The sequence below is a fragment of the Mycobacterium stomatepiae genome (assembly GCF_010731715.1).
Taxonomy (GTDB): Bacteria; Actinomycetota; Actinomycetes; order Mycobacteriales; family Mycobacteriaceae; genus Mycobacterium; species Mycobacterium stomatepiae.
Genome location: NZ_AP022587.1, coordinates 5,391,423 through 5,506,765 on the forward strand (window position 1 = coordinate 5,391,423; position 115,343 = coordinate 5,506,765).

General features: G+C 65.3%; 97 protein-coding genes, 1 tRNA gene, 3 rRNA genes and 13 pseudogenes (2 of these 114 cut by a window edge). 71 read left to right on the plus strand and 43 right to left on the minus strand.

Annotation, left to right across the window (positions count from 1 at the left end; all coding sequences use genetic code 11):
- Positions 1 to 365, plus strand: partial view of an amidase gene (locus G6N54_RS25655; protein WP_163793183.1) — the final stretch only. It extends 1,027 nt beyond the left edge of the window; only the last 365 of its 1,392 coding nucleotides appear in the window; the start codon falls outside the window, past its left edge; it ends in the stop codon at positions 363 to 365.
- Here G6N54_RS25655 and G6N54_RS25660 read toward each other — a convergent pair.
- The gene (locus G6N54_RS25660) at positions 360 to 854 is read right to left on the minus strand and encodes a DNA-deoxyinosine glycosylase (RefSeq protein WP_163793186.1); all 495 of its coding nucleotides are present in this window, start codon (positions 852 to 854) and stop codon (positions 360 to 362) included. The genes G6N54_RS25655 and G6N54_RS25660 overlap by 6 nt on opposite strands.
- On the opposite strand from G6N54_RS25660, the pseudogene G6N54_RS25665 reads away from it, so the two are divergent.
- Positions 853 to 2,020, plus strand: a pseudogene (locus G6N54_RS25665) (adenylate cyclase regulatory domain-containing protein). The gene G6N54_RS25660 and the pseudogene G6N54_RS25665 sit on opposite strands and share 2 nt — an antisense overlap.
- Positions 2,021 to 2,270: 250 nt before the next feature.
- On the plus strand, positions 2,271 to 2,828 hold the full coding sequence (locus G6N54_RS25670) for a hypothetical protein (RefSeq protein ID WP_163793188.1): 558 nt from the start codon (positions 2,271 to 2,273) through the stop codon (positions 2,826 to 2,828).
- A gap of 53 nt (positions 2,829 to 2,881) precedes the next feature.
- On the opposite strand, the gene G6N54_RS25675 is transcribed toward G6N54_RS25670, so the two are convergent.
- Positions 2,882 to 4,765, minus strand: a complete 1,884-nt coding sequence (locus G6N54_RS25675) for a serine/threonine-protein kinase PknH/PknJ (RefSeq protein ID WP_163793190.1) — start codon at positions 4,763 to 4,765, stop codon at positions 2,882 to 2,884.
- A gap of 216 nt (positions 4,766 to 4,981) precedes the next feature.
- Here G6N54_RS25675 and G6N54_RS25680 point away from each other — a divergent pair, with 216 nt between their 5' ends.
- Complete coding sequence (locus G6N54_RS25680; protein ID WP_163788002.1) at positions 4,982 to 5,248, plus strand: hypothetical protein; 267 nt, start codon at positions 4,982 to 4,984, stop codon at positions 5,246 to 5,248.
- Positions 5,249 to 5,254: 6 nt separating this feature from the next.
- Here G6N54_RS25680 and G6N54_RS25685 read toward each other — a convergent pair.
- From G6N54_RS25685 to G6N54_RS25725, 9 genes and pseudogenes are all read right to left on the minus strand, one after another.
- Positions 5,255 to 7,623 (minus strand): annotated as a pseudogene (locus G6N54_RS25685) (FHA domain-containing protein).
- A gap of 192 nt (positions 7,624 to 7,815) precedes the next feature.
- The gene (locus tag G6N54_RS25690; RefSeq protein ID WP_163793192.1) at positions 7,816 to 9,612 is read right to left on the minus strand and encodes a serine/threonine-protein kinase; all 1,797 of its coding nucleotides are present in this window, start codon (positions 9,610 to 9,612) and stop codon (positions 7,816 to 7,818) included.
- Positions 9,613 to 9,863: 251 nt separating this feature from the next.
- Positions 9,864 to 11,010, minus strand: a pseudogene (locus tag G6N54_RS25695) (BTAD domain-containing putative transcriptional regulator).
- A gap of 292 nt (positions 11,011 to 11,302) precedes the next feature.
- Positions 11,303 to 11,998: a cysteine peptidase family C39 domain-containing protein gene (locus G6N54_RS25700; RefSeq protein ID WP_163793195.1), complete on the minus strand. Its 696-nt coding sequence runs from the start codon at positions 11,996 to 11,998 to the stop codon at positions 11,303 to 11,305.
- Positions 11,999 to 12,174: 176 nt separating this feature from the next.
- Positions 12,175 to 12,543, minus strand: a complete 369-nt coding sequence (locus G6N54_RS25705; RefSeq protein WP_163793197.1) for a DUF4189 domain-containing protein — start codon at positions 12,541 to 12,543, stop codon at positions 12,175 to 12,177.
- A gap of 56 nt (positions 12,544 to 12,599) precedes the next feature.
- Positions 12,600 to 13,334, minus strand: coding sequence for an LppX_LprAFG lipoprotein (locus G6N54_RS25710; RefSeq protein WP_163793199.1), 735 nt, complete (start codon positions 13,332 to 13,334; stop codon positions 12,600 to 12,602).
- A gap of 478 nt (positions 13,335 to 13,812) precedes the next feature.
- Positions 13,813 to 14,148 carry a DUF732 domain-containing protein gene (locus G6N54_RS25715; protein WP_163793201.1) on the minus strand — a complete coding sequence of 112 codons (336 nt, stop codon included), beginning with the start codon at positions 14,146 to 14,148 and terminating at the stop codon, positions 13,813 to 13,815.
- Between the two features lie 130 nt (positions 14,149 to 14,278).
- A complete protein-coding gene (locus tag G6N54_RS25720) occupies positions 14,279 to 16,165 on the minus strand; it encodes an ABC transporter ATP-binding protein (RefSeq protein WP_163793203.1) in 1,887 nt (628 codons plus the stop codon).
- Positions 16,162 to 17,928, minus strand: a complete 1,767-nt coding sequence (locus G6N54_RS25725; RefSeq protein ID WP_163793205.1) for an ABC transporter ATP-binding protein — start codon at positions 17,926 to 17,928, stop codon at positions 16,162 to 16,164. Before G6N54_RS25725 ends, G6N54_RS25720 begins: the two co-directional genes overlap by 4 nt.
- Positions 17,929 to 18,152: 224 nt before the next feature.
- Between G6N54_RS25725 and G6N54_RS25730 the strand changes: the two genes are divergently transcribed.
- Both G6N54_RS25730 and G6N54_RS25735 read left to right on the plus strand, forming a co-directional pair.
- On the plus strand, positions 18,153 to 18,665 hold the full coding sequence (locus tag G6N54_RS25730) for a DUF3558 domain-containing protein (RefSeq protein ID WP_163794968.1): 513 nt from the start codon (positions 18,153 to 18,155) through the stop codon (positions 18,663 to 18,665).
- Entirely contained in the window at positions 18,665 to 19,210 is a 546-nt protein-coding gene (locus G6N54_RS25735; RefSeq protein WP_163793207.1) for a DUF3558 domain-containing protein, read from the plus strand. Before G6N54_RS25730 ends, G6N54_RS25735 begins: the two co-directional genes overlap by 1 nt.
- Before the next feature lie 6 nt (positions 19,211 to 19,216).
- Here the strand turns inward: G6N54_RS25735 and G6N54_RS25740 are convergent, their stop codons facing one another.
- Both G6N54_RS25740 and G6N54_RS25745 read right to left on the minus strand, forming a co-directional pair.
- Entirely contained in the window at positions 19,217 to 19,693 is a 477-nt protein-coding gene (locus tag G6N54_RS25740; protein ID WP_163794969.1) for a SixA phosphatase family protein, read from the minus strand.
- Between the two features lie 56 nt (positions 19,694 to 19,749).
- Complete coding sequence (locus G6N54_RS25745; RefSeq protein WP_163793209.1) at positions 19,750 to 21,108, minus strand: HNH endonuclease signature motif containing protein; 1,359 nt, start codon at positions 21,106 to 21,108, stop codon at positions 19,750 to 19,752.
- Positions 21,109 to 21,372: 264 nt separating this feature from the next.
- On the opposite strand from G6N54_RS25745, the gene G6N54_RS25750 reads away from it, so the two are divergent.
- The 4 genes from G6N54_RS25750 (at position 21,373) to G6N54_RS25765 (ending at position 28,061) form a co-directional block, all read left to right on the plus strand.
- Complete coding sequence (locus G6N54_RS25750; RefSeq protein WP_163793211.1) at positions 21,373 to 22,518, plus strand: metallophosphoesterase family protein; 1,146 nt, start codon at positions 21,373 to 21,375, stop codon at positions 22,516 to 22,518.
- A complete protein-coding gene (locus G6N54_RS25755; protein WP_163793213.1) occupies positions 22,515 to 25,130 on the plus strand; it encodes an AAA family ATPase in 2,616 nt (871 codons plus the stop codon). The genes G6N54_RS25750 and G6N54_RS25755 overlap by 4 nt, the downstream gene beginning before the upstream one ends.
- Positions 25,131 to 25,153: 23 nt before the next feature.
- Positions 25,154 to 26,740: a GMC family oxidoreductase gene (locus G6N54_RS25760; protein ID WP_163793216.1), complete on the plus strand. Its 1,587-nt coding sequence runs from the start codon at positions 25,154 to 25,156 to the stop codon at positions 26,738 to 26,740.
- Positions 26,741 to 26,810: 70 nt separating this feature from the next.
- The gene (locus G6N54_RS25765) at positions 26,811 to 28,061 is read left to right on the plus strand and encodes an alpha/beta hydrolase (RefSeq protein WP_163793218.1); all 1,251 of its coding nucleotides are present in this window, start codon (positions 26,811 to 26,813) and stop codon (positions 28,059 to 28,061) included.
- Here G6N54_RS25765 and G6N54_RS25770 read toward each other — a convergent pair.
- From G6N54_RS25770 to G6N54_RS25785, 4 genes are all read right to left on the minus strand, one after another.
- Positions 28,048 to 29,664 carry an ABC transporter family substrate-binding protein gene (locus tag G6N54_RS25770; protein WP_163794970.1) on the minus strand — a complete coding sequence of 539 codons (1,617 nt, stop codon included), beginning with the start codon at positions 29,662 to 29,664 and terminating at the stop codon, positions 28,048 to 28,050. The genes G6N54_RS25765 and G6N54_RS25770 overlap by 14 nt on opposite strands.
- A gap of 67 nt (positions 29,665 to 29,731) precedes the next feature.
- Positions 29,732 to 31,582 carry a dipeptide ABC transporter ATP-binding protein gene (locus G6N54_RS25775; protein ID WP_163793220.1) on the minus strand — a complete coding sequence of 617 codons (1,851 nt, stop codon included), beginning with the start codon at positions 31,580 to 31,582 and terminating at the stop codon, positions 29,732 to 29,734.
- Positions 31,579 to 32,520 carry an ABC transporter permease gene (locus G6N54_RS25780; protein WP_163793223.1) on the minus strand — a complete coding sequence of 314 codons (942 nt, stop codon included), beginning with the start codon at positions 32,518 to 32,520 and terminating at the stop codon, positions 31,579 to 31,581. The genes G6N54_RS25775 and G6N54_RS25780 overlap by 4 nt, the downstream gene beginning before the upstream one ends.
- Positions 32,517 to 33,494: an ABC transporter permease gene (locus tag G6N54_RS25785; RefSeq protein ID WP_163794971.1), complete on the minus strand. Its 978-nt coding sequence runs from the start codon at positions 33,492 to 33,494 to the stop codon at positions 32,517 to 32,519. Before G6N54_RS25785 ends, G6N54_RS25780 begins: the two co-directional genes overlap by 4 nt.
- Before the next feature lie 175 nt (positions 33,495 to 33,669).
- On the opposite strand from G6N54_RS25785, the gene G6N54_RS25790 reads away from it, so the two are divergent.
- The 8 genes and pseudogenes from G6N54_RS25790 (at position 33,670) to G6N54_RS25825 (ending at position 41,684) form a co-directional block, all read left to right on the plus strand.
- Complete coding sequence (locus G6N54_RS25790) at positions 33,670 to 34,014, plus strand: lsr2/espR transcriptional regulator (protein WP_163793225.1); 345 nt, start codon at positions 33,670 to 33,672, stop codon at positions 34,012 to 34,014.
- 4 nt (positions 34,015 to 34,018) lie between these two features.
- Complete coding sequence (locus G6N54_RS25795) at positions 34,019 to 34,498, plus strand: NADH-quinone oxidoreductase subunit B family protein (protein ID WP_163793227.1); 480 nt, start codon at positions 34,019 to 34,021, stop codon at positions 34,496 to 34,498.
- A gap of 41 nt (positions 34,499 to 34,539) precedes the next feature.
- Positions 34,540 to 36,475: pseudogene (locus G6N54_RS25800) on the plus strand (proton-conducting transporter transmembrane domain-containing protein).
- Positions 36,476 to 36,480: 5 nt separating this feature from the next.
- The gene (locus G6N54_RS25805) at positions 36,481 to 37,431 is read left to right on the plus strand and encodes a respiratory chain complex I subunit 1 family protein (RefSeq protein ID WP_163793229.1); all 951 of its coding nucleotides are present in this window, start codon (positions 36,481 to 36,483) and stop codon (positions 37,429 to 37,431) included.
- Positions 37,432 to 37,441: 10 nt separating this feature from the next.
- On the plus strand, positions 37,442 to 38,104 hold the full coding sequence (locus G6N54_RS25810; protein ID WP_163793231.1) for a hypothetical protein: 663 nt from the start codon (positions 37,442 to 37,444) through the stop codon (positions 38,102 to 38,104).
- Entirely contained in the window at positions 38,104 to 39,576 is a 1,473-nt protein-coding gene (locus tag G6N54_RS25815) for a proton-conducting transporter transmembrane domain-containing protein (protein ID WP_163793233.1), read from the plus strand. Before G6N54_RS25810 ends, G6N54_RS25815 begins: the two co-directional genes overlap by 1 nt.
- 47 nt (positions 39,577 to 39,623) lie before the next feature.
- Positions 39,624 to 41,045, plus strand: a pseudogene (locus G6N54_RS25820) (hydrogenase large subunit).
- Positions 41,046 to 41,192: 147 nt separating this feature from the next.
- Entirely contained in the window at positions 41,193 to 41,684 is a 492-nt protein-coding gene (locus G6N54_RS25825) for a beta-class carbonic anhydrase (RefSeq protein WP_163793235.1), read from the plus strand.
- A 4-nt stretch (positions 41,685 to 41,688) separates the two neighbouring features.
- Here G6N54_RS25825 and G6N54_RS25830 read toward each other — a convergent pair whose 3' ends face one another.
- Positions 41,689 to 42,078, minus strand: a complete 390-nt coding sequence (locus tag G6N54_RS25830; protein WP_179969262.1) for a PaaI family thioesterase — start codon at positions 42,076 to 42,078, stop codon at positions 41,689 to 41,691.
- Between the two features lie 187 nt (positions 42,079 to 42,265).
- Here G6N54_RS25830 and cysD point away from each other — a divergent pair.
- The 3 genes and pseudogenes from cysD to G6N54_RS25845 all read left to right on the plus strand — a co-directional run bounded on the left by cysD (position 42,266) and on the right by G6N54_RS25845 (position 45,636).
- Positions 42,266 to 43,244 (plus strand): annotated as a pseudogene (gene cysD / locus G6N54_RS25835) (sulfate adenylyltransferase subunit CysD).
- Entirely contained in the window at positions 43,244 to 45,097 is a 1,854-nt protein-coding gene (gene cysC, locus G6N54_RS25840) for an adenylyl-sulfate kinase (RefSeq protein WP_163793241.1), read from the plus strand. The pseudogene cysD and the gene cysC overlap by 1 nt, the downstream one beginning before the upstream one ends.
- Before the next feature lie 56 nt (positions 45,098 to 45,153).
- The gene (locus G6N54_RS25845; protein ID WP_163793243.1) at positions 45,154 to 45,636 is read left to right on the plus strand and encodes an Rrf2 family transcriptional regulator; all 483 of its coding nucleotides are present in this window, start codon (positions 45,154 to 45,156) and stop codon (positions 45,634 to 45,636) included.
- Here the strand turns inward: G6N54_RS25845 and G6N54_RS25850 are convergent.
- Together G6N54_RS25850 and G6N54_RS25855 are read right to left on the minus strand one after the other, a co-directional pair.
- Positions 45,633 to 46,022, minus strand: a complete 390-nt coding sequence (locus G6N54_RS25850; protein ID WP_163793245.1) for a VOC family protein — start codon at positions 46,020 to 46,022, stop codon at positions 45,633 to 45,635. The two genes, G6N54_RS25845 and G6N54_RS25850, sit on opposite strands and share 4 nt — an antisense overlap.
- A 50-nt stretch (positions 46,023 to 46,072) precedes the next feature.
- Positions 46,073 to 46,486: a VOC family protein gene (locus G6N54_RS25855; protein ID WP_163793247.1), complete on the minus strand. Its 414-nt coding sequence runs from the start codon at positions 46,484 to 46,486 to the stop codon at positions 46,073 to 46,075.
- A gap of 69 nt (positions 46,487 to 46,555) precedes the next feature.
- On the opposite strand from G6N54_RS25855, the gene G6N54_RS25860 reads away from it, so the two are divergent.
- The gene (locus G6N54_RS25860; RefSeq protein WP_163794972.1) at positions 46,556 to 47,434 is read left to right on the plus strand and encodes an LLM class flavin-dependent oxidoreductase; all 879 of its coding nucleotides are present in this window, start codon (positions 46,556 to 46,558) and stop codon (positions 47,432 to 47,434) included.
- Here the strand turns inward: G6N54_RS25860 and G6N54_RS25865 are convergent.
- Positions 47,431 to 49,160 (minus strand): annotated as a pseudogene (locus G6N54_RS25865) (NAD-binding protein). The gene G6N54_RS25860 and the pseudogene G6N54_RS25865 sit on opposite strands and share 4 nt — an antisense overlap.
- Before the next feature lie 162 nt (positions 49,161 to 49,322).
- Positions 49,323 to 49,666: pseudogene (locus G6N54_RS25870) on the minus strand (nuclear transport factor 2 family protein).
- A 65-nt stretch (positions 49,667 to 49,731) separates the two neighbouring features.
- Here G6N54_RS25870 and G6N54_RS25875 point away from each other — a divergent pair.
- The 3 genes and pseudogenes from G6N54_RS25875 to G6N54_RS25885 all read left to right on the plus strand — a co-directional run bounded on the left by G6N54_RS25875 (position 49,732) and on the right by G6N54_RS25885 (position 51,255).
- Positions 49,732 to 50,212, plus strand: a pseudogene (locus G6N54_RS25875) (NUDIX domain-containing protein).
- 10 nt (positions 50,213 to 50,222) lie between these two features.
- Positions 50,223 to 50,693: a pyridoxamine 5'-phosphate oxidase family protein gene (locus tag G6N54_RS25880; protein WP_232073013.1), complete on the plus strand. Its 471-nt coding sequence runs from the start codon at positions 50,223 to 50,225 to the stop codon at positions 50,691 to 50,693.
- 100 nt (positions 50,694 to 50,793) lie between these two features.
- Entirely contained in the window at positions 50,794 to 51,255 is a 462-nt protein-coding gene (locus tag G6N54_RS25885; protein WP_163794975.1) for an Rv2253 family sensor-like surface protein, read from the plus strand.
- Here G6N54_RS25885 and G6N54_RS25890 read toward each other — a convergent pair.
- Entirely contained in the window at positions 51,252 to 51,527 is a 276-nt protein-coding gene (locus tag G6N54_RS25890) for a DUF732 domain-containing protein (protein ID WP_232073015.1), read from the minus strand. The two genes, G6N54_RS25885 and G6N54_RS25890, sit on opposite strands and share 4 nt — an antisense overlap.
- Before the next feature lie 431 nt (positions 51,528 to 51,958).
- On the opposite strand from G6N54_RS25890, the gene G6N54_RS25895 reads away from it, so the two are divergent.
- Positions 51,959 to 52,564 (plus strand): DUF1345 domain-containing protein, encoded by a 606-nt coding sequence (locus tag G6N54_RS25895; protein ID WP_163794978.1) that lies wholly within the window; start codon positions 51,959 to 51,961, stop codon positions 52,562 to 52,564.
- 21 nt (positions 52,565 to 52,585) lie between these two features.
- Here the strand turns inward: G6N54_RS25895 and G6N54_RS25900 are convergent, their stop codons facing one another.
- The 4 genes from G6N54_RS25900 to G6N54_RS25915 all read right to left on the minus strand — a co-directional run bounded on the left by G6N54_RS25900 (position 52,586) and on the right by G6N54_RS25915 (position 55,253).
- Entirely contained in the window at positions 52,586 to 53,020 is a 435-nt protein-coding gene (locus G6N54_RS25900; protein WP_163793249.1) for a hypothetical protein, read from the minus strand.
- 178 nt (positions 53,021 to 53,198) lie between these two features.
- The gene (locus G6N54_RS25905; protein ID WP_372513299.1) at positions 53,199 to 53,543 is read right to left on the minus strand and encodes a DUF732 domain-containing protein; all 345 of its coding nucleotides are present in this window, start codon (positions 53,541 to 53,543) and stop codon (positions 53,199 to 53,201) included.
- Between the two features lie 139 nt (positions 53,544 to 53,682).
- Entirely contained in the window at positions 53,683 to 54,252 is a 570-nt protein-coding gene (locus G6N54_RS25910; RefSeq protein ID WP_163793251.1) for a TetR/AcrR family transcriptional regulator, read from the minus strand.
- Positions 54,253 to 54,263: 11 nt separating this feature from the next.
- A complete protein-coding gene (locus tag G6N54_RS25915) occupies positions 54,264 to 55,253 on the minus strand; it encodes an NAD-dependent epimerase/dehydratase family protein (RefSeq protein ID WP_163793254.1) in 990 nt (329 codons plus the stop codon).
- Between the two features lie 83 nt (positions 55,254 to 55,336).
- Here G6N54_RS25915 and G6N54_RS25920 point away from each other — a divergent pair, with 83 nt between their 5' ends.
- A complete protein-coding gene (locus G6N54_RS25920; protein ID WP_163793256.1) occupies positions 55,337 to 56,146 on the plus strand; it encodes an SDR family NAD(P)-dependent oxidoreductase in 810 nt (269 codons plus the stop codon).
- 63 nt (positions 56,147 to 56,209) lie between these two features.
- On the opposite strand, the gene G6N54_RS25925 is transcribed toward G6N54_RS25920, so the two are convergent.
- From G6N54_RS25925 to G6N54_RS30810, 3 genes and pseudogenes are all read right to left on the minus strand, one after another.
- Positions 56,210 to 56,497, minus strand: a complete 288-nt coding sequence (locus G6N54_RS25925) for an SDR family oxidoreductase (protein WP_163793257.1) — start codon at positions 56,495 to 56,497, stop codon at positions 56,210 to 56,212.
- Positions 56,485 to 56,912: pseudogene (locus G6N54_RS25930) on the minus strand (SDR family NAD(P)-dependent oxidoreductase). Before G6N54_RS25930 ends, G6N54_RS25925 begins: the two are co-directional and overlap by 13 nt.
- A complete protein-coding gene (locus G6N54_RS30810) occupies positions 56,869 to 57,540 on the minus strand; it encodes a cupin domain-containing protein (protein WP_264078379.1) in 672 nt (223 codons plus the stop codon). The pseudogene G6N54_RS25930 and the gene G6N54_RS30810 overlap by 44 nt, the downstream one beginning before the upstream one ends.
- Positions 57,541 to 57,688: 148 nt before the next feature.
- Here G6N54_RS30810 and G6N54_RS25940 point away from each other — a divergent pair, with 148 nt between their 5' ends.
- A complete protein-coding gene (locus G6N54_RS25940; RefSeq protein WP_163793259.1) occupies positions 57,689 to 58,429 on the plus strand; it encodes an alpha/beta fold hydrolase in 741 nt (246 codons plus the stop codon).
- Positions 58,430 to 58,538: 109 nt separating this feature from the next.
- On the opposite strand, the gene G6N54_RS25945 is transcribed toward G6N54_RS25940, so the two are convergent.
- Entirely contained in the window at positions 58,539 to 59,387 is an 849-nt protein-coding gene (locus G6N54_RS25945) for an SDR family NAD(P)-dependent oxidoreductase (RefSeq protein WP_163794984.1), read from the minus strand.
- 111 nt (positions 59,388 to 59,498) lie between these two features.
- Here G6N54_RS25945 and G6N54_RS25950 point away from each other — a divergent pair, with 111 nt between their 5' ends.
- From G6N54_RS25950 to G6N54_RS25955, 3 genes and pseudogenes are all read left to right on the plus strand, one after another.
- Positions 59,499 to 60,605, plus strand: a complete 1,107-nt coding sequence (locus tag G6N54_RS25950) for a dihydrodipicolinate reductase (protein WP_232073017.1) — start codon at positions 59,499 to 59,501, stop codon at positions 60,603 to 60,605.
- Positions 60,606 to 60,671: 66 nt separating this feature from the next.
- Positions 60,672 to 60,884 (plus strand): annotated as a pseudogene (locus G6N54_RS31765) (TetR family transcriptional regulator); the annotation flags it as partial.
- Between the two features lie 9 nt (positions 60,885 to 60,893).
- Positions 60,894 to 61,325: a TetR/AcrR family transcriptional regulator C-terminal domain-containing protein gene (locus G6N54_RS25955; RefSeq protein WP_232073018.1), complete on the plus strand. Its 432-nt coding sequence runs from the start codon at positions 60,894 to 60,896 to the stop codon at positions 61,323 to 61,325.
- Between the two features lie 181 nt (positions 61,326 to 61,506).
- On the opposite strand, the gene G6N54_RS25960 is transcribed toward G6N54_RS25955, so the two are convergent.
- Complete coding sequence (locus G6N54_RS25960; protein WP_163793264.1) at positions 61,507 to 62,286, minus strand: alpha/beta fold hydrolase; 780 nt, start codon at positions 62,284 to 62,286, stop codon at positions 61,507 to 61,509.
- An 80-nt stretch (positions 62,287 to 62,366) separates the two neighbouring features.
- Here G6N54_RS25960 and G6N54_RS25965 point away from each other — a divergent pair, with 80 nt between their 5' ends.
- From G6N54_RS25965 to G6N54_RS25975, 3 genes are all read left to right on the plus strand, one after another.
- Positions 62,367 to 64,133: a GNAT family N-acetyltransferase gene (locus tag G6N54_RS25965; protein WP_163793266.1), complete on the plus strand. Its 1,767-nt coding sequence runs from the start codon at positions 62,367 to 62,369 to the stop codon at positions 64,131 to 64,133.
- 757 nt (positions 64,134 to 64,890) lie between these two features.
- Positions 64,891 to 65,223 (plus strand): hypothetical protein, encoded by a 333-nt coding sequence (locus G6N54_RS25970; RefSeq protein WP_163793268.1) that lies wholly within the window; start codon positions 64,891 to 64,893, stop codon positions 65,221 to 65,223.
- Between the two features lie 167 nt (positions 65,224 to 65,390).
- Positions 65,391 to 66,521 (plus strand): TIR domain-containing protein, encoded by a 1,131-nt coding sequence (locus G6N54_RS25975; RefSeq protein WP_163793271.1) that lies wholly within the window; start codon positions 65,391 to 65,393, stop codon positions 66,519 to 66,521.
- Between the two features lie 71 nt (positions 66,522 to 66,592).
- Here the strand turns inward: G6N54_RS25975 and G6N54_RS25980 are convergent, their stop codons facing one another.
- Positions 66,593 to 67,597 (minus strand): hypothetical protein, encoded by a 1,005-nt coding sequence (locus tag G6N54_RS25980; protein WP_163793273.1) that lies wholly within the window; start codon positions 67,595 to 67,597, stop codon positions 66,593 to 66,595.
- Between the two features lie 238 nt (positions 67,598 to 67,835).
- Between G6N54_RS25980 and G6N54_RS25985 the strand changes: the two genes are divergently transcribed.
- Entirely contained in the window at positions 67,836 to 68,099 is a 264-nt protein-coding gene (locus G6N54_RS25985) for a tyrosine-type recombinase/integrase (protein WP_372513301.1), read from the plus strand.
- A gap of 10 nt (positions 68,100 to 68,109) precedes the next feature.
- Positions 68,110 to 68,736, plus strand: a complete 627-nt coding sequence (locus G6N54_RS25990) for a hypothetical protein (RefSeq protein WP_163793275.1) — start codon at positions 68,110 to 68,112, stop codon at positions 68,734 to 68,736.
- Between the two features lie 94 nt (positions 68,737 to 68,830).
- Here G6N54_RS25990 and G6N54_RS25995 read toward each other — a convergent pair.
- Positions 68,831 to 68,903, minus strand: a tRNA-Arg gene (locus G6N54_RS25995).
- Positions 68,904 to 69,017: 114 nt separating this feature from the next.
- Here G6N54_RS25995 and argS point away from each other — a divergent pair.
- The 21 genes from argS to G6N54_RS26100 all read left to right on the plus strand — a co-directional run bounded on the left by argS (position 69,018) and on the right by G6N54_RS26100 (position 90,591).
- On the plus strand, positions 69,018 to 70,670 hold the full coding sequence (argS, locus tag G6N54_RS26000; protein ID WP_163793277.1) for an arginine--tRNA ligase: 1,653 nt from the start codon (positions 69,018 to 69,020) through the stop codon (positions 70,668 to 70,670).
- Positions 70,667 to 72,085: a diaminopimelate decarboxylase gene (gene lysA / locus G6N54_RS26005; RefSeq protein WP_163793279.1), complete on the plus strand. Its 1,419-nt coding sequence runs from the start codon at positions 70,667 to 70,669 to the stop codon at positions 72,083 to 72,085. The genes argS and lysA overlap by 4 nt, the downstream gene beginning before the upstream one ends.
- A 3-nt stretch (positions 72,086 to 72,088) precedes the next feature.
- The gene (locus G6N54_RS26010) at positions 72,089 to 73,414 is read left to right on the plus strand and encodes a homoserine dehydrogenase (protein ID WP_163793281.1); all 1,326 of its coding nucleotides are present in this window, start codon (positions 72,089 to 72,091) and stop codon (positions 73,412 to 73,414) included.
- Positions 73,411 to 74,493 carry a threonine synthase gene (thrC, locus tag G6N54_RS26015; RefSeq protein ID WP_163793282.1) on the plus strand — a complete coding sequence of 361 codons (1,083 nt, stop codon included), beginning with the start codon at positions 73,411 to 73,413 and terminating at the stop codon, positions 74,491 to 74,493. The genes G6N54_RS26010 and thrC overlap by 4 nt, the downstream gene beginning before the upstream one ends.
- An 11-nt stretch (positions 74,494 to 74,504) precedes the next feature.
- On the plus strand, positions 74,505 to 75,440 hold the full coding sequence (gene thrB, locus G6N54_RS26020) for a homoserine kinase (RefSeq protein WP_163794987.1): 936 nt from the start codon (positions 74,505 to 74,507) through the stop codon (positions 75,438 to 75,440).
- Positions 75,441 to 75,708: 268 nt separating this feature from the next.
- Positions 75,709 to 77,571, plus strand: a complete 1,863-nt coding sequence (gene rho, locus G6N54_RS26025; protein ID WP_163793285.1) for a transcription termination factor Rho — start codon at positions 75,709 to 75,711, stop codon at positions 77,569 to 77,571.
- Between the two features lie 265 nt (positions 77,572 to 77,836).
- Positions 77,837 to 78,070, plus strand: a complete 234-nt coding sequence (gene rpmE, locus G6N54_RS26030) for a 50S ribosomal protein L31 (protein WP_163793286.1) — start codon at positions 77,837 to 77,839, stop codon at positions 78,068 to 78,070.
- Positions 78,071 to 78,160: 90 nt separating this feature from the next.
- Entirely contained in the window at positions 78,161 to 79,234 is a 1,074-nt protein-coding gene (gene prfA / locus G6N54_RS26035; protein WP_163793288.1) for a peptide chain release factor 1, read from the plus strand.
- Entirely contained in the window at positions 79,231 to 80,079 is an 849-nt protein-coding gene (gene prmC / locus G6N54_RS26040) for a peptide chain release factor N(5)-glutamine methyltransferase (protein WP_163793290.1), read from the plus strand. Before prfA ends, prmC begins: the two co-directional genes overlap by 4 nt.
- Complete coding sequence (locus tag G6N54_RS26045) at positions 80,072 to 80,725, plus strand: L-threonylcarbamoyladenylate synthase (RefSeq protein ID WP_163793293.1); 654 nt, start codon at positions 80,072 to 80,074, stop codon at positions 80,723 to 80,725. The genes prmC and G6N54_RS26045 overlap by 8 nt, the downstream gene beginning before the upstream one ends.
- Before the next feature lie 48 nt (positions 80,726 to 80,773).
- Positions 80,774 to 81,994: a glycosyltransferase family 4 protein gene (locus G6N54_RS26050; protein WP_163794989.1), complete on the plus strand. Its 1,221-nt coding sequence runs from the start codon at positions 80,774 to 80,776 to the stop codon at positions 81,992 to 81,994.
- A 224-nt stretch (positions 81,995 to 82,218) separates the two neighbouring features.
- The gene (locus tag G6N54_RS26055) at positions 82,219 to 82,683 is read left to right on the plus strand and encodes an ATP synthase subunit I (protein ID WP_163793295.1); all 465 of its coding nucleotides are present in this window, start codon (positions 82,219 to 82,221) and stop codon (positions 82,681 to 82,683) included.
- The gene (gene atpB / locus G6N54_RS26060; RefSeq protein WP_163793297.1) at positions 82,676 to 83,434 is read left to right on the plus strand and encodes a F0F1 ATP synthase subunit A; all 759 of its coding nucleotides are present in this window, start codon (positions 82,676 to 82,678) and stop codon (positions 83,432 to 83,434) included. Before G6N54_RS26055 ends, atpB begins: the two co-directional genes overlap by 8 nt.
- An 84-nt stretch (positions 83,435 to 83,518) precedes the next feature.
- Complete coding sequence (locus tag G6N54_RS26065; protein ID WP_090609504.1) at positions 83,519 to 83,764, plus strand: F0F1 ATP synthase subunit C; 246 nt, start codon at positions 83,519 to 83,521, stop codon at positions 83,762 to 83,764.
- Between the two features lie 9 nt (positions 83,765 to 83,773).
- Positions 83,774 to 84,283: a F0F1 ATP synthase subunit B gene (locus tag G6N54_RS26070; RefSeq protein ID WP_163793299.1), complete on the plus strand. Its 510-nt coding sequence runs from the start codon at positions 83,774 to 83,776 to the stop codon at positions 84,281 to 84,283.
- A 6-nt stretch (positions 84,284 to 84,289) separates the two neighbouring features.
- A complete protein-coding gene (locus G6N54_RS26075; protein WP_163793301.1) occupies positions 84,290 to 85,630 on the plus strand; it encodes a F0F1 ATP synthase subunit B/delta in 1,341 nt (446 codons plus the stop codon).
- A 52-nt stretch (positions 85,631 to 85,682) separates the two neighbouring features.
- A complete protein-coding gene (gene atpA / locus G6N54_RS26080) occupies positions 85,683 to 87,338 on the plus strand; it encodes a F0F1 ATP synthase subunit alpha (RefSeq protein WP_163793303.1) in 1,656 nt (551 codons plus the stop codon).
- Between the two features lie 6 nt (positions 87,339 to 87,344).
- Entirely contained in the window at positions 87,345 to 88,262 is a 918-nt protein-coding gene (locus G6N54_RS26085) for a F0F1 ATP synthase subunit gamma (RefSeq protein ID WP_163793305.1), read from the plus strand.
- A gap of 23 nt (positions 88,263 to 88,285) precedes the next feature.
- The gene (gene atpD / locus G6N54_RS26090; RefSeq protein WP_163793308.1) at positions 88,286 to 89,734 is read left to right on the plus strand and encodes a F0F1 ATP synthase subunit beta; all 1,449 of its coding nucleotides are present in this window, start codon (positions 88,286 to 88,288) and stop codon (positions 89,732 to 89,734) included.
- A 30-nt stretch (positions 89,735 to 89,764) separates the two neighbouring features.
- The gene (locus G6N54_RS26095) at positions 89,765 to 90,130 is read left to right on the plus strand and encodes a F0F1 ATP synthase subunit epsilon (RefSeq protein WP_163793309.1); all 366 of its coding nucleotides are present in this window, start codon (positions 89,765 to 89,767) and stop codon (positions 90,128 to 90,130) included.
- Positions 90,131 to 90,147: 17 nt separating this feature from the next.
- Positions 90,148 to 90,591: a DUF2550 domain-containing protein gene (locus G6N54_RS26100; protein ID WP_163793311.1), complete on the plus strand. Its 444-nt coding sequence runs from the start codon at positions 90,148 to 90,150 to the stop codon at positions 90,589 to 90,591.
- Between the two features lie 74 nt (positions 90,592 to 90,665).
- Here the strand turns inward: G6N54_RS26100 and G6N54_RS26105 are convergent, their stop codons facing one another.
- A complete protein-coding gene (locus G6N54_RS26105) occupies positions 90,666 to 91,247 on the minus strand; it encodes a cob(I)yrinic acid a,c-diamide adenosyltransferase (protein ID WP_163793313.1) in 582 nt (193 codons plus the stop codon).
- Positions 91,248 to 91,317: 70 nt separating this feature from the next.
- Here G6N54_RS26105 and murA point away from each other — a divergent pair, with 70 nt between their 5' ends.
- The 4 genes from murA (at position 91,318) to rrf (ending at position 98,041) form a co-directional block, all read left to right on the plus strand.
- The gene (gene murA, locus G6N54_RS26110; protein ID WP_163793315.1) at positions 91,318 to 92,571 is read left to right on the plus strand and encodes a UDP-N-acetylglucosamine 1-carboxyvinyltransferase; all 1,254 of its coding nucleotides are present in this window, start codon (positions 91,318 to 91,320) and stop codon (positions 92,569 to 92,571) included.
- A 379-nt stretch (positions 92,572 to 92,950) separates the two neighbouring features.
- A 16S ribosomal RNA gene (locus G6N54_RS26115) occupies positions 92,951 to 94,469 on the plus strand.
- 285 nt (positions 94,470 to 94,754) lie between these two features.
- Positions 94,755 to 97,838 (plus strand): 23S ribosomal RNA (locus G6N54_RS26120).
- A 90-nt stretch (positions 97,839 to 97,928) separates the two neighbouring features.
- Positions 97,929 to 98,041, plus strand: a 5S ribosomal RNA gene (rrf, locus tag G6N54_RS26125).
- The 16S, 23S and 5S rRNA genes sit together here, the layout of an rRNA operon.
- Positions 98,042 to 98,087: 46 nt before the next feature.
- Here the strand turns inward: rrf and G6N54_RS26130 are convergent.
- Positions 98,088 to 98,579: a methylated-DNA--[protein]-cysteine S-methyltransferase gene (locus G6N54_RS26130; protein WP_163793317.1), complete on the minus strand. Its 492-nt coding sequence runs from the start codon at positions 98,577 to 98,579 to the stop codon at positions 98,088 to 98,090.
- Positions 98,576 to 100,070, minus strand: a pseudogene (locus G6N54_RS26135) (AlkA N-terminal domain-containing protein). The gene G6N54_RS26130 and the pseudogene G6N54_RS26135 overlap by 4 nt, the downstream one beginning before the upstream one ends.
- A gap of 111 nt (positions 100,071 to 100,181) precedes the next feature.
- On the opposite strand from G6N54_RS26135, the gene G6N54_RS31770 reads away from it, so the two are divergent.
- From G6N54_RS31770 to G6N54_RS31435, 3 genes and pseudogenes are all read left to right on the plus strand, one after another.
- A complete protein-coding gene (locus tag G6N54_RS31770) occupies positions 100,182 to 100,406 on the plus strand; it encodes an Lrp/AsnC ligand binding domain-containing protein (RefSeq protein ID WP_163793319.1) in 225 nt (74 codons plus the stop codon).
- A gap of 101 nt (positions 100,407 to 100,507) precedes the next feature.
- Positions 100,508 to 100,570, plus strand: a pseudogene (locus G6N54_RS31430) (VOC family protein); the annotation flags it as partial.
- 65 nt (positions 100,571 to 100,635) lie between these two features.
- On the plus strand, positions 100,636 to 100,920 hold the full coding sequence (locus G6N54_RS31435) for a VOC family protein (protein WP_332107615.1): 285 nt from the start codon (positions 100,636 to 100,638) through the stop codon (positions 100,918 to 100,920).
- On the opposite strand, the gene G6N54_RS26150 is transcribed toward G6N54_RS31435, so the two are convergent.
- A complete protein-coding gene (locus G6N54_RS26150; protein ID WP_163793321.1) occupies positions 100,917 to 101,786 on the minus strand; it encodes a LysR family transcriptional regulator in 870 nt (289 codons plus the stop codon). The two genes, G6N54_RS31435 and G6N54_RS26150, sit on opposite strands and share 4 nt — an antisense overlap.
- A gap of 90 nt (positions 101,787 to 101,876) precedes the next feature.
- Here G6N54_RS26150 and G6N54_RS26155 point away from each other — a divergent pair, with 90 nt between their 5' ends.
- Positions 101,877 to 103,103: an MFS transporter gene (locus G6N54_RS26155; protein WP_163793323.1), complete on the plus strand. Its 1,227-nt coding sequence runs from the start codon at positions 101,877 to 101,879 to the stop codon at positions 103,101 to 103,103.
- A 146-nt stretch (positions 103,104 to 103,249) separates the two neighbouring features.
- On the plus strand, positions 103,250 to 104,332 hold the full coding sequence (locus G6N54_RS26160; RefSeq protein WP_163793325.1) for an alpha/beta hydrolase: 1,083 nt from the start codon (positions 103,250 to 103,252) through the stop codon (positions 104,330 to 104,332).
- A gap of 3 nt (positions 104,333 to 104,335) precedes the next feature.
- Here the strand turns inward: G6N54_RS26160 and G6N54_RS26165 are convergent, their stop codons facing one another.
- Together G6N54_RS26165 and G6N54_RS26170 are read right to left on the minus strand one after the other, a co-directional pair.
- On the minus strand, positions 104,336 to 105,127 hold the full coding sequence (locus G6N54_RS26165) for a PIG-L deacetylase family protein (RefSeq protein WP_163793327.1): 792 nt from the start codon (positions 105,125 to 105,127) through the stop codon (positions 104,336 to 104,338).
- A gap of 2 nt (positions 105,128 to 105,129) precedes the next feature.
- Positions 105,130 to 106,743, minus strand: coding sequence for an adenylate/guanylate cyclase domain-containing protein (locus tag G6N54_RS26170; RefSeq protein ID WP_163793329.1), 1,614 nt, complete (start codon positions 106,741 to 106,743; stop codon positions 105,130 to 105,132).
- A 45-nt stretch (positions 106,744 to 106,788) separates the two neighbouring features.
- Between G6N54_RS26170 and nucS the strand changes: the two genes are divergently transcribed.
- Positions 106,789 to 107,460, plus strand: a complete 672-nt coding sequence (gene nucS, locus G6N54_RS26175) for an endonuclease NucS (RefSeq protein WP_163793331.1) — start codon at positions 106,789 to 106,791, stop codon at positions 107,458 to 107,460.
- 23 nt (positions 107,461 to 107,483) lie between these two features.
- Positions 107,484 to 107,792: a hypothetical protein gene (locus tag G6N54_RS26180; RefSeq protein WP_163793333.1), complete on the plus strand. Its 309-nt coding sequence runs from the start codon at positions 107,484 to 107,486 to the stop codon at positions 107,790 to 107,792.
- A 14-nt stretch (positions 107,793 to 107,806) separates the two neighbouring features.
- On the opposite strand, the gene mce is transcribed toward G6N54_RS26180, so the two are convergent.
- Positions 107,807 to 108,274, minus strand: a complete 468-nt coding sequence (mce, locus tag G6N54_RS26185; protein ID WP_163793335.1) for a methylmalonyl-CoA epimerase — start codon at positions 108,272 to 108,274, stop codon at positions 107,807 to 107,809.
- 78 nt (positions 108,275 to 108,352) lie between these two features.
- On the opposite strand from mce, the gene G6N54_RS26190 reads away from it, so the two are divergent.
- Positions 108,353 to 109,534 carry an acetyl-CoA C-acetyltransferase gene (locus G6N54_RS26190; RefSeq protein ID WP_163793336.1) on the plus strand — a complete coding sequence of 394 codons (1,182 nt, stop codon included), beginning with the start codon at positions 108,353 to 108,355 and terminating at the stop codon, positions 109,532 to 109,534.
- A gap of 178 nt (positions 109,535 to 109,712) precedes the next feature.
- Entirely contained in the window at positions 109,713 to 110,627 is a 915-nt protein-coding gene (locus G6N54_RS26195) for a thioredoxin family protein (RefSeq protein ID WP_163793338.1), read from the plus strand.
- A 92-nt stretch (positions 110,628 to 110,719) separates the two neighbouring features.
- Here the strand turns inward: G6N54_RS26195 and glgB are convergent, their stop codons facing one another.
- Both glgB and G6N54_RS26205 read right to left on the minus strand, forming a co-directional pair.
- Positions 110,720 to 112,915 carry a 1,4-alpha-glucan branching protein GlgB gene (gene glgB / locus G6N54_RS26200; protein ID WP_163793340.1) on the minus strand — a complete coding sequence of 732 codons (2,196 nt, stop codon included), beginning with the start codon at positions 112,913 to 112,915 and terminating at the stop codon, positions 110,720 to 110,722.
- A 24-nt stretch (positions 112,916 to 112,939) separates the two neighbouring features.
- Positions 112,940 to 115,030: an alpha-1,4-glucan--maltose-1-phosphate maltosyltransferase gene (locus G6N54_RS26205; RefSeq protein WP_232073023.1), complete on the minus strand. Its 2,091-nt coding sequence runs from the start codon at positions 115,028 to 115,030 to the stop codon at positions 112,940 to 112,942.
- Positions 115,031 to 115,263: 233 nt separating this feature from the next.
- Between G6N54_RS26205 and glgP the strand changes: the two genes are divergently transcribed.
- Positions 115,264 to 115,343: the beginning of an alpha-glucan family phosphorylase gene (glgP, locus tag G6N54_RS26210; protein ID WP_163793343.1), read on the plus strand. The gene runs 2,536 nt beyond the window's last position; only the first 80 of its 2,616 coding nucleotides appear in the window; it begins with the start codon at positions 115,264 to 115,266; the stop codon falls past the right edge of the window.

Sequence of the window (115,343 nt, forward strand, 5' to 3'; positions counted from 1 at the left end):
ACCGCAGGATGGAATCCGTGCGGGCCAGCGAGGAGCGGATGAACGCGAGGATTCAGTCGATCTTCGACGACGTCGACGTCGTCATCACCCCGGGCACCGCCCAGGGCCCGTCCCGTATCGGCGCCTATCGGCGCCGCGGCGCGGTGTCGACGCTGCTGCTGGTCGCCCAGCAGGTGCCCTACTTCGCGCCCTGGAATGCGACCGGTCAGCCCGCCGCGGTGGTGCCGTGGGACTTCGACGGGGACGGGCTGCCGTTGTCGGTACAGCTGGTCGGCCGGCCGTTCGACGAGGCGACGCTGCTGTCACTGTCTGCGCAGATCGAAGCGGCGCGGCCGTGGGCGCACCGGCGACCGCCGATGTCATGACGGCAGTAGAGCCCGCCAGGCCGCCAGCTTGACGCCCGCTCTGGTGGCGTGCGCGGGGCTGCTCGACGGCAGCCGCAGGAACTGCAGCCGCTCATCCGGGTGGGCCAGCCGACGATACAGCTCGGCCGCCTTGGCGCCGTTGAAGTAAACCCGGGTGATGTTGGGATAATCGGCGAACAACGCGGCAAAGTCGTTGACCACCAAGCTTTTCGGATCGATCGCGGAGTCCGCGCTCCCGGCCCGGCGGCAGCTGCGCAGCACGTCCCATAGTGCCACCCCGTGGGCTCGCAACGCGGCCAGGCGGGATTCGTATGGCGCGCCGGCGTCGAACCCGAAAAGCTCACTGGCGATGGGCCAGAACGCATTTCGTGGATTAGCGTAGTACTGGCGTGCCGCCAGCGACTGGGTACTCGGAAACGAGCCGAGGATCAGCATCTGGGCGCGCTCGTCGACGACGGGGTCAAAGCCGTGCAGCAGGGGCGGGGTCATCGCTTCACATCATGGCCCGTCGGCGTTGTACGTTGACCACGTGGACGACGAGGTCGACATCGACGATCTGCTCGACGGACTCGAGGGCGCCGCGCGCACAGAACGTGCCGAGCTGGTGGCCTGGCTGCTGGACCAGGGCATCACCGCAGAGGAGATCGCGTCCACCAACCCGCCGCTGCTGCTGGCCAGTCGCCGCATCATCGGCGACGACGGCACCTACGTGTCGGCGCGTGAGATCAGCGAGCAGTACGACATCGACCTGATGCTGCTGCAGCGGGTGCAGCGCGCGATCGGGCTGGCCCGGGTCGACGACCCCGACGCGGCGATCCACATGCGCGCCGACGGGGAGGCGGCCGCGTTCGCCCAGCGCTTCGTGGAGATGGGGCTCGACCCCGATCAGGTCGTGCTGGTGGTGCGGGTGCTGGCCGACGGGTTGTCCCACGCCGCCGAGGTCATGCGTTATGCGGCGCTGGCGGCGATCATGCGCCCCGGGTCCAGCGAGCTGGAGGTGGCCAAGGCGTCCAAGGCGCTGCTGAGCCAGATCGGCCCGCAGCTCGGCCCGATGATCGAGCAGATGCTGTTGATGCAGCTGCGCCACATGATGGAGACCGAGGCGATCAATGCCGCCGAACGGGCCGCGGGCAAACCGTTGCCGGGAGCCCGCCGGATCACCGTTGCGTTCGCCGACCTGGTCGGCTTCACCCGGCTGGGTGAGGTCGTGTCACCGGAGGAGCTCGGACATCTCGCCAGCCGGCTGGCGGCCCTGGCTCGCGATGTGACGGCCCCGCCGGTGCGGTTCATCAAGACGATCGGGGACGCGGTGATGTTCGTCTGCCCCGAGCCCGCGCCATTGCTCGATGTCGTGCTCAGGCTCGTCGAAGCCGTCGACACCGACAACGACTTTCCGCGGCTGCGAGCCGGCGTGTCCGCCGGGATGGCGGTGAGCCGGGCCGGCGACTGGTTCGGCAGCCCGGTCAACGTCGCGAGCCGGGTGACCGCGGTAGCGCGCGGGCACCGTCTTGGTCGCCGACTCGGTGTGGGACGAGGTCGGCCAATCGGGGGAGTTCTCCGGGTCTTTCGCGGGCGCCCGTCGCCTCAAGGGCGTCAAGAACGAAGTGAAGCTTTTCCGGGTCCGTCGCGGCGGCGACGCCCCCGATAACGACTAATTCCGGTACGCATTAGGCAGGCCCGGGCGGCGCTGGGGGGCGTCTGACACGGTCCGACGCGGTCGGCTCCTTCCCCTCTGCCGGCGCTTTGACTCGGCCCCTTCCGGGCCTGCTTCGTCATCAAAAATACGCCTGTGAGCGGGCCATATCAACGGTTTTCGCCGGTCCCGTAACCCCCCGACTTTCGGCCGCCGTTCGCCGGAAGCGAAGTCCCTAGCTATTACATCTGTAACGATGTAATAATGTAATTATGAAATCGCAGCACAGTCAGCGGCGGTACGGCCGCCCCGGGGGCTGGCAGCAAGCCCAGCAGCCCGATGCCAGCGGCGCGGCGGAATGGTTCGCCGGACGCCTGCCTGAATCCTGGTTCGACGGCGACCCGACGGTCGTCGTCGACCGTGAAGAGATCACCGTCATCGGCAAGCTCGCCGACGCGGCCGAAGAGAGCGAAGCGCGCGCCGAGGGCCGGGCCTCGCGGTTCCGCGAGGAGACCCGTTTCGAGCGGATGCGCATCGCCGACGAAGCGCAGGATCGCTACGGGCGCAAGGTTTCCTGGGGCCTGGAGATCGGCGGTGAGCGAATCCTGTTCACGCACATCGCTGTTCCGGTGATGACACGCTTGAAGCAACCGGAACGCCAGGTGCTCGACACGTTGGTGGACGCTGGCGTCGCGAGGTCGCGGGCCGACGCCCTGGCGTGGTCGGTCAAGCTCGTCGGCGAGCACACCGAGGAATGGCTGGCCAAGTTACGCGACGCGATGTCGGCAGTCGACGATCTGCGCGCGCAAGGACCAGACCTACCCGAATAGCCCACCGAATAGGTCAATGTCGCTGTGCCGCTTAAGCATTGACGGCTTAAGAGCTAGACGTTGTTGATCTTGTCGGCGATCTGGCTGGCCTGATCGCTGATGTGATAGCCGCACGCGTTGACGTCGGCGATCACGTTGTTCGCCACGCTCATCGCGTGCTCGCACTGCCAGCCGTCGGCGCCCTCCTGGGTTTGCAGCACCGAGATCTTCGGTGACGTGCCTTGGATGGGAGCGAAGGTCCACCGATAGGTCTTGCCCGACGAGCTCGTCACGGTCACCGTCTGACCGACGCAGGTCTTCCATTTGTCCAGCGAGCTCTGCAGGAACGCCTTGGCCTTGTCGGCGGTCGGAAACGCCACCACCGCCTGGTTGACCCAGTGGTCGTTGTTGTCGCCCGGCTCGGCGGACACCAGCCCGTTGATGCCGGTGTAGCCGCTGCCGGCGTACGCGGCGTCCTGCGTCGTATACAGCGCTCCCTGACACGCCGGCACCGACACATTCATCGTGGAAGTGCCCATCGACGTGATGGGCTTGCCGGGCTGGATGTTCGTCGCGCCCATGACCGCGTTGATATCCGAGGCATTCAGCAGCAGCGAGTTGAGCCGTGTGGAAGCGATCGGTTCCGGCGGCGGCTTCGGGTCGGGGATGATCAGCCAAATGGCCACCGCGCTGACCACGACCACCAGCACCACCGCGGCCGCGGCGATGATCGGCCAGGGATTGCGCTTCGGTTTGGGTGGCGGCTGCCGCCCCAGGTTCCACTGAGTCGGGCGGACCGGTGGGGGTCCGCCCCCGTTGCCGCCGCCGCCTTGGTAATACTGCGGGCCGGACACGGGCTGGCCCGGGCTGGGGACGGGGCCGCTCTCGGGTGCCCAGGGCCGGGGGCTGGGTGCATGCTGCGGCGGCGCGGGACGTGGGCTCGGTCCGGTGCGCGGATACGGCGTCGGGGTCGGGGCCGCCGGTGGCGGTGTGCGGGGCGGCGGCTGCACGGGAGGCGCTGCCACTGTGCCCGCGATCGTCGGTGGCTGCTCGAGCTTGTCCTTGCCGGGCAGTGCCGCCTCCTGACTGCGGCGCAGGATGTCGGAGGCGTGGTCTTGGTCGGGAGTGCTGAGCGCCTCGTGGGCGGCCAGCGCAAGGTCGCCGGCGCTGGCATAGCGGTCCTCCGGCTTTTTGGCCATGCCGCGCGCGATCACCGCGTCGAATGCCCTCGGAATGCCCGCGCGCACCGCGCTGGGCAGCGGAATGGGATCGCTCATGTGGGCCTTGACCAGCACTCCCGCGCTGTCGGCGCGATAGGGCGGGGACCCGGTCAGGCATTCATGCAGCACGCAGGCCAGCGCGTAGATATCGGCGCGGTAGGTGACCTCGTCGTTGGTGAATCGCTCCGGGGCCATGTACTTCCAGGTGCCGACCGCCGTGCCGAGCTGGGTGAGCTTCTCGTCGGTGGTGGCGCTGGCGATGCCGAAGTCGACCAGGTAGGCGAAATCGTCGCGGGTGACCAGGATGTTGGGCGGCTTGACGTCGCGGTGCATCACCCCCGCGGCGCGCGCCGCGTCCAGCGCCGAGGCGATCTGGGTGATGATTGCGACCGCCCGTGGCGGCGTCAGCGGTCCGTATCGTTTGAGCAAGCTGTCCAAGTCGGTGCCCTCGACGAGGCGCATCTCCATGAACATTTTTCCGTCGATTTCGCCGTAGTCGTGGATCGGCACGACGTGCGGCTTCTGCAAACGGCCCGCGGTGCGGGCTTCGCGCTTCATCCGCTCCCGGAAGACGGGGTCCGAGCTGAATTGGTCGGACATCAGCTTGACCGCGACGGTCCACTCTTTGACGGTGTGCTCGGCCTCGTAGACTTCGCCCATCCCGCCGCGGCCCAGCAGCCGTTTCAGGTGGTAGGGCCCGAACGTCGACCCCTCCCGTGAGGCCTGCCCCTCGCTCATTGCTGATCCTCCAAACCAACGCAGACCCGCCGACCATATCAACAATTTCCCGGCGGACCCGTCGGCCGCGACCCCCCCCGGTCAGCACCCATGACGGTATGCGCCGACCGGCTTCACCGCTCGATAACGGCAAACGCCGACGGGCTGCCCACCCGGCGATCTCGGCCCTCAAATGTGCGCTGCGTTCCAAGGATTCAGCAAGGATCAGGCAAGTGCGTGGGCAGACCCTTTCTCCATACCGACGCGAGTTACAGCGAGGGGATGTCAATGCTGCACACCACCGAGACCGACTTCAGGGCCGTGCTCGCCGTCATGGCGGCCTTGATCGGCGTCGCGGCGCCGTCGCCCGCACGGTGGCGCGCCGGTGCCGAGCGGGCGTGGTCGTACGGCGTGTACTACGTCGGGTACCGGCTGTTGTCGGTTCAGCTGACGTGCGGTTCGTGGGCGGTCAGCGCGCTGGGACTGGCGGCCAAGCGCGGGTAGGCCGGGTTACTTGGCCGCTTTGCGTTGCGGGTCAAGCTGTCTGAGTCGCAGCGCGAGCAGGGCGATCAAAACGATCGCCTGTACCGCGCAGGCAGCCACGGCCATCCACCAGTTGACGGCGTCGTACTCCCACAGCGGGTCTTCGTCGCCACCCGCGGTCCGGCGCAGATCGTCGAGATCGATCGTCGAGGCGGCCATCGCATAGGCCCAGCGGGACGGCGATAGCCACGCCAACTGCTCCAGCGGGATGCGACCCTTGACACCAAACATCCCGCCGCACAGCACCAGTTCGGCCATCACTACCAGCACGAGCAGCGGCATGCCACGGTCGGCGTTGCCGATCATCGCCGAAATCAGCAGGCCGATCATCATCGAGACCACGGTGACGGCGACGACCGCCGCCGCCACTTCGACTCTGGGCCAAGGCAGCACGACGGCCTGGTCCGGCGGGGGCAGGCCCGCTGCCCCGAGGAGCCGAGAATCAGTCCCTGCAGCGTGGTCAACGCGCTGAGCACGAGCAGCTTCGAGGCCAGGTAGGCGCCACGCGACAACCCGATGCCGTGCTCGCGCTGATAAATGGCCCGTTCCTTCACGATCTCGCGGATCGACGCGGCGCAGCCCATCAGGGCTCCGCCGATGATGAGCAGCACCAGCAGTTGAGAGGGCTGAGTGGACTTCGTCTCGATGGCCTTGGTCAGCGACAACCCGGCCTCGCCCGGGACGGCGTGCGCGAACAGGCTCAGCAGCAGCGGCAGGACCAGCAGTGTCACCGCGTACTGGCGGTCGGCGGCGATGACGGCCAGATACCTCCGGCACAGCGTGGTGAACTGTGCGAACGCGCTCTGTTGGGCAACCGGCTTCGCGGCGCGGGCGGCGGGTGCCGGGGCCTTCAGGGTGGCGTGTGGCCCGGTCAGGGCCCCGTGAATGGGCGATGCGACGTAGCGGCCGGTCCAGTCGGTCGTGGTGTCGTGTTCGAGAAGGTTGAACAGGTCGGCGAAGTCGTTGCAGCCGAAGTAGTTCAGGGCTTGTTGTGGCGGACCGAAGTACGCCAGCCGCCCGCCCGGCGCCAGGATGAGCAGCCGGTCGCATAGATTCAGCTGCGCGGTGTTGTGGGTGACCACCACGACCGATCGGCCGTCGTCGGCCAGGGCGCGCAGGGTCTGCATCACGGATTTCTCGTAGCCCGGATCGAGGCCCGAGGTGGGCTCGTCGAGGAACAGCAGGGATGGTTTGGTCAGCAGTTCCAGCGCGACGCTGGTGCGCTTGCGCTGACCGCCCGACAAGCTGTCGATCCGTTGATTGGCATGTGCGGTCAGCCCGAGCTCGCCCAGCACCTCATCGATGCGCTGCTTTCGTTCCCGAGCGGAGACGTCCTGCGGAAATCGAAGCTGCGCAGCGTAATTCAGGGCTCGCCGCACCGTCAACTGGGTGTGCAGGATGTCGTCCTGCGGCACGAAGCCGATCCGGTGTCGCAGCTCGGCGTAGTTCTTGTAGAGGTCGCGATTGTCGTATCGGACCTCGCCGTTACCGGCCGGGCGGAATCCGGTCAACGCGCTCAACAATGTGGATTTGCCTGCGCCGCTTGGCCCTACCACCGCCATGAAGCAGCGTTGCGGTAGCGCGAAACTGACGTTGGCCAACAACACCTTGCCCTTGTTGGAGACCACCCGCAGGTTCGACGCCTCGTAGGACACGTCGCCGGTGTCGGTGTATTCGACGAGTTGGTCGCCGGACAGATGCAGCAGCTGATGGCCGATGCCGACGATGTCGTTGGGCCCGATGATCGCGTGCGCGATCCGGTTGCCGTTGACGTAGGTTCCGTTGGCGCTGTTGCTATCGAAGAGCTCCCACTGATTGCCGGAGCGGCGCAGCACCGCATGGTGGCGAGAGACCAGCAGATCGTCGAGCACGACGTCGTTGTCGGTGCCGCGGCCAATCCCGATGGTGATCTGGTCCATCGGGTAGACCGCGGTCGGCGGCCGGGCCACCGTGGTCTCGCCGACCGGCCGTGTCATCGGTGCGACGGTCTGTGTCTTCGCGGGGCTCGGTGGTGCGGCAACCGGGTGGAGTTCGAGCGCCTGCCCAGAGGACGCCGACCCCAGCACGACGGTGACCGGCTGGCCTATCGGCAGGCTCTCGACTCGCCGGCCGTTCACGAACATCCCGTTGCTGCTGCGGTTCACCAGGACCCAGCCCGCCGGCGTCGGCTGCAGCACCGCATGCTGGCGCGACACTCTCGGGTTCTCCAGCTGGATGTCGGCTTCGTGCGCGCGACCGATGCTCCAGGACCGGCCACCGGTGGCCTGCCAGGTACGGCCGCCCGCCCGCAGTTCCAACCCGGGAATGGTGGTGACCATGTCGGTCCTGTCGTCCACCCATTGCCTCCGCTGTGTTAGCTAGCCGCCTCGACTATCGTCACGACATCCACCACTTGTATAGCTGATCTTGGTGTGATCCTGGCGTTTTTGCCACCCGGGCGCGGTTTGCTGGTGTGCGCCGGACCGTCTGCGGCCCGCCGACTCCGGCATCGAATGCTGTTGGCTTGGTTAATCTTTGACCACCACGATTCAGCCGCCGTACTTGGTCCACCAGGTGTGCAGCTCCTCGATGGTCGGGGGGTCGCCGAAGACATCACACAGCAACAGCTTGACCTGGTTGCTCCACACCATGTTCGGGTGGTTGTTGTAGGTGCCGCAGGCGACCACGCCGACGTCGACCTTCGGCGCGTCCGGGTGCTGCCACGTTTCCGGGTTGTTGGTTCCTCCGGGGCAGGTCGCCAGCGTCAGCAGCTTGATGTCCGCGTCCGTCGCGTCTTTCAGCACGCCCGGGTTCGGGAAGAGTCCGTAGCGCGCTTTCGACGGGCCGACCGGGTTGACGTTCTGGTCGCAGTCGACCACCGCCAGCGCACCCGACCAGACGGTGTTCGGCTTGGCGGTGGCCGGTGTGCAGGTGCCGCTGGGGTAGCCCGGGGGCACCAGGGTGAGCAGCTGAGCGTCGAGGTCGCCCGTCGCAGTCGTCGTGGTGGTGGGCGGCGTCGAACTCGTGGTCCGCGGCGGGGTCGTGGTGCTGGTCGCGGTGGGGAGCGGCTTCGGGTTGTCGTCGTCCCGCGTGGCGACGTAGACGCCGATCGCGGCGACCACCAGGACCAGAACCAGGGCGACCGCACCGATGACGATCGGCCAGGGACTGCGCTTGGGCTTGGGCGGCGGTTGCTGCCCCAGTGTCCAGGCGGTGGGGCCGGCGGGCGGGGGTGCGCCCGGCGGCGTTGCGCCCCAGTTGCCGCTGGCGCCTTGGTAATACCGCGCGCTGGAGACCGGCTGGCTCGGGGTCGGGACGGGCCCGCTCTCGGGTGCCCAGGGCCGGGCCGTCGGCGCGGGCGGTGGGACCGGCGTCGGAGCCGGCGGCGGATATGGCGGCGGTGGTGTGCTGCTCTGCGACGGCGCGGGGGGAGGAGGGACGTGCGGGGTCTCGGCGGCCAGGGTGGCTTCTTCGCTGCGGCGCAGGATGTTGTCGGCGTGGTCTTGGTCGGGAGTGCTGAGCGCCTCGTGGGCGGCCAGCGCCAGGTCGCCGGCGCTGGCGTAGCGGTCCTCGGGCTTTTTGGCCATGCCCCGCGCGATCACCGCGTCGAAGGCCTTGGGGATGCCCGAGCGCACCGCGCTGGCCAGCGGAATGGGATCGCTGGTGTGTGCCCTGACCAGCTCGCCGGCGGTGCTAGCGCGGTAGGGCGGGGTGCCCGTCAGGCATTCGTACAGCACGCACGCCAGCGCGTAGATGTCGGCGCGGTAGGTGACCTCACCGTTGGAAAAGCGTTCGGGCGCCATGTATTTCCAGGCGCCGACGGCCGTGCCGAGCTGGGTGAGCTTCTCGTCGGTGGTGGCGCTGGCGATACCGAAGTCAACCAGGTAGGCGAAATCGTCGCGGGTGATCAAAATGTTGGGCGGCTTGATGTCGCGGTGCATGACGCCGGCGGCGTGGGCCGCGTCGAGGGCCGAGGCGATCTGGGTGATGATCGCGACGGCGCGCGGCGCGGTCAGCGGGCCGAACCGCTTGAGCATGTCGTCCAGGTCGATGCCCTCGATGAGATGCATCTCCATGAACATCTGGCCGTCGATCTCGCCGTAGTCGTGGATCGGCACGACGTGCGGTTCCTGCAAACGGCCCGCGGTGCGCGCCTCGCGCCGCATCCGCTCCCGAAAGACGGGGTCCCTGCTGAACTCCGCGGTCATCACCTTGACCGCGACGGTCCACTCCTTGACGGTGTGCTCGGCCTCGTAGACCTCGCCCATCCCGCCCCGGCCCAGCAGCCGCTTTAGGTGGTAGGGCCCGAACATCGACCCCACGCGCGAGTTTTTCTCCTCGCTCATCGCTGATCCTCCAAACCGGCCGCAGACCCGCCGACGATATCAACAACTACGGGCAAATCCTCGTTCGTAACCTCCGCGACTAGCAACCATCACGGTAAGCCGTCGTGGACTCACAGGCGGGACAATCGCGAGATCGCGGCGCGGGCGCGTCGCGCGTCGATACGGGCGCGGTCCGTCGAAAAGCCTTGCGGTGATTGGCCATGCCAGTTGCTGATACGAAAAACCTCGCCCAGCAATAATTTTCGTACGAGTCAGTTCGCTGCGTCGCTGTTGTAGCCGCGCGGGATCTCGAACGTGAATTCGTGGTCGCAGATGCGGACGTGGTCACCGTCCTTCAGGGTGGCTGCGGACCGGATGCGTTGGTGCTGCACATGTACGCCGTTCGACGACCGCAGATCGTTGATCACATAGCTGGTGCCGGTGTCGACGATGACGGCGTGATGGCGGCTCACGTTGGCGCTGGCCAGGATGATGTCGTTGTCGCTCAGACGTCCGATGCGGGTCTCCGCCGCGCGCAGCGGGTAGCTGCGACCCGAGGCTTCGTGCAGGTGCGCGGCGGGCTTCCCGGCGGGGACCTTGGTGCGCTGATCCAGCAGGGTGATGGTGCCGACTGCCGTGGTCCGCGCCGATTTCTTGGCGTCCAGCGGTTCCTGGCGCAGGATCTTTTCGTTGAGATCGCGCAACGTCGGGCCGGGGTCGATCCCGAGCTCGTCGGCGAGAGTCGTCTTCACCCGGCGGTACGCGGCCAGCGCGTCGGATTGCCGATCGGTCAAGTAGTAGGCGGTGATCAACTGCGCCCACAGCGGCTCGCGGTAGGGGTGTTCGGTGATCAGGACTTCGAGGTCGCTGATCACGGCGGCGCCACGTCCGCAAGCGATTTCGGCCTCCGCCTTCGCGGTGTGAACCAGGATTTTCTCCTCCACCAACGAGGTGGCGAAGGTGTCGACGAACTGAAAGTCGCGCAGGTCCTCGAGCACCGGGCCGCGCCATTGTGCCAACGCCACCGTCAGGTGCTGGCTCGCCTGCTCGAACCGGCTGACCGCCGCCGCGTGCACGCCCGCGGTCTTCTCGGTGATGAACCGTCCGAGATCGCAACTGTTTTCGTCGACCGCGAGCCGGTAACCCGGCGGCCAGCACCACGCGGGGGTCGATACCGGCTCCGCTGAGCAGCTTGCGCAAGTTGGACACGTAGGAGTGGATGCTGGCCCGTGCGCCCGGCGGGGGCTCGTCTTCCCACAGCGCGGTGATCAGCCTCTCGACACCGACCGGGCTATTGCGGTTCATCAGCAGCATGGCCAGCACTGCCCGCTGCTTGGGCGTGCCCAGCGGCACCATGGTGCCGTCAACAGTCATCTCCAACGGCCCGAGCAGGCCGAATTCGAGGCTTTTGTCTACCATCGTCGCTAACCAGCCCTTCCGGGTTCTCCGCGCGGCGTCACCTGCCCATACGGTGTTATGTCCTTAACATTGTGATACGAACCCCCGGAATTCGGTAATAACCCGAAGACGGGTGTGCCGCGGCGCCGGTGCCGGCGCGCGGTTGTCCCGGCCTCAAATGCCTTCCCTGCCAGCGTGATCATCGATTGCCCGCTCGAATCCGATTGGGATTCCCCGAAAACGCATAAGGCGGGCAGCCACCTGGAGCATGCGCTCCGCGTGGCTGCCCGCCGATTCGGCAATTTGTGCGGGCTCAGCTGGTGAACACCATCAGCTCCTTGCTGGCCTCCCAGGCTTTCATGAAGAGCGCCATCGGGATCTGCTCGTCGCGGCCGTCCTTGTTGCCGCTGTCGTTGAGGTGCACCACGTTGTTGGCGGTGTCGATGCCGGTGACCACCACGGCGTGGTCGCCCCGGGGGTTTCCGTCGTCGTCCTTGTTCTCGACGGGCTGGCCCCAGATGAGCTCACCGTTGACGCTGACGATGACCTTGTGATCCTCTGCCAGCTGCTCTTCCAGTCCTTCGATGCCACCGGCGATGCCGTCTTTCGCGGCGTGCCCTTTGTTGGTGATGGTGGCGTCGATCTTGTACAGCTTCAGCAGCTGCGGGACATCGGCAAAGCTGGTGCCCATACCCGAATTCGGGTTCTTGGTGTTGGCCGGCGTGGTGTAGATCGACCCGGGGTGGACGACGCTCGGCGTGAGTTGCGCCCGCCTGATGATGGCCTGCTCCGAGGGCTGCTTGCCGGTGATCTGGCCGATCACGTCGGCGCTCGCCATCAGCACGCAGTCGTCGTACTTCTGGTACTGCCAGTAGTCGGCGGCGGCGGTGGGGTCGCCGTACATGGTGCCCGCGGCCGCCCCGGCCGGTGTGGCCAAACCCAGCGCGATGGCGCTTGCGACGACGGCGAAGGTGGCGGTCTTGGCGAACGTGGCGAACGTGGTCTTCATCGTGGTCCCTTTTCTCATTCCGCGGTGGTGCGGGGTGGTTGAGAAAAGGTTCCGATCGTGGCCTATTCGTTATCTCCACGAATTCTTGGAGTGACTTCGCGCCGGGCTGACCGGGACAAAGACCGTGCTCAAGCGGCCTTTCGCGAGCGCGCGGCAGCTTTACAGCAGCCGAGGGCCTAGTTGCACGCCCAGGTGTCGATGGAGCCGCCACCGAGTTTGGTCAGCGCGTCCTTCATCGCGGCGGCCAGGGTGCTGCCGACACCGCCCTGGAATGTCTTGCCGTTGGTCGCGACGGCGCCGCAATCGGTGAAGCTGGTGAGGACCTTGCAGTCCGTGTAGGCGCAGTTCTTGACCGCGGTGGCCTCCGCGGCCGGCCGGGTCGGGTAGTCCCAGGAGCGGCCCCAGGAACCATTGCTGGAGTAGGCAATCGCGCCGTATTGATCGGCGGCGCCGGCTGCCGGAGCCAGCGCGACGCTGACCGCGGCGGCGGTGGCCATACCGGCGACGGCCACAGAGAACCGCCGGCGACGAGCAATCGTCCTCATTGGTGATTCCTTTCCGAATGCCGGCGGTCCGGCGGTTGGGCGTTTGCTGGTCACGACTAGACGGGCTTGGTGGCGGTCACCGTCTTGCCCCAGTCCGACATCGTGAGCGTCACCGAGGTGTCGTTCGTCGGATGGACCTGAAGCTGGACGAGGTGCGAGGAGCCGTCCGAGGCGATCCAGACCGTGGTGGGCACCGTCGTCACGCTCTGCGCGGTCAACTTGGAGCCGGCCAGCGTGGCCACGTCGTCGGCCGACGAGCTACCGGTGATCTTGGTGGTCGCGACGCCGTTGACCTGCTCGGTGCCCGATACCGCGCCGCCCTGCAGTTTCGACAACAGGTTGGCCAGGCCCTTGGCGGGGTCGAGCAGCACCGACACGTTGTAGATCGAGGCGCCGTTGCCGAAGTCGGTGTAGGTGCCTGGTTGTCCGAGGTCGGAGTAAAGATGACCATCGACGTAGACGAATTTCGCCTCCTCCGGGGATTTGCCGACCAGCAGCGTTGCGGAACCGGTGGCAACCGTCTGGGGGCTGTTGGAGATGTCTCCGTCCAGCTTGGTCACTCGCAGGTTGGGCACGTCGCCCTGCACCGCAACGCTGACATGCATGCCGGTGACCTTGGTCATCGCGTCCGCGGCCTGCTTGAGCAGGGTGGCCGCCTCGCTGCTGGAGGTGGTGGGGGTGGGGCCGGGCGATTTGCCGGTGTTCGAGTTATTCGAGCAACCACCAATGGCGAGTACGAGGGCGAGCGCGGTGGCAGCGGCGGCGGTGACGGTGCGAGGCGAGAGCTTCATCGACATCTCCTTCAGTGGTGGCCACAGCTGCTTCCTGCATAGCAATCGCCGCGCAGCAAATCAACAGCCGACCACCGAGCTTAGTGAGCCCGATGTCCGATCCGGAAGTCTAAACCGGATCCGGCGTCCGTCAGGTGTCGGCGCAGAATCGCATACCCGCTCTTTGAGGAGTGAATTGCATTGACCGACACTGGTTTCCGATGCTCCCGCAATGGTGCGGGCGTGACGGTGTTGTCGAAGGCGGTGCGTGTGCGGCGCCAATGAAGCCCCTCCGGTGGTGCCCACAGATGACGAATGGGGGGATCTCGGTTACCGAGATCCCCCCGTCGAGGGAGTGGTGCGATTCCTATCGGGTGCCATCTGGGTGCTGATGAACACAGCCTCGCGCCCACCCCTTCAGCGCGTCACCCCGGCCGACAAATGGCGAATGGGGGGACCCCGGTTATCGGGATCCCCCCATTCAGTGGGGTGGTTGCGACTAGGTGAGCTGCGGGGCGAGTTGCGGGCAGTAGGCGTGGGTCGCATCGACGACGAAGTAGGCCGCCTGGTGGCTGGTCAGGTTCGTCTGCTGCAGGACCTCGCTGGCGACGTCGGTCCCGGTCTTGCCGGAGGCGAGCTCCTGGCACACCTTGTGGCCGTCTTTGATGGCGTCGGCGGGCGAGTTGAAGGAGATGCCTAGCTTGTCCATCTGGGCGAGGAACGCGTCGTCGGAGCTGATGGCTCCGGCGGTGCCGGCGGTGCCGACCGCGATGATGCCGATGGCGGCGGCGCCGATGACGGTGCTGGCGATGGTGGCGAGGCGGTTGGTGAACATTGCTGTGGTCCCTTTCAGGTGTGCGGTTGGGGTGCTGATGGGACTAGCGTCGGCCGCACTTCTAAAGGGATCCTCTATAACTTCTTGGCGTCGTTTCAGTAACGCCTAAGGCCCGGGTCAGATCGGGAGTTCAAGCCCGGGTCATCGCGTAATAGGCACCCTGGCGGGCCATGAGTTCGGCGTGGTTGCCCTGTTCGACAACCTGGCCGGCCTCGACCACTACGATGCGGTCGGCATTGCGGATCGTCGAAAGCCGGTGCGCAATAACGAAACTCGTGCGATCGCGGCGAAGCTCATGCATGGCCCGCTGGATCAGGGCCTCGGTGCGGGTGTCGACCGAGCTGGTGGCCTCGTCCAGGATCAGCAGGTGCGGACGCGACAGAAACGCGCGTGCGATCGTGATCAGCTGCTTCTCGCCGGCGCTGATGTTGGCGCCGTCGCCGGTGACCCGGGTCTGGTAGCCGGCCGGCAGCGTGCGGACAAACCGGTCGACGTAGGCCGCCTCGGCGGCTTCGGCCACCTCGGCCGGGCTGGCGTCGGGCCGACCGTAGGCGATGTTCTCCGCGATCGTCCCGTCGAAAAGCCAGGTGTCCTGCAGCACCATGCCGATTCGCGATCGCAGGGCTTGCCGGCTCATCGTGGTGATGTCGACGCCGTCGACCAGGATGCGGCCGGAATCGACGTCGTAGAACCGCATCAACAGGTTCACCAGCGTGGTTTTGCCCGCTCCGGTCGGTCCCACGATCGCCACGGTGCTGCCCGGTTCGGCCGTCATCGACAGGTCTTCGATCACCGGCGTGCCCGGGTGGTAGGCGAAGCTGACGTGCTGGAACTCGACGCGTCCGCGCGATTGCTCACCTTTGAGGCCGGCCGGCGCCGGGTCCGGTGCCTCCTCGGGTTCGTCGAGCAGGTCGAACACCCGCTCCGCGCTGGCTACCCCGGATTGCAGGGTGTTGTACATCTCGGCCACCTGGCTCAGCGGGTTGTTGAATTGCCGGACGTACTGGATGAATGCCTGGATATTGCCGAGGGTGATGTGCCCGGTGGCCACCTGCAGGCCGCCGAGCACCGCGACCGCGACGTATCCGAGGTTGCCGATGAACGCCGTGGCCGGCGCCACGAGTCCGGAGAAGAACTGCGAGCCGAAGCTGGCGTGGTAGACGTCGTCGTTGAGGCTGCGGAACTGCTCACGTGCGGAGTCCCGGTGACCGAACGTCTTGACCACCGTGAAGCCGCTGTACGTCTCCTCGATGTGGGCGTTGAGGCGTCCGATGCTGGTCCACTGCGCCTTGAACAGGCGTTGGGAACGGCGCGTGATCGTTCGGGTCACCAGTAGCGACAGCGGCACGGTCAGCACGGTGGTCAGGGTCAGCAGCGGTGAAATCGACAGCATCATGGCCAGCACCGTGACCACGGTCAGAATCGCCGTCAGCAGCTGGCTAAGTGTCATCGACAGCGAAGACTGGACGTTGTCGATGTCATTGGTGACCCTGCTCAGCAGCTCCCCGCGCAGCCGTCCGTCGAAGTAGGACAACGGCAGTCGATGGATCTTGTCCTCGACTTCGGAGCGCAGCGCGACCATGGTGCGCTGCAGCGTGAGGTTGAGCAGGCGCGCCTGTATCCAAATGAACAGTGCGGCAACGATATACAGCGCCAGGGCAAACCCCAGCGTTCTCGCCACCGCGCCGAAGTCCACGCCGTGACCGGGCATCACATCCATTCCGGACAGCAGGTCGGCGAACGCGTTGTCGCCGCGCGCCCGCGCTTGGGCGACGGCTTGCGCCTTGGTGATTCCCGCCGGGAGTTCTCGTCCGATCACACCGTTGAACAGCAAATCGGTGGCGTGACCGAGGATTCGCGGAACGACGACGCCGATCACCGTGCCGGTCAGGCCCAGGGTGATCACCGCGATGCTCAGCGTGCGTTGTGGCGCAAGCCGTTTCACCAGCCGGGCAGCGGTGCCCCAGAAGTCGCGCGATCGCGTGCTGGGAGGGGGCCGGTTCGTCGGTCTGGTCACTGCGTGCCCCCGGTCCGGCCCGATCGCACGGCATCGACCGACTGCGAGTCGGCGAATTCCGCGTAGGTGGTGCAATCGGCGAGCAACGACTCGTGGGTGCCGGAGCCCACCATCCTGCCGTTGTCGACGACGATGATTTGGTCGGCCTGCGACGCCGTCGAAATACGCTGTGTGACAACGATGATGGTGGCACCGCCGGAGATCTCGTGCAGAGCCGACCGGACGCGCGCGTCGGTGTGGACATCGAGCGCGGAGAACGCGTCGTCGAAAAGATATATCGCCGGTCGGCGGATGACGGCCCGTGCAATCGCGAGCCGTTGTCGTTGGCCGCCCGAGAAATTCATGCCGGCCTGCGCGACGCGCATCTGCAGCCCGTCGGTGTGCGCCCGGACGAATTCGTCGGCGGCGGCGACCCGTAACGCCTGCCACATCTGCTCGTCGGTGACCAGCTGGCCGGGGGCCGCGCCTATTCGCAGGTTATCCGCGACGGTTCCGGAGAAGAGGTATCCGCGCTGCGGGACCAGACCGATCGCCGACCACAGCCGCTCGTTGTCGTAGTCGCGGACGTCGACGTCGTCGAGCAGGACCGCGCCGTCGGTGACGTCGTAGAGGCGGCAGATCAGCGACACCAGCGTCGACTTGCCCGAGCCGGTGCTGCCGACGATCGCGGTGGTGGTGCCGGGCCGCGCAGTCAACGAGATATCTTGCAGCACAGGGCGGTCGGCGCCCGGATAGGTGAACGCCGCATGGTCCAGGCGCACCACGCCGGTGATCCCCGCGACCGGAAGCTTGGGGTGTTGCGGGCTACCGATCGCCGGATTGGTGGACAGCACCTCGGTGATCCGCTCGGCGCACACGGACGCCCGCGGCAGCACCACCAGCGTCATCGTCGCCATCAACACGGCCATCAGGATCTGGGTGAAGTACGCCAGAAAAGCGGTGAGCGTGCCGACCTGCATCTGGCCGCGATCGATGCGCAGACCACCGAACCAGATCAGCGCGACGCTGGAGACGTTGATGGTCAACGTGGTCACCGGCAGCATCAATGCTTGCCAGTTGCCCGCGGTCAGGGCCGCGTTCGACAGCGCGCTGTTGGCACGGGAAAACCGCTCGCGCTCAAAGCCTTCGCGGGTGAACGCCCGGACCACCCGCACCCCGGTCAGCTGGTCGCGCATTACCCGGTTGATGCCGTCGATCAGCGCTTGCATCCGGCGGAACAGCGGCAGCATGTGCGACATGATCCAGTAATTGGCCACGGCCAGCACCGGGACGCTGACCAGCAACAGCCAGGTCAGCGCGGCTTCTTGATGAATGGCCATGAAGATTCCGCCGACGCACATGATCGGCGCGGTGATCAGTACCGTGCCCATGATTTGAACCAGGTACTGAATCTGGCGGACGTCGTTGGTGCTGCGGATGAGCAGCGTCGGTGCGCCGAACCGGGCGGTCTCGGGCTCGGAGAAGGTGGTGACGCGTTCGAACATCGCCAGGCGCAGGTCGCGGCCGAACCCCATGCCGGCTCGTGACCCTAAGTAGGTGGCGCCGACCGAGCACAGCACCTGTAGCCCGGTGACGGCCAGCATCACCATGCCGAGCCGGACGATCGTCGCGGTGTCGCCCCTGCCGACGCCGTCGTCGATGATCGCGGCGTTGACCGTCGGCAGGTACAGCGTCGCCAGCGTGCTGATCAGTTGGAGCACCATCAGCACCGCCACCAGCCGCCGGTAGGGCCGGATGTACTGGCGCAGCAGTGCCAGAAGCATTTGGTAACTGTCGCATATGGCGAGGGGTGCGGCGCCGAGCACCGCCGGGCGGTCGGGTGCTTGCGAAGCGTCCGGCAAATACTTTGAAATGCCTGATCAGGTGGCGCGTCGGTGGTTGACCCGCGGGGCTGCCGCTACAGTGCATCGTGTGGACCAGGAGCAGGCGGAGCAGAAGCAGGGTAACGGTGCGTCGTAACCTCACGGCTCTGGCCCTTGCGGCCGTCATGGTCTTGACCCCGGCGGTTGCGGGCTGTTCGGGCTCTGGCGACAACAAGCCGGGCGGGACGTCCTCGACGACGCCTGGCAGCGCCGAGGGCCACCACGGACCGATGTTTCCGCAGTGTGGCGGTATCAATGACCAGCAGGTGGCCGAGCTGACCAAGATGAGCGGGCTGATCAACACGGCCCGCAATTCCGTCGGTTGCCAGTGGCTCGCCGGCGGCGGCATCCTGGGGCCGCACTTTTCTTTCTCCTGGTACCGCGGCAGCCCGATCGGACGCGAACGCAAGACCGAGGAACTCTCGCGCGCCAGTGTCGACGACATCAATATCAATGGTCACAGCGGCTTCATCGCGGTCGGCAACGAGCCCAACCTGGGCGACTCGCTATGCGAGGTCGGTATTCAGTTCCAGGACGATTTCATCGAGTGGTCGATCAGCTTCAGTCAAAAGCCCTTCCCGCCGCCTTGTGACATCGCCAAGGAACTGACTCGTCAATCGATTGCGAATTCGAAATGATGACCAGACGTGTCCGGACGGCTCTCGTCATGTTGATCGCCGCGTTGGTGCTCGTGACCGGCTGTTCCAGGTCGATCGCGGGTAACGCGGTCAAGGCGGGCGCCGGCGGCGTGCCGCGCAACAACAATTCCCAGCAGCAGTACCCGAACCTGCTCAAGGAATGCGAGGTCCTGACCAGCGACATCCTGGCCAAAACGGTGGGCGCCGACCCGCTCGACATTCAGAGCACGTTCGTCGGCGCGATCTGCCGGTGGCAGGCGGCCAACCCAGCCGGCCTGATCGACATCACCCGGTTCTGGTTCGAGCAGGGCAGCCTGAGCGAAGAGCGTAAGGTCGCCGACTTCCTGCATTACAAGGTCGAGACCCGGACGATCGCCGGCGTGAGCTCGATCGTGATGCGCCCGGACGACCCGAACGGCGCTTGCGGGGTGGCCAGCGACGCGGCCGGTGTCGTCGGCTGGTGGGTCAACCCGCAAGCACCCGGGATCGATGCGTGCGCCCAAGCCCTCAAGCTGATGGAGCTGACGCTCTCTACGAACTCCTAGCGGGGTTCAGCGCGGGATGTGGAAGTCGATCAATGCGGCTGTCGCCGGTTGCAGGTTTTTCCAATCGCCGGTGACCCTGAGCACCGCGATGGCCGACGTCGCAAACTTCTGCGAAATGCGTTGCGCTGCAACGTCGTCGGTACCCTCGTCGCCCGCGAGGCCGAGCGCCAGCGATGACATGGTCGGCTCGTGCCCGACCACGAGCAGCGTGTCGACGCTGTCGGCGACGTCGTTGATTTCGTCGATCATCGTGCCCGGGGTGGTGTCGTAAAGGCGCTCGCGGAATTGGACGGGCGCGTCGATGCCGGTGTTGGCCAGCGTCTGACGCGCGCGGGTGGCCGTGGAGCACAGCACTGCGTCGATGCTGGGTTGATTGGCGCGCAACCAGTCGCCGCCCAGTCCCGCTTCCCAGATGCCGCGAGGCGCCAACGGTCGGTCGTGGTCGACGACGCCGGCCGGATATCCAGATTTCGCATGCCGCATCAGCAGCAGGGTGCGCGCAGAATTCACGCGACTCACGCTATCTCGCGGCGAGCATTTTATGCCGTCTCGTCGTCGTCTGGGTTGTGGAGGAGTTTGTTGGGGTGGTGGTAGGTGTTGGTGCGGGGTTGGCCTTTGTCGAGGTGGGGTGGGGGGATCCATTCGGTGGTGCCGTTGGGGTGTTTGCGGGTGGTCCAGCCGTGGGGTTGTAGGAGTCGGTGGTGGGTGCCGCAGGCCAGGGTGAGGTTGTCGATGTTGGTGGTGTGGCAGGTTGCGTAGTCGGTGATGTGGTGGATTTCGCAGTAGTAGCCGCCGACGGTGCAGCCGCGGTCTTTGGCGTACAGCACGATTCGTTGTCCGGGTGAGGCCAGGCGTTTGGTGTGATACAGCGCGACGGGTTGGCCCTGGTCGAAGATGGCGAGGTAGTGATGCGCGTGGCGGGCCAGGCGGATCACATCGGAGATGGGGAGCCGGGTTCCGCCGCCGGTGAGGCCGTGGCCGGCGGCGGCTTCGAGTTCGGTCAGGGTGGTCGAGACGATGATCGAGGCGGGCAGCCCATTGTGCTGACCCAACTCCCCGCTAGCGAGCACGGCACGGAGGGCGGCGTTGAGGCCGTCGTGATGGCGCTGCGCCGCCGAGCGGGGTCGTGATCGATCGCGTCCTGGGACGGTGCGCCGTCGACGCAGGGGTGTGGTCGTCGGGTTGCATATGCCGGGGCGGCGAATTTGGCCAGCACGGCCTCCAGCGAGGCGCGGGCTTGGGGGGGTGAGCCAACCACTGAGGGCGGACATGCCGTCGGCTTGCTGGTTGCCCAGGGTCACCCCGCGGCGATGTGCCCGGTCGTCGTCGGTGAAGTTGCCGTCCGGGTTCAGGCAATTCATCACGTGCTCGGCGAATCCGATCAGCTGGTCGGGGCGGTATTGGGTGGCTAGGCGGGCGAGGTCGGCTTCGGCGGCGGTGCGGGTCTCGATGTCGATCCAGCCCGGCAGCTGATGGTAGAAGCGCCGAATCACCGCGACATGCTCGCGACCCAGCTTTCCGGCCCTTTGCGCGGTGGCGGTGGCGGCCAACACCGGCGGCAACGGTTCACCGGTCAGGGCGCGTCGCTCCCCGAGGTCGGCGGCTTCGCGGACCCGGCGGCCGGCGTCGGCGCGGCTGATCAGGGTGGCGTCGGCGATCGCATGGGACAGTGTGCCGCCCAACTCCGCCGGGGTGGCGTCCTGGGCGAGCCCGTTGATCAGCGGGTGTTGGCCGGCGGATAGTTGTCGTTGTGCCTGCTCGTAGCGGCGCAGCATGGCCAGTCGCTCGGGGGTGCGTAGCATCTGTTTGTCGAACCCGTTGATGGTCTCGATCGCGGCGGTCAGCACATCGAAGGCCGCCACCATGGCTTCCCCGTCGACGATCACACCCGTACTCATACCGACCAAACTAGATCGACCCACCGACACAAAACCCCGCCCTGTGACCACAGAAACACAAGTGGCACAAGAGATTTAACGAGTGTGAACTCACGGCGATTGTCGCTCAGAGGCGGGCAAAAGGTCACATGGATCGGCCCCTGGTCGCGGCCCGCCGTGGACACCGCATCAAGGCATGCCGGTGCGCATCCCCGAACTTGTCAGTGAACCCACTTAGACTTCCGGTGCCTTGATAGCCACGTCATTTCCGAAGGGGGCGCCGGGATGCGATTCCTGCACACCGCCGACTGGCAGCTGGGCATGACCCGACACTTCCTGGCCGGCGACGCCCAGCCGCGCTACTCGGCCGCCCGGCGCGACGCGGTGGCCGGGCTGGGCGCCCTCGCCGCCGAGGTGGGCGCCGAGTTCGTCGTGGTCGCGGGCGACGTCTTCGAACACAACCAGCTCGAGCCGAAGGTGATCGGGCAGTCGCTGGAAGCCATGCGCGCCATCGGAATTCCGGTCTACCTGTTGCCCGGGAACCACGACCCGCTCGACGCGTCGTCGGTGTTCACCAGCACGCTGTTCACCCGGGAACGCCCGGACAATGTGATCGTGCTCGACGGGCCGGGCCCGCATCAGGTCAAGCCGGGCGTCGAGATCGTCGCCGTGCCATGGCGGTCCAAGGCACCGACCACCGACCTGGTCGCCGAAGTCCTCGACGGTCTCGAAAACCCCGAAGCGGCCACCCGCGTGCTCGTCGCCCACGGCGGCGTCGACGTGCTCGACCCCGATCGTGACAAGCCGTCGCTGATTCGCCTGTCCGGGCTCGAAGATGCGCTGTCCCGCGGCGCGATCCACTATGCGGCGCTGGGGGATAAGCACTCCCTCACCCAGGTCGGCGACAGCGGCCGGGTGTGGTACTCGGGATCGCCGGAAGTCACGAATTTCGACGACGTCGAATCCAACCCGGGTCATGTCCTGGTCGTCGACATCGACGAAACCAACGCGGTCTCGGTGACGCCGCGCCACGTCGGTCATTGGCGGTTTGTCACGCTGCATCGCCAGGTCGACAACAGCCGCGACATCGCCGACCTGGACCTGAATCTCGATCTGATGACCGAGAAGGACCGCACCGTGGTGCGCCTGGCACTGACGGGTTCGCTGACGGTCACCGATCGGGCCGCCCTGGATGCGTGTCTGGACCGATACGGACGGCTCTTCGCCCACCTGCGCACCTGGGAACGCCACACCGACCTCGCGGTGATACCGGCCGATGGCGAGTTCACCGATCTCGGCATCGGCGGATTCGCCGCCGCGGCCGTCGAAGAGCTGGTCGCCACGGCACGCGGGGACGACACCGACTCCGCGACCGACGCCCAGGCGGCACTGGCACTCTTGCTGCGGCTCACCGATCGGGGCGCCGCATGAAGCTGCACCGCCTGGTCCTGACGAACTACCGCGGAATCAGGCACCGCGAAATCGAATTTCCCGATCACGGCGTCGTTGTGGTGAGCGGCGCCAACGAGATTGGCAAATCCTCGATGATCGAAGCGTTGGATCTGCTGCTGGAATCCCGGGACCGCTCGACGAAGAAGGAAGTCAAGCAGGTCAAGCCCACCAATAGCGATGTCGGCTCTGAGGTGACCGCCGAAATCAGCAGCGGCACTTACCGTTTCATCTACCGCAAGCGTTTCCACAAAAAGTGCGAGACGGAATTGACCGTGCTCGCGCCGCGCCGCGAGCAACTGACCGGCGACGAGGCCCACGAACGCGTCCGCAGCATGCTCGCCGAGACGGTGGACAACGACCTGTGGCATGCCCAGCGGGTGCTGCAGTCCACATCGACTGCTGCGGTGGACCTTTCGGGCTGCGACGCGCTGTCCCGGGCGCTGGATATGTCGGCCGGTGACGCATTGTCCGGCGACGAACCGTTGCTCATCGAGCGGATCGACGCCGAATACGCGCGTTACTTCACCCCCACCGGACGTCCCACCGGGGAGTGGGCCGCCGCCATCGCTCGACTGTCCGACGCCGAGACCGCGGTCGCTCAGTGCACGGCGGCGGTCGCCGAGGTCGACGACCGGGTGCGCCGCCATGCCGTGCTGACCGAGCAAGTCGCCGAGCTTTCCCAGCTGCGGCTTGCGGCCGGTCCGCGATTGGCCGTCGCGCGGGCAGCCGCCGACAAGGCCGCCGAGCTCACTCGGCAAGCGCGAGAAGCCAAGCTGGTCGCGGCCGCCGCCGCAGCAACCAGCGCCGCCGCGGTCGCCGCGCACAACGGCCGGTCCCGCCTGGTCACCGAGATCGAAACGCGCACCGCGGCCGTCGCGGCCACCGAGGCCGAAGCGCAGCAAGCCGCCGCCGCCGAGGCGGCAGCGCGGGCCGAGGCGCAGACAGCGGCGACCGCAATGCAGGAGGCCACGCAGGTTCTGACCGACTTGCAGGGCCGCGTCGAATCCGCCCGCCGCACCGTCGACCAGCTCGCCGAGCGCGAGGAGATGGACCGGCTCAGCGCCCGGCTGGCCAAGATCGACCGCGCCGAGCGAGAGCGCGATCAGCTCACCACGGAGCTGTCCGCGGTCGTCCTCACCGACGAGCTGCTCCGCCGAATCGAAAGTGCCGCAGCGGCGGTCGATCGCGCCGGTGACCAGCTGACGTTGATCTCGGCGGCGGTTGAGTTCACCGCGGTCGCCGACATCGAGCTCGCGGTCGGTGACCAACGAGTGTCGCTGTCGGCAGGGCAAACCTGGTCGACGACCGCCACCGGCCCCACCGAGGTCGAGGTTCCAGGTGTCCTCACCGCGCGGATCACCCCCGGCGCGACCGCGCGCGACGTACAGGCCAAATATGCCGCGGCACAACAAGAGCTGACCGAGGCACTGGCCGAAGGTAAGGTCGCCGACCTCACCGCGGCGCGACTGGCCGACCACAATCGTCGCGAATTGCAGAGTAGCCGCGACCAATTGAGCGCGACGCTGTCCGGCCTGTGCGGTGACGAAGACGTCGACCAGCTGCGGGCGCGGCTGACGCAGCTGCGTGCCGGTCAACCGGTCGAGCCCGGCCTGTTCGCGATCGATATCGATTCGGCCAGAGCCGAACTCGATGCCGCGCAGGCTGCTCGCCTGGTCGCGGAAGCCGAATGCGAAACCCATCGCCGTGCCTCGGCCGCCGCCGACTCCCGGCTCGCCGAGGCCTCAACCCGGGCAACGCTTTTGCTCAACGAGGCGACAACCCAACGAGCTGAAATAAGCCGAGCCACCGAACAACTGGTGCAGGAGCGTGCCTCGGTGCGCGACGAGGATCTGGCGTCTTCGGCCGATGCCGGCCAGCAGGCCGCGGCCACCGCCGAACGCCGTGCTGCCGAACTGGCCGGAGAACTGGCGGCCGCGGCGCCCGACGCGGTCGCCGCCGAATTGGCCGCGGCCACCGCGGCCGCCGAGTCGCTGGGCGGTCGCTACGAGGACGCCGCCCGCTCGCTACGCGAGCTCACGATCGAACTCTCGGTTTTCGGCAGCGAGGGCCGCCAGGGCAAGCTCGACGCCGCGGAGATCGAGCGTGAGCACGCCGCCAGCCAGCACGCCCGGATCGGCGGCCGGGCCCGCGCGGCAGAACTGCTGCGTTCGGTGATGGCCCGCCATCGCGACACCACGCGGCTGGGCTATGTCGAGCCCTACCGCGCCGAATTGCAGCGGCTCGGCCGTCCGGTGTTCGGGCCCAGCTTCGAGGTCGACGTCGATACCGACCTGTGCATCCGCAGCCGAACCCTGAATGGCGTCACGGTGCCCTACGACTCCCTCTCGGGTGGGGCCAAGGAGCAACTCGGGATCCTGGCGCGGTTGGCCGGGGCAGCCCTGGTCGCCAAGGAGGACGCCGTTCCGGTTGTCGTCGACGACGCACTCGGGTTCACCGACCCCGACCGGCTGGCCAAGATGGGCGAGGTGTTCGACACCGTCGGCGCCCAGGGCCAAGTGATCGTGCTGACCTGTAGTCCCGATCGCTACGAGGGCGTCAAGGGCGCGCACCGCATCGATCTCAACGTCTAGACTCACCCCGAGCGGGGTGCACCATGAACATTCACTGCGACTACCTGGTGGTCGGTACCGGCTCGGCCGAAGCGGTCGTGGCGAGTCGACTGAGCGCCGATCCGGCCACCTCGGTGCTCGCACTCGAGGCCGGGGCGCGCGACAAGAACAGGTTCATCCGGATCCCAGCGGCCTTCTCGAAGCTGTTCCGAAGCGAGGTCGACTGGGACTACCTGACCGAACCGCAGAAAGAGCTCGGCGGCCGCGAGATCTACTGGCCTAGAGGCAAAGCGCTCGGCGGCTCGTCGTCGATGAACGCGATGATGTGGGTGCGCGGATTTGCTGCCGACTACGACGAGTGGGCCGCGCAAGCCGGCCCGCAATGGTCCTACGCCGAGGTGCTCGGGTATTTTCGTCGCATCGAGAACGTCACCGCCGCTTGGCACTTCGTCAGCGGCGACGACAGCGGGGTGACGGGCCCGGTGCATATCTCGCGGCAACGCAGCCCACGGCCGTCGACATCGGCCTGGCTGGCCGCGGCGCGTGAGTGCGGGTATCCCGTTGCGCGGCCGAATTCTGCTCGGCCGGAAGGTTTTTGCGAGACCATCGTCACGCAATGCAGGGGTGCCCGGTGCAGCACCGCTGATGCCTACTTGAGGCCGGCGATGCGCCGCAAGAATCTCAGCGTACTCACCTGGGCCACCGTTACTCGAATCCTCTTCGACGGAACCCGGGCGGTCGGTGCGGAATTCGAGCGCGACGGTCAACCGTGCGTTGCCCACGCACGCCGCGAGGTGGTGCTCTGCGGCGGTGCCATCAACAGTCCCCAGCTGTTGATGTTGTCCGGCATCGGCGATCGGGACCACCTCACCGATCACGGCATCGACATCGTCTGCCACTCACCCGAGGTGGGGCGCAATCTGCTGGACCACCTCGTCACGCCGCTGGGGTTCGACGTCGACGGCGACAGCTTGTTCGCCGCGGAGAAGCCGAAAGAGCTGATCAACTACCTGCTGCGGCGTCGCGGCATGCTGACTTCCAACGTCGGCGAGGCATACGGTTTCGTCCGTAGCCGGCCAGAACTTGACCTCCCCGATCTCGAGCTGATCTTCGGCCCGGCACCCTTCTACGACGAGGCGCTCGGTGCGCCGGAAGGCCACGGAGTGGTATTCGGGCCCATCCTGGTCGCGCCCCAAAGTCGCGGCCAAATCACGCTGAGGTCCGCCGACCCGCACGCCAAGCCCGTGATCGAACCGCGCTACCTGTCGGATCCCGGCGGCGTGGATCGCGCCGCGATGACGGAGGGGCTGCGCATATGCGCGCGGATTGCCGACGCCCCCGCGCTAAGTGGCCTGCTCGGCTCGATCGCGCGCCCGCGAGGCTGCACCGAACTAAACGAGGCCACGCTCGAGATGGCGCTCGAAGCCTGCTCGCACACCTTGTATCACCCGCTGGGAACCTGCCGGATGGGCAGCGACGAGGCCAGCGTGGTGGATCCGCAGCTGCGGGTGCGGGGCATCGACGGGCTTCGGGTGGCCGACGCCTCGGTGATGCCCGGCACGATTCGGGGCCACACCCATGCGCCGTCGGTACTGATTGGGGAGAAGGCCGCCGACCTGATCACCGGCTGACTCGGCCGCCATCACCGCGGCAGGACCGCCGCGCTGCTGATCGCGAGCGACCCCGGCAGAATGGGCGGCGATGACCATGAACGCGAAACGGCGCCGGGTGCACGAAAGGCTTGCGGCAATGCCTGGTGTCCGGCCGGTGCGCAGGCCGATATCTCCGGGCAGTGCCGACGAATTCGATCTGTACTACGTGCGCACCGGGCGCAAGTCGGCTCACCCGCTGGTCATCATCCCGGGCGGACCGGGTGTCGCGTCGATGCGGGTCTACAAGGGACTACGGCGACGCGCGGCCCTCGCCGGTCTCGACGTCATCATGATCGAGCACCGCGGGATCGGCATGTCGCGTCATGACGATTCCGGCGCGGACCTGCCGCCCGAAGCGATCACCGTCGATCAGGTGGTCGACGACATCGCCGCCGTGCTCGACGACGCCCATGTGGACTCCGCCGTCATCTACGGCACGTCGTACGGCAGCTATGTCTCGGCGGGCTCCGGGGTTCGTCACCCCAGCCGGGTGCACGCGATGATCCTCGATTCGCCGCTGCTGTCGGGGCACGACATCGCGGCCGTGCGCGACGCCGTTCGCGGCCTGCTGTTCGACGGCGATACCCCGGAAACCGCCCGGCTGGCCCCCAAGGTGCGCAAGCTGATCGAGGACGGGGTGATTGCGGGGACCGCGGGAGAGATCGCCACCACCATCTATGCCTACGGCGGGGCCCCGCTGCTGGATCGCGAACTCGACTTGTTGCTCAGTGGCCGAATGACGGTGTGGCGGATGCTGTCCCGCTTCTCCGGTGTCGTCGGTCTCAACGTCGCGTACCGCCACGAAATCGATCTGGTCAGCCGCATCGCGTTCCGTGAACTCAACTACGGAGCCGAACCCGACGGCCTGCCGCTCGATCCGGCCGTGGCATTACGCGAAATCATCAGCGATACCGATGCTTTCGAGGAAGAGCCGTACGATCTGGTGGCCGAGATGCCCAAGTTCACCTGGCCCACGGTGGTGATATCCGGCGGGCGTGATCTGGTGACACCGCGGGCGGTGGCGGAGCGGGTGGCAGCGCTGGTGCCGAACGCGCTGCTCTTGGCGTTGCCGACGATGGCGCACAGCGCGCTGGACTTTCGCGAGTCTGCCGCACTGGTCATCGCCGAGGCGGTGTGCCGCGGCGAGATCGACGATCTCGCCGGTCGGGGACTGGCGCTGGACGCGCTACCGGCTCGTCCGGCGATGCGCCTGCTGTGGAAAGCGGTCGAGGTGGCCACGATCGCGGAGGGTGCACTGCCGACCGTGACGCCACTGTGGCGGCGGCTCAGATCCGCATGAATCCGATTGCGGTGTAGTCGATATCGGCTAGGCCGGGTGCACCGTAGTTGGCCAAATCGTGCCGTACCGCCCTGTTGCCTGGCGACTGGAACAAGGGCAGGTTGAAGCCTTCTTGCCAGATCATCTCGTCGACCTGGTTGGCCAAAGCCCGCGCCTTGTCCTGGTCGAGCTCGGACAAGGTCTCGGCGATCTTCGCATCGATCGCGGCGTTGCCGATCCTGCCGAAGTTGCTGTCACCGTCCGAGGTGTAGATCTGGGGGAGGGCCGATAGCGGGAAAGCGTTTCCCTCCCAGCCGAATTGGGCGATATCGAAGTCGCCGACGCCAACGTATTGGCTGAAAAAACCGCTGCCGGCCTTGAGGTCCAGCACCAGCTTCACCCCGATCTGCGCGAGGCTGTTCTGCGCGACCATGGCGATCTGCCGGTTGGACGCCGCGTCGAAGAGTACGTCGCGAACGACGAGCTGCTTGCCGTCCTTCTCCCGCACCGCCCCGTTCAGCTTCCACCCCATGGCATCCAACGCGGCACGGGCCTTATCCGGATCGTATGCGCCTGGCGCGCTGTTGTTTTGGTATCCAACCTGCCCGGCCACGTAGATGTGGTTGTTCAGCGGCGCGGGATGAGAGCTCAGGCCGTGCTGGACGACATCGACGATGGCTTGACGATCGATGCCCTGGCAGATCGCCAGTCGCAACCGCTCGTCGGCCATGATCGACCCTTCGGCGCCGTTGAACGTGAAGTGGAACCAGGCGGGCGCCGGCGCGCGCCGGATCACGATGCCGGGTGTGCGCTGGGCAGTCACCATATCATCGAGCGTGCTGATGCCGGCGGCGTCGATTGCCTTGTTCTGCAACGCGGGAATGACCGCGGAGGCGTCGAGCACCAGGAAGGTGATCGAATCCAGCCGCGGCTTGCGACCCCACCAGCGCGGGTTGCGGGTCAGCACGATGCGCTGTGGGGTCCTGTCGATCGTGGACACGATGAACGGTCCGGCCGACGGACCGGGAGCTTCGAGCTGGCCCTTGTTGAAGACCTCCGGGTTGGCTGTCATGCTGCGCGGTTGTATCCCGCCGGCGAACATCCCCCGCCATTCGGCGTACGGATCGGAGAAGGTGACCACCGCTTGCCGGTCGTCGACACCTCTGGTCACCGATTTCACGCGCTCGAATCCGGCCCGGCTGGCGATCAAGAACTTCTTGTCGCGGCCGTTGCACGCGTCAACCTCCGACTTGAGGTCTTCCCACGTGATCGGCGTGCCGTCGCTCCACGCCGCTTTCGGATTGATTGTGTACGTGACGGTTTGGGGGTTGGTGCCGGTCAGCTCGGCGCCGGTGAAGTAGTCGGTGTTGAGCTTCAGCTCCCCATCCGCCTGGGTCATGAACGCGCCGGGCAGCGTGGCCCCCAGCACCGCGGCGGTGTCGGAGGTATTGCCGTCGATGTTCAACTCGTTGAAGTTGTCCGGGAACTCCGTCAGTGGGAGTCGCAGGTTGCCACCGTCTTGCAGGGTCGCGGGGTCTTGCGGGTTCATGTCGCTGCTGGCGCCGACTTGGGCGGCGTGGGTCTCCGGCAGGTCCTGATAGCCACTCGAACACCCGGTGACCATCACCGCGAATGCCAACGCCAGCACCGCGAGCCTGCGGGCCGTGGGCGTCTGCGTCACCTCGACGATGTTAATCGGCGCCGCCTTCGGGGTGCGCCCGCGGAACGGCGTTGAGGAGTCGCCGGGTGTACTCGTGCCGTGGATTGGTGAAGACCTCGTCGCCGTCGCCCTGCTCGACGATGGCGCCCCGGTACAGCACTACCACCTGGTGTGCAAGGTGTTTCACGACCGAGAGGTCATGTGAGACAAATAGAAACGATAGGTTGAACTGCTCCTGCAGGTCGAGCAGCAGGTTGATGATCCCGGCCTGGATCGAGACGTCGAGTGCCGACACCGGCTCGTCGAGCGCCAATATCTTGGGCTGCGATGCCAACGCCCGCGCGATACCGATGCGCTGCTTCTGTCCACCGGAGAACTCGGCGGGATAGCGCGCGGCGTCGGCATACCGCAAACCTACGATGTCGAGCAGCTCGGCGACGCGCGCGTCGGTGTCGCCCTTGCGGAATCCGTTCGCCTGCAAGGGCTCGGCGATGACATCGGAAACCGGTAGTCGCGGATCCAGGGACGCCACCGGGTCTTGGAACACGACCTGAATGTCGTGCCGCAACGCGCGTCGGCCCTCGGGATTCAGGGCGGCGACGTCGGCACCGAGCACTTCGATCGAACCCGACTGGGGCGCGCTCAGTTCCAGGATCTGTTGCAGGATAGTGGATTTACCCGAACCGGATTCCCCGACGATCGCCAGCGTACGGCCCTGTTCCAGGGTGAAGCTGACGCCGTCGACTGCTCGCACCTCGCCCACTTTGCGGCGAAACACCACGCCCTTGGTCAGCGGGTAGGTCTTGCAGAGATCGACGACCCGCAGTACCGTCGCACCCTCGCCCGCGGCAGTATCGATGGCCGGCGGCTGGGTGGACACGTGGAAGAGTTCGGCCGCGGCGCGACCCGCGACGTCGTCGGTTCGGATGCAGGCGGCCCGGTGGTCTTGGGCAACGGTGACCAGAGCCGGCTCACCCGAATGACATTCGTCGATCACCAGCGGACAGCGGGACGCGAACGGGCAGGCATCTGGTACCAGCGTGGCGAGGTTGGGCGGCGCACCGGGAATCGGAACCAGCCGCGTGCCCTGCGGGGCGTCCAGCCGCGGCACCGAACCGAGCAGCCCGACCGTGTAGGGCATGCGGTGGTCGCGGTACAGATCGTCAACCTTCGCGATCTCGACCTCACGTCCGGCGTACATGACCATGGCTCGGTCGGCGAACTCCGAGACCACGCCCAGATCGTGGGTGATGATCAACACGCCCGCGCCGGTGACATCGCGCGCCGTGCGCAGCACGTCGAGTATTTGGGCCTGCACGGTCACATCCAGCGCGGTGGTGGGCTCGTCACAGATCAGCAGGTCCGGATCGTTGGCGATCGCGATCGCGATCACCACCCGCTGGCGCTCGCCGCCGGATAGTTCGTGCGGGAACGCCTTTGCGCGACGGTCCGGCTGCGCGATCCCGACCAGCTCGAGCAGCTCGACGGCCCGCGTCCGGGCGGCCGCCCGGCTGACGTCATCGTGGTGAACCCTGATGGCCTCGGCTATCTGATCCCCGACGGTGTAGACGGGAGTCAGAGCCGACATCGGGTCCTGGAACACGGTGCCGATCGTCTTCCCGCGGATCCGCGACATCGCCTGGTCATCCAGCCCGAGCAACTCCTGGCCCTGTAGCCGAACCGAGCCCGACACCTCGGCGCACTCGGGCAGCAGCCCGACTACGGCCAGCGCGGCGGTGCTCTTTCCCGAGCCCGATTCGCCGACGATGGCGAGCACTTCGCCCGGATCGATGTGGTAGCTCGCCCCGCGCACGGCGGGCACCCGCGCATCCCCGGTGTCGAAGGTGACGCCGAGGTCCGTCACCTCCAGCAGTGCTGTCACCGCGGCCGCCCAACGCGCTTTTTCCGGCGAGCCGGCTTCGCGCTCGGGTCGATGGCGTCGCGCAATCCGTCGCCGGCGAGGTTGGCGCACAACACAATCAATATCAACGCCGAGCCCGGGAACAGGAAGACCCAGGGAAATGTGGTCACCGAAGGAGTGCCCTCGGCGATCAGCGTGCCGAGCGAGACGTCCGGTGGCTGAACGCCGAATCCCAAGAAGCTCAACCCGGTTTCGGCCAGGATCGCGAAACCGACGTTGAGCGTCGCGTCGATGATCAGGATCGAGGCGACGTTCGGGACGATGTGATGCATGATCACCCGTCGGCTCGACACTCCCATATACCGTGCCGCGCGGACGAATTCGCGTTCACGCAGGCTCATCGTCAGGCCGCGTACCATCCGGGAGCTGACCATCCAGCCGAATGCCGCGAGGAGCACGATGAGCCACAGAATGCTGTTCGATTGCTTGGTGCGCGGAGTGACAATGGCAATCAGCAGGAAGCTGGGCACCACGAGCAGCAGGTCCACCAGCCACATCAGCGCACGATCGCGCCAGCCACCGAAATAGCCGGCAATCGATCCGACGGTGGCGGCGATGGTGGTCGAGATCACCGCCACGCACACGCCGATCAGCAGCGACTTCTGCATGCCGCACAGGGTGCGGGCCAGTAGGTCCTGGCCCAGCGCGTTGGTGCCGAACCAGTGTCGCGTCGACGGTGGCTGCAGCAGCGCGTGCAGATCCAGCTCGGTGTAGTTGTGCGGCAACAGCGGCGGCAATGCGTAGCAGCCGATGAAGGCCAGCGCCAGCGCAATCAACGCCGCCGCCGCGGTCCTATTGCGAAAGAAGCGGCGAACCAGCAGATTTCGGCGCGACGTGAACGTGGCGACCGGGTGGACGCCCGAGCGCACCGGTGCGCTTTCGGTAGCCTCGGGACTCATGTGACCCGCACCCTTGGATCCAGTGCCGCGTAGATGACGTCGGACAACAGCCCCGCCAGCAGCACGGCCGCGCCGGAGAAAAGCGTGATCGCCGCGACGACATTCGCGTCCTGGGTGGCGATTCCTGACACCACCCATTCGCCCATGCCGTGCCAGCCGAAGATCTTCTCGACGAACACCGCGCCGACAACCAGCCCGCTCACGCCGTAGGCGAACAGGGTGGCCATCGGTATGAGTGCGGTCCGCAGACCATGCTTGAACAGGGCCTGCCGGCGGGTGAGGCCCTTGGCCCGCGCGGTTCGGATGAAGTCCTCGCCGAGCACGTCGAGCATCGCATTGCGTTGGTAGCGGCTGAAACCCGCGATGGTGCCCAACGCCAGGGTGAGGGTGGGCAACACGATGTGCTGCAAGCGCCCGATGAGTTCGTCGACGGTTCCGTTGGGCGGAAGCGGCGAGGTCTCGCCGGTGTACTGGAAGATGCCCACTCCGGTGAACATGTTGACCCGCAGCGCGCCCAGAATGAGGAGACTGGCCAGCACGAACGACGGGATGCTCAACACGATCAGCGACAGCACCGTGATCGCCCGGTCGCTCAGCTGGTACTGCCGGACCGCGCCCCAGGCCCCGACGATCACGCCGATCAGCGTGCCCAGCACCGAACCGGTCACCACCAGTCGCAGGCTCACCCCGACCCGGCGCCACAGCTCCTGCGAGACCGGGTGACCGGTCACCGTCATCCCGAAGTCACCGTGGACCACGGCGGAAATCCATTGCGCGTAGCGGATGACCACCGGCTTGTCCAAGCCCAGCGCAACAGCCTTGGCGTGGATGGCCTCGGGCGGTGGCGTGGGGTGGCGCTGCACAAAACTGTCGAGCGGATGAAACGTCTGCGAGGTCAGCAGGAAAGTCAGGAAAGACGCCAGCAACAACAGGACGAGGTAATTGAGGAACCGCCGGGCGAGGTACCGGATCATGCCCGGCGGGCCTGCCTGCATCGCATTGGGACAGGTTAGCGAGATGAGGGCGGGTCGGCGTGGATGGCGGTGCGCCGGTCGCGTCGACCACCGTTCGGCAGGGCCAACAGCCAGGGGGTATGATGAATTCTTCAACTGATCAACTGTAGGAATAGTGAAGTCTTCAGGAGCAAAGGTGGAATCGAAGCCCCTTTACAAGCTCAAAGCCGATTTCTTCAAGACGCTCGGGCACCCGGCGCGCATCAGAATTCTCGAGCTGCTGGTGGAACGGGACCGCTCGGTCGGGGAGTTGTTGGTGTCCGACGTCGGACTCGAGGCGTCGAACCTATCCCAGCAGCTGGCGGTGTTGCGTCGCGCGGGAGTTGTCGTCGCGGACCGGGACGGCAATGTCGTGACCTATTCGATCGCCTCGCCCGATATCGCCGAGCTGCTCGCGGTGGCGCGCCAGGCCCTGGCCAGAGTGCTTACCGATCGCGTCGCGGTGCTAGAAGACCTGCGCGCCGGCCCCACGGCCAATTAACGCCATGGGTTGGCTCGCCAAAATCCTTCGCGTCGGCCGGATCGTGGAGCCCGCGGCGCCGGCCCCGCCGTCGGCAATAGAACCGCCCGCCGGAGTGAGAGGTTCGCTGCAGATCCGGCATGTCGACGCGGGTTCGTGCAACGGATGCGAGGTGGAGATTTCGGGTGTGTTCGGGCCGGTGTACGACGCGGAGCGGTTTGGGGCACGGCTCGTGGCCTCGCCCCGGCACGCCGATGCACTACTGGTGACCGGGGTGGTCACGCGCAACATGGCCGACCCGCTGCGCAACACCCTCGCGGCCACGCCACGCCCGCGGGTGGTGATCGCATGCGGCGATTGCGCCCTGAACCGAGGGGTGTTCGCGGATGCATACGCGGTCGCGGGTTCGGTGGGCGAGGTGGTACCGGTCGACGTCGAGATTGCGGGATGCCCGCCCACCCCCACCGAGATCATCGCGGCCCTGCGATCGGTGACGGGGAAGTGACGATCACCATCTCGGCTGTTTCCGCAACGTCGACCCCAAAGATGTTGCCACGATTAGGTTTCGCTCCGACCATCTGCGGGTTGGTTACGTGCGGTGTCGGCATCGTCGGGGTGTGGCTGGGCCTGCAAGGCATGTTCGGATCGCTACGTCCGGTAGTTATCGACTGGCTCCTTCCGCTGTCCGGCGTGCGGATCGAACTCGACCCACTGGGCGGCTTCTTTGTGGCGCTCGCGGGCGCGGTAGCCGTCCCGGTGGGCTGCTATGCGATCGGGTACGCCAGGCGTGAGCAGCTGAGCTGGGTCACGCTGGCGGTGCTGCCGGTGTTCGTCGCCGCGATGGAGCTGGCGCCGGCCGCGGGATCGGTGACGACCTTTCTGCTGGCGTGGGAGTTGATGGCGATCACGTCGCTCGCACTGGTGCTGTCGGAGGACACCCGCCCGCCGGTCCGCTCGGCGGGTTTGTCGTACGCGGTGATGACCCAGCTCGGGTTCGTCGCGATTCTGGTCGGGTTGATGGTGTTGTCGGCGGCCGGCGGATCGGACCGGCTCGCCGACATTGCCGGCGTGTCCGGCGGGGCTCGCACCGCGGTATTCGTGCTGACGTTCGTCGGCTTCGGGTCGAAGGCGGGATTGGTGCCGCTGCACGCCTGGTTGCCGCGGGCCCATCCCGAGGCTCCCAGCCCGGTGTCGGCGTTGATGAGCGCGGCGATGGTCAACCTGGGGATCTATGGCATCGTTCGCTTCGATCTGCGGTTGCTCGGGCCCGGCCCCTGCTGGTGGGGGCTTGCGCTGATGGCAGTCGGCGCGATATCGGCGCTCTACGGTGTGCTGCAGGCCTCGGTGGCGACCGACGTCAAACGGCTGCTGGCGTATTCGACGACTGAGAACATGGGCCTGATCACGTTGGCGCTCGGCGCGGCAACGCTTTTCGTGGACGCCGGCGCCTACGGTCCGGCGACGATTGCCGCGGCCGCCGCGGTGGTGCATCTGATGGCGCACGCGGCGTTCAAGAGCCTGGGGTTCCTGGCGGCCGGATCGGTGCTGGCGGCCACGCACCTGCGAGACCTCGACCTGCTCGGCGGACTGGCCCGCCGGATGCCGATTACCACCGCGTTCTTCGGCGTGGCCGCGCTGGGTGCGTGTGGGCTGCCGCTCGGTGCCGGTTTTGTCGGTGAGTGGCTGCTGGTTCAGTCCCTGATCCATGCCGCCCCGGGACACGATCCGATGGTGGCGCTGACGACGCCATTGGCGGTCGGCGTGGTCGCACTCGCCACCGGTCTGAGTGTGGCGGCGATGGTCAAGGCCTTCGGGATCGGGTTCTTCGCCCGTCCCCGCTCCACGCATGCTGGTCGGCGCGCACGAGGCGCCGACCAGCATGCGCGTCGGCATGGCGGCCGCCGCTGGCGCCTGCCTGATACTGGCGGTGGCACCGGGGCTCGTCGCCCCGATAGTGCGGCAGACCGTCGCAACGCTGCCGTTCGCCCACGCTGTCGAGTTCACTGACTTCGGCACCGTGGTGCGGCTGCCGGGGGTGGCAGGTTCGATCGCGCCCGGCGTGATCGCCGCCGGTGTGGTCGGCGCGGCGCTGGTGGCGTCCGGGCTGGGCTGGCTGCGTTCCCGGCGCCGCCCCACACCGGTCGTGCTGCCGCTATGGGCTTGCGGCGCGGACGATCTCACCGAGCGGATGCAATACACGGCCACGTCCTTCGCCGAGCCGCTGCAGCGGGTCTTCGATGATGTACTGCGTCCCGATACCGATATCGAGGTCACCCAGACGGTCGAGTCACGGTTCAATCCCGATCGGATCATTTACCGGACCGCGATCACCGACGCGATCGAACAGCGTCTGTATACGCCGGTGATCGCCGCGATCGTCGCCGTGGCCGGGCTGATGCGGCGCGCCCACACCGGTAGCGTGCACCTCTACTTGGCCTACGGTGCGCTGGGCGTGCTGATCGTGCTGGTGGCGGCCAAGTGAACGCGATGTCCTACGTCGCAGGGGCGGCTCAGCTTGGCGTGGTCACGGTGGGCGGGCCGATGGTGGTCGGTGTGACGCGGCAAGTGCGGGCCCGCTGGGAGGGACGAGCAGGCGGTGGCGTGCTGCAACCGTACCGTGATCTGCTCAAACAACTTGGTAAGCAACAGATCACGCCAATGGGAACGACGATTGTGTTCGCCGCCGTACCCGCAATTGTGGCCGGCACCACCCTTTTGATCGCGGCGATCGCGCCGATCGTCGCTACCGGGTCGCCGCTGGATGCCAGCGCCGATTTGTTCGCGGTGGTCGGGCTGCTTTTTCTGGGCACCGTTGCGCTCACCCTTGCCGGCATCGACACGGGAACCTCGTTCGGTGGTATGGGGGCAAGCCGCGAGATCACCATCGCGGCCTTGGTTGAGCCGACGATCCTGCTCGCGGTGTTCGCGCTGTCCATTCCGGCCGGCTCATCCAATCTTGGTGCGCTGGTGACGAACACGATCGCGCATCCCAGTAACGTCATCTCTTTGACCGCTGTGCTCGCCTTTGTCGCGCTGGCGATCGTCATCGTCGCCGAGACCGGACGGCTGCCGGTCGACAACCCAGCGACCCACCTGGAATTGACGATGGTGCACGAGGCGATGGTCCTCGAATACGCCGGTCCTCGGTTGGCGTTGGTCGAATGGGCGTCGGGGATGCGACTGACGGTTCTGCTGGCGCTGCTGGCAAACCTGTTCCTGCCGTGGGGGATTGCCGGAGCCGCGCCCACCGTGCTTCAGGTGTTGGCGGCTGTCGCGGCGATTGTGGCCAAGGTGGCGATTCTCGCCGCTTTGCTCGCGACGTTCGAGGTGTTCATCGCCAAACTCAGACTTTTCCGGGTGCCCGAACTGTTGGCGGGTTCGTTCCTGCTGGCCCTGCTCGCGGTCACCGCCGCCAACTTCTTCACGGTCCGCACGTGAGGGCGCAGTGATGACCGACGCCAACTTCTCGACCCTGGTCGACTTCGCCGCGGGCGGGCTCGTGCTGGCCGCTGTCTTGATCGTCTGGCGCCGCGAGCTGCCCGCCATCGTGCATCTGCTGGCCTGGCAGGGCCTGGCGCTGACCGCGATCCCGGCGTTGCGCGGGATCCATGACCACGATGCCGCACTGATCGGAGTCGCCGTCGCCGTACTGGCGTTACGCGTGGTGGTGTTGCCGTGGTTGCTCGCCCGCGTGGTGGGTGCCGAAGCCACCGCGCGGCGCGAGGCCACCCCGCTGATCAACACCACCAGCTCGCTGCTGATTGCCGGCGGATTGACCGTCGCCGCGTTTGCGGTCACCCAACCCGTGGTCGACCTGGATCCCGGCCCCAGCACCACCGCCGTGCCGGCCGCGTTCGCGGTGGTGCTGATCGCACTTTTCGTGTTGACCACTCGGCGCCACGCGGTCTCGCAAGCCGCCGGATTCCTGATGCTGGACAACGGGATTGCCGCAACAGCGTTCCTGCTCACCGCGGGAGTGCCGTTGATCGTCGAACTCGGCGCCTCGCTGGATGTGCTCTTGGCCGTCATCGTGATCGGCGTGCTGACCGGCCGGCTGCGACACACTTTCGGCGATGCCGACTTGGACAAGCTGCAGGAGCTGCGCGACTGATGACCGTGCTGCTAATGACCGCGATCCTCGCGCCACTGGTCGCGTCGATCGCCACCCTGGCCGCCGGATGGCGGCACGCGACCGCGGCGCTGACAGTCCTGTCCGCGGTCACCGTATTGGGATGCGGTGCGGCATTGGGATTTCGGGTCGGGTCCGGTAGCCAGTTCGCGCTCGGCGGGCTGCTGCGTGCCGACGCGCTCACGGTGACGATGCTCATCGTCATCGGGGTGGTCGGCACGCTGGCCACGTCGGCGAGCGTTTCTTACATCGACACCGAGCTCGCGCGCACCCACATCGATGGACATGGCGCCCGTCTGTACGGGGTACTGACGCCTGCGTTTTTGGCTGCGATGGTTCTCGCGGTGTGCGCCAACAACATTGGCGTGGTGTGGGTGGCGATCGAGGCCACCACGGTGATCACCGCCTTCCTGGTGGGACACCGCCGTACCCGCACCGCGCTGGAAGCGACCTGGAAGTACGTCGTGATCTGCTCGGTCGGCATCGCCGTCGCATTCCTGGGGACCGTGCTGCTCTACTTCGCCGCACGCTCCGCCGGGGTATCCGCCGCACACGCGTTGAACCTCGACGTCCTTGCCGCGCATGCGCGCGGCCTGAATCCCGCTGTCGCTCGGCTGGCCGGTGGACTATTGCTGATTGGCTACGGCGCCAAGGCCGGACTCTTTCCGTTCCACACCTGGCTGGCCGACGCCCACAGCCAAGCCCCCGCTCCGGTGTCCGCACTGATGAGCGGGGTGCTGCTGTCGGTCGCGTTCTCGGTGCTCATCCGATTGCGGCCGATCATCGACGCCGCCGCCGGACCCACCTTCCTGCGCGGCGGGCTGCTGGCGGTCGGGTTGACGACGCTGCTGGTCGCGGCGCTGATGCTGACCGTCACCCGCGATATCAAACGGATGCTGGCGTACTCCTCGATGGAAAACATGGGCCTGATCGCGATCGCCGCGGCCGCGGGCACCACATTGGCGATCTCCGCGTTGCTGCTGCATGTGCTTGCCTACGGCGTCGCCAAGACGGTGTTGTTCCTGGCGGGCGGCCAGTTGCAGGCGGCGCACGACTCCACCGCGATCGCCGATATTACGGGCGTCATGCGACGGTCCCGGCTGATCGGCCTGTCATTCGCCACCGGCCTGATCGTGCTGCTGGGCTTGCCGCCCTTCGCGATGTTCGCCAGCGAACTGGCGATCGCGCGGTCGCTGGCCAGTGCGCGGCTGGCCTGGGTGCTGGGCGTCGCGATGCTGCTGATCGCGATCGCCTTCGCCGCTCTGGCCCGTAACTCGGGGCGCCTACTGCTGGGCGCGCCCGCGGTGGGCGCGCCGACGATTGACGTGCCGGCCACGGCCGCGACGGTCCTGATCCTCGGTGTCGCCGTCTCCACCGCCCTCGGCGTCACGGCCGGCCCGCTCACCCACCTTTTCACCGCCGCCGCCAGCAGCAACGTCGGAGCCGCACCGTGAGCCGAAGCTGGTTGCGGCACAGGGTTTCCCAGCGCGGACTCACCGAAATGGCCGAACAACTCCTAGACGATTCGTTCCGACTGGCGTTAGTCGCAGCGCACGACGACGGCGACAGTCTGCGCTTGGTCTACCTCTTTCTGGCCGGGCGTCCGGACCGCCGGGTTGAGCTCGAATGTGTTGTACCCGTGGATGATCCAAGTGTCCAATCCCTGGCATATGTATCATTTCCGGCGAGCCGATTCGAGCGCGAGATGGCGGATCTGTACGCAATTCGTCCCGTCGGCCATCCCAAACCGCGCCGCCTGGTCCGCCATGCCCACTGGCCCGACTGGCATCCGATGCGGGCCGACGCGGGGCCCGCACCCGAATTCGCCGACACCGGCGCTTTCCCCTTTCTCAACGTCGAAGGACCAGGGGTGTAAGAGATCCCGGTCGGACCCGTGCACGCCGGCCTTATCGAACCCGGCCACTTTCGTTTCTCCGTGGCAGGCGAGACCGTCGTGCGACTGAAAGCCCGGCTGTGGTTCGTGCACCGCGGGATCGAGAAACTATTCCACGGCCGCTCCGCCGTCGGGGCAACCGATCTCGCCGAACGTATTAGCGGCGATACGTCGGCCGCGCATGCCCTGGCTCACAGCCTCGCCATCGAAGACGCTCTCGGCATCGAGCTGCCCGACGAGGTGCATCGGCTTAGGGCCCTGATCGTCGAACTCGAGCGTCTTTATAACCACGCCGCCGATCTCGGTGCCTTGGCGAACGACATCGGCTACGGCATCGCCTACGCACACGCCCTGCGCATCCGCGAAAGACTGCTGCGGCTCAACGCCGACGTCACCGGCCACCGCCTGCTGCGCGGCGCCATCCACCCGGGCGGAATTGCGCTGCAAGCACTTCCCGAGCCCGAGGAGATTGCGCGACTCGACGCTGACCTGGCCGAGGTCGCCTCGCTGACGCTGGCCAACGCGGTCGCCTACGACCGCTTCGCCGGCACCGCCGTCCTGGGCTCCGAAGACGCCTCTGCCCTGGGATGTCTCGGTTATGTCGCCCGGGCCAGCGGCCTGCGTACCGACGCCCGGGTCGAGCACCCGTCCGTCGAGCTGCCCATTGCGGAAATCGGCGCGACCGAAGGCGATGTCCTCGCGCGCTACACCGTGCGGCGCGATGAGTTCGCCGCTTCGGCCGCCCTCGTTCGGCACATTGTCGAGTCACACAGCGGCCCAATCGAACACGTCGCCGCCGGACCCTCGGGTGCCCCCAGCAGCGGTGTCGGCATCGTCGAAGGTTGGCGTGGCACCATCGTGCATCGCGTCGAAATCGACGCGACCAACCGCATCACCCGCGCCAAAATCGTCGACCCCTCCTGGTTCAACTGGCCGGCGCTGCCCGTGGCGATGGCCGACACGATCGTCCCGGACTTCCCGCTGGCTAACAAAAGCTTCAACCAGTCCTACGCGGGTAACGACCTGTAGCAGTTGCACATCGGGACGCGGCGCGGCTTGCCGTCGAGTGATTAAGAGCTGGCCGAGTAAAAGTAGATGCTGCGCTGACCGAAAGCCATACGCTACTCCACCGACTGTGCAGCAAATCCATGCCGCGATGCTCCGAGGAGGCGTGCCGTGACGGTTACCGATGATTACCTGGCCCACAATTCCGACTACGCGGGCGCGTTCAACGGCCCGCTGCCCTTGCCGCCGAGCAAGCATGTCGCGGTTGTGGCATGCATGGACGCCCGGCTCGACGTCTACCGCGTCCTGGGCCTGAACGAGGGCGAGGCCCACGTCATCCGCAACGCCGGCGGAGTCGCCACCGACGACGTGATTCGCTCACTGGCGATCAGCCAACGGCTGCTGGGCACTCGGGAGATCATCCTGATCCACCACACCGATTGCGGCATGCTCACCTTCACCGACGACGACTTCAAGCGCGCCATCCAAGACGAGACGGGTGTGAAGCCGCCGTGGTCGGCCGAGGCCTTCTCGGATCTCGAGGAGGACGTCCGGCAGTCGGCGCGCCGCATCGAAAACAGCCCGTTCGTCACCCAGCATGTGTCGCTGCGCGGCTTCGTCTTCGACGTCGCCAACGGCAAGCTGCTCGAGGTCGTCCTCTAGTCCGTTAGCCCACTTTGTAAGTAGCGAGGGCCTTGGCGATCAGCCTGCCCTCCGGGTCGACGATCTCGGCCTCGCAGTTGGTCAGCGACCGCCCGCGTCGCAGCACCCGGCCCACCCCGATCACGTCGGTGGCGACGGCGGGTGCCATGAAGTCCACCGTCATCGACACCGTGACGCCGCGCAGGTCGGGGGGTGCGTCCGCGCCGCACCACGCCGCCGCCATCACGGTGAGATCGGCGAGCGTGGCGATCGCGCCGCCGTGCACCATGTCGCCGAGGGTGACGTTGGAGGGATCCCACGGCAGCCGCAGCCGTACCTCGTCGTCGGTGAGCTGATCGGCGACGATTCCCAGCTTGGCCACGAACGGCGACTGGGGCAGAAATTGCGCGATCACATCGCGCCCGCTGGGGGGAGCGGAAGAGGTGGTCATTCCTCCATGCTTTCGTACCGATCGGCCGCGGCGGAAGTCCCGGCGAGCCAACCTGACGCGATCTGTCCGATGCTGGGCTCGCGCGCCACCAGCCCGTCGGCATTGACACGGCCGGGGCGGGCTGGTTCATTGTACGTCAATGACCGTTAACATGGTCAGTTCTACCAAGATTATCCGGATAAGCGGTTGACAAGGAAGCCATGACCAGTGGTGTGACGGCAGGCCCCGCGGCCGGTCAGTACGAATTGAGCCATCTGCGCTCGTTGGAGGCGGAGGCCATCCACATCATCCGTGAGGTCGCCGCGGAGTTCGAGCGGCCGGTGCTGCTGTTCTCCGGCGGCAAGGACTCCATCGTGATGCTCTACCTGGCGCTCAAGGCGTTCCGCCCGGGGCGGCTGCCGTTCCCGGTCATGCATGTCGACACCGGCCACAACTTCGACGAGGTGATCGCGACCCGCGACGAACTCGTCGAGGAGTTCGGGGTTCGCCTGGTGGTGGCGTCGGTGCAGGAAGACATCGACGCCGGCCGGGTCGTCGAGACCATCCCCTCGCGCAACCCGATTCAGACCGTGACACTGCTGCGGGCCATCCGGGAGAACAAGTTCGACGCCGCGTTCGGCGGGGCGCGCCGCGACGAGGAGAAGGCGCGCGCCAAGGAGCGCGTGTTCAGCTTCCGCGACGAGTTCGGCCAGTGGGATCCCAAGGCGCAGCGGCCCGAGCTGTGGAACCTCTACAACGGCCGCCACCACAAGGGCGAGCACATCCGGGTATTCCCGCTGTCGAACTGGACCGAGTTCGACATCTGGTCCTACATCGGCGCCGAGAAGGTCAAGTTGCCGCCGATCTATTACGCCCACCGGCGCAAGGTCTTCGAGCGCGACGGGATGCTGCTGGCGATGCACCGCCACATGCAGCCGCGCGCCGACGAGCAGGTGGTGGAGAAGACGGTGCGGTTCCGCACGGTCGGCGACGTCACCTGCACCGGGTGTGTCGAATCGGAGGCCGCCACGGTTTCGGAGGTCATCGCCGAAACCGCGGTGTCCCGGCTCACCGAGCGCGGGGCCACCCGCGCCGACGACCGCATCTCAGAGGCTGGAATGGAAGACCGGAAACGGCAGGGTTACTTCTGATGGCTGCTCCAACAACGCTGCTCCGCATCGCAACTGCCGGGTCGGTCGACGACGGCAAGTCCACCCTGATCGGGCGGCTGCTGTACGACTCCAAGGCCGTGATGGAAGACCAGTGGGCCGCGGTCGAAAAGACGTCCAAGGAACGCGGCCACGACTACACCGACCTCGCGCTGGTCACCGACGGCCTGCGGGCCGAGCGTGAACAGGGCATCACGATCGACGTCGCCTACCGCTACTTCGCCACTCCCAGGCGGAAATTCATCATCGCCGACACCCCGGGCCACATTCAGTACACCCGCAACATGGTGACCGGCGCGTCGACCGCCCAGCTGGTGATCGTGCTCGTCGATGCCCGCCAGGGCCTGCTCGAGCAGTCCCGCCGGCACGCCTTCCTGGCGTCGCTGCTGGGCATTCAGCACATCGTGTTGGCGGTCAACAAGATGGACCTGATCGACTGGGACAAAGCGACGTTCGACGCGATCAAGGATGAATTCCACGCCTTCGCCGCACGTTTGGACGTGCAGGACGTGGCCACCATCCCGCTGTCCGCGCTGCACGGCGACAACGTGGTGACCAAGTCGGACAAGACGCCCTGGTATGAGGGGCCGGCGCTGCTCTCGCACCTCGAAGAGGTGTACATCGCCGGTGACCGCAACCTGGTCGACGTCCGGTTCCCGGTCCAGTACGTGATCCGGCCGCAGACCCACGAGCACCACGACCACCGCAGCTACGCCGGCACGGTGGCCAGCGGAGTGATGCGTCCCGGTGACGAGGTGGTGGTGCTCCCGGTCGGCAAGATCAGCCGGATCACCGCGATCGAGGGCCCGAACGGTCCTGTGGAGGAAGCGTTTCCGCCGATGGCCGTCTCGGTGAGCCTGGCCGACGACATCGACATTTCGCGCGGCGACATGATCGCTCGAACCAATAACCAGCCCAGGGTCGCACAAGAATTCGACGCGACCGTGTGCTGGATGGCCGACGGCGCGGCGCTCGAGCCCGGGCGTGACTACGTCATCAAGCACACCACCCGCACCACCCGGGCGCGGGTCACCGCTCTCGATTACCGGCTCGACGTCAACACCCTGCACCGGGACAAGAGCGCAACGGCGTTGAAGCTCAACGAACTTGGCCGCATAACGCTGCGCACCCAGGTGCCGTTGCTGCTCGACGAATACACCCGCAACGCCAGCACGGGTTCGTTCATCCTGATCGACCCGAATACCAACGGCACGGTGGCGGCGGGCATGGTGCTGCGCGACGTCACGGCGCAGAAGGCAAGCCCGAACACCGTGCGGCACGAGTCGCTGGTCACCTCCGAAGACCGGGCGGCCCGCGGCCGCACGGTGTGGCTCACCGGCCTGTCGGGTGCGGGTAAATCGTCGGTGGCCATGCTGGTCGAGCAGAAGCTGCTCGAAAAGGGAACGCCCGCTTACGTTCTCGACGGCGACAACCTGCGGCACGGCCTGAATGCCGACCTCGGCTTTTCGATGGCCGACCGGGCAGAGAACATGCGCCGGCTGGCGCACGTCGCGACGCTGCTCGCCGACTCCGGCCAGACCGTGCTGGTGCCCGCGATCAGTCCGCTGGCCGAACACCGCGAGATGGCTCGTAAAGTGCACGCCGACGCCGGGTTTGAGTTCTTCGAAGTGTTCTGCGATACCCCGCTCTCCGAGTGTGAGGCGCGTGATCCCAAGGGGCTGTATGCCAAAGCCCGTGCGGGCGAAATCACGCATTTCACCGGCGTCGACAGTCCGTATCAGCGGCCGAAAAATCCGGATCTGCGGCTGATCCCGGACCGCTCGCTCGAGGAAATGGCGCAGAGCGTCATCGAGATGCTGGAGTTGGGCGCCTAGCCCACAGACCCAAGCGCTCGCGTCGTCACCGCGCCGAGGGTGGCACAATCCTCAACGTGCGGATGTCAGCGAAGGCGGAGTACGCGGTGCGGGCGATGATTCAGCTCGCCACCGCGGAACCCGGCACGCTGGTCAAGACCGACGACCTGGCCCAGGCCCAAGGCATACCGCCGCAGTTTCTGGTCGACATCCTGACCAATCTGCGCACCGACCGCTTGGTGCGCAGCCACCGCGGTCGCGAAGGCGGCTATGAGCTGGCCCGCCCCGGCGGCGAGATCAGCATCGCCGACGTGCTGCGCTGCATCGACGGGCCGCTGGCCAGTGTCCGCGACATCGGCCTCGGTGACCTGCCGTATTCGGGGCCGACGGCCCCGTTGGCCGACGTCTGGCGGGCGCTGCGCGCCAGCATGCGTTCGGTCCTGGAGGAGACCACCCTGGCCGACGTGGCGTCCGGCGCCCTGCCCAAGCACGTCGCGAGGCTCGCCGACGACTATCGCGGCCAGGAGAGCCGACGGCACGGGGCTCCGCGCCCCGACTAGCCGCCCGACCCATAGGGTCGCGTCAAGATCTCCATCGCGTGCCCGGACGGATCCAGGAAGTACACCCCGCGACCGCCGTCGCGGCGGTTGATCTCGCCGGGCCGCTGGGCGCCCGGGTCCGCCCAATGCTGCATTCCGCGCGACTGGATCTTGCCGTAGATCGCGTCGAACTCTTGCTCGGAGACGAGGAAGGCGTAGTGCTGCCGCCGGATGTCCTCGCCCTCGGGGGCGTCCGCGTAATCGAGGCTGGCGTCGTGGTCGAGCGCGACGACCATGAAGTGGCCAAACGGCAACGGGGCGGGCAGGTCGAAGAGTTCGGCGAGAAATTCCGCGGACTCGCGTTTGTCGCGTGCGGCGACGATGGTGTGGTTGAAACTGATGAACATAGTTCTTTCCAGTCAACCACTGTCGCGGCGAGCCGACAACGAGCGTAGTGCTACTTCGGCGCGGTCAGTTCCAGGGCGATGTTGTCGGGGTCGCGGAATTCCAGAATGTAGGACGGACCGATGTCTTTGATCGGCTCGTGCTCGACGCCCATTTCATCCAGATGTGCTGCCGCGGTGTCTAATTCGTCCCTACTGCCGAGCCGGAACGCGATGTGGTCGAGGCCGCAGCGGTCTTCGTGAAAGCGGTCCGAGGCCACCGGCCGCAGCCCGAGCAGCGTGCCGCCGAGGTCGTAGACGACGCCGCCGTACAAGAAGGAGAACTGGTCGCGGGTTGCCTCGTCGGCATTCTCGGGAACTTCGAGTAACACCGGCCAATCGAACACGCTCTCGTAGAACTGCCGGGATCGCTCGATATCGGTGACGGTCAAGCGGACATGCGCGATGGACGTACTGGCTAAGGGCACTCATCCCATGCTGCCACTTGCGGAACCACATGTAGAGGGCATGCCAGAATCGCCGTCGTGCGGATAGCAATGACGATGCCGGTGATGGAACCGGACTTGGATGCCACGGTGCTGGAAACATGGGCGCGTACGATCGACGAGGGCCCGTTCTCGTCGCTGTGCTGGGGCGAGCGCATCGCGTTCGAAAACCCGGACAATCTCACGCTGCTCGGTGCGCTCGCGGCCTGGGCGAAACGGGTGCGGCTGATGACGACGGTGATCATTCCGCAGCTGCACGATCCGGTGATGTTGGCGAAAGGCCTTGCGACCGGCGACATGCTGGCGCAAGGGCGGTTGAGCGTGGGCATCGGCGTGGGCGGCAGGCAGGAGGACTACGTCGCGGTCGGTGCGGACCCGGCGACGCAGACCATGCGCGACATGGCCGAGCGGGTCGCGGTGATGAAGCGGGTGTGGGTCGGCGAGAAGATCACCGAGTCGGTGCTGCCGGTCGGGCCCGCGCCGGTGCAGCCCGACGGCCCGCCGCTGTTGGTCGGCACCATCGGGCCCAAGACCGTCCGCAGCGCGGCGGTCTGGGCCGACGGGCTGGCCGGTACCACCCTGGACCTGGACGTCGGCAAGCAGAATGAACTCTTCGACGTTGCACGCGAAGCCTGGGCGCGGGCCGGCAAGTCCAAACCCCATCTGGCGACGTCGTTCTGGTTCGCGTTCGGCACCCCCGGACAGTCGCGCGCCCAGGTGCATCGGCACCTGCGCCGCTACATGAACTGGATACCGGCGGAGTACGTCGACGCGATGGCCCCGATGACCGGGTGGGCCGGCAGCGAAGACGAGCTGGCCGCGGTGTTGCGCAGGTTCGAAGAGATCGGCACCGACGAGGTCCAGCTGATTCCGACCAGTTCGGACCTCGACCAGGTGCGCCGCGCCGCCGACGTCGCCGGGCGGCTTTAGGCCGGAAGGCGCTCGCGGCCGACCTCGGGCTGCGGGGGTTGGCCCTTTTGCAGCGTGGCCACCAGCTCGCGGTAGGGGCCCACGAGGTAGACGGTGTCGCCGGCGCGCAGCCGGGCGTCACGCCGTGGATGCAGCTGGACCGGGGCGTCGTCCCGGGTGATCGCGATGACGCGGGTCTGCGTGGACAGTTCGAACATCCGCAGCCCGTCGAGCTCGCTGCCGGCCGCCACGTGCATACCGCCGACCATGAAGTAGCGCTGCCCGACCGAAACGTCCCGAGCACCTGCAGGCCCATCGCGGCACCGATGAACCACGGCGCGGCCAGCTCGACCGTCGAACGTACGGTGTCGAACCCGAATCGTTCCGCCACCGCGCTACCTAGCGTGCGGTCGTAGATGCGCAGCACGATCGGGACCTCGGGCCGGATGACCTTCGGCATCACCCGCGGGCCCAGCATCTCGCGCAGCACGATGCCGGTCTCGATGTTGGTCATGTCGTCGTGGGTCAGCACCGCGATCGCACGCGCGGTGTCGACGCGGGCCGCCGCCAGCGTCTGGCGCAGCGTCGCGTCTCCGAAGATCACCGGCACCTCTAGCTCGGCGGCCGTCGACAAATAGCGGTTGTTCTCGTCCAGCTCGATCACCGCGAAGTCGTATCCGGCGGCGCGCAGGTCGGCGGTGACTCGGCTGCCGAACGAGCCGAGCCCGACGACGACGATGTGGTTGCGCAAGTGGCGCGCTCGCCGTCGGCCGGCCGTGTGGGCGAAGCGGCGCGAGATCAGCAGGTCGGCGATGAACGCGACGAGGACGGCGGTCGTCATCAGACCGCCGAACATCAATCCGATGCTGAACAGTCGCAGCCAGGTTGGTTGCGAGAGGAAGCTGAAGTCGCCGTAGCCCACCGTCGCGATCGTCTCGGTGCTGAAGTACAGCGCGTCGACCCAGGTCATCTTCGCCTGGGGCTGGTAGCAGTAGCGCAACAACACCGTCGAGCCGATCAGCACGGTCAGCACCGCGGCCACCGCCCGCATGAACATCGGGTTGACGTCATTGCGCAAGCCGCGGGCGACATCCACGGCGCGCCGTATCCGGCGCTGACGGGTGCGGGTCGTGTTGGGCCGCGGGGCCTTGATGCCGCGGGCGGCTAGCTCGTCGGCGGTGCCGATCATCGCGGTCCAGTCGCCGGCGCGGACCTTCAGGTCGCGGCCCGGACATGTTTCCAGTAACCCGGGCGCGGGGGAGTTCTTGCCGTGGATCACCGCCACCGGCGCCAGGTCGGCGCAGATCTCGCGCAGCGTGGCGTCATAGGGTGCCTGCGCGCCCGCGACGAGGAACTTGATGCCGGCCGCCTCGAACGGGTGCGCGGTGTGCGCCAGAGCTGCCTCGACGACCGACGGCGCCGCCAGTTCGGCGACGTCGAGGATTGCGCCGGGACCGTTGTCGTCGGCCACCGCTTCGCGCAGCACGTCGTTGGCCAGCCGGGCCACCACGCGGATACGCGGATTGGCTTTCCTTGCCAGCAAAGCGATTTCGAGATTTATCGCGTCGTCGTCCCCGGCGCAGACCACGGCGGCCGCGCGCACGATCCCGGCCTCGATGAGGTCGTCCTTGGTGTCGGCGACGTTGTCGTCGACCAGCTTGACGATGGTCGCGCCGGCGTTCTCCAGCTCTTCGGCGATCGTCGTCGCCAGCGCGTCGTCACCGCTGACGATGATGTGGCCGTGCATGCTCACCGCGCCTCCCAGGACGTCACATTGCTATGACTATCGGCTACTGCGCCGATTTGTGCCAGCGCAGCGCCGCCGACCGCGACTGCTCACCTGGCGCGGGGCCGTAACTTCTTCGGCTGTAACGGCTTTGCGCTAGAGGACCTGGACGTCGGAAGGGGACTAGAACGCTCGCATCGACGTGATCTTCGCATCCTCGTCGAACGTCATCAGCGAGATGGGGAAGATGCGGGTTCGGGTGTCCCCGGCGTCGAGCGTCAGGTGCCAGAAGAACGCCGCCTCGTTACCGCCGACGCGTATTTCGGCAAGTTCGGTGTCTTTCTTGGCATCCTGGAACGCGGCGTAGAACTCGCGGACGGCGTCCCGGCCGCGTCGTACGTCCGTTCCGGCCGGATCCTCGATGGTGGCGTCGGCCGTGTAGAGGTCCACTATTTCGTCGGTGGCGCCCTTGGCGACGAGCGTGAGATGCTGCTGACGGTCTGCGCGATGGCTTCTTGGGAAGGCATGGCTTTGGACGCTACCTGTTCGCCATCGCGGTCGGGACGGGTTGGTCGCATTCATACTGGGCTGCGTGCCTTTCATCGAACGCCTCGCGTCGCGCGAGATCTATCGGAACCCGTGGCTGATCTTCCGGGAGGACGGACGGCAGCCCCGGCATCTACGCCGTGGTGGACAAGCCGGCCTACGCGCTGGTGATGCCGTATGACGGCGACCGATTCCGGCTGGTCGAGCAGTTCCGCTATCCGGTGGGCGCGCGCCGTTGGGAGTTTCCGCAGGGCACGGCGCCCGATCTGGCCGACACCGAACCCGCCGAGCTGGCCGCGCGCGAGCTGCGCGAGGAAACCGGGTTGAGCGCGACGTCGTTCGAGGCGATCGGTTTGCTGGACGTCGCGCCCGGTATGACCAGTCAGCGCGGCTGGGTGTTTCTGGCCACCGGGATCTCCGAGGGGCAAGCGGCCCCCGAGCACGAGGAGCAGGACATGCGCAGCGCGCGGTTCTCCCGCGAAGACGTCGAGGAGATGATCCGCTCGGGCGTGATCGCCGACGATTGACTGGGCCCGGGTGGAAACGGTGCTGGACGCCCAGCTGACGCAGGCGCCGGGCAGCGGTGGTCCGCAACGACACACGGCATGGCTCACGACAATCAATCCCGACGGCAGCCCGCACGTGCGGCCGGTGGGGGTGATCGCGCACGACGGCGCCTGGTATTTCACCTCCGGATTCGCGACCCGCAAGTCCCGTAACCTGGCCCGCGATCACCGATGCGTGGTCAGCGTCGCTACCGATCCGTTCGACCTCATCCTCGAGGGCACCGCCGAACGGGTAGTCGACGTCAGTGAATTAGCTGACGTTGCAGCGGCTTTCGTCCGTTCCGGCTGGCCGGCTCAGGTCGACGGCGATGCGCTCACGGCCGAGTACAGTGCGCCGTCGGCGGGTCCGCCGCCCTGGCACGTCTACCGCGCGCGGCCGTCGACGGTGTTCGCGTTGGGCACGTCGGAACCGTTCGGCGCCACGAAGTTTCAGCTGGACTAAGGCATTACCGCGCGATCGTGTCCGTGCCGATACCGCATCGCGTCATCGGGTCCGCACCATTGAAGCGGTGTGTTCGCGCTTCCTGGCCGTGCTGCTCGCCATCGTCGCGATCCTTGGCGCGCCGACGATTTCGGCGCACGCGGCTACCGCGGTGTGGAATGGCAAGTACTCGTTGGTGAGATACGCCGTGAACAAGACCGGTACCAGCGTGGCGGCCGGGCAAGCCGAACCCACGTTCAGCGCTGACTATGTCTTCCTGACGTCGTGCTCGTCGGGTCAGTGCGTCGCGACCGCCACCAACGGGCCGGTTCCCAAGAATCCGACACTGCCCCAGCCTTCCCACTACGTCTGGGACGGGGCCCGGTGGGTGGAGCACTTCGATTTTCAGTGGGATTGCTTTATGGGCGAAGGGGTTCCGAAGGTCTGGACACCCGCGAAGTCGTGGGCGTTCTACACGCCGCAACCCGACGGATCGCTGCGCGGTACCTGGCACACCGACATCTCCAGCGGCCCATGCCGTGGAACGGTGGAGATGCCGGTGGCGGCGTTTACAGCGTCCTAGGGGCAGTAGTTGGATTCCGCGGCGCTGACGACACCGGTCGCGTCACTGAGGCTGATACCCGGGTTCTTGCTCTGCACCACCTGGGCCAGCTGGTCTGGGGTCTCGCCGTTGGCACGGTCGGCGCAAATCAAGTGTCCGAGCTGGATGAGGCCGGTGCTGTCACCGGTGAGGCCGATCTTGTGAATCTGAGCGAGGTAGCCGTCATCGTCGGCGACCGCGATCCCGGTGCCCACGGTCAAAGCGCCGGCAACAGCAATAGCGGGAGCACTCACTAAGAAAAGTTTGCGAGCAGAGATCACGGTCGGCTCCTTGTCTGGGAGGGGCGGTACAACGGCATCATTATGCGGTTCGCGAAGCGGGTGTGCGCGGCGAATGGACGAAGCGGGCAAAGACTCCGGCCGCGCTTGTCGACCGGCCAGACTGCCCCGGATCCCCTTGCCAGTGCCAAAAACCTCGACGAAGGCGGCGTCGGGCAATGCCTGCGTCGGCAAAGTAGTCCCCGGATAACGGGCGAGCCCGCAGGAAATGGCAGGCTGGGGCGCAAAAGTGCCGCTTTTCCAATACGCACGAAATAGTGACCGGCGGCAATCATGTCTTTTTCGGAGTTTCTCCCGAGTGTCGCCATCGGAGGACGTATGCGGGTGGTTAGGTCGGGATTGTGACGTCCTTGGTGAAGTTGTTTCGCGACACCGTCGCGGTTCGGATGGTGATTGTGGTGGTGCTCGGCGTGGTCGTCGCCATCGTGGTGGGAGATGCCTTGGGCGGGCGCTACGCGTTGGTCGGTTGGATCATCGCCGCCGGCGTATATGTGGCATGGACGCAGCTCATCCTGTTCGGAATGGACGCCGAGCAAACCCGGATCTGGGCGACGCGAGAGGACCCCACCCGGTGGCTCGCGGACGCGGTCATCCTGACCGCGAGCGTCGCCAGCCTGGGTGGGGTCGGGTATGTGGTGGCGGCCGGGTCGCGATCGGGCGCCGGCGCTATCCAGGCCGCCGTCGTCGGCATTCTCAGCGTCGCAGCGTCCTGGTTCGCCGTGCACACGCTCTACACGGTGCACTATGCGCGGCTCTACTATTCCGACGAGCCGGGCGGCATCGATTTCCATGACCCGGAGCTGCCGCGATTCCGGGACTTCGCGTATGTCGCGTTCACCGTCGGCATGACCTATCAGGTGTCGGACACCGAAATCAACCTGACGTCCATCAGAGCGACGGTGCTACGACACGCGATGGTGTCTTACCTGCTGGGCGCTGTGGTGCTCGCCGTCACGATCAATCTGATCGCGGGGCTGAGCTCCAAGGTGTGATCGGGACCAAAAAGGTTATGGCTAGCCGATTCTCGTGAGCGTAAAGGCGTCGTGCGGGTCGGTCAGGCCGCACGGCGCGCTGCTGTCCAGGAAGATCGCCATCCCGGTGAGCGTCAACGGGTCCCAGGATTGGTTAACACTGACCGGGTGCAGGCTGGAGTCGTTAACGCACATCGCGCCCTCCGGGACCGTCCGCGTCACCGTGTAGCGGCCGTCGATCAGCGGGGCGTTGAAACCCATGCCCGGACCCGTCGTCACGTGGGCGACGCAGACCTGCTTGCAGGTGGTGTTGATGGTCCAGACGCCGGTGTCGCCGTCCTCGTCCGCGTAGTGGTAAACACCGTTCATTTTCGTTTCGTCGCCGGTGGCCAATGGCTCCGCCGAGGCCATGGGTGCTGGCAAGGTTGCCGCGCCAGCAAAGAATACAGCTGCCGCGATGAACATGCTGATCCGCATCTTTCCCGCCCTCTTGTCATGGTTTTGCCACACTCTGGGCACCATGGGGCCAACGTGCCAGCAAACTATCCGAGAGTATTCGGCCGCCGTTGAACGCATATCGAATTGAAAGACGAATCGGTCGGTGGGACCGAAAAGTTCTATGAAGTCGACATGTGCGGGCGCTCGGTCGCAGGCCTCAGCAGTGCGGGGCCCAGCACCGCTGGTTGGGGCAATAGATCGCGTGTGCGATACCGACCAGGGACGCGACGTCGCCGACGGCGATGCCGCGCGGATCCAGGTTGGCGTGGACGTCGCTGGCGATCTGGTCCGGTGTCCAGCCCCAGCCGAGATCGTCGCAGATGAGCTGCGCCATCCCGATCAGCGCGGCGTCGTGTCCCGGCGGCCAGGAAAGGCCGGCGGCACGCAGCTGAGCAAGGTATCCGTCATTCGGGTCGGCAGTCGCGATCGGCGCGCTCGTAATCACGGCGGCGCCGGCCAGTGCGGGGGCGGCAATTCTGACCAGCCAGGCAGATGAGGGCATGGGAGTCAGTGTGCGGCAAACAGATGAAGAACAAAGAAAGTCGGGATAGCCGTTGAGCGGTGACAACCTCGGTGCCCGGGCAGGATTCGACGACGCCACCTGAGCCGGGCGTCGTAGACGTGAGGAAAGTTGTCTGACCTCAGCCGGGAAGTCCGGCCGCGGCACGGATCTGCCGGCGGGCCGCAACCCGATCGGGATCGGGAAAGATGTAGTGGCTCAATGCGGTTCGCGCGATCGCCCCGGCAAGATCGCGCGGATCTACCGCCGCGGTGAGCGCGCCCTCGCGCGCACAGTGCTGTAAAGCCGTCACCAGCCCCTCGGCGAGCATCGGTAGCGCCGCGGCCATCTGGGCGTGCGCGAAACCCGGCTCGAGGTCGAGGAGGCGCCCCGGCGGCTGGGCCTCGAGGAAGCTCGCCACCACGTCGACCGCAGCCTCCAATCGTGCGACGCCGACGACCCCGGACGTCGCCTGGTCCATCGCCGCGTAGAAGCGACGGCGTTCGCGCTTTCCCATCGCGTCGATCAGGTCTTCTTTGGACACGAAATAGCGGTAGATGGTGGGCCGTGACACCCCGGCCAGGCTGGCGACGTCCGACAGCGACAACTTGCGAGCGCCGACCCGGAATATCAGCCGCTCGGCGGCGTCCAGGATTCGATCCGCCAGATCTCCGTGATCTGAACGGGGTCTGGGTGATTCGGCGATCGACACCGTGGCGGCCCCTACAGCTTGCCGAGTTTGCGTAGCCACGAGATCAGCAGCCGCAATCCGTCGTCGAAGGACATGGGCTGGTAGTTCAGCCGCCGGGTGGTCAGGTTGTCTTTGCTCCGGGTTGTGCGTTTGCTGTTGGCCGCGGCCTTCGCGATGGCCATCAGGGTGGGCCCGAATTCGGCGGTCAATGCCTCGGGATCCGTGCGGTAGTCGAGATCCTCGACCCGGTGCTCGATTCCGGCGACCTCACAGGCGCGGTTGATGCCGCCGGCGGTACTGAAGGTGTCCTCGGGCCGGCCGACCAACAGGTAGCGCTCACCGGCCACGCCGTTGTCCAGCGCGGCGATCGAGCCCTTCGCAACGTCCGCACCGGCAACCCAGGTAACCGGAAAAGCTAAGTAGCGCTTGATCTTTCCACGCATACCTGCCAATAGCACCCGATTGAAGCTGGTGCGGTGCAACGCGCGTTCCGCGACCAGGCCGGGACCGTAAATCGCGCCGGGGTGGCACGTGAGCACGTCGTCGCCCGCGGCCGCGCGCCGATGAGCTTCCAGGAACGCGGCGAGTTTGGTGACGGTGTAGGGGTCGTTGGGCGGGTTCTGCAGAACGGGCGCCTCCTCGAAGTCGACGCCGGCGTTCAGGTTGAGGAAGGTGGCGGTGCTCAGGGCAACGACCCTTCGCATGCCGTGGGCCTTCCCGGCATCCAGGACGTTGGTGGTGCCGACCAGGTTGACGGCCTTGAAGTCCCCGAGATCCTGACTCGCACCGCCCAACACTGCCGCGCAGTGGATCGCCGCCTCGGCGCCCTTGGCCGCGGTGAGCACATCGTCGGCGTCGCTGATATCGCCCTTGACCAATTCGACGCCGATCCCGGCCAGCGCCGCGGCCGTATCGGGATCGCGAACCAAGGCGCGCACGTGGTCGCCACGCTCGATCAGCTTCTCGCAGACGTTGCTGCCGGTCTGACCGGTCGCACCGGTGACGAAGATCGTGCTGGCCATCGCGGCCTCCTCGGAAATTACATATCGAACATTTATAGTGAGAACTGTAAACCTTTACATCGGATTGTCCTATAGTCGAGCCTATGGCACTCGACCCGTCCAGCGTGCTCCTGACCGGCCGAGTCGCGGTTGTCACCGGCGGCGGCGCGGGCATCGGCCGCGGCATCGCGGCGGGGTTGACGGCCTTCGGTGCCCGGGTGGCGATCTGGGAACGCAACCCCGACTCGTGCGCGGCCGCCGCCGAGGAGATCGGTGCTCTCGGGCTGACGGTCGACGTCCGGGACAGCGCCGCGGTGGACGCCGCGCTGGCCCAGACCTCGGCAGAGCTCGGAACGGTGACCATCCTGGTCAACAACGCCGGCGGAGTCTTCTGGTCGGGGATCCTCGACACCACCGAGAACGGGTGGGACGCCCTGTACAAGTCGAACCTGCGTCACGTGTATCTGTGTACGCAGCGAGTGGCCCGGACCCTCGTCCAGCAGAAACTGCCCGGCAGCATCATCAGCGTCACGTCGATCGAAGGGGTCCGCGCCGCACCCGGATATGCGACCTACGCGGCGGCCAAGGCGGGTGTCATCAACTACACCAAGACCGCGGCGCTCGAACTGGCCCCGCACGGCATCCGGGTCAATGCGCTGGCCCCGGACATCACCTGGACCGAAGGCCTCGAGCAGATAGCGCCGGCGGGATCCCGGGATCGGATGGGCTTCACGGTGCCGATGGGGCGAGCGGGTCGCGTCGACGAAATGGCCGGAGCGGCAGTGTTTCTCGCGTCCGACCTGTCCAGCTACATCACCGGCCAGACCATCCACGTCGACGGCGGCACGCATGCCGCCAGCGGCTGGTACCACCACCCGGGGACCGGGGCTTATGCGTTGGGGCCGACGAATTAAATAAGGAGTCGTTTAGTTCGCATCCGCTGAAATGGCGCCGGTGCCGATAATGGTTGCCATTAATTAATCGCCAGTATTCATTGCGACATGCGCCGACATTCCGCCGTCGATCGAAATCATCTGCCCGGTGATGTAGCGAGACTTTTCGGACGCCAGAAAGACGACGAGTTCCGCGACGTCCTGCGGCTGTCTGACGTAGGGCGTCAGCGTGGCACGGCCGAGGCCGCCGAGGATGTCCTCGGACAGGTGCGCGCGCACCGCGTCGGTGAGGATCAGCCCGGGCACGACGGTGTTCGCCCGCACGCCCTGCTTTCCCTCGCTGGTCGCGACGTACATCGTCAGGGCGTGCACGCCGGCCTTCGAAACGCCGTGGTCCGGTCGCCCGACAGAGCCGCGCCCGACGACATGTTGATGATGGAACCTGCACCACCGCTGCGCGTTTCGGGGACGACGTATTTGCACATCAGCAGCCGACTGCCGAGGTTGACTTCCATCGATCGTTGCCACACGTCGAGCGGCATCTCGGAGACCGTGGTGTCGCGGGATAAGAAGCTGCTGGCGGTCAGCGCCGCACCGTTGTGCAGGACGTCGATGCGGCCGAACTCCGCCACGATGGCCCGCACGTTGGAGCGCGCCACGTCGCCCTCGGCGAGATCGCCGCCGAGGGCGATCGCTTGGGCTCCGGATCGTCGAATCCCGTCGGCGACGTCATTCGCTTTTTCTCATCGATATCGACGACGGTTACCGCTGCGCCCTCGCGGGCCAATTCGCGTGCCGTCGCCGCACCAATCCCGCCGGCGCCTCCGGTAAGCCAGCCCGTCGGTTTCGGTGGAGTCGAGCAATGTTCGAACCACCTGCACGAGCAGGATCTGCGTCAACACGTTGCGCATCACGGTCGTCCCCGCCGCGTCGTCATGGGTCTCACGCTCGAGTATCTGCAGGGCCGGTCGCAACGCCTCGGCACCGTCACTGCCGGCCGCGATCCTGGCGCGGCTCGGGATGTAATCCAGCAGCAACGCCGCAGTCGTGTCGTCAAATGTCAGGCTGGCACACACCTCCACGAATCGATCCGGATCGTCGTCAATGACGTTGAGTCGCATCACCGTCTTTGGCCGAGTCGCTTCGAACAACGCCTTAACGTCGTGCGGTTCGAGCGACGGGTCCGATGCCGCCTGAAACGGCCGACCGCCCGAAAGTAGGTAGCAGTCACCCGCTTTCAGCTGCAGCGGGCTGTCGTCGTCGGTGATCAACCAACCGTGGCCGGAGAGGACCGCACCAACCTTGACGTCGTGGTACCCCGGGAGGCGCAATGACCACGGGCCGCTGGCCTCGAACCGACACGACTCGGCGACTTCGGATCCGAGCATCTCGGCAATGTCGGTCAGCGGGTCCATCCAAGCTCCTGGACGATCGAGTAAGTAATGCGGACTCACGGGCATGGACCAGCCCTCTAATCCGCCTTTAACTGGTTACTGCGTCGATTTATTGCATCGAGGCGGCCAGGCGTTGCTTGGCGAGACCAAAACTGTTGTGGGAGAACAGTTGACCAGATTCGTCTTTCTCCATGGGGCGTGGCACCGATCCTGGTGCTGGGAGCGGGTCCGTCCCATCCTTGTCGGTGCGGGCCACGAGGTCGCGACGGTCGATCTCCCCGGCGGGGATCCATCGGCGGGCGTGATGGACTACGTCGCCGTGATCGAGAAGGCCATCGAGGCGCCCTTGAACAACGTTGTGTTGGTGGCGCATTCGGCGGCGGGTTTGGCAGCGAGTGTTGTCGCACGCCGGCTGGCGCTGCGTGAACTCGTCTTGGTGGCTGCATTCCTGCCACAGCGCGGCGTCAGCGTCAACGAACGCATCTCAGGCGGCGAGGGCATGTTCGTTGACGCGTGGGGTCCGGTTTTTGCCGGGATGCCGCGAGATGAGTTCGGCGGAACGACGTCGACTCTGGACATCGCCCAGGAATTCTTTTACCGGGATTGCTCGGTCGACGATATTAGGGCTACCGTCCTGCCGCGTTTGGAGGTGGAGCGTGCCACCAAACTGTTCTCGGAGCCGATCCCGCTGCCGGAAAAGCGTCTGACGCCCAGCCGCTATGTGGTGTGCACCGCGGACCAGGCACTCAGCCCGGAATGGTCCCGCGAGGCGGCCGGGCAGTTCTGTGACGAGGTGGTCGAGATCGACGCCGGACATTCACCGTTCTGGTCTAAACCAGACGAGTTGTCCCGGTTGCTCATCGGCCCTGCGGCGCAACTAGCGTCTGAGCAGAACGCGGCAGGCGGCTAAATATACTGACACCATTACCGAGATTCACCAACGCTCCCGCGGCACCTACGGGCCGGCGAGTTCGCGCTGCCCTGTTGGCCGACTACGAGATGAAACTGGATGGGTTTGGTCATGTCACGCCCTTGGGCTCGCGATTCACGAGTGCAGACGTCCGATCCCATAATTCGCAAACGCGTTCTTGGTGATAGCTAATCCGGTGCGCTCGACCGACCCGCCGTTTGACGAAGTATTCGCCTTCAGGCTCAAACGCTTTGCCCGCCTCGCATGCCAGCCACACCAATTGATCGCACGCTGCCTCCGGGGTGATGCCCACGAGCCGTTCGGTGTGCGCTCGCTCCATGAGCTTCAGAACGCGTGAACCCGATGCCGGGCCGAAGTTGCTGTTGACGAAGCCGGGGTGAAACGACGCGGCGGAAACACCGAGTCCGCCGTAGCGACGGTGCAATTCGCGGGCGAACATGACGAGCGCGATCTTTGAGCGCCCGTAGGCAACCGTCGGTCGCACCGGGTTAACGCAGAGTAGGTCGTCCACCGATGCGCCTGGACACACCAACCGTTGCGACGAGCTCGACGTGCAGATGATCCGCGCCTTGGAGGCGACCAACACGTCCATCAGCAAGGTGGTGAGTAGAAACGCCGCAAGGTAGTTCACCTGAAGGACGCTGTCGAACCCGTCAATGGTGAGGCCATCCGCCGCATAGACACTTCCGGCGTTGTTGGCCAGCACGTCGATTCGCGGGTATCGCCGGCGAAGCTCGTAAGCCAAGCGACGCACCTGCGCGAGGTCCGCGAAGTCCGCGCAGATGTACTCGGCTTCCAGCTCCTCGGCGACCGCCTTCGTCTTGGACTCCGAGCGGCCGACGACCACGACGTTGTTACCGGCCGCGGCCAACCGCCGCGCCGCCGCGGCTCCTACACCGTCGCTCGCCCCGGTGATGACGATGGTTCGTTTCGACAACTGGGTCGCACCCCCCGATCGCCACTCGTTGAATCGAACCATGCACTGGTAACCCTTACTGGTTAGGCATACAGTAAAGCACTGCCCGCTACTCGTCGAAAGGCAATACCTGTGACCTTCTCCTCTGGCACCACGTCCGCGAAGCGTCGCGTGGCTCACGTCGGCACCGGCATGACGGGCAGCGTTGCGTTGCGCGCAATCATCGACGACCCCGCACTGGATCTGACCGCGCTCAAGGTGTCCTCCCCGGCGAAGGTAGGCACGGATGCCGGCGCGTTGTGCGGTCGTCCCGATATCGGGGTCGTAGCCACCGACGACCTGGGGGTGGTCCTCGACGCCAAGCCCGATTGCATCGCCTACTGCGCGACCGCCGTCCGACGAGAACACGAGGTCATCGCCGACATCGTCGCCTACCTGGAAGCCGGCATGAACGTCGTCACCATCTCCGCCATCCCCATGGTGTATCCGAAGGCGGCACCGGCTAATTGGCGCGAGCCGATTGAAAATGCCGCGCTCAAAGGCAACTCGACCTTCTACGCCGCCGGATGCGAACCCGGCTTCGTCAGCCTGAACCTGCCCACTGCCCTGCTGGCGGGTGCCGGGGTGATCGACACCTACCGCATGGACGAATACGCCCTCGACCTCGACCTGGCCTACCCGATCTGGGAAGTGCTGCACGAGTCGATGGGATTCGGAAAAGCCAACGGCCACATCCCGATTCGCATCGCTGTCGGCAAGGTGAACAACGACTGGGAACCCGTCGTGCGCTATATCGCCGACACACTGGGTGTTGATACCGAGCGGGTAGCGCTGGACTGGGAGACGATCCTGGCCCCGGACGACCTCGACACCGCACTCGGGGTGATCCCGAAGGATACGATTTGCGGCCACCGCTGGCAACTCGCCGCCATTCAGAACGAGCGCCCCGTGGTCTCGGTTCAGTACTTCGCCGCGGTGACCTCCACGCCGTGGCCCGACTCTTGGCCCCGCCCAGCACAACCCGGCCAGGGAGGCATGGCGTTTCGCATCAAAGGAAACCCGAATATGAACCTCGACCTACGTCTGGACCCCGCACCAGGCGACTCCACCAACCCCGGCGTCGCCGCGACGGCGATGGCGGCGATCAACGCCATTCCCGCAGTCATTGACGCCGCGCCCGGACTGCTTGACATGCCACTGGCCGGCCCGTCGATCGTTACCCGTCAGATCCGGCGCTGACACGATGAACCAGAAAATCGTTGACCTATATTACGACCCGTTTGACTTCGCGATCGACGACGATCCATGAGGGGAGAGGTGAGGGTGCAGGCTAGGAAGCCGCAGCGACAATCAGTCCGACGAGCGCGAGGCTCCCTGACTGAAGATGCGATCGTCGAGACAGCCTTCGCGATAGCAGCGGAGTCCTCAATCGAGGAGCTCAGCATTCCGCTGGTCGCCAAATCGCTGGGCGTCGGCGTAACGAGCATCTACTGGCATGTACGCAATAGATCAGAGCTTCTCGATGCCATGACCGACCGCGCGTTGCGCCGCAGCGGATTGCCGGCGTTCACCGAGTCGGACGATTGGCGCGAATCGTTGAAGGCGCACGCGCGCGGCGTGCGCCGGACCTTCCTCAGCGATCCGGTGTTGACGGACCTGATCCTCATTCGAGGCGCACTGAGTCCGCTGGCACGACGGCTCGGCGAGCAGGAGACGCAGAAAGCGATCGCCAACATGATCGATTGCGGTCTCGACGAGCAGACAGCCCACGACACGTACTCCGCGGTGTCGGAACTCGTTCGAGGGTCAATACTGCTCGCGAGATTGGTACAAAAGCACAACGCAGTACAGCGGACGGAGTCCGCCGACGAGGGCGGATTCACCAGTGCCCCGGTACCGCCCGACGATCGAGCATTCGAACTTCTTCTGACGTCCGTGCTCGCCAGCGTTGCGCCCTGACTTCGTCGATTCAGCCCACTACGTTCTAGTGTCGGATGTCGGATTTCTCAGCGGGCGAAATGAAATTATTTGTGCGACAACCGGTCCCAATCTGATCACCTGAAGACGTCGCCGCTGCGTTGGGCGGACGTCGTGGTTGCGCGATGCGCTCAATCGCAGCGGTATTCGTCTGCCGAACAAGTCAGCCTCTGCGGGCGACGTCTTGGCTCAGGATCTGGGGCCAGGTCTCGACATCGGCCGGGACGTGCGCCACGGTGAGCGTTGACCGCGGCATCAGTGTCGCAAGCGATTCCGCCGTCGACATCGGATGCGCCGGGTCGCCGACCCAGGCCAGAATCGTCGTCGGCACATCGATTCGTGCGACCGCTTCGCGAGCGGGCAGGTTGCTGAGAGCAGCGCCTCGAAACAGTGACGGCAGCAGCGCATCGGCCACATCCGGAACTGTTTCGGGCGCGCCGACCGTGGCTGGCGGCGGAGTCGCCCCACGCGCCGACGCGATGAATGCCCCGACTCCCTCGGTTTCGATAAATTCGGCCGCAGCCCGGTAGATCGCCGCCTGCGCGGGCCGGGTCTCCCACGCGGTGGCCGGGACCATGAGCGTGAGGCTGGCGAAGCGGTCCGGCTCGCGGGCAGCCGCGTGCAGCAGCGTGCCGGTACCCATGGACGGGCCGACTCCGTGCACCCGTTCGCCGGGAAACCATTTGTCGAGCAGCCGCAGAAGATCCTCGGCAAGGCTTTCCCATCGGTAATCCTCGTCGACCTTGCGCCCAGTCGACTTGCCATGGCCGCGCGCGTCATACCGCAGCAATCGGGTCCCGCTGAGGCCCCTGCCGAGGTCGAGATTGAGTACCCGGTCACGCGCGCGGCTGGAGGTAAGCCCGTGCAGTTGAACAACCGGATGACCACCCTCGTCACTCAGTTCAACCGCAAGCTCTGCCCCAGGAACCACGAAAGTGGACATCACCCAACTCTTTTCACGACCCGACGGCTCGCCCCGCGCTGACCGAGCATTCAGGCTATCCGGGGCGTTAGGGTACCGCCATGCGGCTGACCAACGTGGCGCACCTGCGGCTACCCTTCGGACGACTCTGGGGCTACGACGTGTCGGTGTCTGACCTCGGGCGGCAGCTCCCGGTGTCTTTTGACCAGCGCATACACGTTGGTGCGGGCCCACGGCCCGGTTCCTGGATGGCTCTGTCCATTCGGTTGCCGGCGGGGGTCAGCCGCCAATCGTTGGCCGATGCGTGGCTGGCGGTGATCGCCCGTCACGGCACGCTACGAACGGCATTCACACCCGGGCCGGACGGCGACCCGCAGCTGCATGAGATCGATATTCACCCGGACAGGTGGGTCGAGCATGAGATCACTCCAGGCCAGGCGGTCAACGACGCACTGCGAGTAGTTCTCAATGCGGCGTGCTCGCCCTACGCGCGGCCCTCGCATCGGCTGTGTGTGTTGGAGACTGCCGCCGGATTGACGGTGGTGATCGCCGCCGACCACGCCCACGTGGACATGTGGTCGATGCTGGTGATTGCCCGGGACCTGTTGTCGGTGCTCGCTGACGCGCGCATCGGTCGTACGCCGTCGCTGCCGCCGCCGCCGGCATTTGTCCTGCACACGCAAGCGCTGTTGGACCGTCCCGCGGCACCGGACCATGTGCGCGCGCGATGGGTACAAATCATCAGCGACAGCGGTGGGGTCATGCCACGGTTTCCGCTGCCGTTGGACGAATTCGGGCCGCATCCGGAACGCGTTGAAGTGCGTGACGTGTTCGACGTCGATGACGGCGCCGCGTTTGCCGAGCAGGCACGCGAGGACGGTGTCTCGACGCTGGCGCTTGCGGTGGTCGCCATGACTGCGGTGACCCGCGAGTTGGCCGGGGCCCCACTGCGCGCGGTGTTCCCCGTGCACAGCCGATTTGAAGAAAAATGGCACGACTCGGTGGGCTGGTTCATCACCAATTCGGTCTTGGAGTCGGCGGTCGCCGAGCCGTCCGCCGCGGCCGCTGCCGTCAAAGAAGCGGTGCAGCTGGGTTCCTGGCCACTGGCCGACGTACTGGCTCCGTGGGGTGGAATGCCCGTTGCGCCCGGCATGTTCGCGATTTCCTGGCTGGACCAACGGAGACTTCCGGTGCGCATCGACTCGGTCGGACTCGACGCCCAGTATGTGAGCGCGAGCGTTGACACCGACGGCGTGATGCTCTGGTTCATCCAGGACGAGGCCGGCCTACATCTGCGATGCCGCTACCCGGATACCGCGGAGGCACGAACCAACGTGGGGGCGTGGCTGGATCTGTTGGTGGGGCGCCTACAGGCCCTGGCGCAGTCCTCGGTTCGAGGACTGCTGCGGGTGGCCGACCGCACATTTCGTGTACAGCGCGCGACGCGCGAACACGTGCGGGTCATCGCCGAGCTGCTCTCCGACGACGAATTCGGTCAGGATCGCGAAGGCGCCGAACTCGAACGCTACGAGGCGGCCTACGACATGGTCGTTCGCAACCGATCCAACTATCTCGGAGTCGTCCTGAACGGTTCCGACATGGTCGTCGCGACTGTGCAATTGACGATCATTCCCGGCCTTTCCCGCGGCGGCGCCATCCGGCTGCAGATCGAGGGCTTACGGGTCGCCAAAGCCGAGCGTGCACAGGGTCTTGGTACTGCACTCGTCGAGTGGGCGCACAACTACGGGCGAGCACACGGGGCGCAGCTGGCGCAGGTGACCACGGACGAGGCTCGCGAACGGGCTCGGGCGTTCTATCGCCGTCTCGGGTACCACGCCGCCCACGTCGGGTTGAAATGCACCATCTGAGTCATGCGCGGTGCACGACGCCCGTCACGCGCGCGGTACCGTGCTGCGCCTGCGCTGCGGGCCGCTGGAGCTATCGCGAATCAGTTGGGTCATGCCGACGCGGCCACCACGCCGCGGATCTACCCAAGCCAGGACGTTTTGATTAGCCGAGCTGACTAACGGCACACTGTCTGACCTGCAAGTTCTCACTGCTCCAGCAGTGCCCCGGCAGGATTCGAACCTGCGGCCTTCTGCTCCGGAGGCACATAACTCCAGGTCAACCGCGTTCATTGCGGTTCGGACTGCGCACGGCTTGCAGGAGCGGGCATTCGAAAACGTTCGACGCGAATCAAGCCGGTTCGGCGCGACTTGTGACACTCATGTGACACGCTGATGTGATGCCAACGCCAGCGTGAGGTGCGGTGTTGCTCAAGGCTTTTGGACCCGGTTGCCGGGTCTCTTATCGTGCTCTGACGCAACTGACAGGAGCATGACAATGACCACACCAGCACTGCACTGACAACCAAGGACGTCGCCGAGAAGGTCGGCACCGACCCGAAAACGCTGCGCGTGTTCCTACGCGCCTCCGACGACTACAAGGCGGTCGGATCGGGGTCGCGCTACTCATTCACCGCCAAGGACGTCGCCCCACTCAAGCGAAATTCACCAAGTGGGCCGCCGAGCGCGGGACAGCTTCGTCGCCTCCGTCGGTGGCGTGAGGCCCAGAACGGCCTCAGCGTGCATGACGAGTGCTGGTTCTCCTCGCTAAGGTCAGCAAATGACGCGAAGGAAGTGGCAAGAGGACGATAACCTTGTCGCCGCGCGGTTGGTGCTGGTAGTTAACAATGGCCATCCCAATCCTCCTGTGCCAGAGGACCACCCGGAGTACATCCGGACGCGTGACGCACTGGGAATCGACAACAGCCAGCTCACTGCGCGGGTCAACATGTTCCGCTCTAACCTGCCTGGCTACGTCGGCACTATAAGCGGCAACCCAATGAACGGCGCCGATAGCGCCCTCATGCAACGGGTCCTGGGTCAAATGACCACGTCACCCGCATATGTCAGGATGTGCGGCAACGCCATTCTCGAGCGACTTGAGGAAACCTAGGCCTGTTCATCGCAAAGGACGTGCCGACGCTCAAGACGCGATTCGCGAAATGGAAGGGCGAGCCGCAAGCTGCAAGGAACTTCTAGTAAGTCGAACATCTGTTCAACTACGCTTGACTGGTGGACTGGCGACAGTAACCAACCTCCGCGCGAACGTAGGAGTAGCGCATGGCCGAGGAAGTCAGCGAAGAGCCCGCGTACAAGTACGACATCGCGGTGTCGTTCGCCGGAGAACAGCGTGACTTCGTCGAAGACGTAGTGCGTGGACTGAATCTACCCAAAGGTCGCGTCTTCTACGACGCCGACTACAAAGGGACGCTTTGGGGTGAAGAGTTGACCGAGGTCTTCACCAACCTGTACCGCGATGAGGCCCGATACGTCGTCATGTTCATCTCACGCGAGTACGCAGAGAAAGAGTGGTGCATCCTTGAGCGTCGCGCTGCACTGCGCCGACGCATGATGACTAAAGGCGCATACATCCTCCCCGTGCGACTCGACGCGACGAAGCTCGATGAAGTCGAAGGGTTGCTGGGCACGATCGCCGACCTCGACGGCAGGCGTGAAGGGGTCGCCGGGGTAATCGCTGCGCTGCACCAGAAGCTGGAAATAGTGATGGCTGACGCTCCGCAGTCCGACGACAAAGCCGACGACGAGCCCAAGTTCGCCAAAGTGCAGATGACGCAGGACGGTCTAGTCGCCCTGCTGCAGGAGCGCCCGCATTCGTGGCAGTGGGCCGCCTTTGCCTCTGTGCTCGTTCAGCGCCGCAAGGCTATGGAAACTGCGATGCGAGACCATCGCCTTGGGTTCGCGCCTTCGACCGGTCAGCGGATTGATAACTTCCAAGCACTCAAAACGCTGGTTAGCAACACCGTCTACGACATCGAACAGGTCGGGGCGCAAATCAATGGATTCCTCTTGACAGACGCGTTTACTTCGGTGTTCGACAGCCTGGGTGACGAGACGGCAGATGCCGACGGAATCGTGCACGCAGCAACCAGATTGATGGACTACTACGACAGGTATCTCCAACTGGCACAACGTGTCCGAGGCGCGGCAGCACCATCGAAGTACCGCAGCGTTCTCGACACGTGCGCGCGATTCGCGGATGAACCGCTATCCGGCATGGAGGACTTCATCAGGGATTACATTGCCGTCGTCGCGGCACTACCCGAACGTCTCATCGCCGCAAAGGGGGAAGACATCCAACAGCCTGTGCAAGTACGCATCCACGTTGACGATGAGCTCCTCGACGAATTGCTCCGCCAATTGAAGGACATTGCACAAGACGAGGATGGCTAAGTCCCATCAAGATCGAATCGTTTGTTGCTAAAGGCCTCGAAAGTACCTCGCCACCGGTTCCCCGGTTCGGGTCAACCTCGAAGGGTGCGGCCGGTGGCGCCTATAAGGGTAACTCCCATTACCTCCTTCAGGAATCGCTCGCAAACTGAGTTGGCGACCATCGCTTCTTGCGCGTTAACTGACTTAAGGCTGTGCATCCACTTGTTTCGTGCCACGCGGACCTTAGAAACGTCGTCGTAAAGATCTTTCGGGATATATTCCATGAAAGACAACATCTCGGACATAACGGATGCTGTAAATGTGCGCCCATCTTGCAGTCTCTCCCGTCGCTTCGCGTCGATAAATTGCTCACCCTGTCGGGATTGGTGATCCTGCTGCATACGTCGCCAAAGGTCGTTAATTAGCTTTTCTATGACGGTCCAACTGCTCGTTAGTGACAAACTGTGATTATGGTCTTGAAAAGCAATGCTTGCGCGGAGAAAAAGATCGATGAGAAGTATTCCTTCGTCACCGTGGTTATCGATAAAAGTCGACAGATCATTGGCAGCATTCTGCACCACCTCTGCGCTAACTGGTTTAGGTGGCCTATTCAAAATTCGCATATCAAAGAAAGGCGGTCCGGCGTACGTGTGCGCAAAGCTGGACGCAGCCAAGCGGAACACACTTGGACTACCGCCGCCAATTCCAGACTCTAAGCTGTGCATTGAAAAGCACGTTGCTGGACTTACAACCATGCGTTCCATAGTCCATTGGTCAATTTCCATGTGGCGCGTGTAGAAAAACGCGAGGTATGTATTCATGATCCGAGTTTGACGAACCTTCTTTTCCGCCAGAACGTCGAAGTCGTCAATGAAATGCGGTCCGTTCATCGGGGTAGCGCAGTTTTCACTCGTGGTGAAGTCGAAAGCGATGAGGCCCTCTACGGAAGCGCGGAACTCCAGACCGCAATGAAGGGTCGTCCGCAATACCGCTTCGTTGAAGCGATCAAAAAACACCTGCTTGGTGCTTTCGTCGACGGGGCGCTCACCGAGAAAAACTGGAGGATCGTGATAGAAGCCGGTGATGTTGGGGTTCACAGGAAACTTCCTCGATATATGCCGCCGATTGACACTGATTTTGCTAGTGAAACACAAGTGTCGGACACGCACCCTCGGCGACTCAAAGGTCGGCTCACGGAGCGCACACGTACGAGGCATCGGCCCCCGCGTAGTGCTCGGAGCGCGTACGGCGCCCCCCGAAAGCCTTATGGCCAAAACTTGGGAACGGTGGCGACGTCTTGAGCGTCAAAGCCCGTCCGTGGCCACGACCGACCCGATGGGTGTGGCCCCCAGGGTGTTGACGTGCGTGATCGCCTTCCCATGCGTATTGCCCACACAGCGGGTAGACGGTGGGCGCACGCGTGCGCGTCACTCGTGCGGCACGGCAATGCCCCTTCGGGGTGTTCCGTTGGCCGTGATCGCGAAGTGGCTCGGTCACGCCGACGCGTCGATCACCGCACGCATCTATGCCCATTCGCAGGATGACGCGTTGAAGGCCGCGGGCGTGACTTTGGCGCAGGTTGTCGCCCCCCTTCGATAGCCTCAAGTGCGTGAACGTCGGTAATTCCGTGCGGCATGCTCTAAACCACTGGACCAAGCGTGAATGGGACGCCGCGATGCTTCACGCGTGTAATGCAGTGGATGCAACGGGCAAGAAGCGGTACGCGAAGCTCGGCGTGGGACGTCGATTCAAGGCGACAATTCGTGACTCGGTGGACATGTTCGGGGCCATGGCGTTCCCCAACCTCGATCTCGACCGCATGCGATTCCCGGTGCGCGTCCAATCGAACTTGCCTGATAAGCGACCTGACATCGCTGACGTCTTGTATGGCATCCACCGCTGCAGTCACGGGCATGGCGAGGACCTGCCTGCGGGCTTTGAACTCGTCGACTACATAAACAACCAGACATTTCAGTTCACCATCGGAAGAGATGGAACGTTGCGATTGCCTGCGGCCGCAATTGTCGGGCTACTCGCAGTAGCCGTCTTTGCCCCTGAGAATGTCAGTCAACATGCCCCTGGCGAACCTTGCTTGAGTTGGTCGCACCACGTCTTTCCCGTCAACGATTCGTGGGGTAAGCAACAGCTTTTTAGAGACTTGTTGGTAAGGGAAGGTCCGCCGAAGAGGGCGCTGGATTGGGGTAACTGGTGGGACGACTGGACACCAGTTCGATGATGCTTGTGACATCGTGTGACACGGAGCGACTGGACGTTACAGAATTACTCGGACGCGGTCGGGCATAACCGCACTTCAGAGGCGATTTCGAGAGTGCCCCCGGCAGGATTCGAACCTGCGGCCTTCTGCTCCGGAGGCAGACGCTCTATCCCCTGAGCTACGGGGGCGCACGCTATACATACTGCGCCAATGGGCCCCGACAGACTAACGCATCCGGGTGGCCGACCTGACATCGCAATGGATTCGGGGCGTAGGCACGCTAACCAATAGGATGGACGCTCGTGACCCCCGCTGACCTGGCTGAGCTGCTCAAAGTCACCGCATCCGCGGTGCTTGCCGAGCGTGGCCTCGACGTCTCCGCACTACCGGCGACGGTCACCGTGGAGCGCCCGCGCAATCCCGAGCACGGCGATTACGCGAGCAATCTGGCCATGCAACTGGGCAAGAAGGTCGGGGCCAACCCACGTGAGCTGGCCGGATGGCTCGCCGAGGCGCTGGCCGCCGCCGACGGCGTCTCCTCGGCGGAAGTGGCGGGACCGGGCTTCATCAACCTGCGCCTCGAGGCGTCCGCGCAGGCCAAGGTCGTCAACGACGTCATCGACGCCGGCGCCCACTTCGGGTACTCCGACGCGCTGGCCGGCCGCAAGATCAACCTGGAATTCGTCTCGGCCAACCCGACCGGCCCGATCCACATCGGCGGCACCCGCTGGGCCGCCGTCGGCGATGCCCTGGGCCGGTTGCTCACGACGCAGGGCGCCGACGTGACGCGCGAGTACTACTTCAACGACCACGGCGCCCAGATCGACCGATTCGCCAACTCGTTGATCGCCGCGGCCAAGGGAGAACCCACCCCGGAAGACGGCTACGCCGGCAGCTACATCAACGACATCGCGGCGCAGGTTTTACAGAAGGCGCCCGACGCGCTGAGCCTGCCGGACACCGAGATGCACGAGACCTTCCGCGAGATCGGCGTCGACCTGATGTTCACCCACATCAAGGAGACGTTGCACGAATTCGGCACCGATTTCGACGTGTACACACATGAAGACTCGATGCACACCAGCGGGCGCGTCGACGAGGCCATCGCCCGGCTGCGTGACTCCGGCAACATCTACGAGCAGGATGGCGCAAGCTGGTTGCGCAGCAGCGCTTTTGGTGACGACAAGGACCGCGTCGTGATCAAGAGCGACGGCAAACCCGCCTACATCGCCGGGGACATCGCGTACTACCTGGACAAGCGGCAACGCGGATTCGACCTGTGCATCTACATGCTCGGCGCCGACCATCACGGCTACATCGCGAGGCTCAAGGCCGCGGCCGCGGCCTTCGGCGACGACCCCGCGACCGTCGAGGTGCTGATCGGGCAGATGGTCAACCTGGTCCGCGACGGCCAGCCGGTGCGGATGAGCAAACGCGCCGGCACCGTGATCACGCTCGACGACCTGGTCGAGGCGCTGGGCGTCGACGCCGCGCGCTACAGCCTGATCCGTTCGTCGGTGGATACCGCGATCGACATCGACCTGGCGTTGTGGTCCTCGGCGTCGAATGAAAACCCGGTCTACTACGTGCAATACGCACATGCCCGGCTCTCGGCGCTGGCCCGCAACGCCGCCGAGCTCGGCCTGATCCCCGACACCGGGCATCTCGAGTTGCTCAGCCACGACAAGGAAGGCACGTTGCTGCGCACCATCGGCGAGTTCCCCCGGGTGCTCGACACCGCCGCGTCCCTTCGTGAACCGCACCGCATCTGCCGTTACCTGGAAGACCTGGCCGGTGACTACCATCGGTTCTACGACTCGTGCCGGGTATTGCCCCAGGGCGACGAACAACCCACCGACCTGCACGTCGCCCGGCTGGCGTTGTGCCAGGCCACCCGCCAGGTCATCGCCAACGGATTGGCAATACTCGGCGTCAGCGCCCCGGAGAGAATGTGAACGTCCATCCCGCCGGTCCCCGGCACGCCGAAGAAATCCGTCACGCGGACAGCCCGCCCCGGCCGCAGTCCCCAGAGGAGCTGCTGGGCTTGGCGCCGAATGTGTGGCCTCTCAACATGGTTCGCGGTGACGACGGCGTGGCCGTCATCGCCGGAATCCCCGTGACCGACCTTGCCCACGAATACGGAACCCCGCTGTTCGTCATCGACGAGGACGACTTCCGATCCCGCTGCGCAGAGATCGCGGCGGCGTTCGGCGGCGGCGCCAATGTCCACTACGCCGCTAAAGCCTTCCTGTGCACCGAGATTGCGCGCTGGATCGACGAAGAGGGCCTCTGCCTCGACGTGTGCACCGGCGGAGAGCTGGCCGTCGCGCTGCACGCCAACTTCCCGCCCGAGCGAATCACCCTGCACGGCAACAACAAATCCGTCGCGGAGTTGACGGCCGCCGTCAAAGCCGGAGTTGGCCACATCGTGGTGGACTCGATGACCGAAATCGAGCGCCTGGAAACTATCGCCGGCGAGCTCGGGGTCGTCCAGGACGTCTTCGTCCGGCTCACCGTCGGCGTCGAGGCACATACCCACGAGTTCATCTCCACCGCACACGAGGACCAGAAGTTCGGCCTGTCGGTCGCCGGCGGGGCGGCGATGGCCGCGGTGGAGCGGGTATTCGCGACCGATCACCTGCGGCTGGTCGGGTTGCACAGTCACATCGGTTCGCAGATCTTCGATGTCGCCGGCTTCGAGCTGGCCGCGCGCCGGGTCCTGGGCCTGCTGCAGGAGGTCGTCGGCCGGTTCGGGGTGGAGAAGACCGCGCAGATCTCGACGGTCGATCTCGGTGGCGGCCTTGGCATCTCGTACCTGGCCTCCGATGACCCGCCCCCGATGTCGGAATTGGCGGCCAAGCTGAGCACGATCATCAGCAACGAGGCGGCGGCCGTGGGTCTGCCCACGCCCCGGCTGGTGGTGGAGCCGGGGCGGGCCATCGCCGGACCCGGGACCATCACGCTCTACGAGGTCGGCACCGTCAAGGACGTCGAGGTCAGCACGACGGCGATCCGGCGTTACGTCAGCGTCGATGGCGGCATGAGCGACAACATCCGCACCGCGCTCTACGACGCGCAGTACGACGCCCGGCTGGTGTCGCGGGTCAGCGATGCACCGGCAGCGCTGGCTCGCATCGTCGGAAAGCACTGCGAGAGCGGTGATATCGTCGTGCGCGACACCTGGGTGCCCGGGGATCTGGGACCGGGCGACCTGCTGGGGGTGGCCGCGACCGGTGCCTACTGCTATTCGCTGTCGAGTCGCTACAACATGATCTGCCGGCCTGCCGTGGTAGCGGTTCGCGACGGGCGGGCCCGCCTGATCCTGCGCCGGGAGACGGTCGACGATCTGCTGAGTCTGGAAGTGAGGTGAACGGTGTCCGATAATGGAAAGCCGGTCGGCGTAGCGGTACTCGGGTTCGGCAACGTCGGCAGCGAAGTGGTCCGCATCATCGCGGAGAGCGCGGACGATCTCGCGGCCCGTGTCGGCGCGCCTCTTGCCTTGCGCGGCATCGGGGTTCGGCGCGTCGCGCCTGATCGCGGTGTCCCGGTCGAGCTGCTCACCGACAACATCGAAGAGCTGGTGTCGCGGGAAGACGTCGATATCGTCGTCGAGTTGATGGGACCGGTGGAGCCGTCGCGCAAGGCGATCCTGACCGCGCTCGAGCACGGTAAGTCCGTCGTCACCGCCAACAAGGCATTGTTGGCGACGTCGACCGGGGAACTGGCGCAGGCAGCCGAAAATGCGCATGTCGACTTGTATTTCGAGGCGGCGGTCGCGGGCGCGATCCCGGTGATCCGTCCGTTGACCCAGTCGCTGGCCGGTGACACGGTGGTGCGGGTGGCCGGCATCGTCAACGGCACCACCAACTACATCCTGTCCGCGATGGACAGCACCGGCACCGACTACGACAGCGCCCTGGCCGACGCGAGTGCGCTGGGCTATGCCGAGGCCGATCCCACCGCGGATGTCGAGGGCTACGACGCCGCCGCCAAGGCCGCGATCCTGGCGTCCATCGCCTTCCATACTCGGGTGACCGCCAACGACGTCTATCGCGAAGGCATCGCCAAGATCACCCCGGCCGATTTCGCGTCCGCGCACGCGCTGGGCTGCACCATCAAGTTGCTGTCTATCTGCGAACGCATCGCGGGCGACGATGGCCAGCAACGGGTCTCGGCACGGGTCTACCCGGCACTGGTGCCGCTGGCGCACCCGCTGGCCACCGTCAGCGGGGCGTTCAATGCGGTGGTGGTGGAGGCCGAGGCGGCGGGCCGGCTGATGTTCTACGGCCAGGGCGCCGGCGGTGCGCCGACCGCATCGGCGGTGACGGGCGACCTGGTGATGGCCGCCCGCAACCGGGTGCTGGGCAGCCGTGGGCCGAAGGAATCCAAGTACGCCCAATTGCCGATCGCACCAATGGGTTTCATCTCCACCCGCTATTACGTCAGCATGAACGTCGCCGACAAGCCCGGTGTGTTGTCTTCGGTGGCAGCCGAATTCGCCAAGCGCGAGGTCAGCATCGCCGAGGTTCGGCAGGAAGGCGTCGCGGACGAAGGCGGGCGGCGAGTGGGCGCCCGCATCGTGGTGGTCACGCACAGTGCCACCGATGCGGCTCTCTCCGAAACCGTGGAAGCGCTGGCCGATTTGGATGTCGTGCAGAGTGTGGCAAGCGTGCTGAGATTGGAAGGAACCAGCATATGAGCGCGCCACGAACCGCCGTCCACAAGCCCTGGCCGGGTCTGATCGCCGCCTACCGCGACCGGTTGCCGGTCGGCGCGGACTGGACGCCGATCACCCTGCTCGAGGGTGGTACCCCGCTGATCCCCGCGACCCGGCTCTCGGAGCAGACCGGCTGCACGGTCCATCTGAAGGTCGAAGGGCTCAACCCCACCGGCTCCTTCAAGGACCGGGGCATGACGATGGCGGTCACCGACGCGGTGGTGCGCGGGCAGCAGGCGGTGTTGTGTGCGTCGACCGGAAACACCTCGGCGTCCGCGGCCGCCTACGCGGCGCGCGCCGGCATCACCTGCGCGGTACTGATACCCCAGGGCAAGATCGCGATGGGCAAGCTCGCGCAGGCGGTTATGCACGGCGCCAAAATCATTCAGATCGACGGCAACTTCGACGACTGTTTGGAGCTGGCCCGCAAGATGGCCGCCGACTTCCCGACGATCTCGTTGGTGAACTCGGTCAACCCGGTGCGTATCGAGGGGCAGAAGACGGCGGCGTTCGAAATCGTCGACGCGCTGGGCACCGCTCCGGACGTTCATTCGCTGCCGGTCGGCAACGCCGGCAACATCACCGCGTACTGGAAGGGTTACACCGAGTACCACCAGGAGGGTGTGTTCGAGAAGCTGCCCCGCATGCTGGGCACCCAGGCCGCGGGCGCCGCGCCGCTGGTGCATGGCAAGCCGGTGCCGAACCCCGAGACCATCGCGACCGCGATCCGCATCGGCTCCCCGGCGTCGTGGACGGCGGCCGTTGCGGCCCAGGAGCAGTCCAACGGGCGATTCCTGGCCGCAACCGACGAGGAGATCCTGGCGGCTTACCATCTGGTCGCCCAATCCGAAGGTGTGTTCGTCGAGCCCGCCTCGGCGGCCAGCATCGCGGGTCTGCTCAAGTCCGTCGAGGACGGTTGGTTGGCCCGCGGATCGACCGTGGTGTGCACAGTGACCGGCAACGGCCTCAAGGATCCCGACACGGCGTTGAGGGATATGCCGAGCGTGTCGGCGCTCCCCGTTGATCCTGTACTCGTCGTCGAGAAGCTCGGGCTGGCCTAGTCGTGAATCAGATGCTGCCCGCCGGGCTGGTGGCCAGCGCCGTGGTGTCGGCGTCCAGCGCCAATCTTGGCCCGGGTTTCGACAGCATCGGTCTCGCATTGGGTCTGTACGACGAGATCGTCGTGGAGACAGCCGATTCGGGCTTGGTCGTCGAGGTCGAGGGCGAAGGCGCGGGCCAGGTACCGCTGGGGCCCGAGCATCTGGTGGTGCGGGCCATCGAGCGCGGGCTGGAGGCCGCCGGCGTCCGGGCTCCGGGCATGGTGGTGCGCTGCCGCAACGCCATCCCGCATTCCCGGGGTCTCGGTTCGTCCGCGGCGGCCGTGGTGAGCGGTCTTGCTGCCGTCAATGGCCTTGTTGCACAAACGGATTCGACGCCACTTAGCGAGGCTCGGCTGATCCAGCTGTCCTCGGAGTTCGAGGGTCACCCCGACAACGCCGCCGCAGCGGTGCTGGGCGGTGCGGTGGTGTCGTGGACCGAACGCGGTGGCGATGAACCCGCCTACGCGGCCGTCCCGCTGACGCTGCACCCCGATATCCGGCTGTTCTGCGCGATCCCGGAAGAGCGCTCGTCGACCGCCGAGACGCGGGTGCTGCTGCCCGCCCAGGTCAGCCACGAGGACGCCCGATTCAACCTCAGCCGCGCCGCATTGCTGGTGGTCGCCCTGACCGGGCGCCCGGATCTGCTGATGGCGGCCACCGAGGACGTGCTTCATCAACCGCAACGGGCTCCCGCGATGCCGGCGTCGGCGGAATATCTGCGGCTGCTGCGACGTCTTAACGTGTCAGCGACGCTTTCGGGGGCGGGTCCTTCAGTTATCGCATTGACCACCGAATCGGAGTTGCCTTCGGAGGCGCTGGACTGCGGCGTTGCCAACGGATTTACCATTACCGAGATGACAGTCGGCGAAGGGGCTCGCTGGAGCCCGGGTGTCAGAGTCGCTGGTTGATCCACAGGCTCACCGGAGGGTTTGCTTGCTTCAAGCACAGATGCGGGCTATTCTCGGCATCGTCCAGCAATCGCAGTCATCTGCATCTGCATGCATACTGCCTTGCCGCTGGTACAACACCAATTCTTCTCGTGGACGAGGTTCGCCGTTTTCTCCGCCCAGCCAGGCGATCACCGTTGCAGAGTCGATATTTGGGTGCACTCGGCAATTTAGCTGAATGCAACGAACCCCTCGTATGACGTGATCAGCGGGGGAAGAAAGGAAATCCGTGACTGATACGGACCTGTTCACGGCTGACGAAAGCACCGACAGCAATCAGCTGTCGAACGCCGTGACCACAGACACTCCGGACGTGAAAACCAACGTCTCGGCCGGCTCTCTATCCACCATGGTGCTGCCCGAGTTGCGTGCGCTGGCTAATCAGGCCGGCGTCAAGGGCACGTCGGGGATGCGCAAGAACGAACTCATTGCCGCGATCAAGGAAATCAGGGGACAGGCCAACGGCACATCCGCCGCGTCCGAAGACACCGGCAAGTCCGAACAGGACAAGAATCAACAGAAAACGGCCGACGAAGAACCGACTGCCCAAGGGGAACAGAAGGATTCGGCGACCGAAGGGGGCCAGCGCCGGGAACGACGCGGCGCCTCTCGAGAAGCGGGATCGGCTGAGCGTGCCGCCGATGAGACGCCCGGCGAGGGCTCGCAGAACCGCAATGGCACGGCCACTCGGGAGGCCGACAAGCGCGACGGCGGCCAAGGCCAAGGCCAAAAGGAATCCAAGACCGACGACCGCGGGTCAGACGACCACAACGCCGATCAGCAAGGCTCCGGCGGCCAGCAGAACCGCGGCGGCTCGAATCAGCAAGACGACGACGGCGATGGGCGCGGCGGCCGGCGCGGCCGCCGGTTCCGCGACCGTCGGCGTCGCGGTGAACGTTCCGGCGAAGGTGGTGGCGGTGGCGACACCGAACTGCGCGAGGACGACGTCGTCCAGCCGGTAGCCGGCATTCTTGACGTCCTCGATAATTACGCCTTCGTGCGCACCTCCGGTTACCTGGCCGGCTCGCACGACGTCTACGTGTCCATGAACGTGGTGCGCAAGAACGGCCTGCGCCGCGGTGACGCGGTGACCGGCGCGGTGCGGGTGCTCAAGGAGGGCGAGCAGCCCAACCAGCGGCAGAAGTTCAACCCGCTGGTACGCCTGGACAGTGTCAACGGTGGACCGGTCGAAGACGTCAAGAAGCGTCCCGACTTCCAAAAATTGACGCCGCTGTACCCCAACCAGCGGTTGCGTCTGGAGACCACTCCCGACCGGCTGACCACTCGGGTCATCGACCTCATCATGCCGATCGGTAAGGGGCAGCGTGCCCTGATCGTGTCGCCGCCCAAGGCCGGTAAGACCACGATCCTGCAGGACATCGCCAACGCGATCACCAAGAACAACCCGGAATGCCACCTGATGGTCGTGCTCGTCGACGAGCGCCCTGAAGAGGTCACCGACATGCAGCGTTCGGTGAAGGGCGAGGTCATCGCCTCGACCTTCGACCGGCCGCCGTCAGACCACACGTCCGTCGCCGAGCTGGCCATCGAACGCGCCAAGCGGCTCGTCGAGCAGGGCAAAGACGTCGTGGTGTTGCTCGACTCGATCACCCGCCTGGGCCGCGCGTACAACAACGCGTCACCCGCGTCGGGCCGGATCCTGTCCGGTGGTGTCGACTCCACCGCGTTGTACCCGCCGAAGCGATTCCTCGGCGCGGCGCGCAACATCGAAGAAGGCGGATCGCTGACGATCATCGCCACGGCGATGGTCGAGACCGGATCCACCGGTGACACGGTCATCTTCGAGGAGTTCAAGGGTACCGGTAACGCCGAGCTCAAGCTGGACCGCAAGATCTCGGAGCGCCGCGTCTTCCCGGCCGTGGATGTCAACCCGTCCGGTACCCGTAAGGACGAATTGCTGCTCTCGCCCGACGAGTTCGGCATCGTGCACAAGCTGCGCCGCGTGCTGTCGGGTCTGGACTCTCACCAGGCCATCGACTTGCTGATGTCGCAGCTGCGCAAGACCAAGACCAACTACGAATTCCTGGTCCAGGTGTCCAAGACGACCCCGGGGAACATGGACAACGACTAGCGTCGCAACCTGTGGCGGTCTGCCCGGGGCCTAAAGACAGGCCCCACCGCGACACTGCAACCACGCAGGCGACACGCCGATAGACGTCTGCGTAGTTACAGTCTCGGCGCAACGGCCGCACCGAATCCCAATCGGGAATGTGTGGGCGTATCTCGCTGTTTGGGCTGATGTAGGTTGACCTGGCATAATCGACGGTCGACTACCCCCAGGACCGGTTCCGGTCCCAGGGCTTCGCGCCGGGGCGATAACGATCGAAGAGGACATCATGAAAGCTGACATTCATCCCGCCTACGCGGAGGCCACCGTGCTCTGCGGTTGCGGCAACACGTTCCAGACGCGCAGCACCAAGGACGGCGGGCACATCACCGTCGAGGTCTGCTCGCAGTGCCACCCGTTCTACACGGGCAAGCAGAAGATCCTGGACAGCGGTGGCCGGGTGGCACGCTTCGAGAAGCGCTATGGAAAGCGCAAGGCCGGAGCCGACTCGGCCGACAAATAGCTGCCTTACCGACGCCCGAACTGTGCACCAAGCTGCGCAGGCCGGGCGTCGGTTCGCGTTTGCGGTAAACAACGGGGGAGGAGGTGTGTGATGACGCAGCCGGTGCAGACGATTGACGTGCTGCTCGCCGAGCACGCCGAACTGGAGCAGCGACTGGCCGACCCCGAGTTGCACGGCAATCCCGACGAGGCGCGCAAGGTGGGGCGCCGTTTCGCCCGCCTGGCCCCGATCGTGGCCACCTACCGGAAATTGACCTCCGCGCGCGACGACCTCGAGACCGCCCGCGAACTGGCAGCCGACGACGATTCGTTCGCCGACGAGGTCGTCGAACTGGAATCGCGGGTGACCGAACTCGACACCCAGCTCACCGACATGCTGGCGCCGCGCGATCCGCACGATGCCGACGACGTCGTGCTTGAAGTGAAATCCGGTGAGGGCGGTGAGGAATCGGCATTGTTCGCCGCCGACCTGGCCAGGATGTACATCCGCTACGCCGAACGGCACGGCTGGACGGTGACGGTGCTGGACGAGACCACCTCCGACCTGGGCGGCTACAAGGACGCGACGCTGACGATCGCCAGCAAGGGCGACTCGGCCGACGGGGTGTGGTCGCGACTGAAGTTCGAGGGCGGCGTGCACCGGGTGCAACGTGTCCCGGTGACCGAATCCCAAGGACGCGTTCATACTTCGGCCGCGGGTGTGCTGGTGTACCCAGAGCCTGAGGAAGTCGGCACGGTGCAGATCGACGAGTCGGATCTACGCATCGACGTCTACCGCTCGTCCGGCAAGGGCGGGCAGGGCGTCAACACCACCGACTCGGCGGTGCGCATCACCCACCTGCCCACCGGGATCGTCGTCACCTGTCAGAACGAACGGTCGCAGTTGCAGAACAAGATCCGGGCCATGCAGGTCCTCGCCGCGCGTTTGCAGGCGCTCGCCGAGGAGCAGGCCCAGGCCGACGCGTCGGCGGATCGGGCCAGCCAGATTCGCACGGTGGATCGCAGCGAACGTATCCGGACCTATAACTTCCCGGAGAACCGGATCGCCGACCACCGGATCAATTTCAAGGCGCACAATCTCGATCAGGTTCTCGACGGCGACCTCGACGCGCTGTTCGATGCGCTGAGTGAGGCCGACAAACAGGCCCGGTTGCAACAGGCATGACCGGACTGCGGCGCGCAATCGACTCTGCTGCGGCGTTGCTCGCCGAAGCCGGAATCGATTCTGCGCGTTGGGATGCCGAAGAACTGGCCGCTCACGTGGCGGGTGCTGAACGTGGGCGGCTGACGCTGATCGAGTCGATTGACGACGAGTTCTTGATCCGCTATCACCACGTGGTCGCTGCCCGCTCGCGGCGAGTGCCGTTGCAACACCTCACCGGGACCGCGGCATTCGGGCCCGTCGTGCTGCACGTCGGCCCGGGCGTCTTCATCCCGCGCCCGGAGACCGAGGCCATGCTGGAGTGGGCCACCGCGCAGCGCCTTCCCCAGGCGCCGGTGATCGTCGATCTGTGCACCGGATCCGGCGCCTTGGCGGTGGCGCTGTCTCGGCACTGGCCGGCGGCGCGGGTCACCGCTATCGACGACTCCGATGCGGCCCTGGACTATGCGCGCCGCAACGTGGCGGGCACCGCGGTGGAGCTGGTGCACGCCGACATCACCGCGGACGGCCTGCTTCCCGCCCTTGACGGGCGAGTCGACCTGGTCGTGGCCAACCCGCCGTACGTTCCGGATGGCGTCGAGCTGGATCCCGAAGTGGCCCAGCACGATCCATCACATGCGGTGTTCGGGGGCCCGGACGGGATGGTGGTGATCGACGCGGTGGTGGATCTCGCCGGACGCTGGCTGCGTCCCGGCGGCCTGTTCGCCGTCGAGCACGATGACACCACGTCGTCGCGGACTGTCGAGTTGATCGAGAGCACCGGACTGTTCGATGGCATCCGGGCACGCCACGATCTCACCGGCCGGCCGAGATTCGTTACTGCCAGTAGGGGCGGTGTCCGTGACTGAAGTATTCAATTGTGCTGACCCCGAACGGCGTTCGGCCGGAATCGCCTCGGCGCTCGGCGCGCTCAAGGGCGGGCGACTGGTGGTGATGCCGACCGATACGGTGTACGGCATCGGCGCCGACGCGTTCGACAACACCGCGGTGGCCGCCTTGCTGGCCGCGAAGGGCCGCGGGCGCGACATGCCGGTCGGGATGCTGGTCGGCTCCTGGCACACCATCGAGGGCCTGGTCTACACGATGCCGGACGGGGCCCGCGAACTGATCCGCGCATTCTGGCCCGGTGCGCTGAGTCTGGTTGTGGCGCAAGCACCGTCGCTGCAGTGGGATCTGGGCGATGCCCGCGGCACCGTGATGCTGCGGATGCCGCTGCACCCGGTCGCCATCGAACTGCTGCGCGAAGTCGGGCCGATGGCGGTATCGAGCGCCAACGTTTCCGGTCGCCCGCCCGCGGTGAACGCCGCCGAGGCGCGCGACCAACTCGGCGATCTCGTCGATGTCTACCTCGACGCGGGGCCCTCCGAGCAGCAGGCCGCCTCGACGATCGTCGACCTGACCGGCGACACCCCGCGTTTGCTGCGCGCGGGACCGGTGAGTGCCGAGCGGATTGCAGAAGTGCTGGGCATGGACCCGGGACGGCTGATCGCCTAGCGGCGCTGACGAAGCGAGGCCGCGGGCCTCAGGAAGGTTGGGTACGGTCTGGTGGTGTCCAGCGACCCGGCCAGCAATCTCGTCAGCCTTGCCGCGGGTCTACACGCCCTGTCCGATCGCGGCGCCGGCGTCCCACTGCGTGAGCTGGCGTTGGTCGGCCTGACGGCAGCGATCATCACCTACTTCGTGACCGGACCGGTGCGGGTGCTGGCCACTCGCCTGGGAGCGGTCGCCTATCCGCGCGAACGCGATGTTCACGTCACGCCGACACCGCGCATGGGTGGGCTCGCGATGTTTGTCGGCGTTGCATCTGCCGTGTTCTTGGCATCCCAACTGCCCGCGCTCACCCGCGGTTTCGTCTATTCCACCGGTATGCCCGCGGTCATGGTGGCGGGCGCGGTGATCATGGGCATCGGCCTCATCGACGACCGCTGGGGCCTGGACGCCCTGACGAAATTCGCCGGCCAGATCACCGCGGCCAGCGTGCTGGTCACGATGGGCGTCGCCTGGAGCGTGCTGTATATCCCGTTCGGCGGCGTCGGCACCATCGTGCTGGACCAGGCGTCGTCGATCCTGCTGACACTGGCGCTGACGGTGTCGATCGTCAACGCGATGAACTTCGTCGACGGGCTCGACGGACTGGCGGCCGGGCTGGGGCTGATCACCGCGATGGCGATCTGCGTGTTCTCGGTCGGTCTGCTCCGCGACCACGGCGGCGACGTGCTGTTCTATCCGCCCGCCGTCATCTCGGTCGTGCTGGCCGGCGCCTGTCTTGGCTTCCTGCCGCACAACTTCCACAAGGCCAAGATCTTCATGGGCGACTCCGGTTCGATGCTGATCGGCCTGATGCTTGCTGCCGCATCCACCACCGCGGCCGGCCCGATCTCGCAAAATGCCTACGGCGCCCGCGACGTGTTTGCCCTGCTGTCGCCGTTCCTGCTGGTGGTCGCGGTCATGTTCGTGCCGATGCTCGACCTGCTGCTGGCCATCGTGCGCCGCACCCGTGCGGGCCGCAGCGCATTCAGCCCCGACAAGATGCATCTACATCACCGGTTGTTGCAGATCGGCCATTCTCATCGCCGGGTGGTACTCCTCATCTATCTATGGGTGGGCATTGTCGCGTTCGGCGCGGCGAGCACGATCTTCTTCAATCCCCGCGATACCGGCTACGTGATGTTGGGTGCCATTGTGGTCGCCGGCGTCGCGACGGCGATCCCGCTCTTGCGCCGCCGCGACGATTACCAAGACGAGGACTACGACGGGCAGTAGTAGTAGCGTTGACCTTATGGTACGGTGCTGGTAGAACCCCAAAAAGAATCTTGAGGGTTGCCGGCCAGCCGGCTCCACGGACGCGAACCCGAAGGTGCCGGATCACGACCGACAGAGGGAGCTACCCCTTGAGTGAATCCTCTGTGACGTGCGATACGCTCGGCGGGCTACCGATCAGTCGGTCGGAAGTTTTCCGCTCCACCAATCCGGATTGAGGTGCTGAAGTGACGACACCAGCGCAGGACGCGCCGTTGGTGTTTCCCGCTGTTGCATTCAATCCTTCTCGGCTCCTGCTGGTCTGCGCCGCGATCACCGCGGTCGCGGTAGCTGCCGCCGGTTTCTCCGGTCACTTGATGGTCGGGGTGTTCTTCGGCGTCGGATTGCTCCTGGGCTTGCTGAACGCGCTTCTGGTGCGTCGCTCGGTTGCATCGATAACTGAAAAAGAACATCCGATGAAAAGCACGATGGCGCTGAACTCGGCGACTCGGCTGGCGATCATCACCGTCATCGGCTTGATCATTGCTTACATTTTCCGGCCCGCCGGCTTGGGCGTGGTGTTCGGCTTGGCCCTGTTCCAGGTGGTGTTGGTGCTCTCGACCGCACTGCCGGTATGGAAGAAGCTGCGCGCCGGCGACTGGGCGGAGCCGGCGTCCGAAGGAACGGAAAGAGGAAACACCAGCGATGAGTGAGACGAGGTTCCTGGCCGAAGGCGCAATCGAGGTCGGAGAGCACACCCACGCCACCTGGCTCGGGTTGACCGTCAACACCGACACGATTCTGTCGACCGGAATCGCCGCGGTGATCGTGCTGGCACTGGCCTTCTACCTGCGCGCCAAGATCACCTCGACCGGCGTCCCCAGCGGCGTGCAGCTGTTCTGGGAGGCCATCACCGTCCAGATGCGCGATCAGATCGAGGCCGCGGTCGGGATGCGCATCGCGCCATTCGTGCTGCCCCTGGCGGTCACCATCTTCGTTTTCATCTTGATCTCCAACTGGCTGTCGGTGCTGCCGCTGCAATACACCGACAAATCCGGGCGCACCACCGAGTTGCTCAGCTCGGCGGCGGCGGACATCAATTACGTTCTGGCGCTGGCACTTTTCGTCTTCGTCTGTTATCACGTCGCCGGTATCTGGCGCCGCGGTATCGTGGGGCACCCGCTGGCGGTGCTCAAAGGCCACGTGGCATTCCTGGCGCCGATCAACCTGGTCGAGGAACTCGCCAAGCCGATCTCGTTGTCGCTGCGACTTTTCGGCAACATCTTCGCCGGCGGCATACTGGTCGCGCTGATCGCGCTCTTCCCGCCCTACATCATGTGGGCGCCGAACGCGATCTGGAAAGCGTTCGACCTGTTCGTCGGTGCGATCCAGGCATTCATCTTCTCGATCCTGACCATCCTGTACTTCAGCCAAGCCATGGAGATCGAAGATCACCATGACTGAGATCATCCTGAATCGGCCTGAGCCACACACCATTACAGAAAGCCTGGTAGACCCCTACCAGTTACAAGGAGGATAAGAATGGCCCTGGACCCCCAAGTCGCTGCCGCTGCTCTCATCGGCGGTGGAATCATCATGGGCGGCGGCGCAATCGGTGCCGGTATCGGTGACGGTATTGCCGGTAACGCACTGGTTGCCGGTATTGCCCGTCAGCCGGAGGCGCAAGGCCGGCTGTTCACGCCGTTCTTCATCACCGTCGGTCTGGTTGAGGCGGCGTACTTCATCAACCTGGCCTTCATGGCGCTGTTCGTCTTCGCCACTCCCGTCGGCTAGTTCGCAGCGATGGGTGACGCGAGCCGCAGCGTTCTGGCGTCCAGCCAGTTAGCAGCCGAGGGGGGCAATAACTTCCTCGTCCCCAACGGCACTTTCTTTTTCGTGCTGGCGATTTTCTTGATCGTGCTGGCCGTCATCGGCACGTTCGTCGTGCCACCGGTCATGAAGGTGTTGCGCGAACGCGACGCGATGGTCGCCAAAACGGCCACCGACAACAAGAAGGCGAACGAGCAGTTCGACGCCGCGCAGGCCGATTACGAAAAGGCGATGACGGAAGCCCGAGTCAAGGCGTCGTCCTTCCGGGACAACGCCCGGGCGGAAGGTCGTAAGGTCGTCGAGGACGCGCGCGCCCGAGCCGAGCAGCAAGTCGCATCGACGGTGCAGACGGCAGCCGAGCAACTGAAGCGGGAAAGGGACGCAGTGGAATTGGATCTGCGTGCCAACGTGGCCGCTATGTCGGCCACCTTGGCTAGTCGCATCCTCGGTGTCGAAGTCACAACCACTGCCGCGACAAGGTAACTATCAATGTCGACGTTTATTGGGCAGCTGATCGGATTCGCCGCCATCGTGTTCCTGGTGGTGCGTTATGTCGTGCCGCCAGTGCGCAATTTGATGGCCGCCCGTCAGAACACGGTCCGCCAGCAGCTGGACGATGCGGCGAAGGCCGCCGACCGGTTGACGGAATCGACTGCGGCGCACAGCAAGGCGGTGCAAGCCGCCGAGTCGGAAGCCGAGCAGGTCGTAGAAGAGGCCAAGGTCGACGCGGAGCGCATCACCGAGCAGTTGAGGGCTCAGGCCGAAGTCGAGTCGGCGCGCATCACCGGACAAGGCGCTCGCCAGGTCGAGCTGCTGCGCACGCAGCTGGCCCGTCAGCTTCGCCTGGAGCTGGGCCACGAATCCGTGCGTCAGGCAAGGGAATTGGTGCGCAACTACGTCGCCGATGCCGACCAGCAGGCGACCACCGTCGACCGGTTCCTCGACGAGCTCGACGAGATGGCGCCGGCATCGGCCGACGTCCAGTACCCACTGCTGTCCAAGCTGCGCTCGTCGAGCCGTGAGGCGCTGGCCAACCTGTCGGATCGGTTCACCGCCATCGCCAAAGACCTCGATAACGCGGGACTCACCACGGTGTCGGGCGAGCTGGTGTCGGTGGGGCAGTTGCTGGGCCGCGAAGCCGTCGTCACCCGCTACCTCACCGTGCCCGCCGAGGACGCGTCTCCTCGCGTTCGGCTTATCGAGCGACTGGTGTCCGGCAAGGTCGGCGACGCCACCCTCGAGGTGCTGCGATCGGCCGTTTCGGAGCGGTGGTCGGCCAACGCCGACCTGGTCGCCGCGATCGAGCATGTGTCGCGGCAGGCATTGCTGGAGGTCGCCGAGCGCGACGGCAAGGTCGACGAGGTCGAAGACCAGCTGTTCCGTTTTTCTCGCGTCCTGGACGTCCAGCCGCGACTTGCCATTCTGTTAGGCGACTACGTCGTTCCGGCTGAGCAGCGAGTGGCGTTGTTACGCAAGGTGCTTGACGGTGCGAGTGGTCAGGTCAACCCGATCGTGGTGTCGCTGTTGACCCAGACGATCGAGCTGTTGAGCGGTCAGTCGGCAGAGGAAGCCATCCAGTTCCTGGCAGAAGTCGCGGTGGCGCGCCGCGGTGAAGTCATCGCTTCAGTGAGTGCGGCGGCCGATCTCAGCGACGCCCAACGCACGCGTCTCGCCGAGGTGCTCAGTCGCATCTACGGTCATCCGGTCACGGTGCACCTGCAAGTCGATGCCGAACTACTCGGTGGGCTGCTGATCGCCGTGGCCGACGAGGTGATCGACGGGACGCTCTCGTCTCGCCTCGCCGCGGCCGAAGCTCAAGTGCCCGACTGAACCCCAACTAGACCCCCGCGAACGACAGAATCAAGTAGGAAGACGAAAAGCCATGGCCGAGTTGACAATCTCCGCTGATGACATCCAGAGCGCGATCGAGGAGTACGTAGGCTCCTTTACTTCCGACACCTCTCGCGAAGAGGTCGGCACCGTCGTCGATGCCGGAGACGGCATCGCGCACGTCGACGGCTTGCCCTCGGTCATGACCCAAGAGCTGCTTGAGTTTTCGGGCGGTGTCCTCGGGGTCGCCCTGAACCTCGACGAGCACAGCGTCGGCGCGGTGATCCTGGGTGACTTCGAGAAGATCGAGGAAGGCCAGCAGGTCAAGCGCACCGGCGAGGTCCTTTCGGTGCCGGTCGGCGACGCGTTCCTGGGCCGCGTGGTCAACCCGCTGGGTGAGCCGATCGACGGACAGGGCGACATCGAAACCGACACTCGGCGCGCGCTCGAGATCCAGGCGCCCTCGGTGGTGCAGCGGCAAAGCGTCAGCGAGCCGCTGCAGACGGGTATCAAGGCCATCGACGCGATGACGCCGATCGGGCGCGGCCAGCGCCAGCTGATCATCGGCGACCGCAAGACCGGCAAGACGGCCGTCTGCGTCGACACGATCCTCAACCAGCGGCAGAACTGGGAGACCGGCGACGAGAAGAAGCAGGTGCGCTGCGTCTACGTGGCCATCGGGCAGAAGGGCACCACGATCGCTTCGGTCCGGCGCGCGCTGGACGAGGGCGGCGCGATGGACTACACCACTATCGTCGCGGCACCGGCCTCCGACTCCGCCGGGTTCAAATGGCTTGCGCCCTATACCGGTTCGGCGATTGCCCAGCACTGGATGTACGACGGCAAGCACGTGCTGATCGTCTTCGACGACCTGTCCAAGCAGGCCGAGGCCTATCGCGCGATCTCCCTGCTGCTGCGCCGCCCGCCCGGTCGCGAGGCCTACCCGGGTGACGTGTTCTACCTGCACTCTCGGCTGCTGGAGCGCTGCGCGAAGCTGTCCGACGAGCTCGGTGGTGGTTCGATGACGGGCCTGCCGATCATCGAGACCAAGGCCAATGACATCTCGGCCTACATCCCCACCAACGTCATCTCGATCACCGACGGGCAGTGCTTCCTGGAGTCCGACCTGTTCAATCAGGGTGTGCGCCCGGCCATCAACGTCGGTGTCTCGGTGTCCCGCGTCGGTGCTGCCGCTCAGATCAAGGCCATGAAGGAAGTGGCCGGCTCGCTGCGGCTGGACCTTTCGCAGTACCGCGAGCTGGAAGCGTTCGCTGCCTTCGCCTCCGACCTGGACGCCACCTCGAAGGCGCAGCTGGATCGCGGCGCTCGGCTGGTTGAGCTGCTCAAGCAGCCGCAGTACCAGCCCCTGCCCGTTGAGGAGCAGGTGATTTCGATCTTCCTGGGTACCGGCGGTCACCTGGACTCGGTGCGCGTGGAGGACGTCGGTCGTTTCGAAGCCGAGCTACTGGATCACTTCCGGGCTTCGGAGGAGAAGCTGCTGGCCGGAATCCGGGACAGCGGAAAGCTTTCCGAGGAGGCCGAGAAGCAGCTTGAAGACGTGATCAACAAGTTCAAGAAGGGCTTCGCCGCCACCGGTGGCGGGTCGGTGGTTCCGGGCGAGCACGCCGAGCCCCTCGACGAAGAGGACCTGGAAAAGGAGTCGGTCAAGGTCAACAAGCCGGCGCCGGAAGACAAGAAGAAGAAGTAGTACTCAATGGCTGCCACACTTCGCGAATTGCGCGGACGGATCCGCTCCGCCGGTGCGATCAAGAAGATCACCAAGGCCCAGGAGCTGATCGCGACCTCGCGTATCGGCAAGGCCCAGAGCCGACTTCAGGCTGCCCGACCCTATACCGAAGAGATCACCAAGATGCTGACCACGCTGTCCAGCGAGGCGGCGCTGGATCATCCGCTGCTGGTCGAACGGCCGGAACCGAAGCGGGCGGCCGTGCTGGTGGTGTCGTCGGACCGCGGCCTGTGTGGCGCCTACAACTCCGGCGTCTTCCGCCGTGCCGAGGAGCTGTTCTCACTGCTGCGCCAAGAGGGCAAGACGCCGGTGCTGTATACCGTCGGCCGTAAGGCGTTGGGCTACTACAGCTTCCGGAACTGGGACATCACCGAATCCTGGACCGGCTTCTCGGAGCAACCCACGGTTGAGAAAGCCGCCGAGGTCGCGTCCACGCTGGTGGATGCGTTCATCCCCGGCAGCGAAGGCTCCGGGGAGGACTCCGACGTCGAGGGCGTGGACGAATTGCACATCGTCTATACGGAATTCAAGTCGATGTTGTCGCAGTCCACGACGGCCCACCGGATGGCGCCGATGGTCGTCGAATACGCCGAAGAGCCCGAAGCGCTGCACACGCTGTATTCGTTCGAGCCGGATGCGACAACACTTTTCGACGCATTGCTGCCGCGGTATGTGACTACTCGCGTGTACACGGCGATGCTGGAATCCGCGGCGTCGGAGCTGGCGTCGCGCCAACGGGCGATGAAGTCGGCCACCGACAATGCCGACGACCTCATCAAGGCCCTGACGCTGATGGCGAACCGCGAGCGGCAGGCCCAGATCACCCAAGAGATCAGTGAAATCGTCGGTGGCGCAAACGCGCTCGCCGACGCCCGAGCCCGATAGCACCACGAGGAAGCGAAGAAAATATGACTGCGACTGCGGAAAAGAAGAAGTCGACCAACACCGACACCAGCGGCCGCGTGGTACGGATCACCGGGCCGGTTGTCGACGTCGAGTTCCCGCGCGGCTCCGTCCCGGAGTTGTTCAACGCGCTACACGCCGAGATCACGTTCGAGGAGCTGAAGAAGACGCTCACGCTCGAGGTCGCCCAGCACCTCGGTGACAACCTGGTCCGCACGATCTCGCTGCAGCCCACCGACGGCTTGGTGCGCGGCGTCGAGGTCACCGACACCGGTGCCTCGATCTCGGTGCCGGTCGGCCAGGAAGTCAAGGGCCACGTCTTCGACGCCCTGGGCCGCTGCATGGACGAGCCCGGATACGGAGAAGACTTCGAGCACTGGTCAATTCACCGCAAGCCGCCGCCCTTCGAGGAGCTCGAGCCGCGCACCGAGATGCTCGAGACCGGCCTCAAAGTCGTCGACCTGCTGACCCCGTACGTGCGTGGCGGCAAGATCGCGCTGTTCGGTGGTGCCGGGGTGGGCAAGACGGTGCTCATCCAGGAGATGATCAACCGTATTGCCCGCAACTTCGGTGGTACGTCGGTGTTCGCCGGCGTGGGGGAGCGCACCCGTGAGGGCAACGACCTCTGGGTCGAGCTCCAAGAAGCCAACGTGCTCAAGGACACCGCGCTGGTGTTCGGCCAGATGGACGAGCCGCCCGGCACCCGTATGCGGGTGGCGCTGTCGGCGCTGACGATGGCGGAGTGGTTCCGCGACGAGGCGGGACAGGACGTGCTGCTGTTCATCGACAACATCTTCCGGTTCACCCAGGCCGGCTCCGAGGTGTCGACGCTGCTCGGTCGTATGCCGTCCGCGGTGGGCTACCAGCCCACGCTGGCCGATGAGATGGGTGAGCTGCAGGAGCGCATCACCTCGACGCGTGGTAAGTCGATTACGTCCATGCAGGCCGTGTACGTGCCCGCCGACGACTACACCGACCCGGCGCCGGCGACGACGTTCGCGCACCTGGACGCCACCACCGAGCTGTCGCGTTCGGTGTTCTCCAAGGGCATCTTCCCGGCGGTGGACCCGCTGGCGTCTAGCTCGACCATCCTCGACCCGGGCGTCGTCGGTGACGAGCACTACCGCGTCGCGCAGGAGGTCATCCGAATCCTGCAGCGGTACAAGGACCTTCAGGACATCATCGCGATCCTCGGTATCGACGAGCTGTCGGAAGAGGACAAGCAGCTGGTCAACCGGGCCCGCCGTATCGAGCGATTCCTGTCGCAGAACATGATGGCGGCCGAGCAGTTCACCGGTCAGCCCGGTTCGACGGTCCCGTTGAAGGAGACCATCGAGTCGTTCGACCGCCTGACCAAGGGCGAGTTCGACCACGTGCCCGAGCAGGCGTTCTTCCTGATCGGTGGTCTCGACGATCTGGCCAAGAAGGCCGAGAGCCTTGGCGCCAAGCTCTAGGGACTCCGACGAGTCGAAAGGTGTTGTGGCATGGCTGAATTGAACGTTGAGATCGTCGCCGTAGACCGAAAGATCTGGTCGGGTGAGGCAACGTTCTTGTTCACCCGCACCACCGTCGGCGAGATCGGCATCCTGCCCCGCCACATCCCTTTGGTGGCCCAGCTGGTCGATGACGCGATGGTGCGTGTCGAGCGCGAAGGCCAGGACGACCTGCGGGTGGCGGTGGACGGTGGGTTCTTGTCGGTGACCGAGGAGAGCGTCACCATCCTGGCCGAGTCCGCCGAGTTCGAGTCGGAGATCGACGAGGCTGCGGCCAAACAGGATTCGGAGTCGGACGACCCTCGCACTGCCGCCAGGGGCCGCGCCAGACTGCGTGCCGTTGGCGCGATCGACTAGCCGTCTCGGATAAGGCGATGAGCGCGCCCATGATTGGCATGGTCGTGCTCGTTGTCGTCCTGGGGGTCGCCGTGCTGGCACTTAGCTACCGGCTGTGGAAGCTGCGCCAGGGCGGAACCGCCGGCATCATGCGCGACATCCCGGCAGTCGGAGGTCACGGCTGGCGGCACGGCGTGATCCGCTACCGCGGTGGCGAGGCCGCCTTCTATCGGCTGTCCAGCCTGCGTCTATGGCCGGATCGACGGCTGTCCCGGCGAGGTGTCGAGATCGTCGCCCGGCGCGCACCGCGCGGCGACGAGTTCGACATCATGACCGACGAGATCGTGGTGCTGGAACTGCGCGATACGACGCAGGAACGCCGGTCAGGTTACGAGATCGCGCTCGACCAGGGGGCGTTGACCGCGTTCTTGTCGTGGCTGGAGTCCCGGCCGTCACCGCGGGCACGCCGCCGCAGCATCTGAGCGTCGGTCGGCATCGAAACTGCGGTGAGGGCGCGGCTTTCGCGCCGATCGCGCTACGCGCAGGCTCGATGCCGCTACGGCCTACCCGCGCCGCCGCCCGGCCTCCACAGCACATCTCCGTCGGGGTTCGCTGCTCGCGACAGGATGAAGAGTAGATCCGACAACCGATTCAGGTATTTCGCGGGCAACACGTTGACATCGTTCGGTGCCGAATCGACCGCGGCCCAGGCCGCTCGCTCGGCGCGGCGCACCACGGTGCGGGCGACGTGCAACAGCGCCGACAGTGGCGAACCGCCGGGAAGCACAAAGGAATTCAGCGCCGGCAGCGGCTCGTTGTATTTGTCGCACCATCCCTCGAGCCGGTCGATGTAGGACTGAGCCACTCGTAGTGGAGGGTATTTCGGGTTCTCTACCACGGGTGTGGACAGATCGGCGCCGGCGTCGAACAGATCGTTTTGGATCTGGTGCAGCACGTCCGCGAGTTCGGAGTCGGGCCGGCCCAGGGCGATGGCGACGCCGATCGCGGAGTTGGCCTCGTCGCAGTCCGCGTATGCCACCAGGCGAGGATCGTTCTTCGAGACTCGCGAAAAGTCGCTCAATCCCGTGGTTCCGTCGTCGCCGGTCCGGGTATAGATACGGGTCAGGTGTACTGCCATGAACAAACCGTACTCGGCGAAGTGAATTAGCTGACTGACAAGCCGATACCGCTTCACTAGACTGACGCGGGTGGCTGAGCGATTCGTGGTAACCGGCGGGAACCGGTTGTCCGGCGAAGTCGCAGTAGGGGGCGCCAAGAACAGCGTGCTCAAGCTGATGGCCGCGACCCTGCTGGCGGAAGGCACCAGCACGATCACCAACTGCCCCGACATTCTCGACGTGCCGCTGATGGCCGAGGTGCTGCGTGGGTTGGGCGCGACCGTCGAACTCGACGGTGACGTCGCCCGCATCACCTCACCCGACGAGCCCAAGTACGACGCGGACTTCGCGGCGGTGCGGCAGTTCCGGGCCTCGGTATGTGTGCTCGGCCCGCTGGTCGGCCGATGCAAGCGGGCCAAGGTGGCGCTGCCTGGTGGCGATGCGATCGGATCGCGCCCCTTGGACATGCATCAGGCGGGCCTGCGGCAATTGGGTGCGACGTGCAACATCGAGCACGGCTGCGTCGTCGCTCACGCAGATACGTTGCGCGGCGCGGAGATTCAATTGGAATTCCCTTCGGTGGGCGCCACCGAGAACATCCTGATGGCCGCCGTCGTCGCCGAGGGCGTCACCACGATCCACAACGCCGCGCGGGAACCCGACGTTGTCGATCTCTGCACGATGCTCAACCAGATGGGTGCGCAGATCGAGGGCGCGGGCTCGCCGACCATGACGATTACCGGGGTGTCGCGGCTGTACCCTACCGAGCACCGGGTGATCGGCGACCGCATCGTCGCGGCCACCTGGGGGATCGCCGCTGCGATCACCCGTGGTGTCATCTCGGTGAGCGGTATCGATCCGGCCCATCTTCAAGTGGTGCTGCACAAACTGCACGACGCGGGCGCGACCGTCACCCAGGCTGACAATAGTTTTCGCGTGACGCAGTACGAGCGCCCGAAGGCCGTGAACGTCGCGACCTTGCCGTTTCCCGGTTTTCCGACGGATCTGCAACCAATGGCGATTGCGCTGGCGTCGATCGCCGATGGCACGTCGATGATCACGGAGAATGTGTTCGAGGCGCGCTTCCGATTCGTCGAAGAGATGATCCGGCTCGGCGCCGATGCGCGCACCGACGGGCATCACGCCGTGGTGCGGGGATTGCCGCAACTATCCAGTGCGCCGGTGTGGTGTTCGGACATCCGGGCCGGTGCCGGCCTGGTGCTCGCCGGGCTCGTGGCCGACGGCGACACCGAGGTCCACGACGTCTTTCACATCGATCGCGGCTACCCGTTGTTCGTGGAAAACCTGGCGATTTTGGGAGCGGAGATCGAGCGGGTACAGTGACCAAAGTCAGCGCCCCACAGGCGCGGTCACCACTCGAAGGGGACCGAGACCGGGGCTTGACTCCCTCGCCGGATTGGTACTAAGCTGGTACAGCTGCCCTCGCAGCGATCACCGCGATCGCAAGAAATTGGGGTAGACGCTCCTGCCGGATCTGTATTAAGCTGGTAGGGTTGCCCCGAAGAGGGTGAAACAAGTAAGAGTGTTGTTTGAGAACTCAATAGTGTGTTTGGTGTTTTTTGTTTGTTGTTGTTTTTTTGACCATACTTTTAGCACTCCCCGTGTGTGGGTATGGTCGTTTGTTGATGCCAGTTATATGGCGTCTTTTTGTTAGGTCAGATTTTCTCTGATTCGAAATACAGCTCGTTTATCGAGGAGTTTTTGTTTGGAGAGTTTGATCCTGGCTCAGGACGAACGCTGGCGGCGTGCTTAACACATGCAAGTCGAACGGAAAGGCCCCTTCGGGGGTACTCGAGTGGCGAACGGGTGAGTAACACGTGGGTAATCTGCCCTGCACTTCGGGATAAGCCTGGGAAACTGGGTCTAATACCGGATATGACCACGAGGCGCATGCCTTGTGGTGGAAAGCTTTTGCGGTGTGGGATGGGCCCGCGGCCTATCAGCTTGTTGGTGGGGTGATGGCCTACCAAGGCGACGACGGGTAGCCGGCCTGAGAGGGTGTCCGGCCACACTGGGACTGAGATACGGCCCAGACTCCTACGGGAGGCAGCAGTGGGGAATATTGCACAATGGGCGCAAGCCTGATGCAGCGACGCCGCGTGGGGGATGACGGCCTTCGGGTTGTAAACCTCTTTCAGCAGGGACGAAGCGCAAGTGACGGTACCTGCAGAAGAAGCACCGGCCAACTACGTGCCAGCAGCCGCGGTAATACGTAGGGTGCGAGCGTTGTCCGGAATTACTGGGCGTAAAGAGCTCGTAGGTGGTTTGTCGCGTTGTTCGTGAAAACCGGGGGCTTAACCCTCGGCGTGCGGGCGATACGGGCAGACTGGAGTACTGCAGGGGAGACTGGAATTCCTGGTGTAGCGGTGGAATGCGCAGATATCAGGAGGAACACCGGTGGCGAAGGCGGGTCTCTGGGCAGTAACTGACGCTGAGGAGCGAAAGCGTGGGGAGCGAACAGGATTAGATACCCTGGTAGTCCACGCCGTAAACGGTGGGTACTAGGTGTGGGTTTCCTTCCTTGGAATCCGTGCCGTAGCTAACGCATTAAGTACCCCGCCTGGGGAGTACGGCCGCAAGGCTAAAACTCAAAGGAATTGACGGGGGCCCGCACAAGCGGCGGAGCATGTGGATTAATTCGATGCAACGCGAAGAACCTTACCTGGGTTTGACATGCACAGGACGCCGGCAGAGATGTCGGTTCCCTTGTGGCCTGTGTGCAGGTGGTGCATGGCTGTCGTCAGCTCGTGTCGTGAGATGTTGGGTTAAGTCCCGCAACGAGCGCAACCCTTGTCTCATGTTGCCAGCACGTAATGGTGGGGACTCGTGAGAGACTGCCGGGGTCAACTCGGAGGAAGGTGGGGATGACGTCAAGTCATCATGCCCCTTATGTCCAGGGCTTCACACATGCTACAATGGGCGGTACAAAGGGCTGCGATGCCGTAAGGTTAAGCGAATCCTTATAAAGCCGGTCTCAGTTCGGATCGGGGTCTGCAACTCGACCCCGTGAAGTCGGAGTCGCTAGTAATCGCAGATCAGCAACGCTGCGGTGAATACGTTCCCGGGCCTTGTACACACCGCCCGTCACGTCATGAAAGTCGGTAACACCCGAAGCCAGTGGCCTAACCTTTTGGAGGGAGCTGTCGAAGGTGGGATCGGCGATTGGGACGAAGTCGTAACAAGGTAGCCGTACCGGAAGGTGCGGCTGGATCACCTCCTTTCTAAGGAGCACCACGAGAAACACTCCAATTGGTGGAGTGTGAGCCGTGAGGGGTTCTCGTCTGTAGTGGACGAGGGCCGGGTGCACAACAGCAGACAATTGCCAGACACACTATTGGGCCCTGAGACAACACTCGGCCGACTTTGGTCGACGTGGTGTCCCTCCATCTTGGTGGTGGGGTGTGGTGTTTGAGCATTGAATAGTGGTTGCGAGCATCTTGACGGATGCGTTGCCCTCGGGTCGCGCGTTCGTCAAAAATGTGTAATTTTTCTTTTGGGTTTTGTGTTCGTAAGTGTTTAAGGGCACATGGTGGATGCCTTGGCATCGAGAGCCGATGAAGGACGTGGGAGGCTGCGATATGCCTCGGGGAGCTGTCAACCGAGCGTTGATCCGAGGATTTCCGAATGGGGAAACCCAGCACGAGTTATGTCGTGTTACCCGTATCTGAATATATAGGGTGCGGGAGGTAACGCGGGGAAGTGAAACATCTCAGTACCCGTAGGAGAAGAAAACAAAAGTGATTCCGCGAGTAGTGGCGAGCGAAAGCGGAACAGGCTAAACCGCATGCATGTGTAACCGGGTAGGGGTTGTGTGTGCGGGGTTGTGGGATTGATATTTCTCAGCTCTACCTAGCTGGGGGGCAGTCAGAAAGTGTCGTGGTTAGCGGAAGTGGCCTGGGATGGTCTGCCGTAGACGGTGAGAGCCCGGTACGCGAAAACCCGGCACCTGCCTTGTATCAACTCCCGAGTAGCAGCGGGCCCGTGAAATCTGCTGTGAATCTGCCGAGACCACTCGGTAAGCCTAAATACTTCTCGATGACCGATAGCGGATTAGTACCGTGAGGGAATGGTGAAAAGTACCCCGGGAGGGGAGTGAAATAGTACCTGAAACCGTGTGCCTACAATCCGTCAGAGCTTCCTTGTGAAGTGATGGCGTGCCTTTTGAAGAATGAGCCTGCGAGTCAGGGACATGTCGCAAGGTTAACCCGTGTGGGGTAGCCGCAGCGAAAGCGAGTCTGAATAGGGCGCTTGAGTGGCATGTTCTGGACCCGAAGCGGAGTGATCTACCCATGGCCAGGGTGAAGCGCGGGTAAGACCGCGTGGAGGCCCGAACCCACTTAGGTTGAAGACTGAGGGGATGAGCTGTGGGTAGGGGTGAAAGGCCAATCAAACTCCGTGATAGCTGGTTCTCCCCGAAATGCATTTAGGTGCAGCGTTACGTGTTTCACCACGGAGGTAGAGCTACTGGATGGCCGATGGGCCCTACTAGGTTACTGACGTCAGCCAAACTCCGAATGCCGTGGTGTATAGCGTGGCAGTGAGACGGCGGGGGATAAGCTCCGTACGTCGAGAGGGAAACAGCCCAGATCGCCGGCTAAGGCCCCTAAGCGTGTGCTAAGTGGAAAAGGATGTGCAGTCGCAGAGACAACCAGGAGGTTGGCTTAGAAGCAGCCACCCTTGAAAGAGTGCGTAATAGCTCACTGGTCAAGTGATTGTGCGCCGATAATGTAGCGGGGCTCAAGCACACCGCCGAAGCCGCGGCAACCGTAAGGTTGGGTAGGGGAGCGTCCTCCATGCAGAGAAGCTGTCGGGTAACTGATGGTGGAGTTTGGAGGAGTGAGAATGCAGGCATGAGTAGCGATTAGGCAAGTGAGAACCTTGCCCGCCGAAAGACCAAGGGTTCCTGGGCCAGGCCAGTCCGCCCAGGGTGAGTCGGGACCTAAGGCGAGGCCGACAGGCGTAGTCGATGGACAACGGGTTGATATTCCCGTACCCGTGTATGAGCGTCCCTGACGAATCCATTCTGCTAACCACCCAAATGGTGGTCTATCAATCCCTTCGGGGAGCGAAGACCGCCGGCTGCGTGGGACCCGGGTGGGTAGTAGTCAAGCGATGGGGTGACGCAGGAAGGTAGCCGTACCAGTCAGTGGTAATACTGGGGCAAGCCTGTAGGGAGGGCGATAGGCAAATCCGTCGCTCATATTCCTGAGAGGTGATGCATAGCCGATTGAGGCGAATTCGGTGATCCTCAGCTGCCAAGAAAAGCCTCTAGCGAGCGCATACATGGCCCGTACCCCAAACCAACACAGGTGGTCAGGTAGAGAATACCAAGGCGTACGAGATAACTATGGTTAAGGAACTCGGCAAAATGCCCCCGTAACTTCGGGAGAAGGGGGGCCGACTTATTGTGAACAGCCTTGCGCTGCGAGCGAGAACCGGCCGCAGAAACCAGTGGGAAGCGACTGTTTACTAAAAACACAGGTCCGTGCGAAGTCGCAAGACGATGTATACGGACTGACGCCTGCCCGGTGCTGGAAGGTTAAGAGGACCCGTTAATCGTAAGGTGAAGCGGAGAATTTAAGCCCCAGTAAACGGCGGTGGTAACTATAACCATCCTAAGGTAGCGAAATTCCTTGTCGGGTAAGTTCCGACCTGCACGAATGGCGTAACGACTTCCCAACTGTCTCAACCATAGACTCGGCGAAATTGCACTACGAGTAAAGATGCTCGTTACGCGCGGCAGGACGAAAAGACCCCGGGACCTTCACTACAACTTGGTATTGGTGTTCGGTACTGTTTGTGTAGGATAGGTGGGAGACTGTGAAACTCTAACGCCAGTTAGAGCGGAGTCGTTGTTGAAATACCACTCTGACCGTATTGGACACCTAACTTCGAACCCTTATCGGGTTCAGGGACAGTGCCTGGCGGGTAGTTTAACTGGGGCGGTTGCCTCCTAAAATGTAACGGAGGCGCCCAAAGGTTCCCTCAACCTGGACGGCAATCAGGTGTTGAGTGTAAGTGCACAAGGGAGCTTGACTGCGAGACCTACACGTCAAGCAGGGACGAAAGTCGGGACTAGTGATCCGGCACCCCCGAGTGGAAGGGGTGTCGCTCAACGGATAAAAGGTACCCCGGGGATAACAGGCTGATCTTCCCCAAGAGTCCATATCGACGGGATGGTTTGGCACCTCGATGTCGGCTCGTCGCATCCTGGGGCTGGAGCAGGTCCCAAGGGTTGGGCTGTTCGCCCATTAAAGCGGCACGCGAGCTGGGTTTAGAACGTCGTGAGACAGTTCGGTCTCTATCCGCCGCGCGCGTCAGAAACTTGAGGAAACCTGTCCCTAGTACGAGAGGACCGGGACGGACGAACCTCTAGTGCACCAGTTGTCTCACCAGAGGCACTGCTGGATAGCTACGTTCGAACAGGATAACCGCTGAAAGCATCTAAGCGGGAAACCTTCTCCAAGATCAGGTTTCTCACCCTTTTAGAGGGATAAGGCCCCCCGCAGACCACGGGATTGATAGGCCAGACCTAGAAGCTCAGCAATGAGTGCAGGGAACTGGCACTAACCGGCCGAAAACTTACCAACACAATCGCAACCACTATTCTTTCGTGACTTTCGAGTCGCGCCGAATACCACACCCCCCACCAGTACACTTGAATGAAAAATAAATAGAGTTACGGCGGCCACAGCGACAGGGAAACGCCCGGTCCCATTCCGAACCCGGAAGCTAAGCCTGTCAGCGCCAATGATACTGCCCTATCGGGTGGAAAAGTAGGACACCGCCGAACATACACAAAAACACCCCCTGCAAAGGGGGTGTTTTTGCATTCTAAATTAATCGAATAAGGTCAAATTCGACCGCTCGCGCTCCAATTCGAGCAACGTCCGCTTGCGGCCGAGTCCGCCGCCGAACCCGGTGAGGCTGCCGTTCGCACCGATGACTCGATGGCAGGGAACGATAATCGCGATCGGATTATGGCCGTTGGCCAATCCGACGGCGCGTGCGGCGCCGGGTGAACCGATCTGCTCCGCAATTTCTCCATGCGACCGCGTTTCGCCATACGGAATTGTGAGCAGCGCCCTCCAGACCCGGCGCTGGAATTCGGTGCCCCGCAGGTCGAGCTCGAGGTCGAAAGTCGTGAGCTCGCCGGCGAAGTAGGCCACCAGTTGGTCGACGGCCGCTGCGAATGCTCCTGGGTCGGGCAACCAGTCGGCGCGGCTCGGTTCGTAGGTCTGGTCGACCATCCGCAGGTTGGTCAGGACCGAGCCGTGGCCGGCCAGGGTCAGCAGCCCGATCGGGCTGTCGATGCTGCGGTAATGGATCATGCGACCTCCTGTGGCGGCCATTGGTTTACCGGGTGCTGGAGCGTGGTCCACAAATGTTGGGCGGCATACGAGCGCCAGGGGCGCCAATATGCGCTGTACTCAACGAGTTTGCGCTGATTTGTCGGCAGGCCGAGCTGTTTGGCGGCGAGTTGGAGGCCGAGGTCGCTGGCGGGAAAGGCGTCCGGGTCGCCGAGGCCGCGCATCGCGATCACCTCTGCGGTCCACGGGCCGACTCCCGGCAGGGCCAGCAACTGGGTGCGCGCGCTGGCCCAGTCGCTTCCGGCGTCCAGCTCCACGCTGCCATCGAGGAGCCCGGCGATCAGCGCACTGATCGTCCGTTGCCGGGCCTTTGGGACCGCGAGGTGAATGGGATCGATCTCGGCGAGCTGTTCGATCGACGGGAAGGCATGCGTCAGCGCGCCTTCGGCGTCGTGCACGGGTGTCCCGTACGCGGTGACCAATCGGCCGACGTGGGTGCGCGCGGCCTTCGTCGAGACCTGCTGACCCAGCACCGCGCGCACCGCGAACTCGGCCTCGTCGACCGCGCGGAATGCGTTGCCCAGGCGCCTTGGCCACGACCGGTGCTAGCAGCGGGTCGCGGCTCAGGGTGTCCACGATCGCTTCCGGATAGGCATCGAGGTCAAGCAGCCGCCGGCACCGGGTGATCGCGGTGGTCAGATCGCGGAAGTCGTCGAGCACGAGTGTGCAACGCACGTGGTCGACGGCCGGAGTCAGCGCTACCACGGCGTTGCCGACCGGAAGCCGCAGGCTGCGCCGGTACGCGCCATCGCGCACCTCCTCGCACCCGGGAACGGCGCCCGCGGCCAGGTGGCCGAAGACGCCCTCGGAGGCGAAGGGGGTACGCACCGGCAGCCGAAGGCGCACTGTCCCAGGCGAATTCGCTTCGGTTCTTAAGGATCCGAACCGGGCCGCAGCGCGTTTGCGTAACTCGGTGGGTGTGCTTTCGAACACCAGCCGAACGGTGTCGTTGAACTGGCGGATGCTGGAAAACCCCGCGGCAAATGCGACATCGCCGAACGGCAGATCGGTCGTCTCGATCAGCAGCCGCGCAGTCTGGCTGCGTTGCGCGCGAGCGAGCGCGAGCGGTCCGGCGCCGACCTCGGCCTGCAACAGCCGCTCCAGCTGCCGGGTCGTGTACCCGAGGTGGGCGGCCAGGCCGCCCACGCCGTCGCGGTCCACCGTGCCGTTGGCGACCAGGCGCACGGCCCGCGCTACGACATCGCCGCGCACGTTCCATTCGGGCGAACCTGGCGAGGCGTCGGGACGGCAGCGCTTGCAAGCGCGGAAACCCGCTCGCTGCGCGGCCGCCGCGGTTGGTAAGAACCGCACATTGCGAGCGAACGGCGGGCGCACCGGGCAGCTGGGTCGGCAGTAGATGCGGGTGGTGAGCACGGCGGTGACGAACCAGCCGTCGAACCGCGCGTCCTTGGACTGGACCGCTCGGTAGCAGCGTTCGAAATCGTCGTGCACGCTTCCACAGTTACACCTGCCTGCCGACAAGACTGGCGGAAAAGCGACATGATCGTGGGCCGGTGGGCTACCGCGCATCATCAACGCTGACGCGCTCGGGCGTGGGTCAAGGTGACCGCCTATGTCGACCTGGGGCCGATCGACTCGGCGGCGATCCAAGCATTCGAGCGCGCGGTCGTGGCGCTTGCGGAGGTCATCGAATGTTGCCGCATGATGGGCACTCCCGACTACATAGTGCTGATCGCGCCCGCCGACCTGGTCGCTACGAGAAGCTGTATACGGACAAACTGTCGACCCGTCCCGGGATATCGAGGAACCGCTCGCAGATTGCGATGAAGACCGTGAAGTTCGGTTAGCCCACGAATGGAGTCCGCACGACCGCGCCGAGGCCCATCGCCGTCGAGAACTTCTCCCATGTCTGCATCGGCGTCTCCGACATGGACACGTCGCTGGCGTTCTACACCGCGGCGCTGGGCATCGACGTGATATTCGATGTCGAACTCGAGGGCGCCGGACTCGATGCGGTGACCGGCGGCGCGGCCCAGAAGGGCCGGATGGTCGGCGGATTGATCGGGGGAGCCATGGTCGAACTGCTCTTCCTCGGCGACGTTCCCGCCGCCCCGCCGGCCCGCACCGTGGCTACACCAATATCTCGTTTCGCGTCGCCGACCTCGACGAGGCCTACGCGGCCGTGCGGCGCCAGCACCCCGAGGTGCACACCGAGCCGGTGGTCGATATCGGCGGTGTACGAATGTTTTTCATTCATGACCCGGATGACACGCCGATTGAGATTCTCGAGCTGCCGGGTGGTGCCCGCACCACGGTGGAACTCTGGCGGCCCGGCAGCTAAGACGTTGCGGCCGAAGCGACGAAATCCCGGGCGGCGCGGGACAACGGCCGGCCCGAATCCCAGACCAGCCCGATATCGCGATAGGCGTCGGCATCGGCGAGGTGCAACACACTGACCCCGGGCGCATGCTCGCTGCCGTCGATCGGTGTCAGGCTGATGCCCAGCCCGGCTGCCACCAGCCCGGCGTTGGTGCTCAGGTTCGCCGATTCCAGGACGATGCGCGGCTGGAATTGTGCTGCGGCACAAAGCTCGTCGAGCAGCTGCCGCATGCCGAATCCCGGATGCATCGTGATGAACGGCTCGTCGGCGAGGTCCGTCATCGACACCGCCGTCGCATCCATTAGCCGGTGGTCGCGGGACACCGCGATGCCGAGACGCTGACGAAATAGGCTGCGCCAGGCCAGGGTTGGCTTCTGCGGTCGCGGTGACACCACCGCGACGTCGAGAAACCCGTCCAGTACCCGACCGCTGATCGTCTCGGCGGCGCCCTCCTCGAGCGTGAACGTCACGCGCGGTGAGACTTCCGAGAAGCCTGCGATCAACCGGGGGACGACGATTGATCCGAACGAACTCAAGAAGCCCAGCCGGATCTCCCCGGCGGTCGGATTGTTCAGGTCCTCGATTTCGCGTCGGGCCGAATCGAGCTCTAACTGGGCCCGGCGGGCGTGCTCGTAGAAGATCCGGCCATAGGTGCTCAGCGAGAGCCGTCGGCCGTGGCGGTCGAACAGCGGTACCCCGAGCCGGCGTTCCAGACGCGCCAGCATCCGGGTCAGCGTCGGCTGCGCAATATGAAGTTGTTGAGCCGCCGCCGTGACGTGCTGGAGCTCGGCGAGTGTGAAGAACCACTCGTAGTCGCCATCAGCCATGGCCGCCACCTTTACTTATGTCGTAAATGCATCATAATCTCGGCAATAATTCATTTCCGATTCGGTGAACCGGCGCGCAGCATCGTCTCTATGCCTTGGCTCGTCGCGACTCCTACCGCCCACCAAGCCGGGAGCAGCGGATACCGGCGAATGACCGCGGCGCTGTGCGGCGCCGGTCTGGCGAGTTTTGCCGCGATGTACTGCACGCAGGCGCTGCTTCCCGCGTTGTCCGCGTACTACCGAATCTCCCCGGCCACCTCGGCGCTGACGGTCTCGCTGACCACCGGAATGCTGGCCTTGTCCATCGTCCCGGCCAGCGTGCTGTCCGAGCGCTACGGGCGCATCACGGTGATGCTGGTCTCGGGGATCACCTCCAGCGTGATCGGGTTGCTGCTGCCGTTCAGCCCCTCGCTCGGGGTCCTGCTGGTCGGGCGGGCGGCCCAAGGCGTCGCGCTCGCGGGGATCCCCGCGGTCGCGATGGCGTTTCTGGCCGAGGAGGTGCACGCTTCGTCGCTGAGTTCGGCGATGGGACGCTACATTGCCGGGACGACGATCGGTGGCTGCGCGGGGCGGATCATCCCGGCGCTGGCCCTCGAAGTCAGCAGCTGGCGAGTGGCACTGTTGGTGTGTTCGTTGATGACGTTGGCCGCGACGGTGGTATTCGCCCTCCTGGTGCCCCGGTCCCAGTTCTTCACCCCGAAGACGGTGAGCACGCGGGCGACCACCCAGACTCTGCGGGCGCATGTGCGAAATCCGTTGTTGCTGAAGCTTTTTGCTCTCGCTTTCACGCTGATGGGCGGATTCGTCACCGTGTACAACTATCTCGGTTACCGGCTGGCCGCCGCTCCGTTCGCGCTGGCGCCGTCGGTGGTGGGCCTGCTGTTCCTGCTGTACCTGGTGGGCACCGGGACGTCGGTTGTGGCCGGACGGCTCGCCGACCGCCGCGGGCGCATGCTGGTGCTGGGCGGCGCCCTGCCGGTCACGGTCGTGGGCCTGCTGATGACGCTGCCGGATGCACTGCCCGTGATCGTCGTCGGCACTGGCGTCTTCACTGGCGGCTTCTTCGCCGCGCACGCGGTCGCCAGCGGATGGGTGGGCGCGGTGGCACGCCGGGATCGCGCCGAAGCCTCCGCGCTCTACCTGTTCAGTTACTACCTGGGCGGATCGGTGGCGGGCGCGTTGGGCGGGCTGGTCTACAACGTGGGCGGCTGGGCGGGCACCGTGTGGTTCGTGGGAACGCTGCTGATCCTCGCCCTGCTATTGGTGGCGTCGCTGGTGAGAGTCGCTGCGCCCGTGCGGGTTCGCAGCCTGTCGTAAACATCAGGCGCCTTCGCAATATGGCCTGAACATTGCGCAGTCCGGCCGATAGATTGCCCCCGGGCGGCGCACCATTGAAGTCTGGGCGATGAATGCGAAATCCAAGAGCAGCATGACGCCGGAAGACCCGGGGGAGCGTGCGTCAAATGCCAGAGGCCAATTCCAGATTGATGACCGCCGTCAACACCGCTGGAAACAGCTTGGGTGCCAGGGCATTACCGCTGGTATCAGATCGGGCGAAGCGGAAACTGATAGGCCGGCGGGCGACCACGATCGACGGAAACGTGCTCGACCCTACCTTGCAGATCATGCTCGGCGCGCGAAAAGCGATGGGACTGCAGGACCTCACTGACGGCGACCGGCCGGCCGTCGTGCGTGACAACATCCGCCAGACGGTCGCGCCGTTCAACCGCAATCCGATTGCGGGGCCGCTGGTCACCGACCTGACCATATCGGGAGCCGAAGGTCCCATCACCGCAAGGCATTACCGGCCCGCGCAGGCTGGCCGTGCACCGCTCCTGGTGTTTTACCACGGCGGCGGCTTCGTGTTCTGTGACCTTGATACGCACGACAGGCTCTGCCGATTGATATGTCGCGATGCCAGCGTCCAGGTGCTGTCGGTCGATTACCGACTCGCACCCGAGCACCCCGCTCCTGCCGCTCTGGAGGATGCTTACGCGGCGTACCGATGGGCCCTTTCGCATGCGGACGAGCTGCACGCCGATCCCGACAGAGTCTGTGTCGGAGGTGACAGTGCCGGCGGCAACCTGGCTGCCGTCGTCGCGCATCAAGCTCGCGACGAAGGCATCACCCCGGCACTGCAACTATTGCTCTATCCGACAACAGATTTACCCGGCGAAACCGCCTCGCGAAAGCTGTTCGCGAAGGGCTTTCTTCTGACCGCGAAAGACCTCGGCCTGCTCTGGTCGTACTACCTCGACGGCAGCGGAATCGACGCCGCCGACCCTCGTGTTTCTCCGCTGCGCAGTGGGGACTTCGCAGGCTTGCCGCCGGCCATTGTGGCTACCGCCGGGTTTGACCCGCTCCGTGACGAGGGCGAGTCGTATGCCGCGGCGCTCGAAGCGGCCGGCAACATTGTCGATCTACGCCGATTCGGCTCGCTGATTCACGGCTTCGGCCAATTCGACGCTCTCGGCGGCGCCTGCGCTTCGGCGCTGGCCGAAATCGCCTCGGCTCTGCGCGCCCATCTCCGTCACCACTGCGCGTAGTTGTCAGTCACCTCGCGCGGGCACGTCAAAGATGCTGCGGCGCATGGTGCCCGGCTGTGCGGCGGGATCGACGAACCATTCGTGGCTCAACACCAGTCCGAACAATTGGGGCGGCAACAGCATCACCAACCCGAACAACCGCGCGCTGAGCCCGCCGCCGATCTGGGAGCGATGTGCGGCGAAGGCATCGCGCTTTTGCCGGGCGAAGGGCCGCACGTCGATTCGGTGCGTGATCGTCGCCTGCGGTGCGTATGCGGTGCGCGCCGTGTCCGCGTCGTAGGGTGCCGGAAGTCGCAGCAGTCGACATACATCGCAAAGCCGGCGCAGTAATTCGCGTGGCATCGTCGCCTCGAGCACCCGCGGGGTTGCGGCCAACTCGGCGGCACGCTTGCCGACGTGATGGACCTGCACATGATCCCGGTGCCCATAGCCGCCGTTGGCCTGATAGCTCAGCAGGAGCTGTGCGTTCTCGTCACGAAGAATGGCGGCCAGCCGCTGTGCTGCCGCTTCGACCTCGGCCCGCGCGAACCTGACCCGGCCGGGCGGGTCCGGGTAGAAGACCGGCCCGTAGCCACTGTCGGCGTAGCCAAGGCACTCGACGCGGTGCACGCCGAGAACGCTTGCGCTCGAGAGCAATTCGTCCATGCGGGTGTCGTCGTCCTCGTCGCTCACGCGTCCGTCCGTCGCGGTCACGAGGATTACCCGATGCCCCGCCGCGACCGCTCCGGCGATCGTGCCTCCGGTGAGGACCACCTCGTCGTCGGGATGAGCGTGAAAGGCGACGAGTGTTGCCACGGCTACTCGCTGGCCACCGGCGAGGCTAGCCGGGTGGGGTGATCGTGCCCGCGAAGTGTCACGGCGCCCCCCAAAGACCAACGGGCACTCTCGCTTTCGCTCGCACCCTGAACTGCTTCCGCGGTTGCCAACAGTCCGCCCGGGTGCGATTTGGCCAGCTCGCACAGCCGGGCCGCCTCGTTCACCGGTTCGCCGATCACGGTGTATTCGAAACGCTCCTGCGCGCCGACATTACCGGCGATTACCCGACCGGCCGCCACGCCGATGCCGGCCTCGAGCTCGGACATCTCGTGCGCCAGCCGGTGGCAGATCGCGCGCGCCGCGGCCAGCGCCTCGTCTTCGGGACGGTCGAGATGATTCGGCGCGCCGAAAATGGCCAGCGATGCGTCGCCCTCGAACTTGTTGACCAGGCCGTGGTATCGGTCGACTTCCTCGACGACGATCGCGAAGAACCGGTTGAGCACCTGAACGACTTCGGTCGGCGGCCGGCTGGTCACCAACTGGGTGGAGCCGACGATGTCGATGAACACGACCGCCACGTGGCGCTCTTCGCCGCCCAGTTTCGGCTTCTCGCGTTCGGCGGCCAGGGCGACCTCGCGCCCGACGTGGCGGCCGAAGAGATCCCGAACCCGCTCGCGCTCGCGCAGCCCATCGACCATTGAGTTGAAACCGCGCTGCAGCTCCCCGAGTTCGGTGCCGTCGAACACCACCAGCTGGCCCCGCAGATCGCCCTGCTCGACGCGTTTGAGGGCCGCGCGCACCACCCGAACCGGTGTCGCCGTCAACCAGGACAGGATCCACATCAGGATGAAGCCGAAGATCAGCGTCACGGTCGCGACGATCAGCACCGCGACGCTGAGTTGGGTCTCGCTCAGATTTCCCAGCACCAGCGCGAAGAAGGCGATCATTGCGATGCCGAATACCGGCACACCGGAACCGAGCAGCCAGACCGTCAGGGTCCGGCCCATGATGCCCGGCGCCAGCCGCTGCGGGGCGCGCCCGGCCTCGAGGGCCTGGGCGGCCACCGGTCGCAAGGCGAACTCGGTGAACAGGTAGCAGGCGGTGGCCACCAGAATGCCGCAGATGCTCACCGAGAAGCCCACGATCGGGATGAACAACGTGTTGATCAGCCCGTAGAGCGTGGTCAGTAGTGCCGTCCCGATGCCCCACAGCACGAGCACCCCGATCGCCAGCCAGAACGGGACCAGGAAGGTGTTGCGCTCGTCGTCGAGGGTGGGCGTGCGCTCTTCGATCGCCCACCGCAGGGCGGCCATCGTTCGGTTGGTGATCCAGAACGTGCCCAGCGCCAGCGCGACGGCGACGTATCCGGGCCCGACGACCCAGGTGATCCAGCCGGGCGCGTCGGAAAAGATGCTGGGCGAGGGCAACGCGACGGCCAACAGCAGCACGGCCACGCCGATCCCGATCAGATTCGTCGCGAGGATGAAGATGGTCAGGATGAGCTGGATGCGGACCCGCCGGCGGGCCTGACTCTCGGTCACCCGCCCGAGCAGCAAGGAACCGTAGGCGGGCGTCTCCTGCAGCCGGCCGCTCTGGCGGGTGACCCTTTCGAGAACCCGTCCCAAGCGTTGGGCCATGCTCTGGTTCGCCGACATGGTGGCGTCAGCCTAATTCGTTGACGACGCTCTAAGGTGAGTCGGGTGCGTCTAGTGATCGCCCAGTGCACCGTTGACTACGTTGGCCGGCTCACCGCGCATCTGCCGTCGGCGCGCAGGTTGCTGCTCTTCAAGTCCGACGGGTCGGTCAGCGTGCACGCCGACGACCGCGCTTACAAGCCGTTGAACTGGATGAGTCCGCCGTGCTGGTTGACCGAAGAGGTTATCGGCGAGACGCCGGTGTGGGTGGTGGAGAACAAGGCGGGCGAACAGCTGCGCATCACCGTCGAGGAGATCGAGCACGACTCCAGCCACGATCTCGGTGTCGATCCCGGGTTGGTCAAGGACGGGGTCGAGGCGCACCTGCAGGCGCTGCTCGCCGAACACGTCCAACTGCTGGGTGACGGCTATACGTTGGTCCGCCGCGAGTACATGACCGCGATCGGACCCGTCGATCTGCTGTGCCGCGATGCCGACGGTGGCTCGGTCGCGGTGGAGATCAAACGGCGCGGCGAAATCGACGGCGTGGAGCAGCTCACCCGCTACCTCGAATTGCTGAATCGCGACACCGTTCTCGCGCCGGTGAAGGGCGTGTTCGCCGCGCAGCAGATTAAACCTCAGGCGCGAACTTTAGCCGCCGACCGCGGGATACGTTGCCTCACATTGGATTACGACAAGATGCGCGGAATGGACAGCGACGAGTACCGGCTGTTCTGACTCGCCCGATTAGACTTGGCGCCATGGCTCGGCGCCGCACACCGCCTCGCCGGCAACAGCTGCCTTCGCTGTCGCCGGCACTGCGACGGGTGGAAACCGGGCCCGACGGTCACGAGTACGAAGTGCGCCCGGTTGCCGCCGCGCGTGCCCTGAAGACCTACCGCTGCCCCGGCTGCGATCACGAAATCCGTTCCGGCGTAGCGCATCTGGTGGTATGGCCGGCGGACTCAGTTGGGGGCGGCTGGCAAACCAGGGAAGACGATCGCCGGCATTGGCACACGCCATGCTGGACGAATCGGACAAACCGCAGCCCGACCCGAAAGTGGTCGTGAAATCTTGAGACCGGCTAGGAAGCCGGCTCGACCAACTCCATCAGTACCCCGCCGGCGTCCTTGGGGTGGATGAAGTTGATCCGCGAGTTCGCTGTGCCGCGGCGCGCAACCTCGTAGACCAGCCGAACACCCTGCGACCGCAGGTGCTCGCAGAGAGCGTCCAGATCGCTGACGCACACGGCCATCTGCTGGATGCCTGGCCCGCGCTTGTCCAGGAACTTCGCGATCGTCGAGGACTCGTCGATCGGGGCCATCAACTGGATCTGCGCCGTGCCAGGCTCGCCGTCCTGCACGGCGATCATGGCTTCGCGGATTCCCTGGTCCTCGTTGACTTCCTCGTGCACCAGCACCATTCCGAGGGTGTCGTGGTACCACTCGATGGCTGCGTCGAGGTCGGCGACTGCGATGCCGACGTGATCGATCGCAGTCACCAGCGAGGTGGCCAGGATCTGACGGGCGTCAACTTGATCGGTCGTCATCACATAAAGGTAACCTGGCGGCAAAGATTGCGCTTCTCCGGGAGGCCGAATCGGGCGTCCAAGCGTCGCTAGGAGGTTGTTATGACGACATCGGTGATCGTTGCTGGAGCACGGACCCCGATCGGCAATTTGATGGGTTCGCTGAAGGATTTTTCGGCGAGCGATCTAGGTGGTATCGCGATCGCCGGTGCGCTGGAGAAGGCGCAGGTTCCGGCGTCTTTGGTCGAGTACGTGATCATGGGCCAGGTCCTGACCGCCGGCGCCGGCCAGATGCCCGCCCGGCAGGCCGCCGTGTCCGCCGGAATCGGTTGGGACGTCCCGGCGCTGAGCATCAACAAGATGTGCCTGTCCGGTATCGATGCCATTGCGTTGGCCGATCAGCTGATTCGGGCCGGGGAGTTCGACGTGGTGGTGGCCGGTGGCCAGGAGTCGATGACGAAGGCGCCCCACCTGTTGATGGACAGCCGTGCGGGCTACAAGTACGGCGACGTCACGGTGCTCGACCACATGGCCTACGACGGCCTGCACGACGTGTTCACCGACCAGCCGATGGGCGCCCTGACCGAGCAGCGCAACGACGTCGACAAGTTCACCCGCGCCGAGCAGGACGAGTTCGCTGCGCGGTCACACCAGAAGGCGGCCGCCGCGTGGAAGGACGGCGTCTTCACCGACGAAGTGGTGCCCGTGAGCATCCCGCAGCGCAAAGGCGATCCGCTGCAGTTCACCGAGGACGAGGGCATTCGGGCAAATACCACCGCCGAGTCGCTGGCCGGCCTCAAGCCGGCGTTCCGCAAGGACGGCACCATCACCGCGGGCTCGGCGTCGCAGATCTCCGACGGCGCCGCCGCTGTCGTGGTGATGAGCAAGGACAAGGCGCAGGAACTGGGCTTGTCGTGGCTGGCCGAGATCGGTGCGCACGGGGTCGTGGCGGGGCCCGACTCGACGCTGCAGTCCCAGCCCGCCAACGCGATCAAGAAGGCACTCGGCCGCGAGGGCATCACGGTTGACCAGCTCGACGTGGTGGAGATCAACGAGGCCTTCTCGGCGGTGGCGCTGGCCTCCACGCGCGAACTCGGCATCGACCCCGAGATCGTCAACGTCAACGGCGGCGCCATCGCCGTCGGACACCCGATCGGCATGTCGGGCGCCCGGATCACGCTGCACGTCGCCTTGGAACTGGCACGGCGCGGTTCGGGCTACGGCGTCGCCGCGCTGTGCGGCGCCGGCGGCCAGGGCGACGCACTGATCCTGCGCGCCGGCTAACCGAGGCTGACCACTGGTCAGGGTTGCTGGGACGCCGGTTTCAGTGCTCGTTGTGATGTTGCTCTCATGAGCCGAGCGGCGGCCCGATCGGCTCCGATTTTCGCCGGGATTTTCCCGCGCGCCATCGCCCGCGACACCGGGTGGCTTGGTCGTCGGCGCGCATGACAGACTTGACGGCGTGACGCGTCCGAGATCCTCGATCGGGCCTGCGCTGGCTGGTGCGGTCGACCTGTCAGGTCTGAAGCAACGTGCTCAGCAGAGCCCGCCGGCCGCCGGCGCCGCGACCCGGTCGACATCGGCGGGGTCGGGAACCATCGAAGTCAGCGAGGCCAATTTCGAAGCCGAGGTGCTGATCCGGTCCGACGAGGTGCCCGTCGTGGTCGCCTTGTGGTCGCCGCGCAGCGAGACCTGCGTCGAGCTGGTCGACACGCTGTCCGGGCTGGCCGCCGAGGACGGCGGCAAATGGGCGCTGGCGACGGTCAATGTCGATGTCGCGCCCCGGGTGGCCCAAATCTTCGGTGTCGATGCGGTTCCTACCGTCGTGGCCCTGGCCGCCGGTCAGCCGCTGTCCAGTTTCCAAGGCTCGCAGCCGGCCGATCAGTTGCGCCGCTGGCTGGATCAGCTGCTGTCGGCCACGGCCGGAAAGCTCAAGGGCTCAACCGGTTCCGAGGACGATGCCGAGGTTGACCCGGCGTTGGCCCAAGCGCGCCAGCAGCTCGAGGCCGGCGATTTCGACGCGGCCAAGCAGTCCTATCAGGCGCTGCTGCAGACCAATCCGGACAGTGTCGAGGCGAAGGGCGCGATCCGTCAGATCGATTTCCTCACCCGCGCAACCGCACAGCGTCCCGATGCCGTGGCCGTTGCGGATGCCGCTCCTGGCGACATCGAAGCGGCCTTCGCGGCCGCCGATGTGCAGATCCTCAACCAGGACGTCACCGCGGCATTCGAACGCTTGACTGCGTTGGTGCGCAGCACATCTGGTGACGACCGCACTCAGGTACGAACCAGACTGATCGAGTTGTTCGAACTCTTCGATCCCACCGACCCCGACGTCATCGTCGGTCGGCGAAACCTCGCCAACGCGCTCTACTGATACTCCTCGACTGATACTCCTCGAGCCGAGCGCGTTAAATCCGCGCGGTCGCGACGATGCTGCGTCTGCTGCTCGCGGGGGCTGGCAGTTATCTACTCAGGTTCTAGCCACAGCGCCGAGTTGGGCGGCAACACCAGCTGCGCCGAGGCCGGGCGGCCGTGCCACGGGTCCTCGGTGGCATCCACGCCGCCGAGATTGCCTATCCCGGAACCGTTGTAGTCCGTCGCGTCGGTGTTGAGCACCTCGCGCCAACGACCGGCGCGGGGCAGACCGAGCCGGTAGCCGCTGTGCTCGGAGCCTGCGAAATTGAAGACGCACGCCATCACCGAGTCGTCCTTGCCATAGCGTAGGAAGCTCAACACGTTGTTGCCGGAGTCGTTGGCGTCGATCCAGGAATAGCCGTCGGGCGTGGTGTCGCGGCTCCACAGCGCCGGATGTTCGCGGTAAATCGCGTTGATGTCCCGGACGAAACGCAGCACCCCGTTGGAGAAGCCCTGCTCGTCGAGCTGCCACCAATCCAGACCGTTTTGCTCCGACCACTCGGCGCGCTGGCCGAATTCCTGTCCCATGAACAGCAATTGCTTGCCGGGGTGGGCCCACTGATAGGCCAGCAGGCTGCGCAGTCCGGCCGCTTTCACGTGATTGTTGCCCGGCATCCGGCTCCACAGCGTGCCCTTGCCGTGCACGACCTCGTCATGGCTGAGCGGCAACACGTAGTTCTCGCTGAACGCATAGAGCATCGAGAAGGTCATCTCGTGGTGGTGGAAGCTGCGGTAAATCGGGTCGCGGCTGATGTAGTCCAGTGTGTCGTGCATCCAGCCCATGTTCCACTTCATCGAAAAGCCAAGGCCGCCAAGGTTGGTCGGCCGCGTCACGCCAGGCCACGAGGTCGACTCCTCGGCGATCGTGACGATGCCCGGTGCGGCCTTGTGTGCCGTGGCGTTCATCTCCTGCAGGAACTGCACTGCTTCGAGGTTTTCTCGCCCGCCGTAGATGTTGGGTGACCAGCCGTCCGCGGGCCGCGAGTAGTCCAGGTAGAGCATCGAGGCCACCGCGTCCACTCGCAGGCCGTCGATGTGGTACTCCTCGAGCCAGTACAACGCGTTGGCGACCAGGAAGTTGCGTACCTCGCGGCGGCCGAAGTCGAAAACGTAGGTGCCCCAGTCCAGTTGCTCACCCCGCTTGGGATCGGAGTGCTCGTAGAGTGGGGTGCCGTCGAAGCGGCCCAGCGCCCACGCGTCCTTAGGGAAGTGCGCCGGAACCCAGTCCACGATCACGCCGATGCCGGCCTGGTGCAGTGCGTCGACCAGCGCCCGGAAGTCGTCGGGAGTGCCGAATCGCGATGTCGGGGCGTAGTACGAGGTGACCTGGTATCCCCAGGATCCGGCGAACGGGTGTTCGGCCACCGGAAGCAGCTCGACGTGCGTAAACCCATGCTCGACAACGTAATTCGTCAGCTCGGTGGCGAGCTGGCGGTAGGTGCGCCCGGTTCGCCACGATCCGAGATGCACCTCATAGGTGCTCATCGGTTCGAAGACCGGATTGCGCTGCGCCCGCTGCGTCATCCAGTCCCCGTCGGTCCAGCTGTAGCTGCTCGTCGTCACCCGCGATGCGGTGTGCGGGGGCACCTCGGTGGCGAAGGCGAACGGGTCGGCGCGTTCGGTGACGACGCCGTCGGCGCCGTGCACACGGAACTTGTACAGGCCGTCGGCCGGGAATCCGGGCCAGAACAACTCCCACACCCCGGTGGAGCCCAGCACCCGCATCGGGGCCTCGGTGCCGGTCCAGCCGTTGAACTCGCCGATCAGGCTGATGCCCTTGGCGTTCGGCGCCCATACCGCAAACGACACGCCGTCGACGACGCCGTCGGCCGTGGTGAACGAGCGGGGGTGGGCACCGAGCACTTCCCAGAGTCGCTCGTGGCGGCCCTCGGCGAACAGGTGCAGGTCGACCTCGCCGAGCGTGGGCAGGAACCGGTACGCATCGGCGGTCACGTGCGCGCCGGAACCGTAGTCCACCTTCAGCCGGTAATCGATCAGGTTCGCGAACGGCAGTGCGACGGCGAACAAACCGGATTCGAGATGCTGCATTGCGAACTCGTCGTCACCGACGAGCGCGACGACTTCCTGCGCATGCGGGCGGAATGCCCGGATGACGCTGTGGTCGCCGTACTCGTGGGCGCCCAGGATGCTGTGCGGGTTGTGGTGTGTGCCCGCCACCAGCCGGGCCACGTCGCCGGGGTCGGGCGCCAGGCGCGTTTGATCTGTTCGGCTCTCGGTTCGACTCATGCTGGTATCCCCTTTCGGGTCCTCTTACCTCCTGCGCAGCAACGTGTTTCGAGACTCCTGCGGGATGATTGGCATATTGATGACGTGCGCGACGGCCTGCCCGGGGTCGATGCGAACGTAGTTGGACTGCCCCCATTGGAATTCCTGGCCGGTTATCTCGTCGCGCACCCAGAACCGCTCATAGGACTCCATACCCAATGCCGCCATGTCTAACCACAGATTGCCTTCCTCGGGCCCGAATGCGTTGAGCGTCACCACCACCAGCACGCAGTCGCCGGTGGCCGGGTCGAACTTGCTGAAGGCCATCAGCGCGTCGTTGTCGACGCCATGGAAGTAAATAGTGCGCAACTGCTGCAGTGCGGGATGGACGCGTCGAATTGCGTTGAGTTGCTTCAGGAACGGTTCGAGCGACCTGCCCTCGGCGAGCGCTGTCGCGTAGTCGCGGGGACGCAATTCGTACTTCTCCGAGTCGAGGTACTCTTCGCTGCCCTCCCGTACCGCGCGGTGCTCGAACAGCTCGTAGCCCGAGTAGACGCCCCAGGCCGGGCTCATCGTCGCGGCCAGCACCGCCCGGATGGCAAACATGCCCGGGCCGTTGTGCTGCAGTATCGCGTGCAGGATGTCGGGCGTGTTCACGAACAGATTCGGCCGCCGGAAATCGGCGAGAGCGGAGATGTCATTGCCGAATTCGGTGAGCTCCCATTTGGCCGTGCGCCAGGTGAAGTAGCTGTAGGACTGGGTGAAGCCCAGCTTCGCCAGTCCGTACTGCCGAACCGGCGGGGTGAACGCCTCGGACAGGAACAGCACGTCGGGATCGGCATCCTTGACCTGACCGATCAGCCAGGCCCAGAAGTCGGGTGGTTTGGTGTGCGGGTTGTCGACCCGGAAGAACTTGATACCGTGGTCGACCCAGTGCCGGACCACGCGGAGCACTTCGTCGTATAGGCCGGCCGGGTCGTTGTCGAAGTTGATCGGATAGATGTCCTGGTATTTCTTCGGCGGATTCTCCGCGTAGGCGATGGTGCCGTCCGGCAATTCGGTGAACCACTGCCGGTGTTCGCGCGCCCAGGGGTGATCCGGGGCGCATTGCAGTGCCAGGTCCAAGGCGACTTCCATGCCCAGATCGCGTGCCGCGGCGACGAATTTGTCGAAGTCCTCGATCGTCCCGAGCTCTGGGTGGATCGCGTCGTGGCCGCCCTCGTCGCTACCGATGGCCCAGGGCGAGCCCACATCTCCGGGCGCCGCGGTGGGCGAATTGTTGCGCCCTTTGCGGTGTACCTTGCCGATCGGATGGATCGGCGGCAGGTACACGACATCGAACCCCATGTCGGCGATGCGCGGCAGGTCCGCGGCCGCCGTCGCGAACGTGCCGTGCACGGGGTTTCCGTCGGCGTCCCAGCCGCCGGTCGAGCGCGGAAACATCTCGTACCACGAGCCGAAGCGGGCCAGCGGTCGGTCCACCCAGACCCCGTACTGCTCGCCGCGGGTGACGATCTCCCGCAGGGGATAGGTGTCCAGGATCTCGTCGACCTCGGGTGCCAGCGCCAGCGCGCTGCGTGTTACCGGATCTCCCGGGGCCCGCAACGCCGCGGCGGCCGCGAGCACCGGATCACGATTCGTGCGCGGCACTCCGGTCGCCGCACGCTCGAGCAAACTGGCGCCGACCAAGAGATCGTTGGACAATTCCTTCTCGCCCTGGCCGGCATCCAGCTTGGCCAGCAGTCCGTGCCGCCAGCTGTGGATGGGGTCGCCCCAACCATCGACGCGGAAGGTCCATAACCCGACCCGGTCGGGCGTGAACTGGCCATGGAAGACGTAAGGTTCCAGGCCCATCGTCATCGGCAGCTGCAGCGGTTTGACCCGCTCGACGGGCTTACCGTCGACCGGGGAGGCCAATCGTTCCGGGGCCTGCACCGCCGTGACGCGGCGGGTCTCGGTGACCTGCGGATAGCGCGGCCCGAGGTAGCGGACTACCAGGGTCGCCGCGACCGCGTCGTGGCCTTCTCGCCACACCGCGGCGCTGACTGGGACCGTTTCTCCGACTACCGCCTTGGCGGGGCATGCGCCGCAGGAAACGACGGGTGCGACGTTATCGATCTCGACACGACCGGGCACCACCACTCCGTTCCATCCGATTGATTGCGGGCAAACCGCGGATTGTGGTGCGGCGCGGAATGCCTGCCGTCTCAGGAAACATCGTCTTGTGGGGAAAGTTCCTGTACCGGGGAAGCGTCTTTGCGGCCCCGATAACTACCCGTACCCACCCTAGTGTCTGGTCACACACGCCCGGCGGCGAACGGTCGAACACCGACCTGCGCTGCCGGCAATCCTCAGTAAGGTGGTCATGTGTGAAAGCACTCCGTCGCTTTACCGTCCGCGCCCATCTGCCCGAGCGGCTCGCCGCACTCGAACAGCTGTCCATCAATCT

Bases quoted from the DNA above. Each gene is read 5' to 3' on its own strand.
- G6N54_RS26190 (WP_163793336.1), top strand. From the start codon at position 108,353: ATGACGACATCGGTGATCGTTGCTGGAGCACGGACCCCGATCGGCAAT.
- G6N54_RS25955 (WP_232073018.1), top strand. From the start codon at position 60,894: ATGACCGACCGCGCGTTGCGCCGCAGCGGATTGCCGGCGTTCACCGAG.
- G6N54_RS25915 (WP_163793254.1), bottom strand. From the start codon at position 55,253: ATGGCCAGCACGATCTTCGTCACCGGTGCGACCGGTCAGACCGGCAGC.
- G6N54_RS26075 (WP_163793301.1), top strand. From the start codon at position 84,290: ATGTCGACGTTTATTGGGCAGCTGATCGGATTCGCCGCCATCGTGTTC.
- G6N54_RS25975 (WP_163793271.1), top strand. From the start codon at position 65,391: ATGGCCGAGGAAGTCAGCGAAGAGCCCGCGTACAAGTACGACATCGCG.
- G6N54_RS26095 (WP_163793309.1), top strand. From the start codon at position 89,765: ATGGCTGAATTGAACGTTGAGATCGTCGCCGTAGACCGAAAGATCTGG.
- G6N54_RS30810 (WP_264078379.1), bottom strand. From the start codon at position 57,540: ATGGACCCGCTGACCGACATTGCCGAGATGCTCGGATCCGAAGTCGCC.
- G6N54_RS25920 (WP_163793256.1), top strand. From the start codon at position 55,337: ATGGCACTCGACCCGTCCAGCGTGCTCCTGACCGGCCGAGTCGCGGTT.
- G6N54_RS25765 (WP_163793218.1), top strand. From the start codon at position 26,811: ATGACCATGAACGCGAAACGGCGCCGGGTGCACGAAAGGCTTGCGGCA.
- G6N54_RS25730 (WP_163794968.1), top strand. From the start codon at position 18,153: ATGGTCTTGACCCCGGCGGTTGCGGGCTGTTCGGGCTCTGGCGACAAC.
- G6N54_RS25895 (WP_163794978.1), top strand. From the start codon at position 51,959: ATGGTGATTGTGGTGGTGCTCGGCGTGGTCGTCGCCATCGTGGTGGGA.
- rpmE (WP_163793286.1), top strand. From the start codon at position 77,837: ATGAAAGCTGACATTCATCCCGCCTACGCGGAGGCCACCGTGCTCTGC.
- G6N54_RS25750 (WP_163793211.1), top strand. From the start codon at position 21,373: ATGCGATTCCTGCACACCGCCGACTGGCAGCTGGGCATGACCCGACAC.
- G6N54_RS25735 (WP_163793207.1), top strand. From the start codon at position 18,665: ATGACCAGACGTGTCCGGACGGCTCTCGTCATGTTGATCGCCGCGTTG.
- G6N54_RS25700 (WP_163793195.1), bottom strand. From the start codon at position 11,998: ATGAAGACCACGTTCGCCACGTTCGCCAAGACCGCCACCTTCGCCGTC.
- G6N54_RS26160 (WP_163793325.1), top strand. From the start codon at position 103,250: ATGCCAGAGGCCAATTCCAGATTGATGACCGCCGTCAACACCGCTGGA.
- G6N54_RS25710 (WP_163793199.1), bottom strand. From the start codon at position 13,334: ATGAAGCTCTCGCCTCGCACCGTCACCGCCGCCGCTGCCACCGCGCTC.
- G6N54_RS25850 (WP_163793245.1), bottom strand. From the start codon at position 46,022: ATGTTCATCAGTTTCAACCACACCATCGTCGCCGCACGCGACAAACGC.
- glgB (WP_163793340.1), bottom strand. From the start codon at position 112,915: ATGAGTCGAACCGAGAGCCGAACAGATCAAACGCGCCTGGCGCCCGAC.
- atpB (WP_163793297.1), top strand. From the start codon at position 82,676: ATGAGTGAGACGAGGTTCCTGGCCGAAGGCGCAATCGAGGTCGGAGAG.
- G6N54_RS26070 (WP_163793299.1), top strand. From the start codon at position 83,774: ATGGGTGACGCGAGCCGCAGCGTTCTGGCGTCCAGCCAGTTAGCAGCC.
- G6N54_RS25755 (WP_163793213.1), top strand. From the start codon at position 22,515: ATGAAGCTGCACCGCCTGGTCCTGACGAACTACCGCGGAATCAGGCAC.
- G6N54_RS26155 (WP_163793323.1), top strand. From the start codon at position 101,877: ATGCCTTGGCTCGTCGCGACTCCTACCGCCCACCAAGCCGGGAGCAGC.
- G6N54_RS25745 (WP_163793209.1), bottom strand. From the start codon at position 21,108: ATGAGTACGGGTGTGATCGTCGACGGGGAAGCCATGGTGGCGGCCTTC.
- G6N54_RS25965 (WP_163793266.1), top strand. From the start codon at position 62,367: ATGCGGCTGACCAACGTGGCGCACCTGCGGCTACCCTTCGGACGACTC.
- G6N54_RS25960 (WP_163793264.1), bottom strand. From the start codon at position 62,286: ATGTCCACTTTCGTGGTTCCTGGGGCAGAGCTTGCGGTTGAACTGAGT.
- G6N54_RS25970 (WP_163793268.1), top strand. From the start codon at position 64,891: ATGACGCGAAGGAAGTGGCAAGAGGACGATAACCTTGTCGCCGCGCGG.
- thrB (WP_163794987.1), top strand. From the start codon at position 74,505: ATGCTGCCCGCCGGGCTGGTGGCCAGCGCCGTGGTGTCGGCGTCCAGC.
- G6N54_RS25705 (WP_163793197.1), bottom strand. From the start codon at position 12,543: ATGAGGACGATTGCTCGTCGCCGGCGGTTCTCTGTGGCCGTCGCCGGT.
- G6N54_RS25785 (WP_163794971.1), bottom strand. From the start codon at position 33,494: ATGATCCGGTACCTCGCCCGGCGGTTCCTCAATTACCTCGTCCTGTTG.
- atpA (WP_163793303.1), top strand. From the start codon at position 85,683: ATGGCCGAGTTGACAATCTCCGCTGATGACATCCAGAGCGCGATCGAG.
- G6N54_RS26085 (WP_163793305.1), top strand. From the start codon at position 87,345: ATGGCTGCCACACTTCGCGAATTGCGCGGACGGATCCGCTCCGCCGGT.
- prmC (WP_163793290.1), top strand. From the start codon at position 79,231: ATGACCGGACTGCGGCGCGCAATCGACTCTGCTGCGGCGTTGCTCGCC.
- G6N54_RS26100 (WP_163793311.1), top strand. From the start codon at position 90,148: ATGAGCGCGCCCATGATTGGCATGGTCGTGCTCGTTGTCGTCCTGGGG.
- G6N54_RS25760 (WP_163793216.1), top strand. From the start codon at position 25,154: ATGAACATTCACTGCGACTACCTGGTGGTCGGTACCGGCTCGGCCGAA.
- G6N54_RS26105 (WP_163793313.1), bottom strand. From the start codon at position 91,247: ATGGCAGTACACCTGACCCGTATCTATACCCGGACCGGCGACGACGGA.
- G6N54_RS25715 (WP_163793201.1), bottom strand. From the start codon at position 14,148: ATGTTCACCAACCGCCTCGCCACCATCGCCAGCACCGTCATCGGCGCC.
- prfA (WP_163793288.1), top strand. From the start codon at position 78,161: ATGACGCAGCCGGTGCAGACGATTGACGTGCTGCTCGCCGAGCACGCC.
- G6N54_RS25780 (WP_163793223.1), bottom strand. From the start codon at position 32,520: ATGAGTCCCGAGGCTACCGAAAGCGCACCGGTGCGCTCGGGCGTCCAC.
- G6N54_RS25725 (WP_163793205.1), bottom strand. From the start codon at position 17,928: ATGCTTCTGGCACTGCTGCGCCAGTACATCCGGCCCTACCGGCGGCTG.
- thrC (WP_163793282.1), top strand. From the start codon at position 73,411: ATGAGCGCGCCACGAACCGCCGTCCACAAGCCCTGGCCGGGTCTGATC.
- G6N54_RS25795 (WP_163793227.1), top strand. From the start codon at position 34,019: ATGGGTTGGCTCGCCAAAATCCTTCGCGTCGGCCGGATCGTGGAGCCC.
- G6N54_RS25805 (WP_163793229.1), top strand. From the start codon at position 36,481: ATGTCCTACGTCGCAGGGGCGGCTCAGCTTGGCGTGGTCACGGTGGGC.
- G6N54_RS25660 (WP_163793186.1), bottom strand. From the start codon at position 854: ATGACCCCGCCCCTGCTGCACGGCTTTGACCCCGTCGTCGACGAGCGC.
- G6N54_RS25675 (WP_163793190.1), bottom strand. From the start codon at position 4,765: ATGAGCGAGGGGCAGGCCTCACGGGAGGGGTCGACGTTCGGGCCCTAC.
- G6N54_RS26150 (WP_163793321.1), bottom strand. From the start codon at position 101,786: ATGGCTGATGGCGACTACGAGTGGTTCTTCACACTCGCCGAGCTCCAG.
- G6N54_RS26130 (WP_163793317.1), bottom strand. From the start codon at position 98,579: ATGATCCATTACCGCAGCATCGACAGCCCGATCGGGCTGCTGACCCTG.
- G6N54_RS26170 (WP_163793329.1), bottom strand. From the start codon at position 106,743: ATGTCGGCGAACCAGAGCATGGCCCAACGCTTGGGACGGGTTCTCGAA.
- G6N54_RS25740 (WP_163794969.1), bottom strand. From the start codon at position 19,693: ATGCGGCATGCGAAATCTGGATATCCGGCCGGCGTCGTCGACCACGAC.
- G6N54_RS25670 (WP_163793188.1), top strand. From the start codon at position 2,271: ATGAAATCGCAGCACAGTCAGCGGCGGTACGGCCGCCCCGGGGGCTGG.
- cysC (WP_163793241.1), top strand. From the start codon at position 43,244: ATGGCTGCTCCAACAACGCTGCTCCGCATCGCAACTGCCGGGTCGGTC.
- G6N54_RS25810 (WP_163793231.1), top strand. From the start codon at position 37,442: ATGACCGACGCCAACTTCTCGACCCTGGTCGACTTCGCCGCGGGCGGG.
- G6N54_RS25860 (WP_163794972.1), top strand. From the start codon at position 46,556: ATGACGATGCCGGTGATGGAACCGGACTTGGATGCCACGGTGCTGGAA.
- G6N54_RS25815 (WP_163793233.1), top strand. From the start codon at position 38,104: ATGACCGTGCTGCTAATGACCGCGATCCTCGCGCCACTGGTCGCGTCG.
- G6N54_RS25770 (WP_163794970.1), bottom strand. From the start codon at position 29,664: ATGGTCACCGGGTGTTCGAGTGGCTATCAGGACCTGCCGGAGACCCAC.
- G6N54_RS25900 (WP_163793249.1), bottom strand. From the start codon at position 53,020: ATGCGGATCAGCATGTTCATCGCGGCAGCTGTATTCTTTGCTGGCGCG.
- G6N54_RS25985 (WP_372513301.1), top strand. From the start codon at position 67,836: ATGGGTGTGGCCCCCAGGGTGTTGACGTGCGTGATCGCCTTCCCATGC.
- atpD (WP_163793308.1), top strand. From the start codon at position 88,286: ATGACTGCGACTGCGGAAAAGAAGAAGTCGACCAACACCGACACCAGC.
- G6N54_RS26180 (WP_163793333.1), top strand. From the start codon at position 107,484: ATGGCTCGGCGCCGCACACCGCCTCGCCGGCAACAGCTGCCTTCGCTG.
- G6N54_RS25905 (WP_372513299.1), bottom strand. From the start codon at position 53,543: ATGCCCTCATCTGCCTGGCTGGTCAGAATTGCCGCCCCCGCACTGGCC.
- G6N54_RS25690 (WP_163793192.1), bottom strand. From the start codon at position 9,612: ATGAGCGAGGAGAAAAACTCGCGCGTGGGGTCGATGTTCGGGCCCTAC.